The organism is Sphingomonas sp. PP-CC-1A-547, assembly GCF_003610375.1.
Lineage (GTDB): Bacteria > Pseudomonadota > Alphaproteobacteria > Sphingomonadales > Sphingomonadaceae > Sphingomonas.
In genome coordinates this window covers 626011-735034 of record NZ_RAPZ01000011.1, presented here as the reverse complement: position 1 = coordinate 735034, position 109024 = coordinate 626011, and the positions used below count along the sequence as shown (strand labels likewise).

The window sequence follows — 109024 nt, the reverse complement described above, 5'->3', positions numbered from 1 at the left end:
GCGTGGTCCAGAAAATGCCGTGCGAGCAACGCGATATCCTGACGTCGTTCGCGCAGGGGCGGCAACGTGATCGGGACGACATTGAGCCGGTAGAACAGGTCTTCGCGGAACTGCCCCGTCGCGACCTGTGATGCCAGATCGCGGTTGGTCGCGGCGACGATGCGAACGTCGACGCGGATCGTCCGGGCGCCACCGACGCTGGTGAACTCGCCCGACTGGAGCACGCGTAGGAGGCGGGTCTGCGCCTCCATCGGCATGTCGCCGATCTCATCGAGGAACAGCGTGCCGCCCGACGCCTGTTCGAAACGCCCGGCGTTGCGCGTGGCGGCGCCCGTGAAAGCGCCGCGCTCGTGTCCGAACAGCTCGGCTTCGATCAACTCGCGCGGAATCGCGGCCATGTTGATCGCCACGAACGGTGCCGGACTACGAGGTCCAAGATCATGGATCGCGCGCGCGACGAGTTCCTTGCCGGTCCCCGATTCGCCCGAGATCAGCACGGTCAGATCGTTCGATACGACGCGCGCGATGATCCGGTAGACGTCCTGCATCGCCGCCGAGCGCCCGATCAGGGGCAGCGCGCGGTCCGCCTCGTGGAGCGCATCCTCAGATACCATCCCGCCCCGCGCGAGCGCACCGGCGACCGCGCGGGTCAGCACGTCGAGGTCGAAGGGCTTGGGTAGATATTCGTACGCGCCAACCTCGGCCGCGCGGACCGCTGTGGTCAGGGTGTTCTGCGCCGAGAGGACGATGATCGGGAGCAGCGGAAAGCGCGCTGCGACGCTGCGGACATGATCGATGCCGTCGCCGTCGGGGAGGATAACGTCGGTGATGAGAACGTCGGGCAGCGACACCGCAAGCGCGCGTTCGAGTTGCGCGAGGCTGTCGGCGACGGTGACCTCATGCCCGGCGCGACGAAGCGCCTGCGCGACGACGGTCCGGATCGCGGCGTCGTCGTCGACGACCAAGACGGTGCTCATGATGCGGCTCTCGGCAGCAAGAGGCGAAGGACGGTTATCTCGGGGTTTCCTTCGCGGCCGTATTGGACGATGCCGCCCATGTCTCTGGTTAGCTTGTCGACCAGCGCGAGACCAAGCCCCTGCCCTTCGCGCCGACCCGATACGAACGGATCGAACAAGTGATCGGCGATGTCGGCGGGCGCGCCGGGACCGTTGTCAAAGATACAAATCTCGATCGGCAGCGGCAGGCGCGGCTTACCGGGTGCCGAGCTCACGGTGATGCCATGCCGGTACGCGGTAGTCATCACGATCCGCGGTTCGCGTTCGTTGCGAACGGCTTCGCGCGCGTTCTTCAGCAGGTTTATGACGATCTGCAGCAGCGCGTCGCGGTTGATCTGGGCTGGCGGGAGTGAAGGATCGAAGCGCTCCTCGATCGTTATGCCGCGCGCAAAACCGGCGAGTGCGAGCCGGCGCGCGTGACCGAGTAGCGGATAGATGTTCTCGCTGGCGAGCGGCAGAGGCCGGGTGTCGCTGAAGTCCTGCATGCGGTCGATCAGCGCGGCGATGCGATCGACTTCGGTCACGATCAACGTGGTAAGTTCGCCCGCACCAAGCAGTTGCGCGGCGCCGCGGATACCGGACAGCGGATTCTTGATTTCGTGCGCGAGCATCGCCGCGGCACCGACCGCAGCCCTCGCTCCAGCGGCGCGATCCGCGGAGTGTCCGAGCCGCCGCGAGGTGGCGGACACGTGCAAGGTTATCGCGCGCCAGCCCGGGTAGTCGGCGATCTGCGTCTCGGCGAAATCTGCGCGGATCTTGACACCGCGAGCGGTCGAGATTTCGGTGTCGTAGACGGCGAGAGCGTGTCCGTCCCGATTTCGCGGATCGTCTGGCGGCGGGATGATCGCATCGAGCGGTTGTCCCATCATCAACCGTTCCGAGAGGTTCAGCAGTTGCTCGGCGAGCGCGTTGGCATGTGCGACCCGGTGGTCGGGATCGACGACCACCACAGCCACCGGCAGTGCGGCGAAGAGTTCTGCGAACCCCGGCCGATTGCGCGATGGCGTATCAGGCCGCTTCAAGGTCGCGCCAGGGAGCATAGAACTCAGCCAGCATCGCCTTGACCTGCTTGGGATCGGGCACCTGGTTCACCTTGTTGCGGAACTCCGCCGAGCCGGGGAGACCCTTGGTGTACCAGCCAATGTGCTTCCGCGCCATGTTGACGCCGGTCTCGATCCCGTAATGTTCGAGCATAGCCTCGTAATGCCCTGCGATCGCGTCATATTGCTCGGTGATCGACGGGTCTTCGATGCGACGGCCGGTGGCGAACCACTCCATTACCTGGCCGAGTACCCAGGGGCGGCCGTAAGACCCGCGACCGATCATCAGGCCATCCGCGCCGGACTGGTCCATTGCGGCTTCGGCGTCCTCGATGGTGCAAATATCGCCGTTGACGATCACCGGGACGGTGACCGCGTCCTTGACCTTGCGCACGAAGCCCCAGTCGGCGCTGCCCTTGTACATCTGGTTGCGCGTGCGGCCGTGGACGGTGATCAGCTTGATTCCGAGGTCCTCGGCGATGCGCGCGAGGTCGGGCGCATTGAGGCTGTCGTGGCACCAGCCCATTCGCATCTTGAGCGTCACGGGCACGTCGACCGCCCTGACCGTCGCCTCGATGATCGCGCTGGCGAGCTTGGTGTCGCGCATCAGCGCCGAGCCTGCGTCGCCATTGACGACCTTGCGCACCGGGCAGCCCATGTTGATGTCGATGATCGCCGCGCCGCGATCCTGGCTGAGCTTGGCCGCCTCTCCCATCTCGTACGGCGTGCACCCGATCAGCTGCATCGACACAGGCTCCTCGAGCCGATCCCATGCCGCCTTCTGGAGCGACTGGCGTGTCTCGCGGATCGCGGCCTGGCTTGCCACCATCTCGGTGACGTTGAGGCCCGAGCCATAGCGTCGCACCAGCGTGCGGAACGGCATGTCGGTGACGCCGGTCATCGGCGCGAGCACGACGGGGCTTTCGATCCGGACAGGACCGATCTGGATAGGAGCAAGGTTACGCATGGATGTGCCTGAAAAAGAGGCATCCCTCTACCCCAACATGCCGTTTCAGGCAAGGCTGGCGAGGGCCGGAGCGAAGCGCTAGGTCGCGAGGATGACACAGGCAAAGCGTATCGTTGCGATCATCGTCGCTGCCGGGACCGGCGTGCGCGCCGGCGGGTCGGTCCCCAAGCAGTTTGCGCTAATCGCCGGCAGGCCGATGATCGCCTATTCCCATGAGGCGTTCGCGACGCATCCGGCGATCGGCGAGACTATCGTCGTCGTCGCCGAGGGCCAGCAGGGTTTGGCGACCGCCGCATTGGGGAACACGGTGATCGTGGTTGGCGGACCGACGCGGCGCGAGTCGGTTACCAACGGCATAGCGGCGGTCGGCGACGCGACGCACGTCTTGATTCACGATGCTGCCCGCCCCTTCCTGTCGCACGCGGTCATCGATTCGCTCGTTGCCGCCTTGAAGACCAGGGACGCGGCCATTCCGGTGCTGCCGGTGACCGATACGTTGGCGCGCGGCGGCGTCCTGCTCGGCGACATCGTGCCCCGCGCGGACCTCAACCGCGTGCAGACTCCCCAGGCGTTTGCCGTGGAGGCACTGCGCGCCGCGCATGCCGTCTGGCCCGCGGACGAAGAGGCGACCGACGACGCGCAAATGGTGCGACGGCTTGGCGTCGGCGTCGCGTTGGTGCAGGGCTCGGCGATGCTCGAGAAAGTCACGCACCCAGAAGATTTCGCGGCCGCCGAAGCGCGTGTCGCCTACGAAACCCGCACCGCGATGGGGTTCGACGTCCACCGTCTTGAAACCGGCGAGGAGCTGTGGCTCGGCGGTGTCCTGATCCCGCACGACAAGGGGCTGTCGGGGCATAGCGACGCCGACGTCGCGCTCCACGCGCTGACCGATGCGCTGCTCGGGACGATCGCGGCGGGCGATATCGGCACCCATTTCCCGCCGAGCGACCCGCAGTGGAAGGGTGCCGACTCCGCGCAGTTCCTCCAGCACGCCGCCAAGCTGATCGCCGACAAGCGTGGCCGGATCGATTTCGTCGATCTGACGATCATGTGCGAGGCGCCGAAGATCGGCCCGCACCGCGCGGCGATGACCGCGCGGATCGCCGATCTGCTCGGGCTCACGCCCGACCGGGTCAGCGTCAAGGCGACGACGACCGAACGGCTCGGCTTCACCGGGCGCGGCGAAGGCATTGCTGCGCAGGCCGTCGCGACCATTCGCTTGCCCGGATCGCCGCTTTGAAGATCTCGGCAGCGCTTGCGGGGATCGCCCTCCTCGCAAGCCCGGCAGTGGCGCAACAGCGCTGCATCACCGGGCCCGAGGCCGAATCGCTGACGCTCGTCGCGATGCCCGACATTCTCCGCGAAACTGGTCGCGTCTGTGCGGCGCAGCTTCCCGCCAGAAGTCTCATCCGATCGCAGTCAAGTGCGTTGATCGACCGGTATCAGGTCGAGTCCGACCGAGCATGGCCGGCAGCGCGCGCGGCGATCGTCAAGCTCAGCGATCCTGCCGTCGACGCGATGCTAGACTCGGAGTTTGCGCGACCACTGCTGACGACGTTGCTCGTGCCGCAGATCGTCGGGCGGATCGCAACGCGCGATTGCGGGACGATCGACCGGATGGTGACGCTGCTCCAGCCCTTGCCACCGCGCAACACCGCGGGCATCGTCGTCGAGACGTTGCGGTACCTCAAATCCCAGAAGTCGCGCAGCGGTGATATCGCCGCGGTGGCGATGCTGCTCTGCCCGGTGGAGACTCGCTGATGGATACGATCCTTCCCGCCGAACTGGTCGACGCCGCCCGCAAGGTGGTCGAACAGAACCGTGCGATCGGTCGCCGCGTCGCGGTCGCCGAGAGCTGCACCGGTGGCCTCGTCGCGGCTGCCCTGACCGAGATCCCCGGCTCGTCCGACGTGTTCGAGGTCGGCTTCGTCACCTATTCGAACGCCGCCAAGCTTGGCGTGCTGAAGATCAGTTCGGACGTGCTCGACACGTTCGGCGCGGTCTCGATCGCGGTCGCCTGGAGCATGGCGCAGGCCGCGCTTAAACAGTCGGGCGCTGATATCGCCGTCGCGATAACCGGCGTGGCAGGCCCCGGTGGCGGATCGCTCAAGAAGCCGGTCGGCACGGTGGTGTTCGGTCGCGCCGAGAAGGGTCGCGACCCGTCCGACGTCCACGCCGATCGCAAGGACTTTGGCGATCTCGGCCGCGGCGGGATACGGCTTCAGGCCGCGTTGTGCGCGCTCGAACTCTTGTTGCCGGACGCGTCGGCCCCGTAAAGCTCCGCGGCGCGCGTTTCGAACGCACCGATCATCTTCCGCAGCGCGGCACCGAACACCTGCCCGGCGATCATCTCGAACATCCGGTTCTTGAACGCGAAGTCGACGGTAAAGTCGACCGCGCAGCCTTGCGGCTCTGGGCGAAAGTGCCATTCGTTGCGGAGGTACTTGAGTGGACCATCGACGTAATCGACGGTGAGTTCGCTCGGGCGCACCTTCTCAACCCGCGACGTGAACGTCTCGCGCAGGCCCTTGAAGCCGACGATCATGTCGGCGAGCGTCTCCGTCTCGCTGTTCGAGCGCACGCGCATCGCGCTGACCCAAGGCAGGAACTCGGCGTAGCGGCCGACATCGGCGACCAGGTCGAACATCTGCTCAGGCGTGTAGGGCAGATGGCGCGTTTCCGAATGCTTCGGCATCAGATGCGCGCGACGCCCAGCTTGGCGTCGCGGTTCGCACGCAACCGTTCGAAGTCGTCGCCCGCGTGATAGCTCGACCGGGTCAGCGGCGACGACGCGACCAGCAGGAAGCCCTTCGCGCGCGCGATCGAGGCATAGGCATCGAATGCCTTCGGCGGCACGAACTCGGCGACCTTGGCATGGCGCGGCGTCGGCTGGAGATACTGCCCCATCGTCAGGAAATCGATGTCGGCGCAGCGCATGTCGTCCATCACCTGATGGATCTCCAGACGCTCCTCGCCGAGCCCGAGCATCACGCCCGACTTGGTGAAGATCGACGGATCGTGCTTCTTCACGCTCTCCAGCAACCGCAACGACGCATAGTAGCGCGCACCGGGGCGGATCGTTGGATAGAGCCGGGGCACTGTCTCGAGGTTATGGTTGTAGACATCGGGCCGCGCCTCGACGATCGACTCGATCGCGGCCTGCGCCTTGTTGCGGAAGTCGGGCGTCAAAATCTCGATCGTCGTCGTCGGGTTCGACGCGCGGATCGCTTGAATCACCTTCACGAACTGCGACGCGCCACCGTCCGGAAGATCGTCGCGATCGACCGAGGTGATGACGATGTGGTTGAGCCCCATCTGCGCCGCCGCATCGGCAACGTTCTGCGGCTCCATGCGATCGACCGCACGCGGCATGCCGGTCTTGACGTTGCAGAACGCACACGCCCGCGTGCAGGTATCGCCGAGGATCATGACCGTCGCATGCTTCTTCGACCAGCATTCGCCGATGTTCGGACACGCCGCCTCTTCGCACACGGTGGTGAGGCTTTTCGAGCGCATCAACTCACGGGTCTTTGCGAAGCCAGCAGAGGTCGGCGCCTTGACGCGGATCCAGTCGGGCTTGCGCGCACGGACCGGCGCAGCCATCGGGGTCATGTCGTTCATGCACGCCAGATAGCCCCGCCCTGCCGCTGAGACAATGGCGGCGAGCTATGTCGGCGGGTTGGAACCATCGGACGAACTGGATAAAATCATGGAACCAGTTTCAACATGACAAGTTTGTCATGTTGCATCGCAAACTGATATGGAAGGCTAATCGTGCCAACTCACTTTCCGGAAATGATCGAAGGCTATCACCGCTTCAAGGACGGCCCCTGGGAGGAGCAGCGCGAGCGCTGGAAGGAACTGCAGGACGGCCAGAGCCCCAAGGTGATGATTATCGCCTGCTCCGACAGTCGCGTCGAACCCGCGCAGATTTTCGATACGCTACCCGGCGAAGTGTTCGTCGTGCGTAACGTCGCCAACCTAGTGCCGCCGTTCGAGACGGGTGGTGGTTACCACGGCGTCTCCGCGGCGATCGAGTTCGCGGTTACCCAGCTGAAGGTCGAAGAGATCGTTGTGATGGGCCACGAGAAATGCGGCGGGTGCAAGGCTGCGCTGACGCAGGCGTTTGCCGATGCCGATCACGGTGCAGGCGGGTTTGTGTCCGACTGGGTCAGCTTGCTCGACGGTGCCCGCGAGAAGGTCATCGCAAAGTACGGTGAAGGCGCCGAGGCCGGCCGCGAGATGGAACTCGAATCCGTCCGCACCTCGATCGCCAATCTGCGGACGTTTCCGTTCGTGGCTGAGGCCGAAGCCGCCGGCACGCTGGCCCTTCGCGGTGCCTATTTCGGCATCGACAAGGGCCAGATGCTGCTGCTCAACGAGGATGACGAGTTCATCCAGGCAGAGTCGACAGAAGCCAAATCCGCGAAAGCCTAACGGGTCAGCGAAGGCCTAACGCCTTCTCCGCCACCTTCTTGACCTTCGGGTCGAGCGGTGGCGGCACCATCGATACGCCGGCTTCGAGGCGGTCCGCGATCAGCGTCAGCGCTGCGATCCGGGCCGCCTTCTTGTCGTTGCCATCGATGACGGTCCACGGCGCGGTCGCGGTGTCGGTGCGCGCGAACATCTCGGCCATCGCCTCCAGATACTCGTCGCGCCGCGATCGGTTGTGGAAATCGTCGAGCCCGGTCTTCCAATGCTTCCACGGATCGTCGAGCCGCGCCTTCAATCGCCGATCCTGCTCCTTTTGCGTGGTGTGGATGAACAGCTTGATCAGCGTAGTGCCGCTCTCGACCTGTTGCGCCTCGAACGCGTTGATCTCATCGTAGCCGTGCCGCCATTCGGTCTCGCTGGCGAACCCCTCGACACGCTCGACGAGGACACGGCCGTACCAGCTGCGATCGAACACCGCGATGTTGCCGTTCGCGGGCAGACGGTTCCAGAAGCGCCAGAGGAAATGATGTGCCTTCTCGTCCGCAGTCGGCGCCGAGATCGGCCAGACCTTGTAGTTGCGCGGGTCCCATTCGGCCGACAGGCGCTGGATGATGCCGCCCTTGCCCGCCGCGTCCCAGCCTTCGAACATCACGATCGCGCGCGTACCGCCGACGATGTGCGCGACCTGAATATGCTCGAGGCGCTTTTGCAGCGCGGCAAGGTCGTGCTTGTACTTGCCGTCGTATTCGTCGCCGTCTTCGTAGTCGGCCAGGTGTATCGTCATGCATCGCGCTCCGTCGCAAGGGTCGGGATCTGAACGTTCCAGGCGCCCCGTCGGCGCAGGATGAACCAATAATAGGCGATCGACAGCAGGATCTGCGCGGCCGTCATGATCAAACCGGGCCGTCCCTCCTCAAGATTGTGCCAGCTCGTCCAGCAGACATAGCCGAGCGCGAGCAGTGTCACTACCGGCCCGAGGGGGTAGAGCGGCATCTGGTAGGGTGCATGGGCGGTCTTGCCGGTACGCCTGCCGACCATCGCCGCGACGCAGATGCCCGCGTAGATCGCGACGAGGCCGGTGCCGCTGAGCACCAGCAGCAACTGGAGCGGCAGGAAGCACGCGACGATCCCGAACCCGCCCACCAGCAGCGTGCCCACCCAGGGCGAGCCGAATTTCGGGTGAACTTGTGTCATCCACCGGTCGAGCGGACGGCCCCAGCTTCCGTCGCGCGCGGTGCCGTAGAAGAAGCGCGCGCAGGCGAGGATGCAGGCGATCACCGCGTTGACGATCGCGACGACGACGCCGATCGAGATCCAGTTTGCCATCGTGGTGCCGCTGCGCAGGGCGACGAGCAGGCCGAACGGGTCGTCGGCGGTGAGCGTGGCGTGGAGATCGGGTGCGCCGACCAGGACCGCGACGATCGGGATGCCCTCGAACAGCAGCGTCAGCGCGAGCGACGCCATGATCGCGCGCGCGATCAGCCGGGGGGCGTCGAGCATCTCCTCGCCGAAGTAGACCGCGGCGCCGTAGCCGTTGAGCGCGAAGATCGCGATCGAGGTGGCGAGGCCGATCGATGCTGCGGACGCGGGGACGAGATTGGCTCCTTGCGGCATGACCGGGTGGATCAGGAGGTCGCCGATCGGGCGGACGGTGTCAGCGAACCCGAGCCAGACGACCGCGCCGATCGCCAGCATCTCGACCAGCAGGAAGAGGCCGGTGAGCCAGGCGTTGACGCGAATCTGGAGGATCGCGACGAGCGTCGACCCTGCGACCACGGCAATCGCGATGGGGATCTGCGGCAGGCCGGGGACGAGCGTACCGAGCACCGCGCTGACGCCGAGCCCTGCGACCGGCGGGAAGAGCAGGTTGTTGAAGACGTTGACGCCGAGCATGACGAACCCCGCCATCGGCCCGAGCGTGTGCGCGACCGCGACATACTCGCCGCCCGCTACCGGCCATGCAGAGGAGAGTTCGGCATAGACGAACGCAGTCGCGACGCAGACGAGCCCGGCGATCAGCGTTGCCCAGACTGCGCCGGTGCCGGCGACCTGGAGCATGCCGGGGACGATGACGAACACCGACGATGCGGGGGTCGCGACGGAGAGGGTCAGGAACAGAACGCCCGTCACGCCGAGGCTGCGGACGAGGCTTGGCGGCGGTGTCATCTCATCGTCGCGCATGCCAACCCCTTATCGTGCAGAGGTATTTGCATGGTTGAGGGGGTTGAGGAAGCGAGGGACGTATTTCCCTCGCCCCGTCGGGGAGAGGGCGGGGCCCGCCCGCGCTTGCGGGTGGGAGGGTGAGGGGAAATTAGCGCACACCAACCTCCCCTCACCCTCCCGTCACCAAGCGGCTCCTCCTTCCCTCTCCCCGTAGGGGCGAGGGACAGAGAGACGTCACCCCGCGTTCGGCGCGACCATTTTCGTCGCGTCCTTGGGGCCATCGACCGTCAGGCGGATATTGAGTTCCTTGAGCTGCTTGGCGCTGACCGGGCTCGGCGCGCCCATCATCAGGTCCTCGGCCTTCTGGTTCATCGGGAACAGCACGACCTCGCGGATGTTCGGCTCGCCCGCGAGCAGCATCACCATCCGGTCGATCCCCGGTGCGGAGCCGCCATGCGGCGGTGCGCCGACCTTGAACGCGTTGATCATGCCCGCAAAGTTCGTGTCGACGTCGGCCTGCGTGTAGCCGGCGATCTCGAACGCCTTGTACATGATCTCCGGCCGGTGGTTCCGGATCGCGCCCGACGACAGCTCGACGCCGTTGCAGACGATATCGTACTGATACGCGAGGATATCGAGCGGATCCTTGGTCTCCAGCGCATCCATCTCGCCCTGCGGCATCGAGAACGGGTTGTGGCTGAAATCGACCTTCTTCGCGTCCTCGTCATATTCGAACATCGGGAAGTCGACGATCCAGCAGAACTCGAACCGGTTCTCGTCGATCAGGCCCAAGTCCGCACCGATCCGCGCCCGCGCGGCGCCGGCGAGCTTCGAGGCGGGCAGTTCCTTGCCGGCGGCGAAGAAGATGCCGTCGTTCGGGCCGAGGCCCATCTCCGCGATCAGCTTCCGGGTGGCTTCCTCGCCGTGGTTCTTGGCGATCGGACCACCGAGTTCGCCGTTCTTCTGCGTGATGTAGCCGAGCCCGGCATGCCCCTCGGCGCGCGCCCAGTCGTTCATGTCGGTGAAGAATTTGCGGCTCTTGTCGGCGGTGTTCGGCGCGGGAATCGCGCGGACCACGTCACCGCCGGCGACGATCCCGGCGAACAGGCCGAAGCCCGATTCGACGAAGTGATGGCCGACGTCGTGGATCAGGATCGGGTTGCGCAGGTCGGGCTTGTCGCTGCCGTACTTCAGCATCGATTCGCGGTAGGGGATGCGCTTGAATGGCAAGGCAGAGACCTGACGCCCCTTGCCCTGCCAGTCGGCGAATTCCTCGAACACGCCGTGCAGGACGGGCTCGATCGCATTGAACACGTCGTCCTGCGTGACGAAGCTCATCTCGAAATCGAGCTGGTAGAATTCGCCCGGCGAGCGATCGGCGCGTGCGTCCTCGTCGCGGAAGCACGGTGCGATCTGGAAATAGCGGTCGAAGCCGGCGACCATCAGCAGCTGCTTGAACATCTGCGGCGCCTGCGGAAGCGCGTAGAACTTGCCCGGATGGACGCGGCTCGGCACCAGATAATCGCGCGCGCCCTCGGGCGACGATGCGGTCAGGATCGGCGTCTGGAATTCGGTGAACCCCTGCCCGTTCATGCGGTTGCGCAGCGACGTGATCACCTGGCTGCGGAGCATGATGTTCGCGTGGAGACGCTCGCGACGCAGGTCGAGATAGCGATAGCGGAGACGGATATCCTCGGGATACTCGGCTTCGCCTGCGACTGGCATCGGCAATTCGCCGGCCATCGACTGGACGGTCGCGGCGGTCGCGCGAATCTCGATACCGCCGGTCGGCAGGTTCGGGTTGACGGCTTCCGGCGCACGTGCGGTCACCTTGCCGGTAATCGTGACGACGCTTTCGCTCTTCAGACCCTCGATGACCTTGAAGACCGGGCCTGACACGTCAGTGACGATCTGCGTGATACCGTAGTGATCGCGCAGATCGATGAAGACGAGGTCGCCGTGATCGCGCTTCTTGTGGACCCAGCCGGAGACGCGGACCTCTTCGCCGACCCGTTCGGGGCGGAGGGCGGCGCAGTTGTGGGTGCGGTAGGCGTGCATGATGGGTCTTCTCGGACGATAAACAGGTGGTCCGCGCTTCCCTTCATCACCCGCCTTTGTCAACCTCGGCGACCCTCGCTATGGAAACGTCATGCATATCCACCCGCTTATCTCCGACAGTGCCACGCTCGCCAATTTGTGCGCGCGCATGGCCGACGCCGACTATGTGTGCGTCGACACCGAATTCATGCGCGAGAGCACCTATTACCCTGAACTCTGCCTGATCCAGATCGCCGATGACAAGGAAGCCGCGGCGATCGACCCGATGGCGCCGGGGATCGACCTCAAGCCGCTGCTCGACCTGCTCGTCGAGAATCACGACGTGCTGAAGGTCGTCCATGCCGGCGGGCAGGACATCGAGATCGTCTACAACCTCACCGGCAAGACCCCTTTCCCACTGTTCGACACGCAGGTCGCGGCGATGGCGCTCGGCCAGGGCGAGCAGATCGGTTATTCGAACCTGGTCGACAGCTGGCTCGGGATCGCGGTCGACAAGGGTGCTCGGTTTACCGACTGGGCGCGCCGGCCGCTCGACGCGCGGCAGATCGAATATGCGATCGGCGATGTCACGCATCTTTCGAAGATCTTCCCGAAGATGCTGGAGCGGTTGCGCAAGACCGGGCGCGGCGTGTGGCTCGATCAGGAGATGGAGCGGCTCGGCGATACCGCGAATTATGCGAACGATCCCGATCTGGCCTGGAAGAGGGTGCGGATTTCGGGGCGCAAGCCCGAGGTGCTGGGCCGTTTGAAGGCTCTTGCGCGCTGGCGTGAGCTGGAGGCGCAGGCAAAGGATTTGCCGCGCGGGCGGATCGTCAAAGACGAGACACTGGGCGACATGGCGGGGCATCCGCCGAAGAAGCAGGCGGATCTCGCAAGGGTGCGCGGGTTGTCAGCGACCTGGGCCGGCAACGACATCGGCGGGCGCTTGATGGCCGCGATCGAGGGCGCGCAACCGCTCGGCGACGACGAACTGCCGCCACGCGACGATCGCAAGCCGGGGCTTGGCAAGGAGGGTTCGCTGGTGGCGGACCTCCTCAAGCTGCTGCTGAAGATTCGCTCGCGAGACATTGATGTCGCGTCGAAACTGCTCGCGCGCACCGATGAACTCGAGGCTCTGGCGGCGGGTGTTCGGACCGGGCTGCCGATGCTCGAAGGCTGGCGGTTCGATCAGTTCGGCCGCGACGCGCTCGATCTGGTTGAGGGGCGGCTGGCATTTGCAGTGATCGGCGGGAAGCTCAAGATGACACGTACGGAGGATGCCGCATGAGGATCGTTCTGGTCGCAGCCTTGTTGGCCTCGGCAGCGTGTACGCCGGTGGAGATGCGCGGCGAGACGCCCGCCGCTTCGCCGATCGCGGCCGCCTGCAATGCCGACTCGCTCGGCGATCTGGTCGGCAAGCGCGCGAGCGATGCTCGGGCCGACGTGATGCAGACGCGATCGGGTGCACGCACGCTACGCTGGATCGCGCCGAACACGGCCGTGACGATGGATTTCCGCGCTGATCGTCTGAATGTCTATGTGGACGCCAAGGGCCGGATCGAACGCTTCACCTGCGCTTAAACTCATTGATCCTCCCCTAGAAGGGGGGATTCAGGAGAGAGCCAGTACGGGCTTGCGTCCCAGGGCGGCGGCAAGCGCATTATGGCGACGTTCCACCGCTTCGCCGTAGAGCCCACGATCATCCGGGCGCAGAGTCAGCGTAAGTGATACCCCGTCATCTGCGAGCCCTGATCGCTTCAACGGTCCTGCTAAGCCACCACTCATTCGCTGGCCCAGTCGCATAGCGAGGCCCCAAGCAGTCGCGCTTTTCACCGCTGCCGGAGATGCGAGGAGACCAACTGTTTCACCGGCGGAAAGATCGCCACCAAGGCTCGTGTAAAGAGCTTGCGCCAGCATCCCCCGGCCGGGCGCGTCAATCGCGACCCAATTGCCGTGCAATGCGACCTCGACGCCGCGTTCGGCGCGGAACTCGGGGTTGGCGCGCCAGCCTACGTCCGCAAGCAAGCATGCCGTGTGGCGAATCCGCGCCATCGCGGGTGGCTCGGTGGTGAACAGCGGTGCGATCCAACGGTCGAGGAGGTCGCCGTGCTCGGGGAAGCGACCGAGCAGCCGCCCCTCTTCGCGCGCGGCGACGATCAGCGGATCGAGCGTTCGGTCTGCGGGCTTCAGGTCTTCGTAGAGCAGGCCTTCGCGCAGGCCATAGGCGGACACGATCGTCGTCCGGCTGCCGAGCTGGCGCATCAGCACACCGAGCAATGCCGCGGCATCCGCGAGCGTTGCCGTGCGGCCCGAGGACAGCCCTGGGATCGCCTTCAGGCGCGGCTTGGAAAGCTGCGGGATCGTCCGGCTGAGCCGGGTGATCGTCGCCGCAGTCATCGAATATTGGTGGATGATCGGCAGCGGATAGTCCGACAGCTCCATGTCGAGCCGCGCCAGTGCCCGCCACGATCCGCCGACGAGATAGAGCGGCAGCCCCTGCCCCTTCGCGGTCCAGCCGGCCTCGCGCACCAGACGTGCCACGTAGCGGGCGAGCACCTTGCCGCGCTTGGCGCGGATCGGGCCGATGCGGAGGACGCCGAGCGGGAACGAGACGCGGTCCTCGATCTTGCCGCGACGAACGCGGACGAGTTCGAGACTGCCGCCGCCGAGATCGCCGACGATGCCATCCGCTTCGGGAATCGCGGACAGGACACCGTAGCCGGCCGCGCTGGCTTCCTGCTCGCCCGACAGCGTCTCGACGGTCAGGCCGAGTTGTTCAGCCGCGGCAATGAGTTCGCCGCCGTTCTTCGCATCGCGTACCGCCGCCGTCGCGACCGTGAGGAGCGTCGAGCATTCCATTTCCTTCGCCACCGCCGCGAACCGCGCCAGCGCGACGCGCGCCGTCTTCAGCGCCGACTTCTCGATCGCGCCGGTAGCGGCGAGCCCACGCCCGAGCCCCGCCAACACCTTCTCATTGAACCGGATCGCGGGGAGCCGCGGCGGCCCCTGGTAGACCACCAGACGAATCGAGTTCGAGCCGATATCGATGATCCCGGTGCGCGGGTGATCATCGGTCTCGGCCTTGGGCGGGGAATTGCCGAACAGGATATTCGTGACGCTCATCGTTTTCGACGGAGCGACAGCGTCGGCACGGCATTGCTGGTCGCGAGCGAAGCGCCGCGGCCGGAGAGCGAAGGATTCGTCATGAAATACCGATGCAAATTGAACGGGCGGTCGCCGGGATCGACGCGGGTGTATTCGCCGTCGGGGCCTAGCTCCCAACTCTGCTCGTTGTCGATCAGGTTCGCGACCATTACCTGATCGAGGATCTGGTCGTGGACGGTCGGGTTGAGGATCGGCAGCATATATTCGACGCGGCGGTCGAAGTTGCGCGGCATCCAGTCGGCCGACGAGATGAACAGCTTTGCACCGTCGTTGGGCAGCGCCTTGCCGTTGCCGAACGCCCAGATCCGGCTGTGCTCCAGGAACCGCCCGATCACCGACTTCACCCGGATCGTCTCGGACAGGCCGGGCACGCCGGGTCGCAGGCAGCAGATGCCGCGGATAATCAGGTCGATCTCGACCCCTGCCCCGCTCGCCTCGTACAGCTTCTCGATCACCGCAGGGTCGACCAGCGAGTTCATCTTCGCCCAGACGCCGGCGGGCTTGCCGGCGCGTGCGTTGGCGATCTCGACGTCGATCAGGTTCATCAGGTTCTGGCGGAGATCGCGCGGCGAAAGGCTGACCCGCGCCATGTCGGTCGGCTCCACGTACCCCGTGATGTAGTTGAACATCTGCGCCGCATCACGCCCGACCGCAGCATCGGCGGTGAAGAAGCTGAGGTCGGTATAGATCTTGGCGGTGACCGGGTGATAATTGCCGGTGCCGAAATGGCAGTAGGTACGGAATGCCTGACCCTCGCGGCGGACGACCAGCGAAACCTTGGCGTGCGTCTTCCAGTCGATGAAGCCGTAGACGACCTGCACGCCCGCACGTTCCAGCGCAGACGCCCAGACCATGTTCTGCTCTTCGTCGAACCGGGCCTTCAGCTCTACGACCGCGGTGACGGACTTGCCCGCCTCGGCCGCGGTGATGAGCGCGTTGATGACCGCGGGCTGCTTGCCGGCGCGGTAGAGCGTCTGCTTGATCGCGACAACATCGGGATCGTTCGCCGCCTGCTTCAGGAAGGCGAGCACCACTTCGAACGTCTCGTACGGGTGGTGGACGACGATGTCCTTGGCCTTGATCGCCGCAAAGCAATCGCCGCCGAATTCGCGGATGCGCTCCGGAAAGCGCGGGGTGAACGGCGGGAACTTCAGGTCCGGGCGATCCTCGTCGACCAGCCCGTCGAGGTCGACGATGCCGAGCAGATTGCCGCTCTCGGTGATGATCGCGTCGGCACCGCCGAGCTCATCTTTGAGCACAGCCGCGAGCACGTCAGGAATCCCGGTTTCTAGTTCCAGGCGGATCACGCGGCCACGGCGCCGCCGCTTGATCGCGTTGGCGAAGTAGCGAACGAGGTCCTCGGCCTCCTCCTCGATCTCCATGTCGCTGTCGCGCAGGACGCGGAAGCTGGCGGCGGCGAGGACTTCGTAACCTGGGAAGAGGACCGGCGCGAACCGCTTCAGGATCGATTCGATTGAGATGTAGCGCGCAGGCTCGCCAGGCAAGCGGACGAAGCGCGTCATCGTATGCGGTAGCATGACCAGTTCGCGGACCGGCTCGTTATCCGAACGGCGGACGAGGTCGAAGATCACCGAGAGGCCGCGGTTGGGGATGAACGGGAACGGATGTGCGGGGTCGAGCGCCTGCGGGGTCAGGATCGGGAAAATCTGATCGCGGAAATGCGTTTCGAGCCATTCGTCGGCCTCGCCCTCGACAGCCTCGCGCCGGAGGACGAACAGTCCGGCCTCGTCGAGCAGCACGCGCAGGTCACCCCATACCGCCTGCTGGCTCGCCATCAATTCGTCGGCCTCGCGGACGATCGCGGTTAGCTGCTGGCCCGCGGTGAGCCCGTCGGCTGAGCGTCGATCGACGTCCTGCGTCTGCTGCCCCTTCAGGCCGGCGACGCGGACCATAAAGAATTCGTCGAGGTTCGACCCCGAGATCGACAGGAAGCGTAACCGCTCGAGCAGCGGGTGCGCGGGGTTGCACGCCTCCTCCAGCACACGCCGGTTGAACGCGAGCCAGGAGAGCTCGCGGTTGAAATACCGGTCGTTCGGCTCTGCACCGATGGGATCGTCGTCGTCTTCCGATTGGCGGACGATATGCGCTGGACGGTTCATCGGGCCTCTTGGGTGCTTATGGTGGCGTAAAGAGCGGGAGGTCGAGAGCGAGTTGCGGCCGGAGGATAAGCCCGGCCTCGGTGAGTGTGGTTCGTGCAAGATTAATCGACAAGCGCTTGCGACGTTCCATCGCCTCCTGATCGAGCGCATCGACGGTTCGCGTTACGGTAATATGACTGCGCTCGATTCTAGTCGCGAGCCAGTCGATCAGATCGGGCCGCGCATCGAGGCTGCGGCGCTCGAACAGGTGCGCGAGCAACAGACGCATGAGCTCGTCGTCGGGCGCGCCGATCGCCGCGATCGGGCTGGCGGCAAGGCGCGAGCGCAGGTCGGGGAGCTTCACCTTCCATTCGGGCGGCGCAGCGTCGGCGACGATCAGCAGCGGCCTATGCTCCTCCTGTGCGCGATTCCAGGCGTGGAACAGCTGCGCCTCGGGCACGCGCTCGGCATCGTCGATGATCGTGCCACCGCTTTTCGCCGCGAAGATTCGCGCGAGCAGGCTGCGGCCCGATTTGCGCGGTCCGGTGAGGATGGCGGTCATGACGGGCCAAGTCGCGGTGTGCTCCAGCGTGTGGACCGCGCGCGAGTTGGAGGGGGTAACCAGAAAGGCGTCGTCGCGAGGGTCCGCCGGCCACCCGAGTGGCAGCGCAATTTGAGTCATCTTGGTCGCGCTCACCCTGTCGTCGCATTGTCCGCGGGCAAGTCCGGCGGAAGAAGTTGGGCGACCCGGCGGATGCGGATCGTCTGGCCGGAGCCGAATACCTGATACCCGCGGGCCTCTAGCGCGGTCTTCAGCGCGGCCGGATCTCCATCATACGCGACGCGCATCAGCGAGACGCCGCCGAGCGCGAGACTGGTGGTGGCTGCGGAGCGGACGCCGGGGATCGCGCGGAGTGCGGCTTCGGTCGAGGATACGTTTGCTGCGGCCGGCGTATCGAACTGGACGATGACCGAGATGCCCTCGCCACCCGTCAGTACGGCGGTGTTCGCGTCGGCGGTCTCGTCGGTGGGCAGGTCGTCGATCACCGTGGCTTCGGGCGGCGGCGGCGGCGATAGGCTATAGTCGACGCGGAGTGAGCCGTTGCGGCGTGCCTGCTGATACAGGTCGTCGATCCGCTTCACGCCGGTATCGAGTAGCTGCGCGATGCCGTCGGGCGTACCGACTCGCAGCGTGAAGCGGCCGATCAGGTCGTTGTCGGGGCCATGGCGCGCTTCGAACACGCCGATCACCGGGCCGCCGGGCCACTGGCGATAGAGCTTCACGACCGGCATCAGCACGTCGCTCGCGCCATATTGGTCGAGGATCGTCCGCCACCAGCCGCGGCCGGGGCGCTGCGTCTGGCCGACGTTGAGCAGCAGCGCGTCGGGGCCCGAGCCGGACGGGCGGACATAGTCGATGCTGCTGTTGCCGGTGCGATAGCGCGCCCAGGCCTGCTGCCACTGCGTGCTCTGCTCGAACGCTTGGCCGACGCCGCCCGAATATTGGACGGGGATGACGAGCATCGGCTGCGAGCGATCCGCGTAGGTGGAAATGCCGAGGATCGATCCGGCGCGGCCGCGATCGAACAGCACGCCGAGCTTGGCGATGTAGCGCTGCGGGCCGATCTGTTCGTTCTCGACGACGATCCCGGAGACGAGCGAATCGAGCGTGCCATCGGAAACGAGACCGCCACCACCGCCAAGCCGGTTCGACAATTGGACCCAGGCCTTGCGCTGGGCGAGCCGCCAGCCGCCATAGCGCGCGGCGTCGGCGGTCTTGCCCGCGACGTCGACGGTGACGCCACTCACCTCGTAGGCGCTGCCGCTGTCGACCGGAGCTGCGCCTCGGCTGCCGCCCTCGATTTGCGCGAGCACGGTTCCCCCGCTCAGCAGGAGAGCGGCGCCAGCAAGCGCGGTGGGAAGGGCACGGATACGCATCAAGCGGGCCTTTTGGCGAAGCAGACGTGGAAATCCAAGCGCGATGTGGCTAGCAGCACCGATCATGACCGATACGCCAGACTCCGCCGCTCCCGCTTCGGGCTCCTACACCTACGCTCAAGCGGGCGTTTCGATCGCCGCGGGCAATGCGCTGGTGCGCGCGATCGCCCCGCTCGCGCGCTCGACGCGGCGGCCGGGGGCGGACGCGGATCTTGGCGGGTTCGGCGGGATGTTCGACCTCAAGGCGGCAGGGTTCGTCGATCCTTTGCTGGTCGCGGCGAACGACGGCGTCGGCACCAAGCTGAAGCTGGCGATCGAGTGGGACCGGCATGAGGGCGTTGGCGTCGACCTCGTCGCGATGTGCGTCAACGATCTGATCGTGCAGGGCGCCGAGCCGCTGTTTTTCCTCGATTATTACGCGAGCGGGAAGCTCGATGCGGCAGTCGCCGAGCGCGTCGTCGCGTCGATTGCGGAAGGCTGCAAGACCGCCGGCTGCGCGCTGATCGGGGGCGAGACCGCCGAGATGCCGGGCATGTATGCGGACGGCGATTATGATCTCGCGGGCTTCTGCGTGGGGGCGGTCGAGCGGACCAACGTGCTGACCGGGCGCGAGATCGCCGCGGGCGACGTGATGCTCGGGCTCGCATCGTCGGGGGTGCATTCGAACGGGTTCTCGCTGGTTCGTCGTCTCGCCACCGATCGCGGGTGGAAGCTCGATCGCCCTGCGTTGTTCGATCAGGACAAGTTGCTGATCGATCATTTGATGGCGCCGACTCGCATCTACGTCGCCAGCCTGCTGCCGTTGCTGCGCGAGCGGCGGATCAAGGGACTGGCGCACATCACCGGCGGTGGCCTGCTCGAGAACATCCCGCGCGTGCTGCCCGACGGCGTGCATGCGGTGGTCGATGCGGATGCGTGGGAGCAGTCGCGGTTGATGGCGTTCCTGCAAGCGCAGGGCGCGATCGAGCCGGAGGAGATGGCGCGGACGTTCAACTGCGGGATCGGCATGGTCGTGATCGTGTCCGCCGACGAGGCCGAGGCGGTAACCGTGGCGCTTCAGGCAGCGGACGAGACGGTGTTCACGATCGGGCGGATCGAGACCGGGACTCACGGTTGCACGGTTCGTGGGTCGGCTGGCACGTGGAGCGCACGCGAGGACTGGACCGCAACGCATGGCTGACAAGACGCGCGTCGGCGTGCTGATCTCCGGGCGCGGATCGAACATGATGGCGCTGGTCGGCGCGTCGCGCGCGGCGGAGTGTCCGTACGAGATCGCGCTTGTCGCGTCGGACAAGCCGGGCGCGGCCGGGCTCGACTGGGCTCGGTCGGAGGGCTTGGCGACGTTCGCACTCTCGCCGAAGGGTCTGGGGAAGCCGGCCTATGAGGCGGCGATCGATGCGGCGTTGCGCGACGCTGGTGTCGAGGTCGTCGCGCTCGCCGGGTATATGCGGCTGCTTTCGGACGAATTCGTCGCCGCGTGGCGGGATCGGATCGTTAACATCCATCCGTCGCTGCTGCCCAAGTACAAGGGCCTCGACACGCATGCGCGGGCGATCGCGGCGGGCGATGCGGTTGGCGGATGCTCGGTGCATGTCGTGACCGAGGAGCTCGATGGCGGCGTGGTGCTGGGTCAAGCCGAGGTGCCGATCCTTGCCAGCGACGATGCGGATGCGCTTGCCGATCGCGTGCTGGCGGCGGAACATGCTTTGTACCCCAAGACCTTGGCGGAGTTCGTGACGCGATGACCGATCTGTCCCCCCTCGACCGCATTCGTGGGGCGGCGCTTGCCTTGCCCGAGACCGAGGAAAAGGTGTCGCATGGCCAGCCGACCTTCTTAGTCGCCGACAAGCAGTTCGCGCAGTTCCGGGCGGATCGTCACGGTGATGGACTGACCATGGTGTGCGTGAAGACCAGCGGCACCGATGAACAGGAGACGCTGATCGAGGCGAACCCGGCGGTGTATTCGCGGCCGGCGTATCTCGGCGCGACCGGCTGGGTCGGGATGAATGTTGCCGACGATCCCGACTGGGCGCTGGTCGAGGACCGGATCGCGCGGAGTTGGGAACTTGCCGCCCCTGCCCGCTTGCTGGAAGCCGGCGGACGATGAGCACCGAAACTCCGACCGAACGGCGCGAGGCTGCAGCGACGCGGCGGCGTTGGGTGACGCTGGCCGAGGTCGTGGCGGTTGCGGGCGTGCTGATTGCGGGGCTGACGCTGTGGACCAACTGGTCGGATCACCGCGCGAACGAGGCCGACAAGATCGCGGCCCAGTCGAGTGCGGCGCGCGAGCGGACGAAGATCGACCTGTCGGCGATCGTGCAGGATGGCGGTGATACGCTGTTGCTGAAGGATGCGCGGCATGATCTTCAGGACGTGACCGTGACGTTTCCACGGTCGTTGGGGGTATCGGCTCAGCGACCGCCGGCCGAGCCGGTTATCGATGCGTCGTGGTTCTCGGCACCGTTGCTGAAGCTTACCGATGGCGGGGCGGACGATCGTGCGGGGCGTCTGCCGGTGCTGGTCAGCGTGCAGTATTTCGATGGGGATACGACGCGGTCGGCGAGCGGGATCTATGATGTGATCTGGAAGACCGAGGGGCGGATGTTGCGGGGTCGTGCGCTGAAGCTTGAAGGTTTGCGGGTTCGCCAGCGTGGTGGGGATCAGGCTAGGCTTGATGCGATCTGGGCGAAAGAGAAGCCGGCGGCGTGATTGCCTACCTCTAAACGGCACCACCCCGGCGGAGGCCGGGGTCCAATTGGGGAACGTTGCTAACGACGGGCGGCGTTCCGTTACTACGACCTTCCCAATTGGGCCCCGGCCTTCGCCGGGGTAGTAGCGCTGGTGTGCAGTGCAAAGCTTTCGCCGGGGAGACTCAGACCGCCCTTGCGTAGACCGGGTCGTCGTGGAGGGTGGTGCCGACCGTGAATTGGCGCGCGCCGATCACCTTGAAGCCTTGGCGTTCGTAGAAGGCTCGGGCGCGGGTGTTTTGGTCCCATACGCCTAGCAAGACTCGGGTCCGGCCTGCCGCCGTGGCGTCTTCGAGGGCGCGGGCCATCAGGGCGGCGCCCAGGCCTGAGCCTTGGGCCTGCTTCATGAGATAGATGCGGCGGAGTTCGACGTCCGCGGGGCCGGGTTCGATCGGGAAGTCCGGCGCGGTCAGCACCGTGTAGCCAATCGGTGCGTGACCGGGCTCGTATTCGGCGAGCGTCACGATCGTCGCGGGATCGGACAGCCACGTCTCGAACGTGGCGATGCTGTTCTTCGTCGTGCAGTGGGCGACGATGTCGGCCCCCGTCAGCACGGTCGCATAGGTATCGAGAAACGTGGCGGATGCGACGAGCGATAGCGCGGGCGCATCGCCCGGCCCTGCCCGTCGCAGCCGCCAAATCATCAGCCGACGATTTCTTCGGGCTTGAAGAAATAGGCGATCTCGATTTCGGCGTTCTCGTCCGAATCCGACCCGTGGACCGAGTTGGCTTCGATCGACTCGGCGAGTTCCTTGCGGATCGTGCCGGCATCGGCGTTGGCGGGGTTGGTGGCGCCCATGATGTCGCGGTTGCGCTGCATCGCGTTCTCGCCTTCGAGAACCTGGACGACGACCGGGCCCGAGATCATGAACGAGACGAGCTCGCCGAAGAACGGACGCTCCTTGTGGACCGCGTAGAAGCCCTCGGCCTGCTCGCGGGTCATCTGGATGCGCTTCGAAGCGACGACGCGCAGGCCGGCTTCCTCGAGCATCTTGGTGACCGCACCGGTCAGGTTGCGGCGGGTTGCGTCGGGCTTGATGATCGAAAAGGTACGGTTCGCGGCCATGATGGTCACGGGCTCCTGTGTTGACGGTAATCGGATGCGCGGCGCTTAGGCGGGGCGCGGCGCTAAAGCAACCTATGCGGCCTGTTCCCAGCGGCCGGAGTCGTTCTGTTTCCAGTAGCGGCGCTCGACGTCGTCGCGGTCGGCTAGTGCCTTCCAGGCGAGGCGCGCTTCCTGGATCGCTTCGTCGTCGAAGAGGTGGAAGCCGCGGTCAAAGGTTAGGATAAGGTCACGCCAACGTCCGTCTACCACCGCGACGTTGCGGGCGGCATTTGCCGGGGGGGTTTCTTGTATATTTTGAGCAATTAGAATGGGTTGGGCGGTGTCTTCATTGCTGCCGGCCTGGGCGTGGGGGAGGAAGCTCTCGGGGGCGTAGGACCAGAGGAGGCGGTCGAGCGCGACGCGTTGTTCTTCGGGTTCGGCGACTATTAGTAGGCGGCCGCCGGTTGCGACTACGCGCTCGGCGATGCGTGGAAGGACGCGGTCGAGGGGGCTGGTTAGGTGGTAGAAATCGACCTGCATAGTTTCCCCCTTAGCATTCCTCCCCCGCCAGGGGGAGGTGGCAGCCAAAGGCTGACGGAGGGGGCGGACACGGAACAGGCGTATCGCGGCCCTCCCCCTCCGTCACGGCTGCGCCGCGCCACCTCCCCCTGGCGGGGGAGGATTATCTCAAGCCTTAACCCTCGAAATTGTCGGCGACGAACTGGTCGAGCAGGCGAACGCCGTAGCCGGTGGCGCCCTTGTCGTGGTTCGTCCCGGGCTTGTCCGACCAGACCATGCCGGCGATGTCGAGATGCGCCCACTTCACGCCTTCGTCGACGAAGCGCTTGATGAACTGCGCGGCGGTGATCGAGCCGGCGCCGCGGGGGCCGACGTTCTTCATGTCGGCGATCGGCGAGTCGATCAGCTTGTCGTAGGCAGGCGACAGCGGGAAGCGCCACAGCGTGTCGCCGGTGGTCTTGCCCGCCGCGATCAGCTGGTCGGCGAGCGCATCGTCATTGGCGAAGATGCCGCCATTCTCGGTGCCGAGCGCGACGATCATCGCGCCGGTCAGCGTCGCGAGATCGACGATCGTCGTCGGCTTGTGCGCCTGCTGGACCCAAGTGACGCAATCGCAGAGCACGAGCCGACCCTCGGCGTCGGTGTTGAGCACTTCGATCGTCTGGCCCGACATCGAGGTGATGACGTCGCTCGGACGCAGCGCCGCGCCGTCGGGCATGTTCTCGACCAGGCCCATCACGCCGACGACGTTCGCCTTGGCCTTGCGGCTGGCGAGCGCCTTCATCGCGCCAGCGACGGCGCCTGCGCCGCCCATGTCCCACTTCATGTCTTCCATGCCAGCGCCGGGCTTGATCGAGATGCCGCCCGAATCGAACGTCACGCCCTTGCCGACGAACGCCAGCGTCGGTGCGTCGGCCCCTGCCCCGTTCCACTTGAGCGCAAGGATACGCGCTTCACGGCGCGAGCCCTGGCTGACGCCGAGTAGCGAGCCCATGCCGAGTTCGGTCATCTGCGCCTCGTCGAGCACGGTGATCTCGAGCCCGAGACCCTCGACGTCCTTCGTCACCTTCTCGACGAAGCTCTCGGGGTAGACGACGTTCGGCGGCGAGGTGACCAGCCAGCGCGTCAGGTCGAGCCCCTCGGTGACCGCGGCCGCCTCGGTCCAGGCTGCATCTGTGCCGTCGGGCGCGCCGGCGATGGTGATCTCGGTCAGCGTCGGCTTCGACTTCTCGGCGAGCTTGGTGCGGTACGTGTCGTAGCGCCATGCGCGCTGGGCGGCGGCAGCGGCGAAGTGCGCGGCGGCCTTGGCGGTAGGCGTGGCGCCTGCCGAGAGGTCGGCGACGACCGAGGTCGCGCCCGAGGTCAACAGGCGTGCGGTGATCGCACCGCCGGCCTTCTCCCAATCGGCGGTCTCGCCCTTACCGACTCCGACGAGCAGGACCTGACGAACCGCACCGTCGACCGGCACGAACAGCTCGACGACCGAGCCTGCCTCACCCGCAAAACGTGCCGCAGATGCCGCGCTGGTCGCCACCGCCTCGCCATCGCCGCCGATCGCGCTCCACGTGATCTGCGCCACGCCGTCCTTCGCGACGGGCACGGCGAGGATCGGGGCGTTGGCGGGAACGGTCGGGGCGAAGACGATCTGCATGAAGAAACCTCGGGGAGCTTTTGAACGATAGGATGGGCTTGGCTCTAAGTTGATGCCGCGGGCTTGGCAAAGCAAGGTGGCGGCCTGTCATCTCACGGCGATTGCAGCGAAGCGCCGGTGATGCGATAGGCGAGCGATATGGCGGCAAACGGCTGCCCAGTGCCAAAGGGGTTGGTTCGGATCGTGTTGCGTATCGACCTTTTGACGGGTTGCGCCCTTTCGTTCGCGTTGGCGACCGGGATCGCGGCCGCGCCTGCCCAGGCCCAGGACTTCCAGAACCGTCCGGTCGCGCCACCGGTGCAGGACCCGCCGGTCGCCAACGCGTCGACCGCGACGCCGGCTGAAGACCAAGTGCAGTTCAGCTCCACCGCGCTGGAATACAACACCAACACCGATATCGTCACCGCGACCGGTGAAGTCCGGATGTTCCGCCAGGGCAGCCGGTTGCGCGCCGACAAGGTCGTCTGGAACCGCAAAACCGGCAAGGTCGTCGCGACCGGCAACATTGCGGTCACCAATCCCGAAGGCGACATCGCGTACGGCGACGAGATCAACCTGACCGATTCGCTGAAGGACGGCGTGGTCGACAACATGCTCGTCGTGCTCGAACAGGGCGGACGCCTTGCCGCCAAGCAGGGCACGCGCGACGCCGACGGCACGGTCAATTTGAAAACCGCCGCCTACACGCCGTGCAGCGTCACCAACACCGCCGGTTGTCCCAAGGAGCCGACGTGGAAGATCACCGCGGTCCGCGTCACCTATCGCCCCGAGCGGAAGCGCATCTTCTACAAGGGCGCGCGGCTCCACCTGTTCGGCCTGCCCAGCCTGCCGCTTCCCGAGTTCTCGAACCCGGTCGGTGGCGGCAGCGACAGTGGCTTGCTCTCGCCGAACGGCGGCTATAGCCGCGTCAACGGCGTCGAAGTCAGCGTCCCCTATTATTGGAAGCTCGCCCCGAACCAGGGGCTGGTCATCACGCCGCACATCTACAGCAGCGTGCTGCCGATGGCCCAGGTCGATTATTCCGCACTCAATTCCAAAGGCGCGTTCAAGGTACGTGCCTATGCGACCGAAAGCCGGCGCAGTGACGACCTGACGACCGCCACTCCGACCGACACCAGCATGGCGTTTCGCGGCTATATCGACGGGATGGCACGCTATCAGTTGACGCCGAACTGGACCGCGAGCGGGTCGCTCCGCCTGACGACCGACCGCACGTTCCTGCGCCGCTACGACATTTCGCGCGACGATCGGTTGCGCACCACCGCGAGCCTCGAGCGGATCGATGACAGCAGCTACTTTTCGCTGGCCGGCTGGTACGCGCAGACGTTGCGCGTCAACGACAGGCAGGGGGACCAGCCGATCGCGCTGCCCGAGATCGACTATCGCAAGCGGTTCGACGACGGCCTCGTCGGTGGCCGATTCCAGCTCCAGCTGAACACGCTCGCGCTGACCCGCACCGATGGCCAGGACACGCAACGCGCGTTCGCTAGTTTGCAATGGGATCTGCGCCGCTTCACGAACTGGGGCCAGGAGGTCACGTTCACCGCGTTCGCACGCGGCGATCTGTATAACAGCAACGAGATCGATAAGACGCTCATCGAAACCTATCAGGGGTTCGGCGGCTTCCGCCAGCGTGCCATCGGTGCGGCTGCGGTCGATGTGAAATGGCCGTTCATCGGTACGTTCCTCGGCGGTACGCAGCGCTTTACGCCGCAGGTGCAGTTCGTCGCAGCACCGAAGGTCGCCAATCTTTCGTTGCCGAACGAGGATTCGCGCGCGGTCGACCTCGACGACACCAACCTGTTCTCGCTCAACCGGTTCGCCGGCTATGATCGGTTCGAGGATTCTTCGCGCGTCACCTATGGTGGCGAATGGGCGCTCGACCTGCCGGGGATCGCGTTCACGACCAACGTCGGCCAGAGCTATCGCGTCGACAAGCGGCCGACCATCCTGCCCGACGGTACCGGGCTCAGCGACCGGTTCTCCGACATCGTCGGGCGCAGCGAGCTCCGGTTCCGCGACTTCGTGTCGATCGTCCATCGTTACCGGCTCGACAAGGACGGCTTCGCGATCCGCCGCAACGAGTTGGACGCGACGATCGGCTCGCGCGCGACCTATGTTCTGGTCGGGTATCTCAAGCTCAACCGCAACATCGATGCCTCGATTGAGGATCTGCGCGACCGCGAGGAAGTCCGCGTCGCAGGCCGGGTGCAGTTCGCGCGGTTCTGGTCGGCGTTCGGTTCGGGCGTGGTCGATCTGACCAACGCATCGGAGGATCCGCTGTCGCGCAGCGATGGCTTCACGCCGATCCGCCACCGGCTGGGCGTACAGTATGAAGACGACTGTCTGCGTCTCGGCGGAACGTGGCGGCGGACGTACAACGACACCGGCGACGCGCGGAAGGGCAACAGCTTCCTGTTGACGCTGGCCTTCACCAACCTCGGCCGCTAAGCCCGCGTTCAGCTACTTTGGGGCAAACCGCGCCGGATATGCGTCGTCATGGCAATGGCGGTGCGGATTACGGCGTGCGATGATGGGATACCGACACTTGAAGCATGATGTTCGACTGGCGGCGCGTGGCGGCCGTGTGATCGGTTCTGTGGTTCTGGCTGCGCTGGCAGCAGGCGCGATCGCCCAGGCGGTGCCTCCCAAGGCCGCGCAGGGCAAGCGCGGCGCGCGACCTGCGCCAACCCAGCCGGCTCAGGCACAGCCGGCCCAGGCTCAGCCGGCGCCCTCGGCTCCGGGACAGACCGTTCAGGACCAGAGCGTGCCGGACAATACCGGTCTCGACATCCCGACCAACCTCCAGATCTTCGGCAAGGTCGATCCCAACGTCCGCAAGCCGACCGCGATCGTCAACGATACCGTCATTACCGGTACCGACGTCGACCAGCGCGTCGCCCTGGTGGCGATGGCGAACGAGGCGAAGCTGTCGCCCGAAGATCGCGAGCGGCTGAAGCTGCAGGTCCTGCGCCAGTTGATCGACGAGACGCTCCAGATCCAGGAAGCGAAGACCGCCGACATCACGATCACCCCGGCCGAGCTCACGCAGAGCTATGACGGCGTATCGAAGCGCTTCAACCGCACGCCGGTCGCGATGCGCGCCTATCTGCGCGAGTCCGGATCGTCCGAGCGGTCGCTGAAGCGCCAGATCGAGGGCGAGTTGGCGTGGCAGCGCTATCTGCGTCGCCGCGTCGAGCCGTTCGTCAACGTCGGCGACGAGGAGGTGAAGTCGATCATCGATCGTCTCCAGGCGGCCAAGGGCACCGACGAGTTCAACCTCAAGGAAATCTATCTCGCGTCGACTCCGGCGAACAGCCAGCAGGTCTATGCCAACGCCAAGCAGATCCTGCAGGAGATCCAGAAGGGCGCGCAGCCGTTCGAATATTACGCGCGACAGTTCTCTGAAGCGTCGACGCGTGCGGTCGGCGGCGATCTTGGCTGGATCCGTGCGGCGACGCTGCCGGGGCAGTTGGCTGAGGCGGCTACGACGATGCAGGTCGGCCAGGTTGCCGGACCGATCGAGGTCTCTGGCGGCTATTCGATCCTGTACCTGACCGACAAGCGGCAGGTGCTGACCGCCGATCCCCGTGACGCGAAGCTCAGCCTGAAGCAGCTGACGTTGCGTTTCCCGCCGAACACCAACCAGGCGCAGGCCTCGGCTCGTGCGCAGGCGTTTGCCAAGGCGACGCAGGAATTGCGCGGTTGCGGTACCGTGGAGAAGGTCGCGGCCGGGATCGGCGCGGACGTGGTCGATAACGACACGGTCCGGATCCGCGACCTGCCGCCGCAGCTTCAGGAAGTGATGCTGAAGCTGCAGGTCGGCGAGTCGAGCCCGCCATTCGGGTCGGCGGAACAGGGCGTTCGCGCGCTGGTGCTCTGCGGTCGCGACGAGGCGGCTGGCGGTTCGGTGCCGAACTCCGAGCAGATCCAGGGGCAGCTCGAACAGCAGCGCGTCAACCTGCGCGCGCAGCAGAAGCTGCGCGATCTGCGGCGCGATGCCGTGGTCGAATATCGGTGATCGGATCGTGACCCGCATCTCGCCGCTGGCGGTGTCGATGGGCGATCCCGCGGGGATCGGGCCCGAGATCATCGCCAAGGCGTGGGATGCGCGCGAGACTCATGGCTTGCCGCCGTTCGTCGCGGTGGGCGATGCGCGGGCGATCGAGCGGGTCTGGGCCGGCCCGATTGAACGGATTGCCGATCTGAGCGCGGCGACAGCGGTTTTCGGCGAGGCGTTGCCCGTGCTGACGGTGGGCGACGCGGGTGCGATCGTACCGGGCGAGCCTGACGCGGACGGGGCGCGGTGCGCGCTGCATTCACTGGAGCTGGCTGTCGGTCTCGTTCGTACCGGCGCGGCGCGTGCGCTGGTGACCGGGCCGGTGTCCAAGTCGCAGCTGTACGCCATCGGCTTCACGCATCCGGGGCAGACCGAGTTCGTCGCCGAGCGCTACGGGGTTGCGGGCGATAATGCTGTGATGATGCTGGCGGGACCGTCGCTGAAGGTGGTGCCGATCACGACCCACGTGCCGTTGAAGGACGTTTCGGCTTTGCTGACGGTCGAACTGATCGTCGCCAAGGCTCGCGCGACCGCTCGGGGATTGCTGCGGAACTTCGGGATCGAGAACCCGCGGCTCGCCTTTGCCGGCCTCAATCCGCATGCGGGCGAACAGGGTGCGCTTGGCCGCGAGGAAATCGAGATCATCGCGCCGGCGATCGCGATCCTGCGCGATGAGGGCATCGATGCGACCGGGCCGTTCGCGGCGGATACGATGTTTCATCCGCGGGCGCGGGCGACCTACGATGTCGTGATGTGCTGCTATCACGATCAGGCGCTGGTGCCGTTGAAGACGATCCATTTCGACGAGGGCGTGAACATGACGCTCGGCCTGCCGATCGTGCGGACATCGCCCGATCACGGCACTGCGTTCGCGATCGCTGGCAGGAACCTTGCCGAGCCGGGTGCGATGATCGCGGCGATCGCGATGGCGGGCGAAGCGGCGGACCGACGCGCTCAGACCGCTGCCCAGTCGTGACCGAGGCTGCATTGACGGAGCTTCCCCCGCTGCGCGAGGTGATCGCGCGTTATGGGTTGAATGCGAGCAAGGCGCTTGGACAGAATTTTCTGTTCGACGGGCAATTGCTCAAGCGGATCGCGGCGGTGCCGGGTGACCTTCAAGATGCCGAGGTGCTCGAAGTTGGCCCCGGTCCTGGTGGCCTGACACGCGCATTGCTCGCGGCGGGTGCGCGCGTGACGGCGATCGAGCGTGACCGGCGGTGCATTCCTGCGCTGGCGGAGCTTGGCGAGGCGTATCCGGGGCGGCTGCGGGTGATCGAGGGCGACGCGATGGAGGTCGACGCGCCGGCGCTGTTCGAGGGCAAGCCGCATATCGTATCGAACCTGCCGTACAACATCGGCACGGCGCTGCTGGTCGGGTGGCTGTCGACGTCATGGCTGCCGTGGTGGCAGTCTTGCACGCTGATGTTCCAGAAGGAAGTCGCCGAGCGGATCGTCGCGAAGACGAACGACGATCATTACGGGCGCCTCGCGGTGCTGGCGCAGTGGCGTTCGACTGCGCGGATCGCGATGCCGGTTCACCGGTCGGCATTTACGCCCCCGCCTAAGGTTATGTCTGCGGTGGTGCATCTCACGCCGGTCGAAGCGCCGGAGGGGGTGAACTTTGCGGTTCTGGAGCGACTGACGGGCGCGGCTTTTGGCCAGCGGCGGAAGATGCTGCGGCAGAGTCTGAAGGGTGTGCCGGGCGCGCTCGACGCGCTGGAGCGGATTGGGGTGGAGGCAACGCGGCGGGCGGAGACGCTGTCAGTTGTGGATTTTACGGCGTTGGCGAAGGCGGTCGGCTGATCTTCCCCCCTCCCTAGAAGGGAGGGGCCGGGGGTGGGTCGGTTTCAGTATGAGGTGACGGTAGCGACCAGAGCTGGCCTACCCACCCCCAACCCCTCCCTTTCAGGGAGGGGAGCGCTTCAGTCCTTGGCGGCTACTGGGGTCTTCTCGACCTGCGCCGTCGCGATCGGCGGACCTTTCGCGATCACCGCCGCGAGTTGCGTCGCTTCCGGGCACACGCCCTTGCAGAGCGTACGGATCTTCACGAGATTGTCCTTCGCGCGGACTACGGCGCCCTTGGCGACCAGTGCCTCGCCCTGCCCCTTCAACGCCGCGACGTCGTTCGGCTCTAGCAGCAGGGCTTCGCGGTACAAGCGGATCGCCTTGCCTGGCAAGTCACGCGTTTCCGCGACGCGCGCGAGCAACAGGAACGCCGCACGATTGCGCGGATCGACCGCTACCGACGTTTCGAGCACATCCGTGGCACCGTCTAGATTACCAGCCGCGACCAGCGAACGACCCTGCGCCAACAACTGCATCGAACGCGCGTCAATCTGGGCGTCGGGGCGTTGGCCGCTGAGCGACGTCGAGACACATACCACGGTCAGCGCGGCGGCAAGGGCAACGGACGAAAAACGCATCATCGTCTCCAGGCGGGATACAGGTTTGGCCGTGAGTTGAGCCATAGATCGGCTGGCTAGCACGCAGCCCGGAGGCGCGCGACAAAAAAGCCGTCGGTGCCGTCGCGGCCGGGTTCGAGGCGAACGCCGTGGCCGTGCTTCGCGCCGGCGGGAAGCGACAGGGCTTCCGTGGTCCAGCCGGGGTGTGCGTTCAGGAACCAAGTGACCTGTTCCGTCCCCTCGGCGTCGAGAAGGGAGCAGACGATGTAGACAAGCGCGCCGCCCGGTTTCACCAGCGTGGCGGCCACGGAGAGCACCTGCTGCTGCGTCGATTGCAGCCGCGAGACGCGGTCGGGGGTGAGCCGCCAGCGCGCCTCGGGATTGCGTCGCCATGTGCCGGTGCCCGAACAGGGGGCGTCGACCAGCACGCTGTCCGCGCGGCCTGCCCATTCGCTCAGCGCCTCGATCTCGCGCGTCGGGTTGAGCAGACGGCTCTCGACGATCGTCGCGCCAGCGCGGGTTGCGCGGGGGGCGAGGCGTGCGAGACGGTTGCGGTCGGTATCGCAGGCGAGGATCACGCCTTCGTTCTTCATGGTCGCGGCGAGTGCGAGCGTCTTGCCGCCAGCGCCGGCGCAGAGATCGACGATGCGTTCGCCGGGTTTGGCCTGCATCGCGAGGCCGACGAGCTGGCTACCTTCGTCCTGCACTTCGAGCGCGCCTTCGTTGAAGAGCGGGAGTGCTTCGACGTTGGTGCCGGTCGGGAGGCGGATGCCGTCGGGGGCGTGGGGGGTGGCTTCGGCTTCGGGGAGCGCGGCGAGGACGGTCGCGCGGTCGGAGATCAACGTGTTGACGCGGAGATCGAGCGTGGCGCGGCCGGCTAGGTCTGTAAGGGCGGCGCCGTCTAGGCCGGAGGCGCGGAGGGCCTTGGACAGCCACTGCGGCGCGACGCCCGCGCGGGCGCGCGGTTCGTCCTTGGCGATCGGCGCGGGCGCATGGGTGGAGCCGTCGAAGGCCGCGGCGACTTCCGGATCGGCGTCGGCGACGAGGAGCATCGCGGTGCGGCCGTTTTCGGGGCGGTCTCCGGCCTTGCGGATTGCGGCGTAGACGAGGTCGCGGACCGCGCGGCGGTCCTTGGAGCCGGCGTAGCGGCGGGTCTGAAAATAGCGCGCGATCAGCGTGTCGGCAGCGGCACCTGACTCGCGGGCGGCAGCGATGATCTGGTCGAGGAGTTCGATCGCGGCCTGGGTGCGTGCTGGGGGAGTCACTTCTGGGCTCCAGCTTGCAGGCAGAGCGGGAGAGTTTGGTACGGAGTGTTCGTCATCATCCCCTCCCCTAGCCCCTCCCGCGCGCGGGAGGGGAATAATTTCGGGGCCTGGGGTAGGTCGTGTGGTTAGCACCCTCCCCCTCCGTCATCCCGGCGGACGCCGGGACCTATGGTTGCGGTTTGGGTTGTGGTGGCGCGCTGTCGCTGGGTCCGCCGTGTCCATGGGTCCCGGCGTTCGCCGGGATGACGGAAAATGGGAGCCGCACAGGAATGTGCGTGCCCCCCCAAGTAGTTGCGGGCTTTAGCCATGATCGCGTTTAGGTTGCCACGCAGCGACGGGCACTACGATCTCCCCTCCCTGTAAGGGAGGGGTTGGGGTGGGTCGGCTCGTTCTAGCCACCTGCAGACGAGCTTGGGCAAACCGCCCCACCCCCGGCCCCTCCCTTCCAGGGAGGGGGGAAGTGTCGTCACCGAGTCGGGTAGTTCGGGGCTTCGCGGGTGATCGTCACGTCGTGGACATGGCTCTCCATGAGCCCCGCACCGGTAATCTGCACGAACTCCGCCCGCGCCTGGAGATCCGGGATCGTCGCGGAGCCGGTATAGCCCATCGCCGCCTTGATGCCGCCGACGAGCTGGTGAACGACATCCCTCGCCGGTCCCTTATACGCGACCTGCCCCTCGATGCCCTCGGGAACCAGCTTCAGCTGATCCTTGATGTCCCCCTGGAAATAGCGGTCCGCCGACCCGCGCCCCATCGCGCCGACCGAACCCATGCCGCGGTACGACTTATACGCCCGCCCCTGGTACAGGAACGTCTCGCCAGGTGCCTCGTCGGTGCCTGCGAGCAGCGAGCCGATCATCACCGTCGAAGCGCCCGCCGCCAGCGCCTTGGCCATGTCGCCCGAGGTGCGGATGCCGCCGTCGGCGATCACCGGCACGCCAGCCTTGTGGCCAGCCTCCGCGCAATCCATCACCGCGGTGAGCTGCGGCACGCCAACACCGGCCACCACCCGCGTGGTGCAGATCGAGCCCGGGCCGATGCCGACCTTGATCCCGTCCGCGCCTGCGCCGATCAGCGCACGCGTTGCTTCGCCGGTGGCGACGTTGCCCGCCACCACCTGCACCGAGTTCGACAGCTTCTTCACGCGCTCGACCGCGCGACCGACGTCGCGGTTGTGGCCGTGCGCGGTGTCGATCACGATCAGGTCGCAGCCGGCGTCGACCAGCTGTTCGGTCCGATCGAAACCCTTGTCGCCGACCGTCGTCGCCGCCGCCACGCGCAGGCGGCCCGCCTCGTCCTTGGTCGCATCCGGGAACATCACCGCCTTCTCGATGTCCTTGACGGTGATCAGGCCGACGCAGCGATACTGCGCGTCGACCACCAGCAGCTTCTCGATGCGGCGGGCGTGGAGCAGGCGACGCGCCTCTTCCTTGCCGACTTCGGTCGAGACGGTGGCGAGGTTCTCGTGTGTCATCAGCTCGCTGACGGGCTGCTTTGGATCGCCCGCGAACCGCACGTCGCGATTGGTGAGGATACCGACAAGCTTGCCGTCCGCCTCGACGACCGGGATGCCGCTGATGCGGTGGCCCGACATGAGGGCCTGCGCCTCGCCGAGCGTCGCGGTCGGCTTGATCGTGATCGGGTTGACCACCATGCCCGACTCGAACCGCTTGACCTGACGGACCGCGATGACCTGCTCCTCGACGGTCAGGTTGCGGTGGAGCACGCCGATGCCACCGAGCTGTGCCATTACAATGGCCATGTCAGCTTCGGTAACGGTGTCCATCGCGGACGAGAGGATCGGGATGTTCAGCGCGATGCCGCGCGTCAGCTGCGTGCGGGTATCGGCCTGGCTTGGCAGCACGTCCGATTCCCCCGGATACAGGAGGACGTCGTCGAAAGTGAGGCCGAGGCGGATATCCATGAGAGCTGCCGTTCCTGGGTGTGAGGTGGCGCGCCATGTAACCAAAGGCGGCGCGTACGGCTAGGCCTCTCCTTCTTCCGCGTGCTATACCGCAGCGATACACGGATGGGGGATTGTTCGATGGGCCTGATCGTTGCCGCGCTCCTGCTGGCGCTGGTGCTGCTGTACCTCTTCACCAGCATCAAGATCGTCCATCAGGGCTATCAATACACGATCGAGCATTTCGGCCGCTTCACGACGGTCGCGCGGCCCGGCTTCAATTTCTACCCCGCGTTCTTCTACCGCGTCGGGCGGAAGGTGAACATGATGGAGCAGGTGATCGACATCCCCGGCCAGGAGATCATCACCAAGGACAATGCGATGATCTCGACCGACGGGGTCGTGTTCTTCCAGGTGCTCGACTCGGCCAAGGCGGCATACGAGGTGTCGGACCTGTACCAGGCGCTGTTGCAGCTCACGACGACCAACCTGCGTACCGTGATGGGATCGATGGACCTCGACGAGACGCTGTCGAAGCGCGACGAGATCAATGCGCGGCTGCTGAACGTGGTGGATCATGCGACGACGCCGTGGGGGGTGAAGATCACGCGCGTCGAGATCAAGGACATCCGCCCACCGGCGGATATCGTCAACGCGATGGGGCGACAGATGAAGGCGGAGCGCGAGAAGCGGGCCAACATTCTGGATGCCGAGGGTTCGCGGGCTTCCGAGATCCTGCGCGCCGAGGGGCAGAAGCAGGCGCGCATCTTGGAGTCCGAGGGGCGTAAGGAGTCGGCGTTCCGCGATGCCGAGGCGCGGGAGCGGGCGGCTGTTGCTGAGGCTTCGGCGACGCGTGCGGTGTCTCAGGCGATTGAGGAGGGTGGCGCGCAGGCGATCAATTACTTCATCGCGCAGAAATATGTCGAGGCGATCGGGAAGTTCGCGACCTCGCCCAATGCGAAGACGATCCTGTTCCCGGTCGAGGCTACGCAGTTGATGGGAACGCTTGGGGGGATTGGCGAGCTGGCGAAGGATGCGCTGCGCGATGCGACTGCTTCGCCGCCGGCCAAGCCTGAGCCGCGGAAGGGTCCGTTCGAGCTGCCGAAAAGCTGATGGACGCGATTGGTGCGGCTGGCGCTTGGCTGATCGCGGCGCTGGTGCTGGGGATCGCCGAACTGGTGGTGCCGGGCGTGTTCCTGGTGTTTCTCGCGATTGCGGCAGCGGTGACCGGGGTGGCGGTGTTCGTGTTGCCGGACTTGCCGGTGGCGGCGCAACTGGCGGCGTTCGGGGTCTGGAGCGCGGTTGCGGTGCTGATCGGGAAGCGCTGGTACCGGGATTACCCTGTCGAGGGCGGGGATCCGATGTTGAACGATCGGTCTGCTCGGCTGGTGGGTCAGGTTGTGGTGGTCGAGACTGAGTTGGTTGGCGGGCGCGGCCGGGTGCTGGTGGGCGACGGGAGTTGGCCGGCTCGGGGTGAGGATGCGGCGGTTGGCGAGCGGGTTCGCGTTGCTGCGGTTGTCGATGGCGAGGTGGTGGTGGAGCCTCTCTAAACCCTCTCCCTTTTAGGGGAGAGGGAAGCCGCGTAGCGGCGAGGGTGAGGGCATGCCGTATCACGTGCCCTCACCTTCCCACCCGACTTCGTCGTGCGGGCCCCTTCCTCTCCCCTATAGGGAGAGGAACTAAGAGTTAGGCCGCCTCCCGCACCTTGGGCGCAGCCTGCCTCACCCCTTCGTCGACATGCTCGGCGAACTGCGCGAAGTTCTCCACGAACAAGTCGACCAGCTTGGCGGCAGTCGCGTCGTAGGCGTCCTTGTCCGCCCAGGTCGTCCGCGGGTCGAGGATCGCGCTGTCGACGCCCGGCACGCTCACCGGTACCTGGAACCCGAAGTTCGGATCGGTCCGGAATTCGGCATCGTTAAGGCTGCCGTCGAGCGCCGCGTTCAGCAGCGCCCGCGTCGCCTTGATCGGCATGCGGTTGCCGACGCCGTATTTGCCGCCGGTCCAGCCGGTGTTGACCAACCAGCAATCGACTCCACCCTTCGCGATCCGCTCCTTCAGCAGGTTGCCGTACACCGAAGGATGACGCGGCATGAACGGTGCGCCGAAGCACGTCGAGAAGGTCGCATCGGGCTCGGTCACGCCGATCTCGGTCCCGGCGACACGCGCGGTGTAGCCCGAGAGGAAATGGTACATCGCCTGGTCGGGCGTGAGCTTGGCGATCGGTGGCAGCACGCCGTATGCGTCCGCGGTCAGCATCACGATGTTGCGCGGTACCGGCCCCATGTTCTCGGCGGACGCGTTCGGGATGAAGTCGATCGGGTACGCCCCGCGGCTGTTCTCAGCCAGCGTATGGTCGTCGAGGTCGAGCAACCGCGTCGCCGGGTCCATCACGACGTTCTCCAGCACCGTGCCGAAGCGCTTCGTGGTCGCGAAGATCTCCGGCTCGGCGTCGGCGGAAAGGCGGATCATCTTGGCGTAGCATCCGCCCTCGAAATTGAAGACGGCGGTATCCGACCAGCCATGCTCGTCATCACCGATTAGCGTCCGGCTCGCGTCGGCCGACAGCGTCGTCTTGCCGGTGCCCGACAGGCCGAAGAACACCGCGGTGTCGCCGTTCGCGCCCATGTTCGCCGAGCAATGCATCGGCATCACCCCGGTCGGCGGCAGCAGGTAGTTGAGCAGGCCGAACACCGACTTCTTCATCTCGCCCGCGTACTTCGTGCCACCGATCAGGATCAGCTTGTCGGTGAAGTTCACCGCGATCACCGTTTTGCTGCGGCAGCCATGGCGCGCGGGATCGGCGCGGAAGCTCGGCAGGTCGACGATCGTGTAGTCCGCGACGAAGTCCTTGAGCGCACCCTCTTCGGGCCGCACCAGCATCGTCCGGATGAACAGGTTATGCCATGCCAGTTCGGTGACCACCCGCACATTCACGCGGTGATCGGCCTGCGAGCCGCCGTACAGATCCTGCACGAACAGCTCGTCCCTGGCGGCGAGCGCCGCGAAGAAATCCTCCTTCAACGCGGCGAAATGCGCAGGCTCCATCGCCTTGTTGCTCTTGCCCCACCAGACCGTCGTGTCCGTCTCGGCATCGCGGACGATGAACTTGTCCTGCGCCGAACGACCGGTATGCGCGCCCGTCTCGACCACCAGTGGGCCGTCCGCGGACAGCGTCCCCTCGCCCCGCTCCAGCGCCGCCTCGACGAGCTGCGCGGTGACCAGGTTCCAGTGTAGATTGGCGCGGGTTTCGATCCCCTGCGCGGATAGGCCGACGGCCGGAATACGCTCGCTCGACACGGGCTCTCTCTCCTAAGTTTTATCGCATACGTATGTATGTCGTTGCGGCCGGCTGTACGGGGCAGTTTTCCACCGGTCAAATCCACTGAACTGCAGCGCCGTTCCGATACGGCTCTAGTTGAGTGCCGCCGCGCTTTGCCCTACGCCGACACGCCAACGACCGAGGCAAAGCTTCCCAGATGACGGCAACGATCGCGCTGGTCGACGACGACCGCAACATCCTGACCTCCGTGTCGATCGCGCTGCAGACCGAGGGCTTCGTCACGCGCGTCTATTCGGACGGCGAGACCGCGCTGAAGGCGCTGACCGACAACCCGCCCGATCTCGCGGTGTTCGACATCAAGATGCCGCGGATGGACGGGCTCGAACTGCTCCGCAGGTTGCGCGAGAAGAGCCAGATCCCGGTGATCTTCCTGACCAGCAAGGACGACGAACTCGATGAGGCGCTCGGGCTCGCGATGGGGGCGGACGACTATATCGCCAAGCCGTTCTCGCAGCGCCTGCTGATCGCCCGCATCCGCGCGATCCTGCGGCGGACCGAGCTGACACAATCGCCGGGCACCGAGACCGAGGCGGAAGCGGCAGGGCCCCTCGATCGCGGGCGTCTCAGCATGGATCCGGCGCGGCACCGGACATTATGGGGAGGCGAGCCGGTGACGCTGACCGTTACCGAGTTCATGATCCTCGAGACGCTCGCGCAGCGGCCCGGCATCGTCAAGACGCGCAACCAGCTGATGGATGCCGCGTATCAGGATGATATCTACGTCGATGACCGGACCATCGACAGCCACATAAAACGACTCCGCCGCAAGTTCCGGCAGGTCGACCCAGCCTTCGACGCTATCGAGACATTATATGGTGCCGGGTATCGATTTTCTGAGGAATGAGTTGGGCGTCGACGGCCGCGATCTCACGCTGCGGTGGTCGGGACAGATCTCACTCACCCGGCGTATCCTGGCCGTCAACATCTTCGCGTTGCTGCTGCTCGCGGGCGGGTTCTTCTATCTCGACTCGTACCGCAGCCGCGTCGTCGACAACCGCGTTGCACAGACCGCGCGTGAAGCGCGGCTGATCGGCGAGGCGATCGCTGCGGTCGACCCGGCGTTGCGCGATCCGCTGGTGCTCCGGCTTGCGCGCGATACGGGGTCGCGGATCCGGTTGTTCGATGCGGGCGGGCGGACGATCGCCGATAGCCGCGCGCTGGGCCTGCGCAACTTCGTGCTGATGGACCCCGACAAGGAAGACTGGGACCAGACGATCGCCCGGTTTCTCGACGCATCGATCGACGTGATCGTGATGGCGCCGCGCCCGCCGCTGTACCGCGAGCGCAGCGGTACGCAGCAATGGCCCGACGTGGCCGCAGTCCGCGGACGCAGCGCCGTATCCACGACAGTCTGGCGCGCGCCTGACCGCACGCCCGTGTTGACTGCGGCCGCACCGCTCCGCGCTGGCGGAGTCGTGATGACCACGGTCAATGCGCGGGACATTACCAAGACGGTGCGGATCGAGCGGTTCCGGCTCAGCATGGTGCTGCTCGGGGTGTCGATCGTCTCGGTCCTGCTGTCGCTGTTCCTCGCCCGCACGATCGTCCGTCCCTTGCGCCGCCTTGCCCGTGCGGCGGTTCGTGTCCGCCTCGGCCGAGCGCGCGAAGTCGTCGTGCCGCGTCTCCCCTCCCGCCGCGACGAACTCGGCATGCTCGCGCGCGCGCTGTCGGACATGAGTCTCGCGCTGAGGGCGCGCATCGACGCGACCGAGGCGTTCGCCGCCGACGTTACGCACGAGATGAAGAACCCCCTCGCCTCGCTCCGGTCCGCGGTGGAGGGGTTGTCGCGCGTGAAGGACCCGGCGCTCCAGGCCCAATTGCTCGCGATCGTCCGTGACGACGTCCGGCGGCTCGACCGCCTGCTCTCGGACATCTCCGAAGCCTCGCGACTCGACGCGCAGCTCAGCCGCGCCAAGTTCGAACCCGTCGACATCGCCGCGATGATCGACGGGCTGGTCGCACAACGTGAAGCCCGCGGGGTCGAGCGCGGCATCCGGCTCCGGTTCGATCGCAACCCAGACGATCGTGCGATCATACTCGGTGAAGGCGCGCGCCTCGAACGCGTGTTCGAGAACCTGATCGACAACGCACTCTCCTTTTCGCCCGACGCCGGCTTGATCGCGATTTCGGCCATCCGCGAGGGTGAAGACCTCGTCATCCGTGTGGAGGACGAAGGTCCTGGCGTTCCCGAGGAGGCGCGCGAGGACGTGTTCAAGCGCTTCCACTCGGTCCGCCCCGACAGCGAGACGTTCGGCCAGCATTCCGGGCTAGGCCTCGCGATCGCCCGCACGATCGTCGACGGCCACCAAGGGGCGATCTTCGTCGAATCGCGCGAGGACCGGCTCGATGGCGCGCGCTTCGTCGTAAAGCTACCCCTCGCCGAATTGCCGGAGTAAGGACGCCTCGTGGTCGTCCCCTCCTCCGACAGGCTCCACGCCACCACGGTCGCCATCGACGGCATGGCCGTAATGATCGAGGGCGCGTCGGGATCGGGCAAGTCCGACCTCGCGCTGCGCCTGATCGATCGTGGCGCGATCCTCGTCAGTGACGACCAGACGCTCGTCGTGCGCGCGGGCGCAACCTTGCTCGCGCGTGCACCGACGACGATCGCCGGACGGATCGAAGTCCGCGGGATTGGCCTCCTTGCCATGCCCTATGTAGAGGACGTACCGGTCGCCCTGCTCGTCCGCCTCGGTGGCGCGATCGAACGGATGCCCGAACGCCGCGTGCGGCAAATCGCCGGAATCGACGTCCGCCAGTTCGCGGTCGATCCCTTCGAAGCCTCCGCCCCGATCAAGGTCGAACTCGCATTGCGTAATCCGGAGCCCATAGAATGACGCGTCCCAAGGACATCCTTCTCGTCACCGGCATGTCCGGGGCGGGCAAGTCCACCGTCCTCAAGACGCTGGAGGATCTCGGCTGGGAAGTGGTCGACAACCTCCCGCTGTTGCTGCTCGACCGCCTACTCGACGCACCGCTCCCCGAAGGATCGACCAACGACTCGCAGCCGCTCGCGATCGGTATCGGCGCGCGGACTCGCGATTTCGATCCCGAACGGATCGTCGGCCGCATCCGCGATCTCCGCGACCGTCATGGGCTCGAGGTCGGAATGCTGTTCCTCGATTGCTCGGGCGCCGAACTCGAACGCCGCTACTCCGAGACTCGCCGTCGCCACCCGCTCGCGCTGGACCGTCCCGCAAACGACGGTATCAGCCGCGAACGCGAATTGCTGGCGCCGCTTCGCGATTGGGCGAACCGGCTGATCGATACGACCGACATGGCCGCCAACGAACTCGCGCAACAGATCCGCGCGAGCTTTGCGGGCGGGGAACTCGGCGCGCCGACGCTGTCGATCCGCTCGTTCGGTTTCGCCCGCGGCCTGCCCCGCAACGCCGACCTAGTGTTCGACATGCGCTTCCTCCGCAATCCGCACTGGGACCCGGAGTTGCGCCCCGGCACCGGGCTCGACGCCGACGTGTCCGCCTACATCATGGACGATCCCGCCTACGAAGACGCGGTGAGTCGGATCGAAGAGCTGCTGATGCTGCTGCTTCCGCGCTACAGGGCGGAAGGCAAGTCGTATGTCACCGTCGCGTTCGGGTGTACCGGAGGGAGACACCGGTCGGTCCACGTCGCCGACCGGGTGGCGCGACGGTTGCGCGACGCGGGATTTTCGCCCAGTATCGCACACCGCGACCTGGGGGCCGCTCCACAAGATGCGCTCGAAGGATCACCGGTCGTCTTATGAGTATGAAACGCTGACATGATCGGCCTTGTTCTGGTAACACACGGTCGACTGGCCGAGGAATTCGTTCGCGCGATGATCCACGTCGTCGGCCCGCAGGAACGCGTCGCGCCGATCGCGATCGGTCCCGACGACGACATGGAGGAGCGCCGCGCGGATATCGCCGCCGCCATCCAGGCGGTAGATGTCGGGCGCGGCGTGATCGTGCTGACCGACCTGTTCGGCGGCACCCCGTCCAATCTTGCCATCTCGCTCATGGAGCGCGGGCGGATCGAAGTGATCGCGGGGATGAACCTGCCGATGCTGATCCGGCTCGGCTCGGCGCGCAAGTCGATGACCGTCGTTGCGGCGGTTGCTGCGGCGCGTGAGGCCGGGCGCAAATATATTTCGGTAGCCTCCGAGGTTCTCGGCGAGGCTGCGGCGTGAGCGAGGTCTCCCGCACGGTCCAGATCACCAACCGCCGCGGGCTCCACGCACGCGCGAGTGCGAAGTTCGTGACTCTTGCGTCGTCGCATCCGGTCGAGGTCAGCGTGACCAAGGACGGGTCGGATCACGTCACCGGCACCTCGATCATGGGACTGATGATGCTCGGCGCGGCGATGGGCGACGCGATCACGATCAGCGCGAGCGGCGATGGGGCAGAGCAGACTGTGGCGGCGCTCGCCGAACTGGTCGAAGCGAAGTTCGGCGAGGATTGACCTTCTTACTCCCCTCCCGCAGGCGGGAGGGGTTGGGGGTGGGCGCGCGCTCACCATAATCGAATCATTTGCTGAGGCCGGGAGCCCACCCCCGGCCCCTCCCGCATACGGGAGGGGAGGACAAGAATGCCCCGCGAGATAACCGCCTTTTCGAACCCGCTGATCAAGTACGTCCGCGATCTGCGCGACAAGCGGCATCGGCGTGCGGCCAGGCAATTCCTTGCCGAGGGCCTGCGCATACTGACCGAAGCGCGCGAGACCGGCCGCCTGCCCCGCACGCTGTTCTACGCCGCGGCCAGCGCGAACCACCCGCTCGTCCACGCGCTGTCGATGGACGTCGAGGATGCCGGCGGTGATTCGATCCAGACCACGCCGGACATCCTCTCGAAGCTGTCGGGCAAGGACAACCCGCAAGCGGTCGTCGGCGTATTCGACGAGTTCGACGCGACGCTCGAAGACCTCGATCGCACGACGTCGGGCATCTGGCTGGTCGCCGAACGGTTGCGCGATCCGGGCAATCTCGGCACGATCCTGCGCACCGGCGATGCGGTCGGCGCGGGCGGGCTGATCCTGATCGGTGAGTCGGTCGATCCGTTCTCGGTCGAGGCGGTCCGCGCGAGCATGGGCGCGCTGTTCACGATCCCCGTCGTGAAAACCGAGTGGGAGTTGTTCCACGCCTGGCTGCGCACCGGCCCCGGCCAGCTCGTCGGACTCAGCCTCGATACCGACACCGATTACCGGGCGGCCACCTATACCGGCCCGACCTTCCTGCTCACCGGCAACGAAGCGCAGGGCATGCCGCCCGAAATGGCCGAGGCGTGCGACGTGCTCGTCAAGATCCCGATGCTCGGCAAGGCCGACAGCCTCAACGCCGCCGTCGCGACGGCCGTGATGGCCTACGAAGTGCTTGCACGGCAGGCGAATTCCGAAACTCTCGCCTGATCCGACGAATTCGGCCCGTTTGACGATGCTTAGCGAGTCCGGTTCAGCTAAGGGAGGGGCGCGTCGTGCGAAAGCATCGACGAGATACGGCAAGACAGGACGGTTATGGTGCGCGGTTTCGACGATAGACGAGTGAAGAACGGTGCGATCCGGTCGGCGATTGCGATCGTCGCGACCCCGATGCTGATGGCGACTCCCCTGTTCGCACAACAGGTTACGCCGCCTCCGGTCGTACCGACGGTGCCTTCTGCAATGCCGACCACGACGTTGGCGCCGCCGGTCATCACAGTGCCGCCGCTGAGCGACACGCAGGCCGCGCTGCTTGACAGGCTCCTCAACGGCGACATCGTCGCGCAGGGCCTGAAATCTGCCGCTACGGCGTCGACCAACGCGCCGAGCAAGGACGAACTCGTCCGCGCCGCACTAGACCATGCGCGCGCGGTACATGCGGGCCGTCTCAGCGGTGCCGATTTCCAGAAGGATTGGGGCCTGCGTCCGCCCGCATACGATCCGACCCCGGCGTTCGCCGATGCGGTCCGTCTCGATCGGATCGCGGCGTGGTTCGCATCGCTGCCGCCGCCCTATGCGGGTTATGACGGCTTGCGTAAGGGCCTCCAGAATTATCGCTCGATCGCCGCTGCCGGTGGCTGGTCGCCGCTCGCATCCGGCCCCGACTTCACGATCGGTGCCAGCGGCTCACGCGTGGTCGCCCTGCGGAAACGTCTCGCTGCCGAGGACAAGGATGTCTCGACTAGCGGCGACAAGTTCGACTCCGCGCTAGTCGACGCAGTCCGTCGCGCGCAGCGTCGCTACGGGCTCAACCCGAGCGGCATCGTCTCGACGCAGACGCTGGCGGCGCTGAACGTGTCGGCAACCGACCGCGTCCGTCAGATCATGGCGAACATGGAGCGCTGGCGCTGGCTTCCGCAGGACCTGCCGCGCGACCGTATCCAGGTGAACATCGCCGCTGCCGTGCTGACGGTGTTCGACGGCGATACGCCGGTGCAGTCGATGCGCGCAGTGACGGGGCGTCCGGGCGACGAGACGCCGATGCTGTCCTCGACGATCCACAGCATCGTGATCAATCCGCCGTGGAACGTGCCGACGTCGATCGCGACCAAGGAGCTGTGGCCGAAGGAGAAGGCCAACCCGGGCTATTTCAAGCGCAACGGCATCAAGGTGATCGACGGCACGCGGCTTCAGCAGCAGGCCGGCGACCAGAGCGCGCTGGGCCGGTTCAAGTTCGATTTCGCCAACGACTATTCGGTCTATCTCCACGATACACCGAGCCGTGCGAAGTTCGCGAGCTTCAGCCGGCTTGCGAGCCACGGCTGCGTTCGCCTTGAAAAGCCTGCGGAACTCGCAGACCTGCTGCTCAAGGGTGATCCATCCTGGACGCCCGAGATGGTCGACGCCGCGGTCGCCAAGGGTGACACGGTCCGTGCTCGCCTGACCAAGCCTGTGTCGGTGTATCTGCTCTACTGGACCGCGTTTGCTAGCGGCAACGGCCAGATGAACTTCCGCGCCGACCCTTATAACTGGGACGGCACCCTCGCTTCCAAGATCGAGGCGCGCACCGCTCGCCAGACGATCGCCGCTCGTTGAGAGGATCAGACATGACGATTTCCAACCGCACGCGTACCGCCATTGCCGGCGGCCTGCTTGCCGCAATGGCCATGGCCGGCTGCTCACGCTCGGAGCCCGATCAGCCGCCGACCGATACCAACATGGTCGAGGATACCGGCGTCACCGAGTCCGAAGCAGCGCCGACGCCTGCTCCGGCGCCGGTCGAGACGGCACCGGTCGAGGCTCCCCCGACGGTGAACGCGGTCGAGCCGGAACGCGAACCGCCGGTCGCGCCCGACGAGCAAATGCGCGACGATGCCGATGCGACGGGTATGACGGCACGCGTGACGCGTGACGAGGCGCCGGTCGAGAACGACACCGTTCCTCAGTAGTAAACAAAACTATTCTATAACAAAGGCTTGGCAGCTTCACTTCATTGAAGCTGCCAAGCCTGTACGTTAGTCGAGCAGCAGGGGCGCGTGGCGATCGACCAGCGTCTCGCTCGCCGTATTGAGCCCGACGACTTCGACCATCGTGCCGTGACGCCGCAGCTTGGCCACCACGTCTTCCAGCGCAGCGACGGCGGTGACATCCCAAAGATGCGCGCGCGTCAGGTCGATCCGCACTGCGCGTGCAGTCTCGCGAAGATCGAAGCGGTCCGCGAAGATATCGGCGCTAGCGAAGAACACCTGACCGCCGACACGGTAGATCCGCGTGTCGCTTGCCGTGTCGTGCTCGACCGTGACGTCCATCAGCCGCGTGACCTTCCACGCGAAGAACACGCCGCTGAGCAGCACGCCGACACCGACGCCAAGCGAAAGGTCGTGCGTTGCGACGGTGACGATCACGGTTGCGACCATCACCACGCTCGACATCTTGGGATGCCGGCCGAGTTCGCGGATCGAACCCCAAGAGAAGGTGCTGATCGACACCATGATCATGATCGCGACAAGCGCCGCGACCGGCACCTGCGCGACCCATGGCCTGAGCGGCACCATGACGACCAGCAGGAACACGCCTGCGACCAGCGTCGACAGCCGTCCTCGCCCGCCATAGCGGACGTTGCCGACGGTCTGGCCGATCATGCCGCAACCGGCGATGCCACCGAATGCGCCCGCGGCGATGTTGGCGAGGCCCAGCCCGGTGCACTCGCGCGCCTTCGAACTCGTCGTCTCGGTCAGCTCGTCGACCACGCTGGCGGTCATCATCGATTCGAGCAACCCGACCGCGGCCATCGCCAGCGCATAGGGGGCAACGATCCGCAACGTGTCCCAGGTGAAGGGCACGTCCGGCAGGCCAAACGACGGCAGGGTCGACGGCAACCGCCCGAGATCACCGACCGTCTTCAGCGGCATCGGCACCCACATCGCGATCGCGGTCAGCACGACGATACAGATCAGCGGCGACGGTATTACGCTCGAGATGCGCGGCATGAGGTAGATAATCGCGAGACCGCCGGCGATCATCGCATAGGCCTGCCAACTGACGCCGACCATCTGCGGCACCTGCGCGGAGAAGATCAGGATTGCGAGTGCGTTGACAAACCCGGTGCGGACCGACTTCGAGACGAACCGCATCAGCACGTCGAGCTTGGCGAGCCCGAACGCGATCTGGAGCAGCCCTGCGAGCATCGTCGCGACCAGCAGGTATTGCAGGCCGTGGGCGTGGACCAGCGCGGCGGCCACCAGCGCAACAGAGCCGGCCGCGCCGGAGATCATAGCTGGGCGCCCGCCGGCAAAGGCGATGACGATGCCGATCACGAACGACGCGAACAGGCCGACTTCGGGATCGATGCCCGCGACGAACGAGAAGGCGATGACCTCGGGAATCAGCGCGAAGGTGCCGACCATCCCGGCGAGGATGTCGCGGCGCGCGGCGGTTGGGCCGCTGAACCATTCGGCGCGGTAACGAGAAAGAGATAAGGATGTCATGGATGTATCCGCATAGGACGCACGAACCGCGGCGCTGTCTTGGCAGGCGGTTCACCTCAGAGCGTCGTTGCGTTGTCCGGCGGATCGGCGGCCGGAATAGCCACCCGGAATTACACCGGGTCCAGGGCGAATGGGTGCTCGTTAGCGGCGCGTGAGGCTCAATGCAACATTCGGCCCAGAACCCCCGCCCGTCATCCTGACGAAAGTCAGGATCCAGAGCCACGTACGCCAGTCCGCAATTACTCTGGATCCTGACTTTCGTCAGGATGACGAAGCGTTTGGTTCAAGCTTGACCTCTCTTAAGTGAACAGATCCACCACTTCGGCCCCCTCGCCCACCGCCTGCAGCAGCAAGGTACGGTGGCAATGGCAAGGGTCGCGCTCGTAACACAGCAGCGCGCTCGGCTTCTCCGCCGCCAGCCCCAGCATGATCGCTGCCGCCGCTTGAGCCTCGGGAAGGTCAAGCTGTTCGTCATACACTGCGGTCAGCGTCGCGACGTCGCCCTTCTTGGCCGCATCGCGCCCACGCTTCGGCGTTCCCAGAGCCTTCAGGTGCACGTAATCGATCTCGACCTCGCGCAGCGACGCCGCAAGCGAGGTCTTCGAAAACCCTGGTCGTCGCGACAAAGGCAAAGCGCGGACGTCGATCACCCGCTCTACCCCCGCCGCCTTCAATGCCGCAAGGAAATCGGCCATCGTCGTGGCCTCATAGCCGATCGTGAAGATCTTCGTCGGGTCTGTCATGCAGGCGAAGTGGTATTGCGGACCTGACACGGCAAGCGTCCGACGCTATCTGACCCGAATGACCCACGATATCCATGTCATCGGCGGCGGGCTCGCCGGTTCCGAAGCCGCCTGGCAACTCGCCGAAGCCGGCCTCAAGGTCCGCTTGTCCGAAATGCGCGGCAGCGGCGAAGAGACGCCCGCGCACCAGACCGACGGCCTCGCCGAACTCGTCTGTTCGAACAGCTTCCGCTCGGACGACGCCGAGGCCAACGCGGTCGGGCTGCTCCATCAGGAACTCCGTACGCTCGGCTCACTGATCATGCGGCAGGCGGACATCCACCGCGTTCCCGCTGGCTCCGCGCTCGCCGTCGACCGCGACAATTTCTCGGCCAGCGTGACAGAGGCGATCGACCAGCATCCCAACATCACGCTCGTCCGCGAACGCATCGACGCACTACCCGACGGCCCGACGATCATCGCAACCGGTCCGCTCACCGCCGCCTCGCTTGCCGCGGGGATCGGCGCCGAGACCGGCCGCGAGGCGCTCGCCTTCTTCGATGCGCTCGCGCCGATCGTCCACCGCGACTCGATCGACATGGACACCGCGTGGTTCGCGTCGCGCTGGGACAAGGGCGAAGGCAAGGACTACATCAACTGCCCGATGGACAAGGACCAGTATCTCGCCTTCCACCAGGGCCTGATCGACGGCGAGAAGACCCCGTTCAAGGAATGGGAGAAGGACACGCCGTATTTCGACGGCTGCATGCCGATCGAGGTGATGGCGGAGCGCGGCGTCGATACGCTGCGCTATGGGCCGATGAAGCCGGTCGGGCTCGACAATCCGAAGACCGGGCGCTGGCCGCACGCGGTCGTCCAGCTTCGCCAGGACAATGCGCAGGGCACGCTGTGGAACATCGTCGGCTTCCAGACCAAGATGAAGCACGCCGACCAGGTCCGCCTGTTCCGGACGATCCCCGGCCTGGAGAACGCCGAGTTCGCGCGGTTGGGCGGTCTGCACCGCAACACCTTCATCCGCTCGCCCGAACTACTCGACGAGACGCTGCGGCTGAAGTCGCGCCCGAACATTCGTTTCGCCGGCCAGATCACCGGGTGCGAGGGTTATATCGAGAGCTGCGGGATCGGCATGCTCGCCGGACTGTTCGCGGCGGCAGAACTGACCGGCAAGACGCTGACGCCGCCGCCGTATGCCACCGCGCTCGGCGCGCTGCTCGGACACATCACCGGTGGCGCCGAAGTCGATACCTACCAGCCGATGAACGTGAACTTCGGGCTGTTCCCGCCGATCACGGGCCGCACCAAGAAGGCGGATCGCAAGCGGATGTATACCGATCGCGGCCGCGCGGCGCTCGCAGAGTGGCTCAACTCTCCTCGGCAACAGGCTGAACCGGCGGACAATTCACCCGAGCTGGCCCCTTCCGCTTGACCGCGGTCGTGGCAAATTCCGGCGCGGTCATCGCGCCGGATTTGTCACGGTCGGCGTCGGCGAACTTGGTCGTCGCCTTCACAGCCCATTCGTCGAACGACAGCTTGCCATCGCCGTCCACGTCCAGCCGCGCGTAAGCCTTGCGCCGCTGGACCAAATATTCCTCGCGCGTGATCTTGGCATCGCGGTCCTTGTCGTAGCGATCGAACCGCTTCTGCTCGCGAGTCTTTTCGGTGGCCTCAGGCGCGGCGTCAGGTAGCGGATCGGACGCGCCCGCTCCGCTGCCGACCTGTGCCACGGGTTGCGGCGGCAGTAGCGGACCCGGCCGCGCCTTTCCGCTAAAAAACATGAACCCCGCAGCGATCAACGCGATCACCGCCGCCCCACCTGCCAAGTACCGCCACATCGCCGCCGCCCCCATTGCCCAGCCTGCACGCTAGGCCTCGCCGCAGACGATCCCCATTCGATTGGTCAGTATCCGGTCAATCTGTGCCACGCCAACCGCGCGATGCGCCGTGTCGGCCCCGGCGAACCACCCATTGCTGCAGCGTTGTCGAACTGCGCCAGCAGCGCGACGGCACCCAGCGATCGGGCAGCCCGCGGCCACCGCGCCCCAAACGCCGTTTCAAACCGCGCATGGGCCAATGATCGCGCGAGTTCAGCTAGCGACGTATCCGTCACGCTTCGGGAAAGATCGACCAGCGCCCACCCTTCGCCTGCAATACCCACCCGCGGGTCCTCGACGCCAAGGATCATCGACGCCGCTTCGAACAACCGGCCGCCCCGTTCGATAGCAAAGGCTTCGATCGTCGCCGGATCTACCTCCGCCTGCAGTAACGTCTCCCAACCATCGGTCATCGCCGCGAGCGACGTTCCGGATACGCGGCCTGGCAACACCGATAGCGCAATCGCTTGCAGCACAGGCTCTTGTGGCGCGGGTGCCGAGTCCAGTCGCGTCAACGCTTCGTGCCACCAGGTCAGCCGCATCTGCCCAACCAGAGGCTCGCGCGTGGAGCGAACGATCGTCGCAAGTCGGTCATCGAGCGCAAACAGCGTTTCCAGTGCGGCGCGCGCGGCCGGCGGAGCGTAACTCAGAGCAAGGGCATGGCCCGGATCGGGGGAGGTCATGCGCCGCCCATAGCGCCCCCGATCGCGTCGATCATCCCGCATCATTCGGCATGACCTAGTTACTACCTAATTAACCATAGTTTTTGAGCCCGGCTTACGGGGTCGTACCGCATGACGCGGCGAGATCGATGATGATCCTGTCGGGATACCCATGACCACGAAGCACGGCATGCAGACGATAAAGGCGACGACGGTTCTCGGTCGGCTACGTAACGACGTGCGCGGCAATACCATCGCCATCATGGCAGCAGCGATGATCCCACTGGCTGCGCTGGCCGGTTCCGCGATCGACGTCGCGCGGCTGTATGTCGTGAAGGTCCGCCTTCAGCAGGCTTGCGATGCCGGTGCCCTCGCCGGGCGCAAATTCATGACCAGCAGCAACCTCACGTCGCTGGACAAGACCGCCACCGACCAAGCAAATGCGTTCTTCAAGAACAATTTCCGCCTCGGTTGGATGGGCACGAAGACCGCAATCTTCACGCCGTCGAAAACAACCGATCAGCAGGTCGCGGGCGTTGCCAGTTCTTCGGTTCCGATGACCATCATGAAGATGTTCGGCGCTCCCGACGTGACGCTAAGCGTAAAATGCGAAGCACGTTACGACGTTGCCGACGCCGACATCATGTTCGTCCTCGATACGACCGGGTCCATGGCTTGTACGACCGCGGACGGTACGGGGGGCTGCAGCCAGCCTGTCGTGTCCTATAGGCAAGACGACGGCAACACCGGCTACTACGTCACCGAAAAAAGCGAGTCGAAATTGTCTGGCTTGCGCAGCGCAGTGCTCAATTTCTACGATACGCTGGCAGGCAACGTCGATCCCACGACGAACATCCGCTACGGCTTCGTCACGTATACGTCTACGGTTAACGCGGGCTACGCGTTGACGAGCCTGTCCCCGGACAATCTCGTGAAAACCTGGAATTATGAGAGCCGCAGGATCATCGGCGATGCGAACAACGGCCAGGCTAGCACGACGACATACAGGAACATCACGCAATCGGTCTGCAGCGGGTATGCGGCACGGTCTCCGTCCCGCGGCTACACGACGTCGGGGACCGCAACGGCATCGACCGTGTCTTGGGCGGGGAATACCTCGACGTCTAACGTAGGAACCTGCACCGTGACGTCGCAGCCGGTCAAGCCCAACTGGTTTTACACCCAGGTCAACTACGACGTCAGCAAGTACATTACGGGCGTCGATGTTCCCGATCCGAGCAAGATCACTGGCACGACCGCGAAGTGGCAAGGCTGCGTCGAGGAGCGCACCACAACCGCAGGCGCGTCGTCGTTCAACCAGAGCAGCCTGCCCGCCGATCTCGATCCCGATCTGCCGGCGACGAATGACGACACACGCTGGCGGCCGATGTGGCCCGATGTGATTTATTACCGCGGCACAGGCACGTCGGCGACGAACAACGGCGTTACCTATGCGGGTAACAGCGCGACGCCCTATGGCGATTACTATGTCAACGCGAACGATCAGCAGATGACCGCGTACACCAATATGATCGCCAACCCGACGCCGGCCTGGAATAAGAACATATCGCTCGGTTACGTGTCCTGCGGCAAGAAGGTGCAACGCCTGGCAAAATTGTCTCGAGACGACGTCGATGATTACGTCAACGCCAGCGACTTCAAGGCACAAGGCGGCACGTATCACGATACCGGCATGATCTGGGGTACCCGGATGATCTCACCGACCGGCATCTTCGCTGCGGATACGGCACCTTGGCCGGGCCGATCCGCGCCGAACCGCTACATCGTATTCATGACTGATGGCGACATGACGCCGAACTACGACCTCTACGGAATGTATGGCATTGAACGCTACGACAAGCGTGTCACCGGCGGCAACTCTTCGGATCAACTCGACGATCACAATGCGAGGTTCGTCGCTGAATGTACTGCAGCCAAGGCGCGCAACATCAAGGTGTTCGTGGTCGGGTTCGGCCAGACGCTGACGACGCAACTGACCGCGTGCGCCTCTCCCGGGCAGGCCTATTACGCCAGCGACAATGATTCGCTGCAGGCGGCGTTCAAGTCGATCGCCAATCAGGTCGCCATGCTGCGGATCTCGAAGTGAGGAAGCTCGACATCTTTCGCTATTTCAGCAACGACCGGCGTGGCGTGACGGTGATCGAATTCGCGATGGTCCTCCCCGTCATGCTCGCCATGATCATGGGGTTGGGCGAACTGATGTATCAGGTCTATGCGCAATCGATCCTGGAAGGTGCGATCCAGAAAGCGGGTCGCGATTCAGCGATCCAGGGCGGGGCGGACAATGCTGCTGCGATCGACCAGTCCGTGCTCGACATGGTAAAGACGATCTCGTCCGGCGCCAGCTTCGTCGGTACGCCCAAGCGCGCGAACTATGCGACGTTCACTTCGGCAAAGCCCGAGCCATTCACCGATACGAACGGCAACGGCGTACGCGATGCAAAAGAGTGTTTCGACGACATCAATGGCAACGGGACGTACGACACCGATCCCGGCTCATCCGGCCAGGGCGGTGCCAACGACGTCACGCTCTACACGGTCAAGATCAGCTATCCGCGGCTCTTTCCCGTAGCCAGCTTCTTCGGTGCCGCACCCACTCAAACGATCGTCGCCAAGACGTTCTTGAAGAACCAGCCCTATGCCTCACAGTCCACCGTCACGGTGAAGAACATATGCACCTGATCACCGGATACGCCCGCGCGACGGCATTCGCCCGTCGGTTCCGTGACGATCGATCAGGGCTTGCGCTGCTCGAGTTCGCCTTCACCGCGCCTTTGGTCGTCACGCTCGGCCTATGGGGTGTCGAGACTGCCAATCTCGCGCTCGCCAATCTACGCGTCAGCCAAGTTGCGCTCAATCTTGCCGACAACGCCTCGCGCGTCGGCGTCCAGAGTACGCTGGTAACCCAGCAACTGCGCGAAGTGGATATCAACGACGTCTTTGCCGCCGCCAGGGCCCAGGGGGCGGCATGGGACCTTACCACTCGCGGACGTATTACACTGTCCAGCCTGGAGGCTGACAAGGACGGCAAGCAGACGATACACTGGCAACGGTGCCTCGGCATGAAATCCGGTGCCGGCTATGATTCGACCTATGGTCGTACGACGATATCGGGCGGCTCTCCGGCTGCTGCCGACAGCACCACCGCGCCCTATGATCCAACCGCGGGGGTTAACACCAGTATGTCAGGTGCGGACAATTCGGCATCCCATCCGGGGAGCGTCATCCCCGGTGGTATGGGCGAGACGGGTGCCAAGGTCGTATCACCCAACAATTCGGGCGTGATGTTCGTCGAGATCAATTACGACTACAAGCCGGTAGTCGGCACCGGCTGGCTGCCGAACGGGGCGGCCAAGCTCCGCTACATCGCATCGTTCATCGTCCGCGACCGGCGCGATTTCGGCCAGGTCTATAATCCGTCACCGGCGGCCACACTGATGACCTGCAACAAATATACGAGTTGAGGTGCAGCCGCCGCGCCGGGCTGCGACTGCACCACTCGGTCACTTCTTGTACGTTACCTTCTTTACGGCCTTCACGACCTTCGCGACGTCGACCAGCATCAGCTTTTCGAGGTTCGCCGCGTAGGGCATCGGCACGTCCTCGTTCGTCACGCGCAGCACCGGGGCGTCGAGGTCGTCGAAGCCGTGCTCCATCACCACCGACACGATCTCCGACGCGATCGAGCAGGTTGCCCAATTCTCTTCGACGATGATCATACGGTTGGTCTTGGCGAGGCTCTTCAGGACCGTCTCGGTGTCGAGCGGGCGCAGCGTGCGCAGGTCGATGACCTCTGCGTCGATGCCCTCTTCGGCGAGCTTCTCGGCGGCTTCGAGGCTGATGCCCACGCCGATCGAGTAGCTGACGATCGTGACGTCCTTGCCCTCGCGGACGATCCGCGCCTTGCCGATCGGCAGGACGTGGTTGTCGAGTTTGGGAACGTCGAAGCTGCGACCGTACATCAGCTCGTTCTCGAGGAACACGACCGGATCCTCGGTGCGGATCGCCGCCTTCAACAGGCCCTTCGCATCGGCCGCGTCATACGGCGCGATCACGATCAGGCCGGGAACGCTCGCATACCACGCCGCGAAGTTGTGCGAATGCTGGGCACCCACACGCGACGCCGCGCCGTTGGGACCGCGGAACACGATCGGGCAGCGCATCTGGCCGCCCGACATGTAGTTGGTCTTGGCGGCCGAGTTGATGATGTGGTCGATCGCCTGCAACGCGAAGTTGAAGGTCATGAACTCGACGATTGGGCGAAGGCCGCCCATCGCCGCGCCTGCGCCGATACCGGCAAAGCCGTATTCGGTGATCGGCGTATCGATGACGCGACGGTCGCCGAACTCGTCGAGCAGTCCCTGCGTAACCTTGTACGCGCCCTGATACTGCGCGACTTCCTCGCCCATCACGAAGACGCGGTCGTCCTCGCGCATTTCCTCGGCCATCGCGTCGCGAAGGGCTTCGCGGACGGTCGTCTTGACCATCTCGGTGCCTTCGGGGATCGCCGGGTCGGAGATACCGACCTTCTCCGCCGAAGCGACGAGCTGCTGCGTGCCGCTCTCGGCCTTGGCGGGCGAAGCGCCTTCGGGAACCGGCGGTGCCTTGTCGTCCGACGGCGTTTCCTTCGGCGCGGCGTTGGCCGCATCGCCCGAGCGTGCCTCGGCAGGCTTGGCGTCGCTTGCGCTCTCGCCCTCTTCGAGGATCGTCGCGATGACGGTTCCGACCTTCACGTTGTCGGTGCCCTCGGCGACGCTGATCGAACCGATCGTGCCTTCGTCGATCGCCTCGAACTCCATCGTCGCCTTGTCGGTCTCGATTTCCGCGAGGATGTCGCCCGACTTGACGCTATCACCTTCCTTGACGAGCCACTTGGCCAGCGTGCCCTCTTCCATCGTCGGGGAGAGCGCGGGCATCTTGATCTCGATCGCCATCAGTACTTCTCCACCAGAACGTCGGTGTAGAGCTCGGCAGCATCCGGCTCGGGAGTCTGTTCGGCGAAATCGGCGGCTTCGTTCACGATTTTCCTGATTTCCTGTTCAAGGGACTTGAGGTCCGCCTCGGTCACGCCCTGCGCGTCGAGCAGCTTCTTCATGTGATCGATCGGATCCGACTTGTCGCGGACCGCCTGAACCTCGTCACGCGTACGGTACTTGGCCGGATCGGACATCGAGTGGCCACGGTAACGGTACGTCTTCATCTCGAGGATGACCGGACCCTTGCCCGCACGAACCCATGCCAGCGCTTCCTCGGCGGCACCGCGGCAGGCGAGCACGTCCATGCCGTCGACCTGGATGCCGGGAATGCGGAAGCTCTCGCCGCGGCGATACAGCTGGTCCTCGGCGGAGGCGCGGTTGACGCTGGTGCCCATCGCGTACTGGTTGTTCTCGATCACGAAGATGATCGGGAGCTTCCACAGCTCGGCCATGTTGAAGCTCTCGTACACCTGGCCCTGGTTCGCGGCGCCGTCGCCGAAATAGGCCATGCAGATGCCGCCATCGTTCGAGTATTTATGCTTGAACGCGAGGCCGGTGCCGAGCGACACCTGCGCACCGACGATGCCGTGGCCGCCGTAGAATTTATGCTCGGTCGAGAACATGTGCATCGACCCGCCCTTGCCCTTCGAGATGCCCGAATTGCGTCCGGTCAGCTCGGCCATGATCACCTTCGGGTCGATCCCGTAGGCGAGCATGTGGCCGTGATCGCGGTAGCCGGTGATCACCGAATCGGTCTCGCCGTTGAGCGCGGACTGAAGGCCGACCGCGACGGCTTCCTGGCCGATGTAGAGATGGCAGAAGCCACCGATCAGGCCCAAGCCATAGAGCTGGCCCGCTTTTTCCTCGAAACGGCGGATCAGCAGCATCTGCCGATACATTTCGAGCAGTTCGTCCTTCGACGCTTCGTACGGCTTTGGTTCGGCCGGTCGTTCGCGGTTCGTAATCGGCGGTTCGGCGATTGCGCGTGCTGGTGGGGGGGTCTTGGCCACGATGTGGGAAACCTCGTTTTCCGTAGGGGAGTTGAGGGAGCCTATAGGCGCGGACGGGGCGGAACATCAATTCCCGTCTGGGGTATGTCGGTTTGCGGGGTGTGGGATGGGGCGCTCGATAGGTCGCGCGAGCCCTACCGCACGAGCAAACCACCCCGGCGAAGGCCGGGGCCCAATTGGTAAGGTTGTAGTAACGACGCTCATCGCTCAGTTGGCGACGTCCCCCAATTGGGCCCCGGCCTTCGCCGGGGTGGTGCCGATATGCAGGGATAGCGGTGGTGACGATCTGGTTGCTCAGACGGGACACCTCCCGCTTCCTTGTTCTCCCGCGAAGGCGGGAGCCCAGTCTGGGTCCCCGCCTTCGCGGGGAAACAAGCTTTCTTCGGTTGGGCATCCTCGGCTTGAGCCTCTATCCCCACCCCAAGCAAAGCTCCGGTTGCCCTGCCCGTTCACCCAAGCCTAAAGCCAACCGCAATGGACTCCACCGCAGACCCCCACCAGCATCCCTTACGGATCGCCAATTTCCGCGCCTATTGGCTGTCCCGCTTCACCGGCACTATAGCCGTCAGCGCGATGTCGATCGTGATCGGGTGGCAGGTCTACAACATCGCCCGCGAGACGATGGACATCCGCCAGGCGGCCTTCATGCTCGGCATGATCGGGTTCGCGCAGTTCGTGCCGCTGTTCCTCCTCACCCCGATCACCGGCTTGGTCGCGGACAGCTTCGACCGCCGCTGGATCGTTCGCGGCACGACCGCGCTGCTGGTACTGACGGCCGCAACCCTATGGTTGCTGACTTGGACGGGGCACCTCACGCTCGGCGTGCTGTTCGTGGCTGCGGTAGCGTTCGGCGTCGCCCGAGCCTTCTCTGGCCCAGCCTATTCAGCACTGGCCCCCAACCTGGTCCCACGCGCCGTCCTTCCGACCGCGATCGCAATCAGCTCGATCGCCTGGCAGGTCGGCACGATCGCGGGCCCCAGCGTCGGTGGCCTCCTCTACGCGATCCATCCGGAGGTCGCGTACGGGGTCGCGACGATCCTGTTCGTCGTCGCGCTCCTCTTCATGTTCCTGATCGGCCCGGTGCCGCAGCCCGCGGCGCAGACCGATCACCGCCCCCTCGCCCGGATTATCGAGGGCTTCACCTATGTCCGCCGCAACCGCCTCGTCCTCGCGACCATCACACTGGACCTGTTCGCGGTGCTGCTCGCCGGCGCGACCTCGCTGCTCCCGGTCTATTCGCGCGACATTCTACACGTCGGCTCGCAAGGGCTCGGCGTGCTCGCCGCGGGCATGGGCATCGGCGCGGCGGTGACCGCGATCTGGTTCTCGTTCCGCCCGATGAGCACTAATGTCGGCGTGAAGATGCTCGCGGCCGTCGTCGTCTTCGGGCTCGCGATCCTGACCTTCGGCATAGCGACCCCCATCGTAAACCTGCTCGGCATCGCGCCCGGTACGATCGCCGGCATCCCCGTCCAGCCCGCCTTCGTGCTCAGCCTCGTAGCGCTGATCGTTGCGGGGGGCGCGGACATGATCTCGGTCTATGTCCGCCAGTCGCTGATCCAGCTCCACACGCCCGACGCGATGCGGGGCCGCGTCAGCGCGGTGTCGCAGCTCACGATTTCGGCCTCGAACGAACTGGGTGAATTCGAGAGCGGGGTGATGGCATCGTTGCTCGGCCCGGTAGGCGCAGTGGTGTTCGGCGGGGTCGGTGCTATTGCGATCACGATCGGCTGGGCGCGACTGTTCCCGGAACTTGGCCGCGCGAAAACCTTTGATCCCCCAGAGATCCTAAAGACCGAACCCGAACACGGAGAAGCCAAGCCATGAAGGCCAACTCGATCCTCGATACGATCGGCAACACGCCGCACGTCCGCCTGTCGAAGCTGTTCCCCGAATCCGAAGTCTGGGTGAAGTCCGAGCGCTCGAACCCCGGCGGCTCGATCAAGGACCGCATCGCGCTCGCGATGATCGAGGCGGCGGAGAAGGACGGCCACCTCCAGCCCGGCGGCACGATCATCGAGCCGACCAGCGGCAACACCGGCATCGGCCTTGCGCTCGTCGCCGCGGTGAAGGGATATAAAATCGTCCTCGTCATGCCCGAGAGCATGTCGATCGAACGCCGCCGCCTGATGCTCGCATACGGCGCGACGTTCGACCTGACCCCACGCGAGAAAGGCATGAAGGGCGCCATCGAGCGCGCGAAGGAACTGGTCGAGCAGACGCCGGGCTCGTGGATGCCGCAGCAGTTCGAGAACCCTGCGAACATCGCCGTGCATGTCGCGACGACCGCACAGGAAATCCTCGCCGACTTCCGTGACACGCCGATCGACGTGATCATCACCGGCGTCGGCACCGGCGGCCACATCACTGGCGTCGCCGAGGCGCTCAAGAAGGAATGGCCGTCGCTCAAGGTCTACGCGGTCGAGCCCGCAGCCTCGCCGGTCATCGCCGGCGGCCAGCCCGGCCCGCACCCGATCCAGGGCATCGGTGCCGGCTTCATTCCCGTCAATCTCCATACCCAGGCGCTCGACGGCGTGATCGAGGTCGACGCCGCTGTGGCCAAGGACATGGCGCGCCGTTCGGCGACCGAAGAGGGCATGCTGGTCGGCATCAGTTCGGGCGCGACGCTCGCAGCGATCCTTCAGAAGCTCCCCGATCTGCCTGACAACGTTCGGGTTCTCGGGTTCAACTACGACACCGGCGAGCGCTACCTGTCGGTCCCGGACTTCCTGCCCGAACAGTGACAGCAGAGCTTTCCGCGCGCGGCACGACGGTGCTGCGCGCCACTCTCATCGGCATCTCCGCGCTGGCGATCGTCGGGCCTGCGCTGGTCGTCGCCAACCCGCCCACGATCGTTCACGCCTCGAAGCGGGTGAAGCTGCCCGCGGGCCGGGTCGTGCCGCAAGCCGAAGTGCCTGAGGTCGAGCCGGTCAAGTTCGTCGATCTCAGCCCCGAAGACGCGCGTGCGTTCAACGCGACCGTGCCGTTCTCGACCGATCCCAACCCGGCGGCGCGGCCGTTCCGCTTCGCCGGCGGTCCAGACGATCTGGCGCGCGCGACCGACTGCGTGGCGGCGGGCATCCTCTACGAGGCGGGCGATGATACGCTCGGCGAGCGCGCGGTCGCGCAGGTCGTGCTCAACCGGCTGCGCCATCCTGCCTTTCCGAAGACCGTGTGCGGGGTCGTGTTCGAGGGGCAGGACCGTTCGACGGGATGCCAGTTCAGCTTCAGCTGCGACGGCGCGCTCACGCGCTGGCATCCAACGGAGGATGCCTGGCGTCGGGCGCGCGAAGTGGCTGCGGCATCACTGTCCGGCGCGGTGTTCAAGCAGGTCGGCTATGCCACGCACTACCATACCGACTGGGTCGTGCCGTACTGGCAGTCGAGCCTCGACAAGATCACCGCGGTGAACACACATCTGTTCTTCCGCTGGTCGGGCTGGTGGGGCACGCCACCTGCGTTCGGCCGTCACCCGGAGACCGTCGAGCCGGTCATCGCGCAGCTCGCGGAACTGTCGGACGCGCACAAAACCGGCGCTGCGTTGGCTGAGGCGGATGCCGCGCTTGCAGAGGCGTCGATCGCGATGGGGTTCGGACCCGTTGCGGAAACGACGCCTGCTCCCGCGGTGCCAGTCGATGGCGATACTATCCTCGTAGCCCTGCCCCGTGGCCAGACCGCCGACGGACTCACTACGCTCGCGGCACAGGCGTGCGGGGACAAGCCGTTCTGCCGGTACATGGCGTGGACAGACGGCAGCAAGGCGGCGACATCGCTCCCGCTGGCACCCGCCCAGACCGCCGCGCTGGGCTTCAGCTACCTGCGCGACCGGTCGAGCAATTATGAGAAGTCGCTGTGGAACTGCCGCCAGTTCAAGCGCGTCGATCCGACGCAGTGCATGAAGGTTCAGGCGACGCTGACGGCTGTGCCGGTGCCTGCCGCGGTTTTGCCAACTGCTCCGGCGGCTGCCGAATTGAACGGAGTGCGGCGGAAGACGGTGGTGGCTACCCCGCCCCTGCCGACGACCACGCCAGTCTCTACCGCCGCTCCTAAGTAGGGAAGCGCAACCTGCCCCCCTCCCTGAAAGGGAGGGGTTGGGGGTGGGTCGGCCCGCTTGAGCCACAACGGTTCGGATCCGCGGAAACCGACCCCCCCCCTGCCCCTCCCTTCCAGGGAGGGGAGCAAAAGGCAGATCCGATCAGGCGGCCATGAACATCTCGGGTGGCAGCGCCATCAGCGACTCCGCCCCACCTTCGATCTTGCGACGCAGCGCGCCCGCATCCGGCAGGATCCGCTCGGCGTAGAACCGCGCCGTCACCAGCTTGGCGTCGAGGAACGCGGTCTCGCCCTCGCCCGCTGCCTTCAGCTTCGCCGCAGCGACCGCCATCCGCAGCCACATCGTGCCAACCGCGACGATGCCCATCAGGTGCATGTAGCTGACCGCGCCCGCACCCACGTTCTCGGGGTTCTTCATGCCGTTGGCCATGAACCACATCGTCGCCGCCTGAAGCTGGCCGTTCGCCTTCTCCAACGCCTCGGCGAACACCGACGTCGCTTCATCGCCCTTCGCCGCAGCGACGTCGTCCGCCACCAGCTTGAAGAACGCCTGGATCCCGCGCCCGCCATTCTGCGCGAGCTTGCGGCCGACCAGATCCATCGCCTGGACGCCGTTGGTGCCCTCGTAGATCATCGCGATCCGGGCATCGCGGACATATTGCTCCATACCCCATTCGGCGATGTAGCCATGGCCGCCGTAAACCTGCTGCGCGTTGGTCGCGATCGCATAGCCCATGTCGGTGCCATAGCCCTTGATGACGGGGGTCAGCAGGCTGATGATGTCGCCCGCCAGCTGCCGCTCTTCCTCGGTCTCGGCGTGATGCTCGAGATCGGCCTGGAGCGCGGTCCACAGGATCAGCGCACGCAGGCCCTCGGTCAGCGACTTGCCCTCCATCAGCATGCGGCGGATGTCGGGATGGACGAACAGCGTGTCCGCCTTCTCCTGCGGCTCCTTCGGCCCGGTCAACGCACGACCCTGGCGCCGATCCTGCGCGTACTGGACCGCATTCTGGTAGGCGACTTCCGCCACGCCGAGACCTTGGAGACCGACGCCGAGACGCGCGGCGTTCATCATGATGAACATGGCGGCGAGGCCCTTCATCTCCTCGCCGACCAGCCAGCCGGTCGCCGAGTCATAGTTCATCACGCAGGTCGAGTTCGCGTGGATGCCCATCTTGTGCTCGATCGACCCGCAGGTGACGCCGTTGCGCGCGCCCAGCGAACCGTCCTCGTTCACCATGAACTTCGGCACCACGAACAGCGAGATGCCCTTCGAGCTGTCCGGCGCGCCCGGCGTCTTGGCCAGCACGAGGTGAATGATGTTCTCGGTCAGGTCATGCTCGCCCGACGAGATGAAGATCTTCGTGCCGGTGATCGCGTACGATCCGTCCGCCTGCGGCTCGGCCTTGGTGCGGATCAGGCCGAGATCGGTGCCGCACTGCGGCTCGGTCAGGTTCATGGTGCCGCCCCATTCGCCCGACACCATCTTCGGCACGTACATCGCCTTCTGCGCGTCCGAGCCCTTGGCGATCAGCGCGGCGATCGCGCCATGCGTGAGCCCTGGATACATCGCGAACGCCATGTTCGACGAGATCATGTATTCCTGAAACGCGGTCGAGACGACGTGGGGCATCCCCTGCCCGCCATATTCGGGCTGGTTGCCGAGCGTCGCCCAGCCGCTCTCGACATACTGCTTGTACGCTTCCTTGAAGCCGTCCGGCGTCGTCACAGAGCCGTCCTCGTGCCGCGTGCAGCCCTGCTGGTCGCCCGACAGGTTCAGCGGGAACAGTACTTCGGCGACGAACTTGCCGCCTTCTTCGAGCACTGCATCGACGACGTCGGGCGAGGCTGCATCGAAGCCGGGGAGGTTATTGTAGCGATCGAGGCCGACGACATGCTCGAGGACGAAACGCGTGTCGCGGACGGGGGGCGTATACTGGGGCATGGTTTATCCTTGGTTGTCCTGGGCGCGGCTCACTTCGAGGAGGGCCACGAAACTGGTGAGTTCGTCGATGGCGAGATCGATGTCGCGCTTCTGCGCGGTCAGCAGCGCGATCCGCGCCTGGCTGCGCTCGATCACGACCTGGCGCTGCGCACGGCGACCGTCGCCGAGATCGTAGAGGTCGATCATCTCGCGGATCTCGCCGAGGCTGAACCCGACGCGCTTGCCGCGCAGGATCCAGGCGAGACGCGCGCGGTCGCGGTGCGAATAGATACGCTGAGTCCCACGACGCTCGGGCGCGATCAGGCCTTCATCCTCATAGAAACGGAGCGCCCGCGCGGTGACGTCGAATTCGGCGGAGAGATCGGAGATCGTGAAGCTTTCGCGATCATGCCGCGGCTCGATCACCGCGTAGGACTGCGGGGTCGCCTGCAAACGAGGGGATGCTTGTGTCGCCATCCCCGGAGAAATAACTCTCGTTTACGTCAACGTCAATTGCCGCAAAGCAACTTTCCCTTAGTCGACCGTAGCGTCCCAGCCTCCGATCGCGATTCGCTGAGCCGGTCGACGGTCAGTGCCGCGAGCGACGCGCGGCCAGTGCAGAGGGACTCGCAGGCTTCGGGGACTTCGGCGGGAAACACGATGCGATCGCCGTCGAAGCGTGCGTCGAACTTGCAGGCGCCGAACGCGAGTTTCAGCGCATCGCCCGAACGCTCGACGGTCCCCGATCCGGCGCATGCCTGGTCCTCGCCATAGTCGACGCTCACGCCGACCCGCGCAGTTTTCCCTGTCCCGACCACGCAGACGCGGTCCGTATCGCGCGCCCATGATCCTTGCAGCGGCGCGTTCGGGTCGGGCACAATTCCCGCCGTCTCGGCCGCAGCTTCGAGCCGAGCCCCCGCGCTGTCCGCCACAGCAGTCGCCGGCCCCCGCCCACACCCGCCGAGCACGAGCGCGAACAGCAGCACGCGCTTCATTCGGCCGGCACCAGTCTGCCCCCTTCGATTCGCCGGAAGAAGCAGGTGCGCTCGCCGGTATGGCACGCCGGGCCGGCCGCATCGACGATCACCCACACTGCATCCTGATCGCAATCGATCCGCAGCTCGGCGACGCGCAACACGTTCCCCGACGTCTCGCCCTTCTTCCAGAGCTTTTCGCGACTCCGCGACCAGAAATGCGCCTCGCCGGTCGCCTGCGTCTGCGCCAGGGCCTCCGCGTTCATGTGCGCGACCATCAGCACGTCGCCCGATACGCGATCGGTGACGACCGCGGTTAGGAGCCCGGCGGAATCGAATTTCGGATCGAGCGTCAGGCCCGTGTCGCGGCTGTGTGTCATACGCAGGATATACCCCGAAAGCCGGCCCGATGCGACCAGCGGCGCGCAATGTTATTACAAACAGGCGACAAGCCGGCGATCCGCTCGTATAGGGCAGCTTCCGCACGACGTGAGAACCGGCATGCTGACGACAAACCCTTATGATGACGACAAACTCCGCGAAGAATGCGGGGTGTTCGGCGTTTCGGCCACCGATGGCGCGGCCGCGCTCGTAGCCTTGGGGCTGCACGCGTTGCAGCACCGGGGGCAGGAAGCCGCCGGCATCACGACCTTCGACGGTGCGCATTTCCACACGCACCGCGCGATGGGACACGTCGCCGGGAACTTCGACCGCGACGACGTCATCCGCTCGCTGCCGGGCACCGTCGCCTGCGGTCATGTTCGCTATTCGACGACCGGCGAGACCGCGCTGCGTAACGTCCAGCCGCTCTATGCAGAGCTGTCGACTGGCGGCTTCGCGATCGCGCATAACGGCAATATCTCGAACGCGATGCGCTTGCGTCGCGAGCTCGTCCGCCGCGGTTCGATCTTCCAGTCGACCAGCGATACCGAGACGATCATCCACCTCGTCGCGACCTCGAACTACCGGACGCTGCTCGACCGCTTCATCGATGCGCTGAAGCAGATCGAAGGCGCGTACTCGCTGATCGTGATGACGCCGGAGGGCATGATCGCCTGCCGTGATCCGCTCGGCATCCGCCCCCTCGTGATGGGCAAGCTGGGCGATGCGGTGATCTTCGCCTCGGAGACGGTCGCGCTCGACGTCGTCGGCGCCACCTTCGTCCGCGCGATCGAGCCGGGCGAACTGGTCATCGTCCAGGGCTCCGAAATCCGCTCGATCCGCCCATTCGCGCCGATGGCGGCGCGGCCGTGCATCTTCGAATGGGTCTATTTCTCGCGCCCCGATTCGATCGTCGACGATCACTCGATCTATTCGGTCCGCAAAGCGATCGGCGCGCAGCTCGCAATCGAATCGCCGGTCGATGCCGACCTCGTCATTCCGGTCCCCGATTCGGGCACACCGGCGGCAATTGGTTACGCCCAGCAATCGGGCATCCCGTTCGAGCTCGGCATCATCCGCTCACACTATGTCGGCCGCACGTTCATTTCGCCCGGCGACAAGGTCCGCCATCTTGGCGTAAAGCTCAAGCACAACGCCAACCGCGCGCTGATCAAGGGGAAGCGGGTCATCCTCGTCGACGACTCGATCGTCCGCGGCACCACTTCGTTGAAGATCGTCGAGATGATGCGCGAAGCTGGCGCGGCCGAAGTCCATATGCGGATCGCCAGCCCGCCGACCCGGCATTCGTGCTTCTACGGCGTCGACACGCCCGAGCGCGAGAAGCTGCTTGCGGCCAAGCTCGATCTCGGCGGCATGACCGGGTTCATCCATGCCGACAGCCTCAACTTCATCTCGATCGACGGGCTCTACAAGGCGCTCGGCGAGGCGAAGCGCGCGGATGTCCGCCCGAAATATTGTGATGCGTGCTTCACCGGCGACTATCCGACGACGTTGACCGACCATGACGAAGGCTCGGAAGTCGACCAGTTCGCAATGCTCGCCGAACGCGTCATCTGATACTCGCGGAGCGTATATGACCGACAAGCCTCTCGAAGGCCGGCTGGCCTTGGTCACCGGTGCCAGCCGCGGTATCGGTGCCGCAACCGCGATCGCACTGGCGGCGAAGGGCGCGCACGTCGTCCTGACCGCGCGCACGCCGGGTGGTCTCGAAGAGGTCGAGGCGACGATCCATGCGGCCGGCGGTTCGGCGACGATCGCTCCGCTGGACCTGGCCGAGAGCGAAGCCATCGCTCGGTTGGCGACCGCGATCGGCGACCGCTGGGATGCGCTCGACATCCTCGTGTTGAACGCTGGCATGCTCGGTTCGCTGTCGTCGGTCCCGGCGATCGATCCGAAGGAAATGGCGCAGGTCCTGACTTTGAACGTCAGCGCGCAGGCGGCGCTGATTGCGGCGTTCGACCCGATGCTGAAGAAGGCCAAGTCGGCCAGAGTGATCGGCGTGACCTCCAGTGTCGGCCGCAAGCCTCGCGCGTATTGGGGCCTCTACGGCGCGTCGAAGGCTGCATTCGAAACGCTCCTCGGCGCGTATGGCGACGAGATGGCCGAAATCAGCGCAATCCGTACCGCGATCGTAGATCCCGGCGCAACGCGAACGAAGATGCGCGCGCGAGCGTATCCGGGCGAGGATCCGAACTCGGTCAAGGAACCGACAGTGGTCGCTGACCGCATCGTGGCTCTGGCGATCGAAGGCTTCGAACCCGGCCATTTCGAGCGGGTAGCCTAACCGTTCTCCTGCGCACGCAGGAGTCCAGAATACCAAACGCGGCGCTTCGTGACCCTGGATTCCTGCGTACGCAGGAAAACGCTACCGCTTCACCAGCGTAACCTGCGCGACATCGATCCCGCCACCGAGAAACCCACCCTCGCAGTACATCAGATAGTAGCGCCACAACGCCACGAACCGCGCATCGAATCGCACCGGCAGCCGCCCCTCCGCGACCGCGGCATCGAACGCGACCCGCCACCGCCGCAACGTCTCGGCATAATGCAGCCCAAACCCGCGCCGATCTTCCCACGTGAGCCCTCGCGCCTCGGCCAGCGCGCGAAACCGAGGTTCGGACAACAGCATCCCGCCCGGGAACACGTAGCGCTGGATGAAGTCGACACTCCGCGAATAGGAATCGAAGATCGCATCGTCGATCGAGATATACTGCAACGCCGCACGCCCGCCTGGCTTCAAGGCGCGCGCGATCGCGTCGAGATACGCCGGCCAATATTCCTCGCCGACCGCCTCGACCATCTCGATACTCGCCACCGCATCATAGGTCCCGGTGACGTCGCGGTAATCGGTCAGCGCAACCTGCACCCCGTCGAGCCCCGCCGCCGCGATCCGATCGTCGACCTGCCGCTTCTGCTCGACCGACAGCGTCAGCGCATGCACGCCTACCCCCGCGCGCGCCGCCATCTCGGCGAACGATCCCCAGCCGCAGCCGATCTCCAGGATCGTATCGCCGGCGCGCGCCCCGGTTCGGTCGAGAATCGCACGCAGCTTGGCCGCCTGCGCCGCCTCATGCGGTTCGGCCTCGTCGAACGGTTCGGCGAAGATCGCGCTCGAATAGGTCAGGCTGGGATCGAGCCACGTCTCGTAGAAATCGTTGCCGAGGTCGTAATGCGCCGCGATGTTCTTCCGCGAACCGGTCGGGTCGTTCCGCCGCATCCGGTGCCACGCGCGCGCCGCCAGCCGCACCACGCCGCCCGACCGCGCTGCCCCCCCGAGCGAGCGGCGGTTGCGCATGAACAGGTCGAACAGCGGCACCGGATCGGGGCTCGACCAGTCGCCCGCGGCCCAGCCTTCGTACCAGCCGACCGACCCGGCGGTCGCCAGACGGACCAGCGCGCGCCAGCGGTGCACGGTCACCACCGGCAACGGCCCAGGCGCGCGTCCGCCGATCAGCCGCCGCGTGCCGTCGGGCAGTCGCGCATCGATCCCGCCGCTCTCAAGCCCTGCGTCTATCCGGTCGAGCAAACGGTGAAACACTGGCGCGACGAGGCGCGCGACCGGGGAAACCTGCGCGGCGGGCACATGGTCGAAAGCGGGAACGGCGGTCATCGCGGCGCTCCATGCAACACGGGCGGCGGCTAGGAAAGAGGCGTCGGCGCCGAAACGGCTGGAACGCGATCCAAGGCCACAACGCGCTCCTCTCCCTGAAAGGGAGGGGTTGGGGGTGGGTAGGCTGGCTTGAGCCACTCACGCCCCTGCATGCGGAACCCGACCCACCCCCACCCCCTCCCTTCCAAGGATGGGAGCAGATGCGACCCTACCGCGCGTGCCGCCCAGCCTCGAGCGCCCTCTCCCGCCCTTCGCGGTGGCCAACGATCTTCGCCGGATACGCTTTCGGCCGGCAGCCGGACTCCTCCGGATCATGGATCGCTTCGCCGGTCACCTTCGCCAGTTCCGGCACCCATTCGCGAATATAGCCCCCCGCATCGAACTTCTCCGACTGCGTCAGCGGCGCCATGATCCGCCCGAACATGTTCGAATCCACCCCGGTCCCGGCAACCCACTGCCAGTTCACCGAATTATTCCCGTAATCCGCATCGACGAGGCAATCCCAGAACCAGCGCTCGCCCTCGCGCCAGTCAATCAGCAGATGCTTCACCAGGAAGCTCGCCGTGATCATCCGTACGCGGTTGTGCATCCAGCCGGTCGTCCAGAGCTGGCGCATCCCGGCATCGACGATCGGATAGCCGGTCCTGCCCTCCTGCCACGCCTTCAGGTCCACCTCGGCCTCCTTGCCGGACCGCCAAGGCAGCTTGTCGAACTTGGGTCGCCCGTTGGTATCGCCGTAGTCCGGCATCGTCAGCACGACGCCATCGGTGAAGTCGCGCCACGCCAGTTCCTTGCGGAACGTCGTCGCGTCGCCGTGACCATCGACGGCATGCCACACCGTACGTGGCGAGATTTCGCCGAAATGCAGGTGCGGCGACAGGCGCGAGGTGCCCTCGATCGACGGCATGTTGCGATCGACGTCATACGCCTCGACGATCGGCGCCATCGCTTTCGCGTTTTCCAACGCCTGCGCCTCGCCCGGCGTCCAGTCACCGAATCCGGTCGACCAGTCCGGCTTGGTCGGCAGCAGGTCCCACTCCGCCAGCGTCTCGGTTTTTGGCCAAGATCCAGGCGCCGGGATCGTTCGCGGCGCAGGCTCGGGGTCGCCCGGCGGCATCATCTGATTCAGGGCCTTCCAGAACGACGAATACACCTTGAACTGTCCGCCCGACCCCGTCTTCACATCCTCGACGCGAGCAAGATGGTTGCCGTCATGCAGGCACAATCGATCGCCAAGCGCCGCCTCGGCCTTCCGCCACCACGACTCGTAATGCCGGATCGCATGCACCTGCTCGGCACCGGTTTCCTCCATCAATGCCGTCAGCACCTCGACCGCATCACCGCGTCGCAGGACCAGCTTCGATCCCTTGTCCGCCAGCGACTTGGCAAACGAGTCGAGCGTGTGGTGCAGCCACCAGCGCTGGGCGCCGCCCATCCTCCATTTCTCCGGCGCGTCGTCGTCGAGCACGTAGACCGGGATCACCCGCCCAACATGCGCAGCGGCGATCAGCGCGGGGTGATCGTGAAGGCGGAGGTCCTGGCGCAGCCAGAGGAGAACAGGTGTCGTCATCGCATCCCCAACGCAGCAACCCGCGATCCAGCATCACGCCGCTGCGAAAGTTTCCCCCAGCGTCATGATCGCCGCCACGTGTCGTTCGGCGATCGCCAGCGCGTCCTCGCCGTACCCGCCGCCCACCGTGCTCGCGAGCGGCACGCCGCGCGCAATCGCAAGGCCAGCGACAAGCCGTTCCCGCCTTGCCAGACCGTCCAAGGTGAGCGCCAACCGCCCGAGCCGGTCGCCCTCGAACGGATCCACGCCCGCCTGATACAGGATCAGCTCCGGCCGGAACTCGTCGAGCAAAGGCACCAGCGTCGTCTCTAGCGTCGCCAGGTACGCATCGTCGCCGACCTTGTCCGGCAACGGCACGTCGAGCGTCGATCGTGCCTTCCGCACCGGGAAATTCTTCTCCGCATGGATCGAATAGGTTGCGATCTCCGGTCGCCCCGCGAGCAGCGCTGCGGTCCCGTCGCCTTGATGCACATCGCAATCGACGACGAGAACGCGCGCCACGCGCCCCTCTTCGATCAGCCGCGCCGCCGCCACCGCGAGATCGTTGAACACGCAGAAACCCGCGCCGGTATTCGCCAGCGCATGATGGCTCCCGCCCGCCGTATTCGCCGCGAACCCGTGCTCCAGCGCGAGGCACGCGGCCAGCCATGTCCCTTGCGGCACGATCGCCGCGCGCGACGCCACCGCCGCTGTTACTGGGAAGCCGATCCGCCGCTCCTTCTCCTTCGGCACGTCCGCACGGAGAACTTCGGCAACATAATCCTCGTCATGCACCGCCTCCAACCACGCGGTCGGCGTCGTCTCGGCCCGGTGCCACGCGACCGCATCTCCCTTTTCGAGCAGCAGGTCGCGGATCAGCCCGTTCTTGTTCCAGCGATAGGTCGAGCGCGCCGGAGCTGGGGTGACATAGTCGGGATGGTGGACGACATGGATCATGCTCCGTAGGTAGGAGCGCGCCTGTCGACCCCCAAGTTGCCCGAGCCCCAAGCACCTGCGTTGCGGAGACTATTTTTGACCGACGTTTCGACCCTGCCCTACCGTCCCTGCGCCGGCATCATGCTCATGAACGCAGACGGCAAGATCTTCGTCGGCCAGCGCAACGATTCGCCGCTGGAGGCATGGCAGATGCCGCAGGGCGGGATCGACCCCGGCGAGGACGCCGAAGTCGCCGCGCTCCGCGAACTCGGCGAGGAAACCGGCGTCATGCCGGACAAGGTCGAACTGATCGCGGAAGCGCCCGGCGAATTCGTCTACGACCTCCCCCCCGAATTGCTGGGGAAAGTGTGGAAGGGCAAATGGCGCGGCCAGACGCAGCGCTGGTTCCTGTACCGCTTCCACGGCACCGACGCGGACGTGAACATCGCCACCGACCACGAGGAATTCCGCGCGTGGCGCTGGAGCGATCCCGCCGACCTTCCGCGGCTGATCGTCCCGTTCAAGAAGGCGCTCTACGAACAGGTACTCGCCGCCTTCGCGCCACATCTCGGCGCAAGCTCGACACGCTGAGCAGTTCCCATTCCGTCACGCTGCCGTTACGGAACGGCTGTGCGCCGCTTAGCCCCTCTTCTGCTCGCCCCGCTGCTGCTGGCGAACGCGCCCGATCCGCAGTCGGTGATGATCCCCGAGACGATCCGCGCGATGCTCGACGCGGCGCTGGAGGCAGGCAACGAAGCGGACGTCAACACGATCGCCAAATACGCGCGCGCCGCCGATCCCCTCAGCGGCGACGCGGTGCTGGCGATCGCCGAAAAGTGGAAAGCCGACCGCGCAGCGCAACGCACGCAGGTTATCCGTCAGGCCAGCTTCCTCGACCTGTGGAGCGGCAAGGCGGAGGTCGGTGGGTATCTGACGACGGGCAATTCCGACACGGCGGGCGGCACGGCGGTGCTCGACCTCAACCGCGAAGGTCTTCGCTGGCGCCAGAAATTCCATGCGCAGGCGGACTATCAGTCGAACCAGAACATCACGACGCGCGAGCACTACCTCGCCTCGTACGAGCCCAACTACAAGATCGACGACCGCGCCTATATCTACGGCGTCGCGCAATATGAAGGCGATCGGTTCCTCGGCTATTTCAACCGCTATTCGACCTCGGTCGGTGCCGGCTACAGCGTGATCAAGACCGCAGGGACCAAGCTCGATCTCGAACTCGGGCCAGCGTATCGCTACACCGAATTTACCGACGATACCGAGCAGAGCAGCATCGCCGCGCGTGGCACGGCGAATTTCAGCGTGCGGATCCTGAGCGGCCTGTCGGTCAGCCAGGTCGCCTCCGCCTATGTCCAACGCTACAACAGCACGCTCAGCGGCACGACCTCGCTCAACGCCAAGCTGATCGGGCCGCTGTCTGCAGCGTTGTCGTACAGCGTCCAGTATGAAAGCGAACCGCCGGTCGGCTCGGTCTCGACCGACACAACCAGCCGCGCGTCGCTGGTCTACAGCTTCTGACGCTGTTCCCACGTGCGTCCGGCTTCGCTAGGGTCGCGTGATGAGGGGACTTTCACCAATAGAGCGCGATGCCGTCGACACGGCGGGCGCTGCACCGATGCTGACGCAGGTCGAGGCTTGGGCGGCCATCAACAGCGGTACGCGCAACCTTGCCGGGGTGGCGACGATGACCGGATTGCTCGGCGACGCGTTCGCAAGTCTGGCGGGCGAGATCACGCTGGTCGAGCCGACACCCGTCGACAATGTCGGCGCGGACGGCGTGGTCTCCGCGATCGAGCACGGCAAGCACCTGCACCTCGTCGTGCGGCCCGACGCACCGGTCCGCATGCTGTTCACGGGCCATATGGACACGGTCTACCCGGTCGATCACGCGTTCCAATCGCTGCAATGGCTCGACGACGGCAGGCTCAACGGCCCCGGCGTCGCGGACATGAAAGGCGGGCTGGCGGTGATGCTTGCCGCACTTCAGGCGGTCGAGGCCAGCCCCCTCGCCGCCCGGATCGGCTATGACGTCGTCATCAACTCGGACGAGGAAACTGGCTCGTTCTCTTCCGCAGCGCTGCTGGCCCGCGCCGCGCACGGAAAGATCGCCGCGCTGACCTACGAACCCGCGCTCGCCGACGGCACGCTGGCGGGAGCACGCGGCGGTACGGGAAACTTCTCGATCATCGTCCACGGTCGCAGCGCGCACGCCGGTCGCAACCCTGAAGACGGCCGCAACGCGCTCGTCGCGGCCGCCGACATTGCGGTACGGCTGTCGAAGGTCCGCGGCCCACGCCTCGCGGTGAACCCGGCGCGGATCGAGGGCGGTGGCCCGAACAACGTCGTCCCCGATCTCGCCATCCTCCGCATCAACTTCCGCCCTGCCACGCTCGACGACATCGCGCGGGCGCAATCGCATATCGACTCCGCGGTCGCGATGGTCGCCGCCGAGCACGACGTCCGCATCGAGGTGCATGGCAGCTTCAACCGCCCCCCCAAACCGATCGACGACGGCGCCGCGCGGCTGTTCGATCTGGTCAAGGCATCCGGCGCGGACCTCGGTCTCGACATTGCCTGGAAAGCCACCGGCGGCGTCTGCGACGGCAACAACATCGCCGCCGCCGGCGTACCGGTCGTCGACACGATGGGCGTCCGCGGCGGCGCGATCCATTCGACCGACGAATTCATGATCCCCGACAGCCTCGCCGAACGCGCGGCGCTGTCGGCGGTCACCATATTGCGTATCGCGGAGGGCCGCTTGTGAGCTTCAGGATCCGGGCAGCGGTCGACGACGACCTTCAGCACCTCTACGAAATGGCCAAGCTGACCGGCGGCGGCTTCACCAATTTGCCGCCCGATCGTCGTGCGCTCACCGCCAAGCTCGAACGCAGCCACACCGCCTTCGCGCGCACCGATGGCCCGGTCCAGGACGAGCTGTTCGTGCTGATCCTCGAGAACATCGAGACGAAGGAAGTCCGCGGCACCTGCCAGATCTTCACGCAGGTGGGCCAGAGCTACCCGTTCTACAGCTACCGGATCGGCCAGCTCACGCAGCATAGCCGCGAGCTGAACCGCACCTTCCGCGCCGACATGCTCACGCTCGCCACCGATCTGGAAGGCGCAAGCGAGGTCGGCGGTCTGTTCCTCCATCCCGGCGAACGCGCCGGCGGCCTCGGCCTGTTGCTCGCGCGCAGCCGTTATCTCTTCATCAAGATGCACCGTGCCCGCTTCGCAGACCGCATCCTCGCCGAACTGCGCGGCGTCATCGACGAAGCGGGCGGCTCGCCGTTCTGGGACGGCCTCGCAGGCCGCTTCTTCGGGATGAATTTTCAGGACGCGGACCAGTTCAATGCGATCAACGGTCACCAGTTCATCGCCGACTTGATGCCCAAGCATCCGATTTACACCGCGATGCTGACCGAGACCGCGCGCGCCGCGATCGGACTGCCCCATCCCTCGGGCCGCGCTGCGATGCGGATGCTCGAGAACGAAGGCTTTGCGTTCGAGAACTACGTCGACATCTTCGATGGCGGCCCGACGATGACCGCCCGCACCGACCAGGTCCGCTCGATCGCCGACGCGCGCGACTGCAACGTGGTCGGGATCGGTGGCGACGACGGCAAGGACGCCCTGGTCGCGACGGGCAACCTGGCCGACTTCCGCGCGGCCTTCGGGAAAGTCCGCGAGACCGAGGACGGGGTCGTGCTGGCCGAGAATTGCGCGCGCTCGTTGGACGTCGGCGAAGCCAACCGGGTCACGCACGTCGCTCGCATCTGACCGCCGCAATCCAACGTAGATCGTCGGGTTAATTTACAGATAACCCGAGATGGCTGAAATGCGCGAGTCGCGAGCGGAGTTTTCCACTGTTTGTAAGTCTACGTTCTGTTCTCCCAACGCAGCATAGCCGCATCGGCGAGGGCTGATTGGTCACGTTGCTTGGCGTAATGCTCGACCATGAGAAGCGATTGACCGCTGACCGCGGCGGTCTGCGCGGCGGAACAGCCCGCCTCGAGTAGCGCGATCACGGCGTTCTTGCGTAGTCCGTGCGGGACGCTCGGTGCACCGGCGGCGGCCGAGAACGCCTTGAGTATCTTGCGCGCATTATCGTCTCGCATTGGTTTGCCGTGAATGGTCCGACAGATCGCCCCCTCGCCTTGCTTGCGGGTCGCCAGTTCGGCCTTGAGTGCGCTGTGGATCGGGATCTTCATCGGCTTCTTCGTCTTGTCTTGGACCACAGAAATCCGATCGTCCTCGACGTCCGACCACTGCATCCCGAGCACGTCGCCTAGCCGCTGCGCGGTGTAGTACAGCAGGTTGACCAGCAGGCGGACGGCAGCGTCCTCGGCGACCAAGCCAGCCCGCAGCACGCCGGCGGGCCATGGCTCGTGCTCACCGCCTGCCATCGGCGTAATCCCATCGCATGGGTTCTTCGCGATATGCTCGCGCTCGGTGGCCCAAGCGAACAGCGCGCCGCTCGTTCGGAGAAAAGCGTTCGCTGCGCCTGGCGTTGCCGCCATCTTGTCCAGCAGAGTGCGCATGTCACCTCGGGTGATGCCGGTGACAGGCGCGGTCGGCAGCGCCTTTTCCAGTCGCCGCAGGTAGATGTCGTAAAGCCGTCGGGATGCCGGTGCGAGCGCGCCGTACGCTGCGCCGCGCTGGTACAGATCGACCAGGACCGGAACCGTCATCAAGGCTGACTTCGCCTTGCGATTCCGGTGGCCCATCAGCGCGGCGTAGCTGCCCCCGAACTCCATCGACCGCAGCGGCGGCAGGCGCGTCATCAGGCGCTTCCCATCGACCACTTTGCCGGTGTCGAAGTACAGATACTCCTTACCCTTCGAGCGCACGCGCTTCACATATTTGGGAAGATCATGCGGCACTGCGCAGCCCCGGTTGATCCTTGCGCCAGTCGTTGCCCACGCCTGACATCTCGTCGAGGCTGGTGTCCAACGCGGCACGGTCCCACCGCGGCCCGCCGGCCATCGCTACCGACATCGGCAGGCGGCCAGCATAGACCTCGGCATCGAACTGCTGCGGGGTGAGCTCGCAATACTGGGCGGCCGTCGATCGCTTCAGCATTCGCGGCCAATACGGTGCGGCGCTCATGATGCCGTCGCCCCCTGCTCAAGGTGTTGGCGGACTGCTAGCCCGAGCGGGGTGAGGACGACTGCACCGTCGCCCCCTTCTAAGCGAGATCTGGCGCACACCAGGTCACTCGGCAGCGTTTCGAAATCTGCACCACAGATGCAGTCGTATGGGCCTGTTGACTTCGCGCATTCGCCGTACAGGATCACTTCCCGCTGCGCCTCCGTCAGCTTCGCCGCCACGTCTGCAACAGCCCCCGCCTTGGGGGTGGTGGTCGGGTTCATGAGGGTTGCTCCGGAAAGAGGCGGTCGATGTCAGCGTCGGTTACGCCTCGTGCTTCGAGATCGTCTGCGGCCATAAGGGCGAGGCGTCGGGCAAGCGATTTGCCGCGATGAAACATGCGGTTGATGCGCTTCCACTCAGTTTTGATTTCATCGTCACTCATAGTCCGCACCAATTATCTTCGCAGGTCGCCGGCTCTGCATCGAGCATCGCGTCCAGTAGCGGATAGGCGGGCACCACGCCGGTCAGCGGGCGGTACTTCCCGCGCTCGCTATCAGCCCAACGCTTCACCTCGCCGATACCTTCCGCACCCGCGTACTTGGCAGGGTTGAACATCGGGCGCCCAACATCGGCCTCTAGTGCTGCGACGGCTGCGATGGCTTCCGGCGATGCCCGACGCAGGTCAGCGCGGTTGCTGTTGATGCAGATCGCACACTCGTCCGAACGATGCGGCAGGATCGGGAAAGGCGTCTTCTCAATCATCCCGTCGCGGTCTGCGTCGGAGAAGTCGATCATCGGGTGCCAGACGTGACGCCCGTTATCGCGCTCTGGCATGAAAGCCGGGTGACTAGATCGCGCGGCGCTCTCGGCACGCCGAACACCGACGCACACAAGTGCCCGATGATCCGGGTCCGCCTCCGTCACCCACTTGAGGAACGGACGCACCTTCAACTCCTGGGTGCAGAACTTGACGAGACGCGTCGGGAACATGCCCGCAGCGGTGTGGTTGCGCACCGATGCCTCGAAGCCGATCGACGTCAGCCGCACCGCTTCCCATCCGAGCGAGCGTACCCATTCCTTGCCCTGCTCGACGCGGACCTTCCATGCGTCGGAGGCCCAGCCCGTGTCCGAATAGACGACCGCCACGTCCTTCAAGCCGTACTCGTGGAGCATCTGGAGCATGGCGATGCTGTCGTTCCCGTAGGAGCAACGCGCGATATACCGATAGTCGCTCACTTCCCCCCTCCCTGCGACAAGAGGCTGATGGCGAGGTCCTCCCAAGCCTTGCGATACGACGGCTGCATATGCGGCCATTCCTCGGGCAATGCCGTCGTGGTGAGGCGCGACACATCGCCCGCCATGAATGCCCGAAACAGCGCCTCGCCAGTCACCCCTTCGTCATTCGCTGCCGCAACGGTGGCGGGGGCGGGGAATTGCTCGGCTGCGTTGATTTGTTCGGCCAACTCCTGAGCCTCCCATTGAGTTAGATGCGGTTGCATCGTGTCAAAGTCGGTAACGGGCCGCGTCATGCATCACCCGTCATGCGGTAAAGTCGAAGATGCTTGGCGCAGAATACATCCTCCGGCTTGCCTACATACCGTGATGCACCTGAGCAGAACGGACACTCGGATGGCCTTGGCTCCGGACGCGGCCAATGATCGGCAATGAAACCGTGCAGAGCATCCGCGATCAACTCGCCTTCCCATTCCGTTGGCACGTAGTCATTGCCTTCGGTCGACATCACGTAATCAGCGACGAAAGCGCTTGCTAACTGATCAACGTCCACCTCCCCCGGCGCTGGCAGTGCTCGGCTATCGCCAACCCCATCGCCATGAGAGACAACGTCGGTTGTCTGTGATGCGTGAGAAACAGGCGTTGGCAGTGTCTGCGAGAAGACGGCAACGATCTCGGCCAAATCGCCAGCGTCTATTACGAGGGGCCAGTTACGATCATCGCGTCGATCGCCGCTGAGGTGCGCTGTCAGCCGCGTTCCCAGCCGCTCGATCAACTCGGGGCTCGGGTTGGGATTGGGGGTCATGCGACGTCTCGGGCGTTGAGGGCGGCGCGGGAATGCCCGATCAGGTTGAGCGCGATCCACGATGGGATAGATACGGCATGGCTTGCAGCAATGTTGTCGGCGTGCGTATCCATTCCATTCTTGCGCAACTCGGCTACCAGCACGGCCCGCGCGTCTTCCCAAGCCGGATCGCCGGGACTGATCAGCAGACCACGCAACCGTTCGATCTCGGCTTGTAGTTCCGCTTCTCGCGTCTGGGTGGCATCGGGAGTAAGGGCGGCGGAATAGGCGATGATGTCCCAAGCAGGATTCCGGTTTTTGCGATCGTGGTCCCATCGGTTGGTGCCGTTCGCGTGATAGGCAAGAGACATGTTGCTCGGAAACATAGTGCTGCCGTTTCGCAGAATGACCGGACCGCCATCCCAATCGACGGGCGCTGCATCGCCACCCGCCCAAGGCTTCATGCCCGGAGCCTCCCCCGCACCTTCGCCCGACTTGCAAGGAAGGGAGAGCGCCGCGAGATACTGCTCGGTCACAGCGTCGGGGTTGATGATGGCATGTCGGTTATAGAACGACCGCACCATGTCGCGAAGTGAAGGCTCGGGACCGTTGTCGATTGCCGATACCTGGGGCTGCACGTCGAACAGGCACTCCTGCGCAACCGGCACCGCTTGCTGTTCTGATGTCGTCACTGGGCCGGCATCGTCGATCGCATCGCACATCGCGGCGGTCGTCTTCGGATCGTCGTACGGATCAACCACGGGCATATCCCTTCTTAGGTTCACGACATGGAGCGCAGCGGCCCATGACGAGACGCAGGCTGTCGAGCCCGCAAACCCGGCATTCACCTGGCGCACCGATGGCGATGGGCGCACTCGCGGCGCGGATGTTGCGATCGAGCGCAGCCTGCGCGACGTCGTTCGCCATGTCGGCTACGTCAGCCATCAGGCAGCCTTGTCGGTTAGCTGGGCGTCGGCCTCGACAGCGCGCAGCGGGGGTACAGACGTCCTGAGGGGCAGGACCGAGGCAGTCGGGGAAACGGGGCCATCGCCGAAGATCACTGCACCGCAGGCGCGGGGCCAGATGCGAGACCAGTTCGGGACGAGGGAATCGTAGAGCGACCAGAGACCGCACACGGCCATCGCGATCAGGCAAGCGCACCCGGCCGAGTGCATGAACAAGTTCCACGTCATCGACGATCTCCACGATTAAGGATTGCGAGCATGAGCTCGGTCATGACTTCAGGGGTGACTTTGCCGCAGAGGTCGGGCGCCTGCGGGCGGGGCTGCGGGGGCGTCACGCGGCCATGCTCCGGCCCATGCCGCCCTTGCGGTACGGAGAGGTCCAGCCATCGCCCTCGACGATCTTCTCCGCACCGCTGGGGGCGATGACCCGAACACGTCCGTCAGCAAGCTTGCGAATGATCGGGCACTCGAACTCATAGACGGGGACGGGGCGGAAGGTGCCGAGGCTCAGTTCCAAGATCCCGACGTTGCGCCGCACGGTCATCGCCGGGGCGGTCAACACGTCGAGCCCGCGGCTCATGCACTCGCGCGCCTGCTCGTTCGTGAATCGACGACCGCCCTTGATGCTATGACCACCGAAGCCGACCTTCTCGCCGTCCTCAATCGTGCCATACCAGGCGTAGGGCGTCTTCGACGGGGTAACGAGCCACGCTGCCGGCTGGCGACCGATGACCTCGCCCATAGGGCGTGAACCTGGCGCGCTCATGCGCATGCCCTCAGATGCTTGGAAGCGGCGGTGCTATCCTCGGCGTACTTCCGTGACCGCTTGGCGTGGAACCGTGCCTCGATCATGGCAGCATGGTCCGTCTGCGCACGCTCATGGAAACCAGCCTCAGCGGCCTCGACCGCGGCGACTAGCTGTTCCATGTTCGGGCGACGGCCCATCTTCTGCTGAAGGCGATCGTGCTGCGAGATGATGACCCGCAGGGCGACCGGCGGGATGTGCAGACGGTTCGCGTGACCCGAGATTGCGGCCTCGATCGCCCGCTTCCGCGCCACGGCGTAGGCTACGCCACCAGTCGCAGTGCCGTCTTCCTCTTGCCGATAAGCTTCGATCAGCGACGTTTCAGCGTTCGTCAGTCGGAACACGGCGCTCGACATATCAAGGATCGACTGATCGAGGTCGGGATCGTGGGACTTGATGGTGCGCCCGGTCATGCGGCTACACTCGCGATATCGCCGCGCTCAGCGGCTTGCCGCTGCCACTCGCGGCCTTTCGGCGTTGCGAGAAACTCGGTCCAGTAGAGGGCGGACAGTGGCTCCGCGTCCATCGGCAGCGTCTTTTCGAACTTCGGCCAGCCGATGACATCGGTCTGCTGACGGTGGCATTCGAGCGACAGCGGCAACATGAACCGGTCGGCTACCTTCGTGGAGGCACCTTTCGCGTCTCGTGTGCCCTTGCCTGCGTGATCGACGTGCGCAGCCTGAACCGGCCCCGAGCACCAGGGGTTCTTGCCGAGGCAGGCGCAGGGGAGCCCGCGAAGGAACAGGCCGAAATCTTCAGCGCGCTTCCACTCAGGGCGACCGGCGCGCTTCGGCTTGATCTTGCGAAAGGCGCTCTTCGGGGGCCTCACGTGATCGACCCCAGCTTAACGCCACAGAAGGGGCAGAAGGTTGCGAACATTCCGCAGGCCTTCTTCTTGCCGCGACCGGTCTCAATCTGCTCGGTGACGATCATCGGGCGCGCGGTCTGATCGGGCCCGAGCATGATCGGAAGCGAGATCCGCGTGTTCCGCTCGGCGAGGAACGCATCCGTCTCGGCGATGCAGTTCTGAATCTCGGTCATGCGACCACCCGGCATGCTACGATGTCGGCGGCTGCTTCCGATGTCGCGGGATGGACCCAGCTATCCGAATAAGCGTGGGCGACGTTGCCATCGGCCCCCGACATACGCTCGGCGGTTTTGCGATCGCGGTCGGCACGAAACTGCACCTGAACCCGCGCGAGATCCGACACCGGGCACCCGGAGCCGTCGCACTCGATCCAATCTGAAGAAGCCTGCTCGGCCACGATCGTCTCCCGACAAGCCGGTATGGCCTGTTGAATAGACTATGTGACGGATATATCCGTCAGTCAACCTCTATGACGGGTTTGTCCGTCATAATTATTTAAAAATGCCCGCCACAACCGGGCGGGCCGATCGCTACTCGCAATGCGCGATCCGCTAGAGCGCCTTGCCGATCCAGGTGGCAACACCGATCGCACCAACAACCAATGCGGCGTATATTTGCATACGCGTCAGGAGCTTATCACCAAGCGTTGTTAGATCAGTTTTCGTTGCCACGGTGGCTTTAAGCACGGCAACGTCAGTTTTGATTTCCGCTACGTTGGGCTCGATTTTGCCGAGACGAGTGTCCAAACTAGTTAGCCGGGTCTCAACGCTTTGCTGCCAAGGGTCCATACCCCCAGACCTAGGATCCCCGCCAGCCGGCGGCAAGGGCGGCACGCTGGAATAGTGCCCACCGGCTCTTAAGCGATCCACGATCGCCCGGTAGGCGGGGTCAGTGTTGTTCATCGATCACAGCCTTTATTGACGCGACTGCAGTTTTGCGTTCCGCTAATTCGAGCTTATTGCGTTCATGCTCTGCCCGAATCGCGGCAACCACGGCTGTCAGTTTTGTGGCAGCCGCCGTCAGCGACGACTTTGCAGTAACGGGCTCCCCAAGCCTCTCCTGCGCAATAGAGACCATCATGTCGGCTTGGACGCCTACGATATCGATTAGAATGTCGAGCAGCCGGGTGCGAGCAAATGACCCGTCCTGGTCGTCTTCCAGGCCTCGCAATTTTCTGGACAAGGCGTCGAGATCATCGTCGGTAAGATCGGTCATTTATTTTCGTCCATTTCGTGCCGAGGCGGCGGCCGCGATCCCGGCCCCCTGCAAAATTCTTACAACCCCGACGTTGCAAGTAAGCGTCGCAGGAATTTTCCTAGACGCGAACGCCAAATGAGAACACAAAGAGAACATGGAGGAGCGACTCGAACCGCTGACGCTAGAGGAACCGGGTTGTGAGGTCGGCTGCTCGAACTGCGTGCGTTCCTGTGCCGTCGCAAACATCATGTTAAGCTTGTGGGTGCGGGAGGAGGAACGTCTGTTGCGCCTTCGGTCGGTGGAGAACGCCCACCACTGGGCCGACGAGCTTGCGGAAGCTTCAGAACACGTGCGACAGCTTGTGAAAGAAATTGCGCACGTTTGTCCGTCGTACCCCGCGTGGGCATTCTTGGAATCGCGTCTAGGAGCGCGCCGTAAAGCTCGGCTTCAGTAGGTGGATCCCCGCGTTCCTCCGCGAGCCCGAACATCGACAAGTCGCCGCCGAGCGCCCTTGCTAGGTTCGACAGTACCTTACTGGTCGGGTTCTTGTTGCGGCCATTCAAGATATCGCCAACGGTGTCGCGGCCCTCTTCCGCCTCCTTGGCAAGACTTCGCTGCGAGAACTCTGCGCCTGGTCCGGTCGCCTTTCGCAAGACATCCTTAATGCGCTCGATGTCGAAATCGGGATCAGCCATGTCGGCTTTATCCCATGACGGACCTATCCGGCACAATTTACGGACAAATCCGTCACCTGACTCTTGACTTGACGGATATATCCGTCGCATATCGTGGCCATGGACGATCTCATACGCGACATCGAAACGTTCTGCCGAACGCATCATATCCGAGAGAGCCGCTTCGGACGGGCGGCGGTAAATGACACGACGTTTGTACCGCAGTTACGCGCTGGACGGGAGCCAAGACGGGCAACGGTCGGCAAGGTGCGCCAGTTCATGGCCTCGTACCAGCCCACATTGATAGAACAGAAGGAAGCAGCATAGATGCTGCTCACCCTTCCCTTCGAGATGAGCGCGCGCGTCGCGGCTGCTCCATCGGTCGTGATGCTGATCGGCGGCAAGTCCGTTGCAGGCTTCGCGGTTACCGAGCCGGAGTATGCCGAGATCCCGGCGATCGTCGTCTCGCACTGCTCGCGCTGCCGGTTGACCGGTGATTCCGCGGTGCGTGCCTGCATCTCTCCTGACTGCCCCTCCCGTGATCGAAAGGCTGCCTGATGCGTGGTGCTATACACTTCGTTGCATTGATCGTGATCAGCATAGCGCTGGTCGTCGGCGCGGCGTTCCTCGCCGGCCTGTCGCCGGTCGTTGCTGGGCTGGCCTTCGCCCTCGGCATCGCCGTTACGATTGGCGCATCGGTCTACGTCAACACCCGCAACGCCAATCGTTACGGTCGTCAGGTCTGGGAAGAAGCCCAGCACTCCGACTTTGATGAGCCGGTAGTCGGCTCGCATCGTGTGCGCGTTCGGCGGGGTCGGGGTCGCGGTGTTCATGAAGCCTCTTTCTCTGGTTCGGAGGGTTAAGTCCGTGACGAATGACTCCATGATTTCGCCGGAACTGGCAGAGGATGCGATCTGCCGAGCGATCGGCTTGCTGATGGGCCGCGGTCGTCAGCACTCGGTCGAGGACGTCGCGCTCGCCACGAAGATCCCTGCGCGCACGCTGTCGGCGATGATCGCCAGTGGCGGCGACCGTCGGTGCCCCAGCGGCTGCAACCTCCTCATCCTCGCTAGCTTCTTCGGCGTCGAGTTCACCGAGCGCGTTCTGAACGCGATCGGCCAGGGTGCTCGCGAGCTTCATCCTGCCGACGATGCTCCTGCCGTGGTGATCTCCAAGCTCATGACCGGTGCTGCGGAGTTTGCCCGAGCCGGCGCTGATGGTCGGTACTGCCATATCGATCGCGCCGAACTGCGCGACGATGCGGTGATGATGATCCAGATTTTGGAGCCGTTCGCGGCTTCGTAACATCCTCGAATACCAACGAATATTACGCGGAAAACCCCGCAACGGAGATGACTATGGACGCGCTAACAGGCGCAGCGCCGGTTGAGCCCGGTTCTGCGGACGGTTCTTTGCGGCCTGCGGCAAACGTGTCGCGGAACTTCAAGGTCAACGCCTACGACCGCGCTGCGCACGACTGGTATGTCGAGCCGCGGTGGTGCGTCGAGCAGCTGGCCGATGCCATCGACTTCGCCGGCCACACGATCTGGGATCCCTGCGCCGGCGGCGGCACGATCCCCGACACGTTCACTGACCGCGGCATGTTCACGCTTGCCAGCGACGTAGTCGACCGGTGCCCTGATCTGCTCGACGGCATCCACGATGCGACCGACGAGACCGGCCCCGTCTGGCTCAAGCCAGGTGTGCGGCTATCGGTGGTCACGAACCCGCCGTTCAAGCTTGCCGAGGCGATCACGCGTCGCATGCTCGCCCTAGCCGATCATCGGGTCTGCATCCTCCAGCAGCTGTCGTTCCTCGCCAGTGCGGCGCGATACCGCCTGTTCACCGAGTTCCCGCCCAGCGACGTCCTGATCATGTCGCGCCGACCGAGCATGCCGCCTGGCGCGATGATTACCGAGATGGGCGCAAAGGCGTTCAAGAGCGGCACGACAGACTTCTGCTGGATCGTCTGGACCAAGCCGCACGATCGCGAGACTCGCACGCGGTGGCTCTCGCCGGTAATCGCAGCATGACCATGGGCAGCAAAGAGCGGTCCAAGCTCAACGCGGGAATCATCTACGGTGCGCTGGTCCAGGCTGCGCGTGCTGGCAAGGCATGCCCGAGCAACAGTGATCTATGCCGCCTGATCGGCGCGACCAGCGTGTCGACGCCGGGCCACTCCATTGCCCGTATGGAGAAGGCCGGGAAGGTTCGGGTGACCCACGAGGGCAATGGGCGCCAAATCTACATCGTCGAACTCGGCGTCACCATCACCTCGAAGACGTGGTCTACCACGAGAACGCGCGAGCAGGAGACGGCTCAGTTCGAACGCACCGTTGCGCGCCTCACGCCGCCACCGGCGCCGGTCTACCGCGACCCCTGTTTCCGCTGTGGCGTCCGTGCGGACGTCGGCTGCGAACACACGCCCGACTGGGCCAAACCGATTCACCAAGGAGCATAAGCATGGCAGACGAACGTAACGAGGGCATGGGCGGCGGCGCGGTAGCGGCTGACGAACTGCGCCTGCTCATCGAGCGCGCCGAGCGCCTCGAGGAAGAGAAGAAGGGCATCTCGGAGGACATCAAGGACGTCTTCGCTGAAGCAAAGGGCCGAGGATTCGACCCCAAGGCAATCCGCAAGGTGCTCGCGATCCGCAAGAAGAAGAAGGAAGAGTACCAGGAGGAAGAGGCGATCCTCGAGGTCTACCTTCAGACGCTGGGGATGATCTGAGCCATGTGGGGCCTGATCAAACGCGCAGTCGCTGGTCGGGCCCCTGAGCCCGTCGACGACGACGTCGACCCGATGATCGCACTGGACGCTGAAATCGCGCGCGGCATTGCCCACGCGCGGGCTCGGCGTCTGGCGCGTCCCTATCGCGACGAGAGCAAGCGGTTCCAGCACGCCCGGCCGAAGCTGGCCGAGTTGCAGCGCGCGATCGCTATGCAGCACGTGGAGTTCTGACGGTGGGCAATACCGACAAGCTCTTCATGATCTTCGTCACGCTGTATGCGGTGTGGCAGTTGATCCGCGTCGCCCGCGGCGTGGAATCGATCGCCAGCGAACTTCGCGGCCTGCGGGCTATTGCCGAGCAGAACCGCCGGTGAGCGTCCGGATAATGACCGCGGTGTGGAGCGTAACGCTTCCAGACAGCGAGAAGATCGTCCTTCTCGCTCTGGCTGACTGCGCGAACGATGAAGGCCTCTGCTGGCCCTCAATGGCTACGCTCGCTGCGAAGTGCAGCAAGAGCGATCGCACCGTCCAGGCTGCTATCAAATCCCTCGTAGCGAGCGGACATATGAGCCGGCAGGAGATTGCAGGGCGTGGGTGCCGTTACATCGTGCATCCCGCCCCCGAAGCCGCTTCACCCCCGAAGCCGCTTCACCCCGAAGCCGCTGCGCCCCCGAAGCGAACAGCGCTGACCCCCGAAGCCGCTTCGGACAAACCATCAAGAACCATAACCTCTCCGGAGGCTTCGCCTCCTTCGAGGCGCGGGCGGGTGCAGGCCGTGAAGGTCAAACCGTTTCGCCTTCCGGAAGATTGGGCACCGGTTCGGTTCGCAGACGACACCGTAGCCCGAGCGATCGTTGATCGACGGGGCAAGGACTGGAGCTTGCGGGCACTTGAGAGCTTCCGAAACTGGGCAGCCAACGCTGCCGATAAGGACGGACTGGGCCGGAAAGCCGACTGGCAGAAGGCGTGGAGCAACTGGATAATCGAACAGGATAACCGAGATGGACAACGATCAGGCAACGGACGTGTGGGCGGAAACGGGCAGTCGCGGAGCGGTCACGGTCGCACGGTCGATGCTGCCGAGCGATTCAAAGCTCGCCGCGGACTATCGGGACCTGAAGCCGGCGTCGGATGATCAGTTCATCACCACGCTGCTGCCGTGCCTCCAGCTGGTCGCGCCCGTGGGCATGGACGAGGACAGCCAGGACACGTGGTTCGAAGCTGCCCGTATCGCGCTCGACGGCATCCCGATCGGTTTGCTTCAGCGCGGCGCAGAAGCGGCCATGCAGAAGGCTGATCACCCGTCAAAGGTGGTTCCGGCAATCATGGCTGAGATCAGCGAGGCATGGGCTCGGCGTAAGCGGCTGGCCGCGCCGACCTCGGATGTTCAGGTGCCTGCCCTACCAGAGCCAGACCGCTGCACGCCCGCTGAGGCGGCCGAGATCATCGCGCGGTTCAAGATCGGGCGCAGCGCGGGTGCGGTGCGTGACCCATCGCGGCCGGTGCCAGTGCCTGGCGCAACAGGTGCGCCCAGCCGAAAGCCCACGCGTGCCGACTATATCCGCCTGTTCGGTGTCGATCCCGGCGAGGCCGACGACGAGCAGCTGGCAGCATGACACATATCTATAAGAGCAGGGGTTAGGACGATGGCGCGGGGAAACGAGTGGTGCATCTTGAGGGTGGCGTCTGCGCGCACGCTTATGCGGTTACGGACTCTGCAGGCCGCTGCGTCGGAGGTTGGCGCTTTGACGGTACATTTGAACCGCTTAAGTTGAAAGTGCCCGCTCGGGCAGTCGCTGCCGACGCTCTTTCCGATGCAGTTGTAAGTCGCCTGCTCTCTAGCGCTTCGCTTTCAGACATGCTTCGACCGCTCTCTGACGAGCAGGGCGGCGGGTTTGCGCTTATCGACGCCTTGGGTCGCATTGGCATTCGGCTAGATGGTGCCGGCCAAATCTCGTTCGGCAAGGCCCTGCTTCCTGCCAATACAACGGTCGCCGACAACCCTGGCGCTACGCTGATTTCGCGCCTTCTAGGGGCGGCGGTGGGAGGGTATTTCCAGACTTGCCCAGACGAGAGCGGCTATGCGTTCGCGATCGTCGACCAAAACGGACGTATTGGGTTCGGTGTCCGATCAGCAAACCTGCCCTTGACCGGCAAGGTCGCTATCGCGGATCGCGCCCTTGTCGCGGACTATGCCGCCGCCAGCCCGGCCGCCAGCTCCTGGACTGGCAAGAAGGCGGGCGCGCTGGGGGACAGCAATACGGCGAACAATGTCTGGCCGCCCTACGTGGCTGCCGTGCACGGCCTGCTGTTCACCAATTGCGGCGTAGGCGGATCCAAGTTCGCCAAGCCGGACAGCAACGGCACTCAGATTTCGATGTGTGACGACGTGCGGGTGAACGCGCTGCCTGCGGACGCCGCGCTGATCACCGTTGCCGGCGGGACAAACGACTGGGCGCAATCGGCGCCGATGGGCACCATCACGTCCACCGATAACACCACGTTCTATGGGGCGCTCAACGTCACATTCGGCAAGGTGCAAGCGCGCTGCCCGAACGCTCGTATCCTCGTTGTGACCACGCCATACGGCGAGTTTACCGAGACCTACGCTAGCCGGGGTTGGACCGATCCAGTCACCAACCTCATCGGACTGACGTCGCGCGATTACGCCGACGCGATACGCGCAGCCGCGAGCCGCTGGGGTTTCCCCGTCGCGGATTGGTGGGGCGAGAACGGCATCAACACCGCCAGCGCGGCGACGTTGATGAATATCGAGGGCGCCGCGGGGAGTACGATCCGCATCCACTTCTCCGACGCTGGTGCGCGCCGCGCCGCCTCCGTCATCAACGGTCGCCTCTTCGACCTCAATCCTCCCGCCTAAAGGAACCGTTATGTCCGGTCTGAAAATCGTCGTCCCCACCACGTTCACCGATACCACGTTGCCGATCCTGCGCGACGACGCGATACTTACTCCTGGTTCGATCGTGCTGATCGACTTTGCCCATTCGGCCAATCCGCTTGCGGCCGGGGTCCCAGCTACGGGTTCAAGCATCCCGAACATCGCCTGGAAAGAGGCTGCCGCCGCGTATGGCAGTGGCACCCAAGCCGACTGGGCGATGGCCTATGCCGATAGCCTCGTTAAGGGACCAGGGCAGGACGGTTTCACCGAACGGACCGCGAAGGGCGGTATTCATGTGGTCGCGAGCCAAGCCACAACGACTGGCGCTACCAAGGGCGTGACCATCGGGCGCGATACGACCGGCTCGGGAAAGTTGGGCGACTACCTGTTCGCGAACTGGGGGCACACGTTCTACTACTCGCTCTGGCAGCGCATCACCCGCGCGGGCCTGACTTCAACCCCCGAACTGCCGGACGCGTCGATCGCGGCAAGCGGCAGCGCGACGCTGAATTACCTCGTCCGCGCGGACCGTGCCACTTCGTACGGTGCAGGGCTTCAACAGACCAACGCACCTGCACTGCCGCAAGCGATCGGGAATGCGTTTCGAGCCAATGGCGTCGCCGGGGGCACCGGAACCGCGCCCGCCAGCGCGGCGGCTATCCGCGCCTTCCTCATGGGCGTCGGCAGCACCGGGTCGTACGGATCGTTCGGCCTCAATAAGTCCCGTTCGGCCGTGCTCTATCGCGCCTATTTCGAAGACCTCACCGTGTCGGGGCGAACCTTCGCCCAAGCCAGCGCGATCGACAAAGCGCTCTTCGATCAGGCGTTCGCGCCGGGCGGCCGTTATTACGGCGACACCTTCACCGACCCGGCGACCTATCCGTAAAACTTGATGGTCCTGGCATGAACACCAGGACCACCGCGGCTCATACGGTCGCGGGAAGCACCGTAGTCGCCGATAGTTAGTGCCTGAGCGCTCGTCTGGAATGGCACTTGACGCAGGTCTTACGACCCGGGTGGCGATTGCTGAGCGCAAACGAATGGCCTCCGCTCAGGATGCATTTCAACCACTTAAAAAATCGCATGGGTGAGCTCCGCTGAGCGGCTTGGGGCGCTGATCCAGATTCGACTCGGCCGGTTCGGGCACAATGTAACCGTTGCCCAAGATCTGTAAATCCCATTTCGGTGTCGTAACGAAACCTCACTGATCATTAACCAGCAACCATCGCGATCTTGATGTCGCGGGAAGGGATGACGCATGACCGCGACAGCCAACTCTAGTTTCGCGGCCCGGGCGGTCGCGGCAGGACCACAGACGCTCGCGCCCCCCAGCTTCAATGGCATGGGGTGGCTGGTCGTTATCAACCTCGCCATGATGACGGTTGCCACCTTGATCGGGATCATGGTCATCGTGAAGTTGGTGGGCGACTGGGTGAAGCATCGTCGAACCGACGTCTGGCTTTCGCCGGCGAGCATCTACCGGGTGCTCGGCATTCTTTTCGCGACGGGCATTACGATCCGATGCGGCGCGGAGATGGTCAGCCTCTGGGGCTGGAACCCTCACGACCCGGTCGCGACCGGCATCTACCTGACCGCCAAGCGCATGTTCGATCCGATCGCCGTCACCTGCGGGATCAGCGGGCTGATGGTCTACATCCTGTCCGAGCCCGGCATGATCGAGCAGCAGCGCAAGATCCCGTTCCCGGTGAACATGTGGCTCGCCTGGCCGATGGTGAAGCGCATGCTCCGGCTTGGCGTCCTGACCTTCATCGCCGCGATCGGCGTGGTGTCGACGCGATGATGTGGCGCCTGGGGGCATCCGCTGCCGCGGTAATTCCGGTCGCAGTTGCGGCCGCTGAGAAAACAGGGGCTACCGTGACGACTTCGACGCCAACCATCTGGTTCTTCCTCGGCTATCCATTCGAGGCTGCCGGCATGATCTCGGCGCTGTTCGGCTGCGTGTCTGCCCGGTTCTGGATCGGTGCCGGCGAGATCGCACGACGCGAGCACCGCTGGATCCTCGACGCGCCGGTGTCGAGCATGACGCTGGCCGTCGCGGCTGGGCTCGTGATCAGCCTGCATCCCGAACCGCTGAGCGCGCTTCTCTATGGCGGCGGTGTCGGCATCCTCGGCGAGGGCGTGTTCAAGCTCGCCGAACAGCGCATTGACAAGCTCAAGGCCGTCATGGGCCTGGGCGACAAGCCCGCGGAGTAACGGCCCGCCTCAAGCGTCCGGGAGGTCGCGAAGCGGGCCGGCCGCGGCACGTTGGAGGACGCCACGGCAAGGGCTGAACCGCTCGCCGACAATATCGCCTCACATCGAAGGGAATATATATGACGACGGCATCAAAGCCGGCGACTGCCCCTGCGCGCCCGGCGCACGGGCTGGCGTCTCCGGACAAATTCTTCGCGTCGATTCGACCGCTGTTCGGGACGATGACGAAGGCGCAGGTCGAGGGCATCGAGGCGAAGCTGGCCGCGTTCGCCGCGCAGGCCTCGCCCCTGGCGTACGTCGCGTACGGGCTCGCTACCTCGTTCCATGAAACCGCCCAGCGCATGCAGCCGATTCCAGAGATCGGACGCGGCCGAAACTATCCATATGGCAAGCCGGGAAAGCATGGCGGCCAGATTGCGTACGGCCGCGGCGATGTCCAGCTGACGTGGGACTATAACTACCAGCGGGCAGACGACGAACTCGGCCTCAAGGGCGCGTTGACGGCGAATTACGACCGCGCGCTGGAGACCGAAATCTCCGCGCAGATCATGGTGCTCGGCATGACCGAAGGCTGGTTCACCGGGAAGCGGTTTGCCAGCTACCTCCCCGCGAAGGGGCCAGCGGCGACGGTGCAGTTCACCTCCGCGCGCCGCATCATCAACGGCATCGACCGCGCCGAGAAGGTCGCGGGCTACGCGATGTCCTTCCAAGCCGCGCTCGTCGCCGGCGGTTGGGCCTGATTTCTCAAGCGAAGGACTGACCATGAAGAAACTGCTGACCGCTGCGCTATGCGCGGCGTCGATGATGCTCGCCAGCTGCACGACTATGCCGAGCCCTTCGACCGGGCAGGCCGCGCAGATCGGTGCCGCGATCGATCGGGCTCAGGTTGCGTATGACCGCATCGCGTTGACGGCCCAGCTCGTGCTTCCGTTTCTGTCCCCGGAGCGCGCCGCGCGCGTGCGCCTGGCAATGTCGCTGGCGGAACGCGGTCTACTGGCGGCGCGGTATGCAGCAACGGCAGCGGAGCAACTCGCCGCGCTGAAACAGGCCGAGGCGGCGACGTCGTCGATCGAGGCTACGGCCGCGGCGTCCCGATCGTATGAACCGCCGGCATAACCGACAGGTCCCCTTGTAGCATCCGTATCGCCCGCGCTCTGAAGAACTCGTGCAGCGCGGGCGTGGCCTTCTCCCATGGCGCCTGGCCGATGACGTCGAGGTCTTCCCCCTGGATGCCGAGGGCAGCCGCATCGGTCCGCGTCGTGATCGCGTAAAGCTGGTTCGCGAAGTCGTCGACGGTCGGGTTTGTCATGCCGGGGACCTTAGGCATGCGGGGCTCCTGTGATCGCGTCGACCGCTGCGGCAACCCGGCGCCAGTCCTCGACCGCCACGCGATCACCGAGCACGTCGCCCAGCTGGTCGATGATATAGTCGGACGTCAGCGCGCCATGCTCGGCAAGTATCTCGCCCGCCTTCACCATCACGTCGCGATCGGTCATCATATGTCGAGGTTACGACGCTCGATCTCGGCGAGTAGCAACTCCGCAATTGGCCCTGTTCCGTCAGTCATCTGGTACGCGGCCAGCAGGCCCGCGTCGGACAGCTTCGGGATGTCAGCTCCGATGATGGGGTTTGCCATAACGCAGCCTATGCGCGGTCGACCGATTCGGGCAAACTATCTGCATGGACGAACTCACCACCTCCATTGTCGGCATAGACTTTCCGAACGAGGATAAGTCGAAGAGCAACAGGCGCATGGAGTGCATGCTCTGCGCCCCGGGTGACGTCGTCGAGCTACGCCTCGAGCCGACCAACCCGTTTGACGCGAACGCCGTTGCCATTTTCAGCGATCGCGGCACGCAGCTGGGGTACGTCAGCGCCGAGCGTGCGCCCCTGGTCGGCAAGCGGATGAAGGAAGACGACGCGACCGCGGTCTTCCAGGCTATGCACGGTAGCGGGGCCTATATCCGGATCCGGTTCGGAGGTGGGTTACCTACCCTGCCCGACCCGGTCCCTGATGTTCCGAAGCCAGCCCCTCCCCGACAGATGCGGCCGGCGCAGCGACCGGTGTACGATCCGCACGCGTTCTATCCTGATGAGGAAGGACCGGAGTTCGGGGCTTAGTCAGGTTTCTTCATCGATATCGAGAAGGATCTGAGTTCCTTTCTTGGGAAAAGCCACGTCGAGATGTTTTTTAAAGCCTTCCCAGGTTCGAGAAACTTTCATGAGCGGAATGATTTGGAGGATGTGATCCCGCAAATCTGGTTGCCCAACATCCTCGGATAGAAACTGGTGATGCCGATGCTTGCGACGCTTTGTTTCATCCTCGGTCGGATTGAGTTCTTGAAGCTTTGGTAGAACGCCAGCCGGAAGCCGCTCATACACGACGTCATTTGTGATGTGGCCTAGCAGCGGGGTCTTAGCTTTACCCACAGGCCACTTCCATCCACGGAGACGGTAAACCTGTTTGTAAAATTCGTCTGGAAACCTTTTTGCCCAAGCCAAACGCTCTTCGGACAAATAGACCGAGAGTAGTTTATGAAGCTCATCGCGCTCTCTGGCTGACTGGTAACCGGTAGCCTCGTCGACCAGAGCAACGATGCCGACCTTGGCAAATGCCCTGACCAGAGCCTCGCATTGTGCAGCAATATGCTGCTGTTGCCGCTGAAGCGCACCAGCCTGCCGGGCCGATAGGACGGACTCGCAGATCTCCGGAAGAATAGTAGCGGGGTAACCGAAAGCCACGCCACCGCCTTTCGAATGGCGGAACCGGATCGGATTTTCGATCATCGCCCGCAACTCGCTGGAAACAAACGGAGAAATACCTTTGCCGCTAGCAAAACTGGTAAGTCGGTCACCACCAGAACCGCCGGATGTTCCTTGGCTCAAACCAAGGCCGCCCAGTGTGCCGCGCTGGGACAGGACTCGCGTCCCATCTTCCAAGACATAACATGGAATTTCCACATCGCCGATTTTGAGAGGATGATCGGCGGAACCGTGGGTAGCTTTCGGCACCTTCCCCAGGGCCGCCCATCGCGCTGTCGCGCCTGCGCGTGCAATCTCGCTTCGCTGTTCAGGCGATACACTAGCCGCCCGCGCTTTTCCGCCCTTGCTCTGCGGAGTTTCGTTGCCATCATCGGTCATTTAGTGCTCCATGCTTGCTGAAGCGCATGGTAGCCGTGCTTACTGGATAATAGCAAGCATCAATTCATAATCTTTAAGACTGCTTGCTGATTTGGCGCGCATTCGATCTCTCAGGGGTGGAGGTTAAGGGTGTCGGTAGATAGGCGGGCAAGCTCCGCGCGCTCGGCGGCGAGGATCATCCAGGGTCCGCTGCTGACCTCGTGCTGGTAGCTGCCCACGCGCGCCTGGCTCTCCAGCGTCATCACGTAGGCCAGCTGCTCCTGCACTTCCTTCGTCATGCTCTCGCGCTCCTGAGGTTGGGATAGAGGGTGTCGATGATCATGCGGCGCGATCGCGGACGAGGTTGGCGGCGCGCAAGGATGCGAGTTCGGCCTTGGCCGCGGCGAGGTCGGCACGAAGCTGGGCGTTCTCGCTGACGTCCGCGGCCATCTGGTCGCGAGCGCGCTGGATATCGTAGCTGCCAACCGGGATCGTTGATCCGCCGCGGTCGCATGCCATGCTCATCGCCAGTTCCAGGACCGCCTGCGGGACGTAGGGGTGCTCTCGCCGGCTGACCGATAGCTCTTCGGCGCTGGGCGCGACGAGGTCTATCATGTCCGGCATTCCCCGCCGCAAAGGTTGACCTTCGGATCGAATAGCCCTCCACGCCGCGCGGCCACTTCGGCTTCGAAGTCGATCGAGCGAAGAGGGCGCAAGCTATCGTGGAGATATGCCGGCTGACGGACGCCGGGCATCCCGTCGCGCGCCGCCTCGTCCGCCTGGCAAGCCACTTCGAAATCATCGGGGTAGTTACGCTGCATGCTCAGCCATTCGGCGTTGTCGCGGAATGGGCATCGCTTGCAGCCGGACGAGGGGACGCGGAGTTCGTATTCGCGCTGCAGCCAGTTCTCGCAATCGGCATAGCTGAAGCCGATCTCGACCAATGGGTGCCGGTTATAGATATGCGGCTGTGGATTGATCGCCATCCGGTGGGATTCGTCGGTCGTAATCCCCAGCCATTGCTCGACAACCGGCGTCGTCGGCAGCCTGGAGTGCGGCCCCAGCCCAAGCATCTTGCGCACCTGGCGGTTTCCGGGGCGGACCTTGTAATCGCGGGTGCAGCCTCGGGCGAGGATGCCGCGCGTGCCGTCATCATTACGGATGAACAGCGGCGGGTTCGAAAAGCGATCAACGAACCCGGCGGTCGCCATGTCGAAGTCATCCGCCAGCCCGCCGGGCTCGGACATGATGATCGGGATCGTCGCGCCCATGTTCGGCGATCGCAGCAACGCCAGGTTCTCCATGGCGCCGGTGCTCTCGTCGCCCGTGTCGGACGTGAACGAGTAATCCGGCTTGGGCCCGATCAGCCCGCGCTCTGCCATGAGGAACATGGTTACCGACTGGACGCCGAGGCCGTTCAAGAGGATCCGGAGCTTGGCCCCGGCCAGCGGCTTCGACACGCCAGGGCATAGGTTCGGCAGCAGCGACGAGGATTCAGAGAATGCCATCGCTGCCTCCATCGTCGTGAGTGAATATCCACACGATCAGGCCGATGAAGAACATCGTCATGAAGCCGGCGGCGAACACGCCGATGTCGTGAAGCGGGAAAAATACCCAGACACCGTCGCTCATGCGAACGACCCCTCTGCACGTGGGGGGATTCGCGGGGGTATTTCGACCGCCGCCGAACCCGCCACAAGGGCGTCAGTTCGATAGGTGCCGGGCCCACCCGATCGGCTGCTAGCCAAGACGCATAGGTTCTCGGTCATGCTGCGAGCCTCAACCGGTTGGCACTTTGCGCCATGGAGATCAGCAGATCGCGGAACGGAGCTGGCGTACCGATTCGCGGCGCGCTGTCCCTGCCCCCGCCTTTCCCGCCAACCTCACCCAGCCGCTTCGCGCGCTTGAGTCCCATACGCGCAACGATCTCTGGATCTAGCCGCGGCTCGCCGATACCCCAGTCGAGCTCAGGACGATCGCAGTCATATGCCAAGAGCAAGGTAGGCTTCCGAGCATAGTGCCCATAGCGACCTTGCTCGACACAGCATGTCCAGCCGCCAAGATCGTCAGCCCTGACCCATCCGCCGGCGCGCGGCGGCAGGGTCAGGCCGAAGAACGCCCAAGCATGCGAGCCCCAAGGGTGCTCCATCACGCCGCCCCAGCGACGGACGTCGGAGAGGACGCACTTGAAGCAGCCCTGATCGGCGCCCTTCTGCTTGCGCTCACCGGTCCGCTTGATGTGGAGCGGCTGACCGGCCCACAGCTTACCCCACCGCTGACATGGCGAATGCACGACGACCGGGTGCGGTCCTGGGTAGAGCCGCGCGTCGCGGCGCTCGTCCCACGGGTCGACGTTCGGCAGGTCGTAGTAGCTGCCGCCAGCCTCGACATAGAGGGCAGCGACCATCCCGTTACTGGCGGCCCGCATAGGCGCCGCGGCAGGCTGGGAATTAACTGGAATGAGGCTTTGACGGTTTTCCATTTCACACCCTTCGTCTCGGTGGAAACAGCGGAGGTTTTCCGGTATTCTCGCGTCAGAAGCGCAGAGTTCTGCCCTGTCGGGTTAATTTACAGGTAACCATATTTTTTGGCGTCAGAACCGCGCATATCAGCCACTGGCACGCACCTTGCTCATACGCTCGCCATGTGGACTCGCTTTGCTCGCCTCTTCATCATCAAGACCAAGTTCGAGGCCTTCCTCGTCATCTACGGCCTCGGCGTTGGCGCGGTCGAACGCGGGATGCACTACCTCCAGCAATATCCCGGATATGGCGGCTGGCTGTTGTTCGCCGCCTGCCCGATCGCCGTCTTCATGGCTGGCGGGCGGATCATCGACTCGGTCGATTACGCGCATCAACGATAGAAGCGACTAGCTGGTCTGCTGGGCAAGATGCAGATAGCGGCTCGAGAAATCCGCGAGTTCGCGCAGTGCATCCCATTGCGGAAAGCTGATCCGGCGGCGATTGCGCCCGATCAGACCATCCGCCTCTAGCGACTTAATGGTCCGATTCACATGCACCGCCGTTAGCCCGAGCGCATCACCGAGCTGCTCCTGGCTCATCGGCAATTCATAGCCATCGGCGCCAGTCAGCCCCTGCATGTCGAGACGGATCGCGAATTCGCACAGGAAATGCGCCAGCCGCGACCGCGCATCGCGGCGACCGATGTTCAGAATCCATTCGCGAAAGATCGATCCCTCGACCAACGTATTGACGAAGATCGCGTTGCTGATGGCCGCACGGTTTCGCGCCAGTTCGCGCAGCGCCGATCGCGGGATCGTCGCAACCTCGGCGCGGGTCAGCGTCTGAACGTTGTGGTCCGCGACGTCGAGGAACAGATGCTGGAAGTCGAGCGGCTCACCGGGAATGTGCAGAGACACGATTTGTCGCATGCCGGCGCCGGTCAGCTTCTGGCGATACGCGAACCCCGACAACAGTACCGCGCATTGATCCGGCGCATCGCCTTCGCGCACGAGGTAGGAGGACGGCTCGAACGTGCGAAGAGTATATGGCAGCGCGAGCAGCGCCTTGCGATCGCCGTCGTCCAGCACAGCGTGCGTTTCCAACTTCCGAACCATCAGCGCCAAGGGGCTGAGCGTCGTAGCCATGAGAGTAATCCCGCAAAATTCGGGGCGGGAGCACATGCATCTCTCGGTCGTCAGGGCCCAAAAAATCGGCTGGCGATAATCCCTTTTAACATAGCTCGAACGGAAATGTTTTAATTAATGTTTGAGATGACCGATCTGCTCCAATTAATTTTTGGGTCGCACAAATAAAATTAAAAATATCGGCTTCACGATCTGCCGATCATATTGCCGAAATTTGAGATACTAAAAACCAGATCAGTTTTTTATATCGCACAAATGATCGCTTTCGGTCACCGCGAATACTTGCTCATCGCGAAAAAGGTGATCGCTAGTCATTCTGAGATGTATACTCTGCGTTCGGCGTCTTCCAGCGCTGAACCAACCCAGCCATGACCATGTCGACGGAATCGACCTCCGCGGCGATCCGCTGATGCAGCAACCCTGCCGCATCCCGGAAACGCCGTGCCAGCACATTGTCCGGGACGATCCCCAGCCCGACCTCGTTCGAGACGAGGATAATGCGGCCCTTTAACCGCGCGATCGTCTCGACCAGATCGTCTACGCGCGCGGCGACAGCCTCGTCGGCTAGCAGCAGGTTCGACACCCATAGAGTCAGGCAATCGACCAGCATCACGACGTCCGGGCCGTCTTCGCTCTTCAGTGCCTCGCCAAGCGCCAGAGGAGCCTCGACGGTCCGCCACCGGTCGTCACGGTCGGCGCGGTGACGCGCAATGCGATCCTCCATCTCGCCGTCGAACGCCTGCGCGGTCGCGATATAGACGAGCCGCGTCGCGTGGTCCGTCGCCGCGGCTTCGGCCAAGCCTTGCGCGTGGCGGCTTTTCCCCGAACGCGCGCCGCCCAGCACGAACAGGCTTTTTCCGAACGGGGTCCCGACCGATTGCATCCTACCGTTTCCTTCGCGCTTGCTCGATGGGCCCGGAATGACGATGACGCCCGGAAGATCAAGCGAAAGCCCGCGGATCCGAATGAAAGACAGTATGAACCCCTTGCGCATCCACGGTGGACGGATCGACCTCGCCGCCGTCCACTATCCGGATGCGCCAAGACCCTGGCTCGACCTGTCGACCGGCATAAACCCCTGCGCCTGGCCGACCGATCGCGTTCCAACGGTCGATCTGCTTAGCCTCCCCTCGCCCGCCGCGATCGCCGATCTGGAAGCCGCCGCTGCTGCCGTATTCGGTACGACCGCGGACCGGGTCGTCGCGTTGCCCGGCAGTGAACTCGGTCTGCGAATGCTGGCCGCGCTGGACCGGCCTACCCCCGCCCGGTTCGTCGTGCCTAGCTACGCTACGCATGCCGAAGCGATCGACGGTGCCGTTCCGATAGCGCGAGATGCGATCGGGACGGTCGCGGACGGTACGCTGTTGCTGGCCAACCCCAACAATCCGGACGGGGGTCGCGACACGCCGCAACGCCTGCTCGACATCGCGCGCAGCGGTGCCTTCCTGATCGTGGACGAAGCGTTCGCCGACGTCGCGCCCGAATCTAGCCTCATCCCACTGCTCCGCCCCGACGATCGCGCGATCGTGTTTCGGTCGTTCGGCAAATTCTTCGGCCTGCCCGGCGTGCGGCTCGGGTTCATGATCGGGCCGCCGGAGCACGTCGCCGAGACGCGACGGCGGCTCGGCAGCTGGCCGATATCGGCGCACGCCGTGGCCTATGGCAGCGCGGCCTACCGAGACACCGCGTGGATCGCTGCAGCGCGGGTCTCGATCGGCGAACGCGCCGGGAGGCTCGACGCGATGTTGGCACGCCATGGGCTCCAAGCCCGCGGCGAATGCGCGTTGTTCCGGCTGATCGAGACCGACGCAGCACCCGCGCTGTTCGAAAGGCTTGCACAGGTCGGCATCCTGACTCGAACCTTCGATCATTCGCCCCGCTGGCTTCGTATGGGCGTCCCGGGCAGCGACGAAGCCTTTGCACGACTCGACGAGGCGCTTGGCAGTGGTTGAGCCGGTCGCCGTGCTGGCGATCATGATCGACGCGGCAGTCGGCTGGCCGGCGCCGCTCTATGCGCGGATCGGTCATCCGGTTGGCGGCTTCGCGCGAATTATCGGATGGGCGGAGACGCGCTGGAACCGCCCTACGCTATCGGACACGTTCCGCCGTGCCGCCGGTGTCATCACGATCGTTACTCTCGTCGCAGTTGCGGTCGGGGTCGCCCTCGCCGCAACCTCCCTCGCGCGGCTCGTTCTTGGTCCCATGGCCTGGATCGCGATCGGCGCGATGGCAGCGCCCGGCCTCGCGATCCGCAGCCTGTACGACCATGTCGTGCCGGTCGCGCGCGCCCTTGAAACCGGTGACCTCGAAGCCGCACGTGCCCGCGTCGCGATGATCGTCGGCCGGGACGTCGCGACACTCGACGAAACGGGCGTCGCGCGCGCCGCTATCGAGAGCCTCGCGGAAAGCGTCTGCGACGGCGTCGTCGCACCGCTGTTCTGGCTACTGGTCGCCGGCCTGCCGGGCCTGTGGGCGTACAAGGCGATCAACACCGCGGACAGCCTGATCGGACACCGTGAGGCCCAGTGGCGCGCATTCGGCTGGGCGGCAGCGCGGACCGACGACGTCGCCAACCTCATCCCCGCGCGGATCAGCGGCGTTTTGCTTTGCGCTGCCGGCTGGGGCGGTTGGCGGACGATGGTATGCGATGCCGGCAACCATGCCTCGCCCAACGCGGGGTGGCCCGAGGCGGCGATAGCCGGCGCACTCAGATTGCGCCTCGCGGGTCCGATCACCTATGACGGCGTTATCACCGCCAAACCCTATATCGGCGACGGTCGCAGCGACGTAACCGCCACAGACCTCCGCGCGGCGCTCGGCATCTATCGCCGGGCCTGCATCCTTCTCCTCGTCATAGCCGGAGTAATCGCATGGCGGCTCTGATGCTCCAGGGCACCGGCTCCGACGTCGGCAAGTCGGTGCTCGTCGCCGGACTGTGCCGCGCGTTCGCCAACCGTGGCCTGTCGGTCCGCCCGTTCAAGCCGCAGAACATGTCGAACAACGGGGCCGTCACCGCCGACGGTGGCGAGATCGGTCGCGCGCAGGCGACGCAGGCGATCGCGTGTCGGGTCGAGCCGAGCGTCGACATGAACCCGGTACTGCTCAAGCCGCAGGGCGATCGCACGTCGCAGCTGATCGTCCGCGGGCAGGTCCGCGGCACACTCGCCGCCGCGCGGTGGCGCGAGGGGCGCGAAGGGCTGCTGGTCGACGTGCTGGACAGCTTCGAGCGGCTGTTGGCAGGCTGCGATCTCGTCGTCGTAGAGGGTGCGGGGAGCCCGGCGGAGATCAACCTGCGCGCGAGCGACATCGCCAACATGGGGTTCGCCCGCGCCGCCAATGTCCCCGTGATCCTGGTCGGCGACATCGACCGCGGCGGGGTCATCGCCTCGATCGTCGGCACGCGCGCGGTCATCGACCCTGCCGACGCGGCGATGATCCACGGCTTCCTCGTCAACAAGTTCCGCGGCGATCCCGCACTGTTCGACGACGGCTATCGCGCGATCGAGGCACGCAGCGGATGGCGCGGCTATGGCGTCGTACCCTGGCTCGCGGACGCCGCGCGCCTGCCCAGTGAAGACGCGGTGATCCTCGAACGCCCCTCCGCGTCGGTCGACCGTCGCGTAACGATCGCCTGCCCGATCACGCCGCGGATCGCTAATTTCGACGACCTAGACCCCCTCCGCCTCGAACAAGGCGTCGCGCTGGTGATGGTCCCGCCCGGCACGCCGATCCCCGAGGCGGACATGATCGTGCTGGCCGGCTCGAAAGCCACGATACCCGATCTCGCCTTCTTGCGTGCGCAGGGTTGGGACATCGACATCCTCGCGCATCACCGCCGGGGAAAACCTGTGCTGGGGCTCTGCGGCGGCTACCAGATGCTGGGTCGCAGCATCGCCGATCCGCACGGTATCGAAGGCGCGGCGACGACGATCGCGGGGCTTGGACTACTCGATATCGACACTGTTCTCACGACGACGAAGACGCTCGAGCGGATCGAGGGGATCGCCAAGGGGGCGCGCTTCGAAGGCTATGAGATGCACATGGGCGCGACGACCGGCGGCGACCTGAACCGCCCCGTCGGTCACCGCGCCGACGGCAGCGCGGAGGGTGCGACAAGCGCCGACGGACTGGTCCATGGGAGCTACGTCCACGGCCTGTTCGGGCTTGCCGAGCAACGCGCGGCGTGGCTGGCCCGGCTCGGCGTCGACGCGGTCGGACCTGACCACGCAGCCTCGATCGATGCCGCGCTCGACGCGATCGCAGCGACGCTTGAGCGTCACGTCGACCTCGATGCGATGCTCGACCTAGCCCAGCGCGCCGGCTGACGCACCGGCGATGGCAAAAGCGAGCAGGACGCCGGTCTCGACAAGCTCGATCCCCGCCCCGTGCGCGTCTCCGGTCACGCCCCCCAATTTACGCCGCAACCATGCCGCGACGGCCAGTATCAGGAGCGGAACCGCCAACAGCGCGGGAGCCGCGACGGCAGCCAGCGCCAGCAGGAGCCCCCAGCCGACCAGGTCGCGCGATTGGACTGCACCCGCGACCGCGGCGCCCAATCCCCCCGCCCGCAACGGCGGCAACAGCACTGCCCAGGCCAGCGGCCCCATGCGTGCCGCAAACGGTACCAAGATGATGAGCCACCACGCCGTCAGACCGACAGCGTGCAGTAGCATGAGCTTGGCAAGCATCTGGGCGACGATCGCGACGACGCCGAAGCTGCCGATATGCGGATCGGCCATCACCGCGAGCAACCGCGTCCGATCGCCATGTGCGGCGCCCAGCCCGTCGGCGAGATCGGCCAGCCCGTCGAGATGCAATGCGCCCGTGACGGCGATCCACGTCAGCAATGCGGCGCACGCGCCGGTCCAAGGGTCGACCAGCGCGCCTGCCCAGCCCGCCGCGGCGGCTAACGCACCGATGGCCAGCCCCACGATCGGATAGTATCGGATCGCGGTCGCGAAATCGTCCGCCCCGGCCTCGACGCGCGGCATCGGCAGGCGCGTCAGGAAACCGAACGCGACGACCAGCCGCTTCACGTCGCCAGCCTGACGATCTGCACCGTCCGATCCGGCCCCGGCCAGATCCGCAACGACACAAGCGCGGCATAAGGCAGGTCGAACGCCAATGTCTGACGACGATCGAACCCGCACAGGTCCGCGAGCGCCGCCCGGATTGCGCCACCGTGCGTGACGACCAACGTCGGCACCGGCGGAAGTATTGCCACGGCATTGCCGACCCGGTCGAGCAAAGACGACCATCGCTCACCGTCTGGCGGCGGAGCGGCGTCCGGGTCGTCGTGGAAACGCGCGAAGGCGGCCGGATCGAGATCGGCTGGACGCAAACCGTCCCAGGCTCCAAAGTCGAGTTCGCGCCACCGTCGATCGACGTTGTGGTCGATGCCTTGAGCGCTGCCGATCGCCGTCGCGCAATCGCGTGTACGCATAAGGTCCGACGACACGATCGCGGCAACCTCCAATCCTGCGGCACGCTGGACGCACGCGGCAACGCCGGCCTCCGTTACCGGATCGTCCGTTCGCCCCAGCAACAGGCCTTCGCGGACGGGAGCGCCATGCCGCATCAGGTACAGCATGTGCGAGCCGGTCACGCGACCGAGACCCCCGCCTCGGCAAAGGTCGCCATCTCGTCATGCGCCGCCAGCGCCGCGCGGACGAGCAAGGCCGCAGTCGCCGCGCCGCTTCCCTCGCCGAGCCGCATGCCCAGCGACAGCAGGGGATCGAGGCCCAACGCCAGCAACAAGCGCGCATGACCCGGCTCGGCCGACACGTGGCCGGCAAGACAATGCGCGAGGATATCCGGGCACGCAGCGGCAATCGGCGCGACCGAGGCACAGCATATGAAGCCATCAAGCATGACGGGCACGCCAGCGAGACGCGCCGCGACGACCGCGCCGGCTATTGCCGCGAGTTCGCGTCCGCCAAGCCTGCGTAGCGTCTCGAACGGGGTGGTCAGTGCGTCCCGGTGCAGCGCCAGCCCGGCCTCCACGGTCGCGATCTTGCGGGCCATGCCGTCGTCGTCGACTCCGGTACCGGGCCCGACCCAGTCGCGTGCCGATCCGTCGAAGCTGGCAAGGCACAGTGCGGCGGCGGAGGTCGAGTTGCCGATCCCCATCTCGCCGAGCACGATCAGATCGGGCGCGTCCGCAACGACGGCGGCGCCCGCGTTGATCGCCGCGAGGCATGCCTCCTCCGACATCGCCGGGGCGACGGTGAAATCGGTCGTCGGCCGGTCGAGATCGAGCGCGACGACTCTGAGGTCGAGCCCCGCCGCGCGCGACAGCGCGTTGATCGCCGCGCCGCCATGTTCGAAATTGGCCACCATCTGCGCGGTGACGGAGGCCGGAAACGCACTGACGCCGCGATCGACGATGCCGTGATTACCCGCGAAGATCATCACCCGGCCGCGATCGAGCCGCGGGCGTTCATGGCCCTGCCAGCCGGCCATGAAGACGGCAATCTCTTCCAACCGCCCGAGCGAGCCCGGCGGCTTGGTCAGTTGCCCCTGCCGCGCCACCGCCGCCGACCGAGCGGCTTCGTCCGGCTGCGGCAACGCGCTCAAGGATGATAGAAATGCCCCGGCCGTTGGAAAAAAGGTCATTCCACGACGAACCCTTCGGGCGGCGTGCGCGTGATGAAATGCCCCTTCACACCCTGCGGCCATTGCTTGAACGGCACCTGCCCGAACGCGCTCTCGCCGTAGAGTCGCGCGTAATCGAGGATCGCGCGCGCGGCGTCTTCGGTCGGCTCGAACCGGCCGAGTACATACCCGACCTTGGCGGGTGCGCGCAGATGGATCGTGCAGAAATCCTGGCAGGCGAATAGGCACGGCATTTCCTGCACCGCGACGTCGGCATAGGCGGGATCGCTCGCCTGCACCGTCTTTAACGCAGCGACGAGCCGCGCGCCGCCGCGCTGCCCGTGCTCGTCGTCGCGCGCCTCGGTGGAATGACGACACGTATTGCACGCGACTACCGCGACGCCGTCGTCGACTTGCTTCAGCATGTCCGTTCCCGGACGGCTTCGATACGATATGAACTTGGCATAGGAACCCCTTCGGACAGTCGGTCGCGCACCGCGCAAAGGGCGAGAGACGCACGCCTCCAGCCTCCGCGCGACGCGAAGCGATGTCGTCGCTCGGGGTGTTACCCGTCCGTTCGGCGCACCCTGGCCGGACGAAAGACGACCGCGACGGGCAGGTCTCCTGGCTCGCGGGTCAACGCCGTCCGCGCCGCCTTCTCGGGAGTATCCCAATGGCATTAGGCACGATGGCTCGCCGCGTACAGTTGCAGGGGCAGCCGGGTGTTTCCCGTTCCCATTTTCATCCCCCTCGGCGTGAGCATCGGGGGAACCTATCGCGGGCGAAGCGATAGGCGGGAGGAAGACTCGGCGCAAGACACGGCTACGTCAGTTAGAAGTCCACCAGCCGTCCCCACGCCCTCCCGTCATCCTGACGAAAGTCAGGACCCAGGGTAACGGGCGGTGGCCTTCGTGGCTCTGGGTCCTGACTTTCGTCAGGATGACGGACGGTGTCATCACGGGCCGTAGAGTAGGAAGCCGCCTAAAACTCCACGCCCGCCTGTGCCTTCACGCCCGACCGGAACGGATGCTTCACTTGCGTCATCTCGGTCACAAGGTCCGCCATCTCGATCAGCGCATCCGGCGCATTCCGCCCGGTCACCACGACATGCGTCATCTCGGGCTTCGCCGCCATGACAGCGAGCACCTCGTCGACCGGCAGATACTCATAGCGCAACACGATGTTCAGCTCATCCGCCACCACCATCGCATAGGACGGATCGGCGATCATCCGCTTCACCTCGTCCCACGCCTCACGCGCCACCGCGATGTCGCGCGCGCGGTCCTGCGTGTCCCAGGTGAACCCCTCCCCCATCGGCTTGAACTCGCAAAGCTCCGGGAATGCGTCGAAGACTGCCTTCTCGCCGGTCGTCATCGCGCCCTTGACGAACTGCACCACGCCGACCTTGCGCCCATGCCCGATCATCCGCACCGCCATGCCGAACGCGGCGGTCGACTTGCCCTTGCCCTTGCCGGTGTGGACGATGATCAGCCCCTTCACGATCGTCTTGCTCGCGACGATCCGGTCCTGCACCTCCTTGCGCTTGGCGCTCTTGGCATTCTGTTCGTCGTCGGTCCGCATGATCATGTCCTCTCGCGCACCCGATGGCGGATCGCGCCGCGCGGCGCTAGAGCGACCGACATGCTCCGCATTACCGACCTCAAGCTGCCGCTCAACCACGCCGACGAAGCCCTGCCAGCCGCGATCCGCGACCGCCTGCGCGTCACCCCGCGCGACCTGATCCGCTACACCATCGCCAGGCGCGCGCACGATGCCCGCGACAAGATGGACATCCAGCTCGTCTATTCGGTCGACGTCACGCTGAAGAACGAGGACACCGTCCTCACGCGCTTCCGCAAGGATCGCCATGTCCAGCGCACCCCCGACACCGGCTACCGCTTCGTCACCAAGGGCGGCGCGAGCTACACCGGCCCCCGCCCTGTGGTGGTCGGCGCAGGCCCCTGCGGGTTGTTCGCCGGGCTCATCCTGGCGCAGATGGGGTTCCGCCCGATCATTCTCGACCGCGGAAAAGTCGTCCGCGAACGCACCAAGGACACCTGGGGTCTCTGGCGCAAAAGCGTCCTCAACCCCGAATCGAACGTCCAGTTCGGCGAGGGCGGCGCGGGCACCTTCTCCGACGGCAAACTCTGGAGCCAGATCAAGGACCCGCGCCATCTAGGCCGGAAGGTCCTGACCGAGTTCGTGAAAGCCGGTGCGCCGCCCGAAATCCTCACCGAAGCGCACCCGCACATCGGCACCTTCCGCCTCGTCACGATGGTCGAGAGCATGCGCGAGACGATCGAGGCGCTCGGCGGCGAATACCGCTTCTCGACCCGCGTCGACGGTCTCGACATCGTCGAGGAAGCCGGCACGCGCCAGCTCCGCGGTCTGCACCTGAGCACCGGCGACTATCTCGAAGCCAACCACGTCGTCTTCGCGGTCGGCCACAGCGCGCGCGACACGTTCGAGATGCTGCATGCTAGGGGCGTATACGTCGAGGCAAAGCCGTTCTCGATCGGTGTCCGCATCGAGCACCCCCAGTCGTGGATCGACGAAGCCCGGTTCGGGCCGTGCGCCGGCCATCCCGATCTCGGCGCGGCCGCGTACAGCCTGTCGCACCACTGCAAGAACGGGCGCACGGTATACAGCTTCTGCATGTGCCCGGGCGGCACCGTCGTCGCCGCGACCTCCGAGGAGGGCCGCGTCGCGACCAACGGCATGAGCCAATATTCGCGCAACGAACGCAACGCGAACTCCGGCATCGTCATCGGCATCGACCCCGAGCGCGACTATCCCGGCCACCCGCTCGCCGGGATCGAACTGCAACGCCACTGGGAATCGCGTGCCTATGTCGCGGGTGGATCGAACTACAAGGCGCCCGCGCAACGCATCGGCGACCTGCTCGCGGGCCGCGCGTCGACCGCGCTCGGAACGGTAATACCGTCGTACAAGCCGGGCGTGCACATGACCGACCTGTCGGAGTGCCTGCCCGAGTTCGCGATCACTGCGCTGCGCGAGGCGTTGCCGGCGTTCGGCCGCGAGATCCCCGGCTACGATCACCCCGACGCGGTGCTGACGGGGGTCGAGACGCGCACCTCGTCGCCGGTGAGGATCACGCGCGGCGAAGATTTCGTCAGCCTCAACACGGCGGGGCTTTTCCCGGCTGGCGAAGGCGCTGGCTATGCAGGGGGTATTCTTTCTGCCGCGGTCGACGGGATCAAGGTCGCGGAGGCGGTTGCGCTTAGCCTCACTGCCTAGGCCGTTTCGTTCCCCCGCGAAGGCGGGGGTCCAGGAGCCACAAATACCTGCGTTCGTTACCCTGGGCTCCCGCCTTCGCGGGAGAACTAAAGGTTGCGGCAACTGACTTATGACCCTGCCAAGACAAAACACCACCCCGGCGAAGGCCGGGGCCCAATTGGGGGACGCCGCTAACTGACGCCGAGCATCGTTACTCCGACCTTTCCAATTGGACCCCGGCCTTCGCCGGGGCGGTGCACGTCGACGGCGACCGAGTTTGCGACAGAAGCCTGCAATGGGACCAACGCTTCCTCGGACTAAAGTAAGAGTCGGACAGTCCATGTGCTATGCAAGGTCCAGATCACCCACCCCTCACTTCCGCCGCTGCGGCCCCGTCTTGATCAGCCACGCCCGCGGCAGCCCCGTCGGCTTGGCCACGCCATCCAATCGCCGCGCACTCACAAGCGCCACGCGCTTCAGGATCATCTGGTCCTTGAACGCATCCATCCCGCCGCCGGTCGGCTTGGCGAGGATGCGCTTCACCACGTCCATTCCCGCGACGACGTGTCCGAACGCGGCATAGCCCGGATAGCCCGCACGTGCGTCCATCGCCGACGCCGGGCCGACCGTGATGAAGAAATTCCCGCCAGCTGATGCCGGCGTCATCCCCCGCGCCATCGAGATCGTCGCGTCGAGATGCTTGATCCCGGTCATCGCGGTGGTCTCGAGCGGGAACGGCGGAAGTATTCGTCGCGCATCGGTGCGGATCCCCGCCTGGATGAAACCAAGCTTCGGCGCGGACTTCTGGCGGCTCGCGCGATAGAAGTCGGTCCCGTCGAACCGACCGTCATCGACATAGGCGAGGAAATTCGCGGTCGTCTTCGGCGCATGGCGGGCGTCGAGCGCCAGCAAGATCGGGCCTTCGGAGGTGACGATGCGGACGCGAACGAGGCCCGGTTTCGGTCCCGGTTCGGTGCGCTGAACCTGCCGCCTCGCTGGCTGCGCCGTTCCTGCAGTCGCCAAGGCCGCAATCGCTACGAAGCCGATCATAAAACGCCGCATTTCGATCACTCACGCCTTTACCGATGGCGTCGGCTACCTGTCCGTTTGCGGCGAGGCAAGAGCGCTGGGATATGTGGTTGAGCGGACTGATGATCGCCGCGTCGTAGCTGTGCCCGTTCGACAACGTCCCGAGGTTCAAACTCGCCAGCACCTTCGCTTGGCTTGGTCGGCGCCCACATTCGCAGCACCTCCCCGGCGGAGGCCGGGGCCCAGTTGGGAAACGTCGCTGATGTAAGTTCGTGCTATGCCACTTGGGTCATACCAACTGGGCCCCGGCCTTCGCCGGGGAGGTGTGGTGGTTGGTTGGCGTGACCTTTTCTCTCTCCAGCACGGGAGCGTCGTCGTGAGGCGGATCGGGCATCGCCGCTGCGGCAGGATTCTCTCCCCGCAACGCCTCAAACATACCGCGGGATCGGCCCCACCTGCGGCGTCTGGTCCGGCAGGTCCACCATCGTCTCGTCGACGAAGCACCAGCCCCAGCCCTCCGGCGGGTCATAGCCCTCGATGATCGGATGCCGCGTCGCGTGGAAGTGTGCGGTCGCGTGGCGGTGCGGGGAGTCGTCGCAACAGCCGACATGACCGCATTCCCGGCACAGCCGCAGATGCACCCATTCGCTGCCGATCCGAAGGCACTCCTCGCACCCCTTCGCGCTCGGCGTCACGTCGCGGATCGTCTCCATATGCGTGCAACCGTAGCTCATTCCGCATGCCTTTCCGCCATGTCCGCCAAAACCGTGTGGATCTGCGCGACCACCGCCGCGCCTTCGCCGACCGCCGCCGCGACGCGCTTGGTCGATCCGGCGCGGACGTCGCCGATCGCGAACACGCCCGCGCGGCTCGTCTGCAACGGCAGCGCGGCGGCGCCGGTGACGATGAACCCCTTCTCGTCGGTATCGACGCAGCCCTTCAGCCAACCCGCATTGGGATCGGCACCGATGAACAGGAACAGGTGTCGCATCGCGCACCGCGTCTCCACGCCGTCGCTGCGTTGGCGGAAGATCGCCGCCGTCAGTCCAGTGGCGCGCTCGCCCTCCAGCCCGACGATCTCGGTGCCGACGCGGATCGTCACGTTGGGCAGCGCGGCGATGCGGTCGATCAAATATTTCGACATCGTCGCGGCCAGCGGGCGGCGCACGATCAGGTGCAGGTGCTTCACGCGCGGCGCTAGGAACACCACCGCCTGCCCGGCCGAGTTGCCGCCGCCGACCAGCGCGACCTCCTCGCCCTCGCACAACCGCGCCTCGATCGGCGATGCCCAGTAGGATACGCCGGCGCCCTCGAACTCCGCGAGGTCGGGGATGTCCGGCCGCCGATACCGCGCGCCCGACGCGACTATCACGGTTCGCGACTGGACGCGTCGATCGCCCGGCAGTTCGAGCGCCAGCGGGTCGCCCGCGGGCCGATCCTCATCGCAATCGAGATGTTCGACAGTCAGCGGGATCGCGATCTCCGCGCCGAACTTGAGCGCCTGATTGAACGCCCGCCCGGCCAGCGCCTGCCCCGAAATGCCGGTCGGGAAGCCGAGGTAGTTCTCGATCCGCGCCGACGCCCCCGCCTGCCCGCCGATCGCACGCTCGTCGAGCACGATCACCGACAACCCCTCCGACGCCGCATACACCGCCGCCGCCAGCCCCGCCGGCCCTGCACCGACGATCGCGACGTCGTATATGGTGTCCGGATCGAGCTCGGGCGTGATCCCGAGGCAGGCCGCGACCTCGATATCCGACGGCCGTTTCAGCACCGTACCGTTAGGACAGACCACCAGCGGCAGATCGCTCGACGCAACTCCGGTCCGCTCGACCAGTGCACGGCCCTCGTCGTCCGATGCCGCATCGAGGACGATGTTCGGATAGCCCGATCGCGTGAGAAACCCCTGTAGCCGGACGACGTCGGGACTGTCCGGCAGGCCGACGATCACCGTCCCCCCGCTGCCCTGCTCGATCAGGCCGACGCGGCGGAGGATCAGCGCGCGCATCACGATCTCGCCGACGTCCGCCGAACCGACCATCAGCGCGCGCAGGTGCGCCGGATCGAACGGCAGCGCGGTACAACCGGCGGGGCCAGCGGTGCCGCCCGCGATCGTCGGGCGCCCTGCCAGCTGGTTGACCTCGCCCGTCAACTGCCCCGGGCCGTGCGTGGTGATCGGCGCCTCATGGCTGAGTCCGTCGCGACGGACGACGTCGATCGTTCCTTCGAGCACGAGCCATGCCGCGACGCCCTGCTCGCCGATCGCATAGACCTGCTCGCCCGCGGCAAAGACGCGCGCCGGACCGCTCGCAAAGCGCTTTGCCGTCTGAAGCTGGTCTCCGGTAAGCACCGGGAACATCTGGTGGTCGCGCGCGCCGGGATCGCTCATGTCTGCACCGCCGGTTCGAGCCCGAGCAACAGCGTCGGGATCAGTTCGGACACGGTCGGATGGATCGGAACCGCCCAGCGCAGCGCGGCCACCGGCTGATCCGCGTTCATCATGTCGAGAATCCCGTGGATCGCTTCGTCGCCACCCGTACCGAGGATCGTCGCTCCCAAAA

At 65.3% G+C, this 109024-nt stretch carries 129 protein-coding genes, 1 pseudogene, 1 riboswitch and 1 other annotated feature (2 of these 132 running past the window's edge); of the genes and pseudogenes, 61 read left to right on the top strand and 69 right to left on the bottom strand.

Translation table 11 applies throughout. The features are described from left to right. The 3 genes in view from ntrC to dusB are tightly spaced (each overlapping or abutting the next) and all read right to left on the bottom strand, a layout consistent with a single transcriptional unit that may run on beyond the window. Positions 1-977: the 5' portion of a nitrogen regulation protein NR(I) gene (gene ntrC, locus C8J39_RS09710; RefSeq protein WP_120300241.1), read on the bottom strand. The gene continues 481 nt to the left of window position 1, outside the view; the window shows 977 of its 1458 coding nt (coding positions 1-977); its start codon is at positions 975-977; the stop codon falls past the left edge of the window. Further along, positions 974-2056: a nitrogen regulation protein NR(II) gene (locus C8J39_RS09705; protein WP_120300240.1), complete on the bottom strand. Its 1083-nt coding sequence runs from the start codon at positions 2054-2056 to the stop codon at positions 974-976. Before C8J39_RS09705 ends, ntrC begins: the two co-directional genes overlap by 4 nt. After that, entirely contained in the window at positions 2025-3023 is a 999-nt protein-coding gene (gene dusB / locus C8J39_RS09700) for a tRNA dihydrouridine synthase DusB (RefSeq protein WP_120300239.1), read from the bottom strand. Before dusB ends, C8J39_RS09705 begins: the two co-directional genes overlap by 32 nt. 91 nt (positions 3024-3114) lie before the next feature. Here dusB and C8J39_RS09695 point away from each other — a divergent pair, with 91 nt between their 5' ends. Genes C8J39_RS09695 through C8J39_RS09685 form a run of 3 tightly spaced genes read left to right on the top strand, consistent with a single transcriptional unit; the run spans position 3115 to position 5299 of the window. Then, the gene (locus C8J39_RS09695; protein ID WP_120300238.1) at positions 3115-4263 is read left to right on the top strand and encodes a bifunctional 2-C-methyl-D-erythritol 4-phosphate cytidylyltransferase/2-C-methyl-D-erythritol 2,4-cyclodiphosphate synthase; all 1149 of its coding nucleotides are present in this window, start codon (positions 3115-3117) and stop codon (positions 4261-4263) included. After that, positions 4260-4784, top strand: a complete 525-nt coding sequence (locus C8J39_RS09690) for a hypothetical protein (RefSeq protein WP_120300237.1) — start codon at positions 4260-4262, stop codon at positions 4782-4784. The genes C8J39_RS09695 and C8J39_RS09690 overlap by 4 nt, the downstream gene beginning before the upstream one ends. Then, positions 4784-5299 (top strand): CinA family protein, encoded by a 516-nt coding sequence (locus C8J39_RS09685; RefSeq protein ID WP_120300236.1) that lies wholly within the window; start codon positions 4784-4786, stop codon positions 5297-5299. Before C8J39_RS09690 ends, C8J39_RS09685 begins: the two co-directional genes overlap by 1 nt. On the opposite strand, the gene C8J39_RS09680 is transcribed toward C8J39_RS09685, so the two are convergent. Beyond that, complete coding sequence (locus C8J39_RS09680; protein ID WP_120300235.1) at positions 5245-5718, bottom strand: type II toxin-antitoxin system RatA family toxin; 474 nt, start codon at positions 5716-5718, stop codon at positions 5245-5247. The two genes, C8J39_RS09685 and C8J39_RS09680, sit on opposite strands and share 55 nt — an antisense overlap. Beyond that, on the bottom strand, positions 5718-6644 hold the full coding sequence (gene lipA, locus C8J39_RS09675) for a lipoyl synthase (protein WP_120300234.1): 927 nt from the start codon (positions 6642-6644) through the stop codon (positions 5718-5720). The genes C8J39_RS09680 and lipA overlap by 1 nt, the downstream gene beginning before the upstream one ends. 174 nt (positions 6645-6818) lie before the next feature. On the opposite strand from lipA, the gene C8J39_RS09670 reads away from it, so the two are divergent. Next, entirely contained in the window at positions 6819-7460 is a 642-nt protein-coding gene (locus C8J39_RS09670; RefSeq protein WP_120300233.1) for a carbonic anhydrase, read from the top strand. A gap of 4 nt (positions 7461-7464) precedes the next feature. Here the strand turns inward: C8J39_RS09670 and C8J39_RS09665 are convergent, their stop codons facing one another. From C8J39_RS09665 to aspS, 3 genes are all read right to left on the bottom strand, one after another. Continuing rightward, positions 7465-8241: a polyphosphate kinase 2 family protein gene (locus C8J39_RS09665; protein WP_120300232.1), complete on the bottom strand. Its 777-nt coding sequence runs from the start codon at positions 8239-8241 to the stop codon at positions 7465-7467. Continuing rightward, entirely contained in the window at positions 8238-9638 is a 1401-nt protein-coding gene (locus C8J39_RS09660; protein ID WP_243649835.1) for an APC family permease, read from the bottom strand. Before C8J39_RS09660 ends, C8J39_RS09665 begins: the two co-directional genes overlap by 4 nt. A 216-nt stretch (positions 9639-9854) precedes the next feature. Further along, positions 9855-11678, bottom strand: a complete 1824-nt coding sequence (aspS, locus tag C8J39_RS09655) for an aspartate--tRNA ligase (RefSeq protein WP_183037969.1) — start codon at positions 11676-11678, stop codon at positions 9855-9857. A gap of 91 nt (positions 11679-11769) precedes the next feature. On the opposite strand from aspS, the gene rnd reads away from it, so the two are divergent. Both rnd and C8J39_RS09645 read left to right on the top strand, forming a co-directional pair. After that, positions 11770-12945, top strand: coding sequence for a ribonuclease D (gene rnd / locus C8J39_RS09650; RefSeq protein ID WP_120300231.1), 1176 nt, complete (start codon positions 11770-11772; stop codon positions 12943-12945). Further along, complete coding sequence (locus C8J39_RS09645; RefSeq protein WP_120300230.1) at positions 12942-13238, top strand: I78 family peptidase inhibitor; 297 nt, start codon at positions 12942-12944, stop codon at positions 13236-13238. The genes rnd and C8J39_RS09645 overlap by 4 nt, the downstream gene beginning before the upstream one ends. Before the next feature lie 30 nt (positions 13239-13268). Here the strand turns inward: C8J39_RS09645 and C8J39_RS09640 are convergent, their stop codons facing one another. Genes C8J39_RS09640 through C8J39_RS09625 form a run of 4 tightly spaced genes read right to left on the bottom strand, consistent with a single transcriptional unit; the run spans position 13269 to position 18859 of the window. Next, positions 13269-14780, bottom strand: coding sequence for a Ppx/GppA family phosphatase (locus tag C8J39_RS09640; protein WP_120300229.1), 1512 nt, complete (start codon positions 14778-14780; stop codon positions 13269-13271). Then, positions 14777-16942 (bottom strand): RNA degradosome polyphosphate kinase, encoded by a 2166-nt coding sequence (locus C8J39_RS09635; RefSeq protein ID WP_120300228.1) that lies wholly within the window; start codon positions 16940-16942, stop codon positions 14777-14779. Before C8J39_RS09635 ends, C8J39_RS09640 begins: the two co-directional genes overlap by 4 nt. A 16-nt stretch (positions 16943-16958) precedes the next feature. Continuing rightward, entirely contained in the window at positions 16959-17603 is a 645-nt protein-coding gene (locus C8J39_RS09630) for a DnaA ATPase domain-containing protein (protein WP_120300515.1), read from the bottom strand. 11 nt (positions 17604-17614) lie between these two features. Continuing rightward, the gene (locus C8J39_RS09625) at positions 17615-18859 is read right to left on the bottom strand and encodes a heavy-metal-associated domain-containing protein (protein ID WP_120300227.1); all 1245 of its coding nucleotides are present in this window, start codon (positions 18857-18859) and stop codon (positions 17615-17617) included. 64 nt (positions 18860-18923) lie between these two features. Between C8J39_RS09625 and purM the strand changes: the two genes are divergently transcribed. Genes purM through C8J39_RS09605 form a run of 4 tightly spaced genes read left to right on the top strand, consistent with a single transcriptional unit; the run spans position 18924 to position 21568 of the window. Beyond that, positions 18924-20039: a phosphoribosylformylglycinamidine cyclo-ligase gene (gene purM / locus C8J39_RS09620; RefSeq protein WP_120300514.1), complete on the top strand. Its 1116-nt coding sequence runs from the start codon at positions 18924-18926 to the stop codon at positions 20037-20039. Continuing rightward, a complete protein-coding gene (gene purN, locus C8J39_RS09615; protein WP_120300226.1) occupies positions 20032-20604 on the top strand; it encodes a phosphoribosylglycinamide formyltransferase in 573 nt (190 codons plus the stop codon). The genes purM and purN overlap by 8 nt, the downstream gene beginning before the upstream one ends. Further along, positions 20601-20966: an MmcQ/YjbR family DNA-binding protein gene (locus C8J39_RS09610; protein WP_120300225.1), complete on the top strand. Its 366-nt coding sequence runs from the start codon at positions 20601-20603 to the stop codon at positions 20964-20966. The genes purN and C8J39_RS09610 overlap by 4 nt, the downstream gene beginning before the upstream one ends. After that, positions 20963-21568: a hypothetical protein gene (locus tag C8J39_RS09605; protein WP_120300224.1), complete on the top strand. Its 606-nt coding sequence runs from the start codon at positions 20963-20965 to the stop codon at positions 21566-21568. The genes C8J39_RS09610 and C8J39_RS09605 overlap by 4 nt, the downstream gene beginning before the upstream one ends. 163 nt (positions 21569-21731) lie before the next feature. Here C8J39_RS09605 and C8J39_RS09600 read toward each other — a convergent pair whose 3' ends face one another. The 4 genes from C8J39_RS09600 to C8J39_RS09585 form a co-directional block, all read right to left on the bottom strand. Next, on the bottom strand, positions 21732-22250 hold the full coding sequence (locus C8J39_RS09600; RefSeq protein WP_120300223.1) for a GNAT family N-acetyltransferase: 519 nt from the start codon (positions 22248-22250) through the stop codon (positions 21732-21734). Then, positions 22250-22672: a nucleoside-diphosphate kinase gene (ndk, locus tag C8J39_RS09595; protein WP_056058698.1), complete on the bottom strand. Its 423-nt coding sequence runs from the start codon at positions 22670-22672 to the stop codon at positions 22250-22252. Before ndk ends, C8J39_RS09600 begins: the two co-directional genes overlap by 1 nt. A gap of 72 nt (positions 22673-22744) precedes the next feature. Then, positions 22745-23191: a DNA polymerase III subunit chi gene (locus C8J39_RS09590; RefSeq protein WP_120300222.1), complete on the bottom strand. Its 447-nt coding sequence runs from the start codon at positions 23189-23191 to the stop codon at positions 22745-22747. A 154-nt stretch (positions 23192-23345) separates the two neighbouring features. Further along, positions 23346-24821 carry a leucyl aminopeptidase gene (locus C8J39_RS09585; protein ID WP_120300221.1) on the bottom strand — a complete coding sequence of 492 codons (1476 nt, stop codon included), beginning with the start codon at positions 24819-24821 and terminating at the stop codon, positions 23346-23348. A gap of 183 nt (positions 24822-25004) precedes the next feature. On the opposite strand from C8J39_RS09585, the gene C8J39_RS09580 reads away from it, so the two are divergent. The 4 genes from C8J39_RS09580 to rsmA all read left to right on the top strand — a co-directional run bounded on the left by C8J39_RS09580 (position 25005) and on the right by rsmA (position 30684). Beyond that, positions 25005-27272, top strand: coding sequence for an LPS-assembly protein LptD (locus C8J39_RS09580; protein ID WP_404969327.1), 2268 nt, complete (start codon positions 25005-25007; stop codon positions 27270-27272). A gap of 79 nt (positions 27273-27351) precedes the next feature. Next, on the top strand, positions 27352-28842 hold the full coding sequence (locus tag C8J39_RS09575) for a peptidylprolyl isomerase (RefSeq protein ID WP_404969326.1): 1491 nt from the start codon (positions 27352-27354) through the stop codon (positions 28840-28842). Beyond that, on the top strand, positions 28820-29857 hold the full coding sequence (gene pdxA / locus C8J39_RS09570) for a 4-hydroxythreonine-4-phosphate dehydrogenase PdxA (protein ID WP_120300218.1): 1038 nt from the start codon (positions 28820-28822) through the stop codon (positions 29855-29857). Before C8J39_RS09575 ends, pdxA begins: the two co-directional genes overlap by 23 nt. 11 nt (positions 29858-29868) lie before the next feature. Continuing rightward, the gene (gene rsmA, locus C8J39_RS09565; RefSeq protein WP_120300513.1) at positions 29869-30684 is read left to right on the top strand and encodes a 16S rRNA (adenine(1518)-N(6)/adenine(1519)-N(6))-dimethyltransferase RsmA; all 816 of its coding nucleotides are present in this window, start codon (positions 29869-29871) and stop codon (positions 30682-30684) included. Between the two features lie 119 nt (positions 30685-30803). On the opposite strand, the gene C8J39_RS09560 is transcribed toward rsmA, so the two are convergent. From C8J39_RS09560 to guaB, 3 genes are all read right to left on the bottom strand, one after another. Further along, positions 30804-31304 (bottom strand): M48 family metallopeptidase, encoded by a 501-nt coding sequence (locus C8J39_RS09560; protein ID WP_183037968.1) that lies wholly within the window; start codon positions 31302-31304, stop codon positions 30804-30806. A 56-nt stretch (positions 31305-31360) separates the two neighbouring features. Next, positions 31361-32548 carry an RsmB/NOP family class I SAM-dependent RNA methyltransferase gene (locus tag C8J39_RS09555; RefSeq protein WP_120300216.1) on the bottom strand — a complete coding sequence of 396 codons (1188 nt, stop codon included), beginning with the start codon at positions 32546-32548 and terminating at the stop codon, positions 31361-31363. Between the two features lie 466 nt (positions 32549-33014). Beyond that, entirely contained in the window at positions 33015-34472 is a 1458-nt protein-coding gene (gene guaB / locus C8J39_RS09550; protein ID WP_056048837.1) for an IMP dehydrogenase, read from the bottom strand. Between the two features lie 120 nt (positions 34473-34592). Between guaB and C8J39_RS09545 the strand changes: the two genes are divergently transcribed. Together C8J39_RS09545 and C8J39_RS09540 are read left to right on the top strand one after the other, a co-directional pair. Continuing rightward, the gene (locus tag C8J39_RS09545; RefSeq protein ID WP_056058682.1) at positions 34593-35564 is read left to right on the top strand and encodes an SPFH domain-containing protein; all 972 of its coding nucleotides are present in this window, start codon (positions 34593-34595) and stop codon (positions 35562-35564) included. Continuing rightward, positions 35564-36001 carry an NfeD family protein gene (locus C8J39_RS09540; RefSeq protein ID WP_120300215.1) on the top strand — a complete coding sequence of 146 codons (438 nt, stop codon included), beginning with the start codon at positions 35564-35566 and terminating at the stop codon, positions 35999-36001. The genes C8J39_RS09545 and C8J39_RS09540 overlap by 1 nt, the downstream gene beginning before the upstream one ends. Positions 36002-36137: 136 nt before the next feature. Here C8J39_RS09540 and C8J39_RS09535 read toward each other — a convergent pair whose 3' ends face one another. Then, positions 36138-37748: a phosphoenolpyruvate carboxykinase gene (locus C8J39_RS09535; protein ID WP_120300214.1), complete on the bottom strand. Its 1611-nt coding sequence runs from the start codon at positions 37746-37748 to the stop codon at positions 36138-36140. Between the two features lie 179 nt (positions 37749-37927). On the opposite strand from C8J39_RS09535, the gene C8J39_RS09530 reads away from it, so the two are divergent. The 9 genes from C8J39_RS09530 (at position 37928) to C8J39_RS09490 (ending at position 45134) form a co-directional block, all read left to right on the top strand. Continuing rightward, entirely contained in the window at positions 37928-38635 is a 708-nt protein-coding gene (locus C8J39_RS09530; RefSeq protein ID WP_056058673.1) for a response regulator transcription factor, read from the top strand. After that, the gene (locus tag C8J39_RS09525) at positions 38604-40187 is read left to right on the top strand and encodes a stimulus-sensing domain-containing protein (protein WP_120300213.1); all 1584 of its coding nucleotides are present in this window, start codon (positions 38604-38606) and stop codon (positions 40185-40187) included. Before C8J39_RS09530 ends, C8J39_RS09525 begins: the two co-directional genes overlap by 32 nt. 9 nt (positions 40188-40196) lie before the next feature. Continuing rightward, on the top strand, positions 40197-40628 hold the full coding sequence (locus C8J39_RS09520) for an HPr kinase/phosphorylase (protein WP_120300212.1): 432 nt from the start codon (positions 40197-40199) through the stop codon (positions 40626-40628). Beyond that, on the top strand, positions 40625-41539 hold the full coding sequence (rapZ, locus tag C8J39_RS09515) for an RNase adapter RapZ (RefSeq protein ID WP_120300211.1): 915 nt from the start codon (positions 40625-40627) through the stop codon (positions 41537-41539). The genes C8J39_RS09520 and rapZ overlap by 4 nt, the downstream gene beginning before the upstream one ends. Positions 41540-41554: 15 nt before the next feature. Next, complete coding sequence (locus tag C8J39_RS09510; protein WP_056058662.1) at positions 41555-41962, top strand: PTS sugar transporter subunit IIA; 408 nt, start codon at positions 41555-41557, stop codon at positions 41960-41962. Then, positions 41959-42234: an HPr family phosphocarrier protein gene (locus C8J39_RS09505; RefSeq protein ID WP_093397459.1), complete on the top strand. Its 276-nt coding sequence runs from the start codon at positions 41959-41961 to the stop codon at positions 42232-42234. The genes C8J39_RS09510 and C8J39_RS09505 overlap by 4 nt, the downstream gene beginning before the upstream one ends. A gap of 126 nt (positions 42235-42360) precedes the next feature. Beyond that, entirely contained in the window at positions 42361-43176 is an 816-nt protein-coding gene (locus C8J39_RS09500) for an RNA methyltransferase (protein ID WP_120300210.1), read from the top strand. A 105-nt stretch (positions 43177-43281) separates the two neighbouring features. Beyond that, on the top strand, positions 43282-44781 hold the full coding sequence (locus C8J39_RS09495; RefSeq protein WP_120300209.1) for a L,D-transpeptidase family protein: 1500 nt from the start codon (positions 43282-43284) through the stop codon (positions 44779-44781). 11 nt (positions 44782-44792) lie between these two features. Continuing rightward, positions 44793-45134 carry a hypothetical protein gene (locus tag C8J39_RS09490; RefSeq protein ID WP_120300208.1) on the top strand — a complete coding sequence of 114 codons (342 nt, stop codon included), beginning with the start codon at positions 44793-44795 and terminating at the stop codon, positions 45132-45134. A 66-nt stretch (positions 45135-45200) separates the two neighbouring features. Here the strand turns inward: C8J39_RS09490 and C8J39_RS09485 are convergent, their stop codons facing one another. Then, positions 45201-46673 carry a SulP family inorganic anion transporter gene (locus tag C8J39_RS09485; protein ID WP_120300207.1) on the bottom strand — a complete coding sequence of 491 codons (1473 nt, stop codon included), beginning with the start codon at positions 46671-46673 and terminating at the stop codon, positions 45201-45203. A gap of 70 nt (positions 46674-46743) precedes the next feature. Beyond that, positions 46744-46799, bottom strand: a sequence feature (sul1 is cis-regulatory element that is thought to sense ions involved in sulfur or methionine metabolism; They are found in Alphaproteobacteria). 173 nt (positions 46800-46972) lie between these two features. Further along, on the bottom strand, positions 46973-47416 hold the full coding sequence (locus tag C8J39_RS09480) for a DUF488 family protein (RefSeq protein ID WP_120300206.1): 444 nt from the start codon (positions 47414-47416) through the stop codon (positions 46973-46975). 58 nt (positions 47417-47474) lie between these two features. Here C8J39_RS09480 and trmFO point away from each other — a divergent pair, with 58 nt between their 5' ends. Continuing rightward, positions 47475-48842 carry a methylenetetrahydrofolate--tRNA-(uracil(54)-C(5))-methyltransferase (FADH(2)-oxidizing) TrmFO gene (gene trmFO / locus C8J39_RS09475; protein WP_120300511.1) on the top strand — a complete coding sequence of 456 codons (1368 nt, stop codon included), beginning with the start codon at positions 47475-47477 and terminating at the stop codon, positions 48840-48842. Here trmFO and C8J39_RS09470 read toward each other — a convergent pair. Both C8J39_RS09470 and C8J39_RS09465 read right to left on the bottom strand, forming a co-directional pair. Next, a complete protein-coding gene (locus tag C8J39_RS09470) occupies positions 48778-49191 on the bottom strand; it encodes an EF-hand domain-containing protein (RefSeq protein WP_259457525.1) in 414 nt (137 codons plus the stop codon). The genes trmFO and C8J39_RS09470 overlap by 65 nt on opposite strands. A gap of 122 nt (positions 49192-49313) precedes the next feature. Further along, positions 49314-49970 carry a squalene/phytoene synthase family protein gene (locus C8J39_RS09465; protein ID WP_120300205.1) on the bottom strand — a complete coding sequence of 219 codons (657 nt, stop codon included), beginning with the start codon at positions 49968-49970 and terminating at the stop codon, positions 49314-49316. 151 nt (positions 49971-50121) lie between these two features. On the opposite strand from C8J39_RS09465, the gene C8J39_RS09460 reads away from it, so the two are divergent. The 3 genes from C8J39_RS09460 to C8J39_RS09450 are packed head-to-tail and all read left to right on the top strand — an operon-like array spanning position 50122 to position 53434. Further along, the gene (locus tag C8J39_RS09460) at positions 50122-52056 is read left to right on the top strand and encodes a TadE/TadG family type IV pilus assembly protein (RefSeq protein ID WP_120300204.1); all 1935 of its coding nucleotides are present in this window, start codon (positions 50122-50124) and stop codon (positions 52054-52056) included. Continuing rightward, entirely contained in the window at positions 52053-52652 is a 600-nt protein-coding gene (locus C8J39_RS09455) for a TadE/TadG family type IV pilus assembly protein (RefSeq protein ID WP_243649832.1), read from the top strand. Before C8J39_RS09460 ends, C8J39_RS09455 begins: the two co-directional genes overlap by 4 nt. Further along, positions 52643-53434: a TadE/TadG family type IV pilus assembly protein gene (locus tag C8J39_RS09450; RefSeq protein WP_120300203.1), complete on the top strand. Its 792-nt coding sequence runs from the start codon at positions 52643-52645 to the stop codon at positions 53432-53434. The genes C8J39_RS09455 and C8J39_RS09450 overlap by 10 nt, the downstream gene beginning before the upstream one ends. A 39-nt stretch (positions 53435-53473) precedes the next feature. On the opposite strand, the gene C8J39_RS09445 is transcribed toward C8J39_RS09450, so the two are convergent. Together C8J39_RS09445 and pdhA are read right to left on the bottom strand one after the other, a co-directional pair. Beyond that, positions 53474-54904: a pyruvate dehydrogenase complex E1 component subunit beta gene (locus C8J39_RS09445; protein WP_120300202.1), complete on the bottom strand. Its 1431-nt coding sequence runs from the start codon at positions 54902-54904 to the stop codon at positions 53474-53476. Continuing rightward, positions 54904-55956, bottom strand: coding sequence for a pyruvate dehydrogenase (acetyl-transferring) E1 component subunit alpha (pdhA, locus tag C8J39_RS09440; protein ID WP_056048766.1), 1053 nt, complete (start codon positions 55954-55956; stop codon positions 54904-54906). The genes C8J39_RS09445 and pdhA overlap by 1 nt, the downstream gene beginning before the upstream one ends. A 474-nt stretch (positions 55957-56430) precedes the next feature. Here pdhA and C8J39_RS09435 point away from each other — a divergent pair, with 474 nt between their 5' ends. From C8J39_RS09435 to C8J39_RS09425, 3 genes are read left to right on the top strand one after another with little or no spacing between them, the layout of a single operon-like run. Then, entirely contained in the window at positions 56431-57783 is a 1353-nt protein-coding gene (locus C8J39_RS09435; RefSeq protein WP_120300201.1) for an MFS transporter, read from the top strand. After that, positions 57780-58700 carry a cysteine synthase A gene (cysK, locus tag C8J39_RS09430; protein ID WP_056048760.1) on the top strand — a complete coding sequence of 307 codons (921 nt, stop codon included), beginning with the start codon at positions 57780-57782 and terminating at the stop codon, positions 58698-58700. Before C8J39_RS09435 ends, cysK begins: the two co-directional genes overlap by 4 nt. Further along, a complete protein-coding gene (locus C8J39_RS09425) occupies positions 58697-60010 on the top strand; it encodes a cell wall hydrolase (protein ID WP_243649830.1) in 1314 nt (437 codons plus the stop codon). Before cysK ends, C8J39_RS09425 begins: the two co-directional genes overlap by 4 nt. Positions 60011-60151: 141 nt before the next feature. Here C8J39_RS09425 and C8J39_RS09420 read toward each other — a convergent pair whose 3' ends face one another. The 4 genes from C8J39_RS09420 to hisI are packed head-to-tail and all read right to left on the bottom strand — an operon-like array spanning position 60152 to position 63287. Further along, a complete protein-coding gene (locus C8J39_RS09420; RefSeq protein ID WP_120300200.1) occupies positions 60152-61954 on the bottom strand; it encodes an acyl-CoA dehydrogenase C-terminal domain-containing protein in 1803 nt (600 codons plus the stop codon). A 3-nt stretch (positions 61955-61957) separates the two neighbouring features. Then, complete coding sequence (locus C8J39_RS09415; protein WP_056049049.1) at positions 61958-62410, bottom strand: MerR family DNA-binding transcriptional regulator; 453 nt, start codon at positions 62408-62410, stop codon at positions 61958-61960. 32 nt (positions 62411-62442) lie between these two features. Beyond that, the gene (locus tag C8J39_RS09410; RefSeq protein ID WP_120300199.1) at positions 62443-62928 is read right to left on the bottom strand and encodes a hypothetical protein; all 486 of its coding nucleotides are present in this window, start codon (positions 62926-62928) and stop codon (positions 62443-62445) included. Further along, on the bottom strand, positions 62925-63287 hold the full coding sequence (gene hisI / locus C8J39_RS09405) for a phosphoribosyl-AMP cyclohydrolase (protein ID WP_120300198.1): 363 nt from the start codon (positions 63285-63287) through the stop codon (positions 62925-62927). Before hisI ends, C8J39_RS09410 begins: the two co-directional genes overlap by 4 nt. 121 nt (positions 63288-63408) lie before the next feature. Between hisI and purF the strand changes: the two genes are divergently transcribed. Beyond that, the gene (gene purF / locus C8J39_RS09400) at positions 63409-64866 is read left to right on the top strand and encodes an amidophosphoribosyltransferase (protein WP_056058607.1); all 1458 of its coding nucleotides are present in this window, start codon (positions 63409-63411) and stop codon (positions 64864-64866) included. A 16-nt stretch (positions 64867-64882) separates the two neighbouring features. Continuing rightward, positions 64883-65593, top strand: a complete 711-nt coding sequence (locus C8J39_RS09395) for an SDR family NAD(P)-dependent oxidoreductase (RefSeq protein WP_120300197.1) — start codon at positions 64883-64885, stop codon at positions 65591-65593. Between the two features lie 81 nt (positions 65594-65674). On the opposite strand, the gene C8J39_RS09390 is transcribed toward C8J39_RS09395, so the two are convergent. The 3 genes from C8J39_RS09390 to C8J39_RS09380 form a co-directional block, all read right to left on the bottom strand. Continuing rightward, entirely contained in the window at positions 65675-66919 is a 1245-nt protein-coding gene (locus C8J39_RS09390; RefSeq protein WP_120300196.1) for a cyclopropane-fatty-acyl-phospholipid synthase family protein, read from the bottom strand. A 208-nt stretch (positions 66920-67127) separates the two neighbouring features. Next, positions 67128-68489: a deoxyribodipyrimidine photo-lyase gene (locus C8J39_RS09385; protein ID WP_120300195.1), complete on the bottom strand. Its 1362-nt coding sequence runs from the start codon at positions 68487-68489 to the stop codon at positions 67128-67130. Between the two features lie 33 nt (positions 68490-68522). After that, complete coding sequence (locus C8J39_RS09380; RefSeq protein WP_120300194.1) at positions 68523-69425, bottom strand: histone deacetylase; 903 nt, start codon at positions 69423-69425, stop codon at positions 68523-68525. Between the two features lie 75 nt (positions 69426-69500). On the opposite strand from C8J39_RS09380, the gene C8J39_RS09375 reads away from it, so the two are divergent. From C8J39_RS09375 to C8J39_RS09360, 4 genes are read left to right on the top strand one after another with little or no spacing between them, the layout of a single operon-like run. After that, positions 69501-69995, top strand: coding sequence for an RNA pyrophosphohydrolase (locus C8J39_RS09375; RefSeq protein ID WP_120300193.1), 495 nt, complete (start codon positions 69501-69503; stop codon positions 69993-69995). 39 nt (positions 69996-70034) lie between these two features. Beyond that, positions 70035-70937 carry a YdiY family protein gene (locus C8J39_RS09370; RefSeq protein ID WP_056481996.1) on the top strand — a complete coding sequence of 301 codons (903 nt, stop codon included), beginning with the start codon at positions 70035-70037 and terminating at the stop codon, positions 70935-70937. A gap of 40 nt (positions 70938-70977) precedes the next feature. Continuing rightward, positions 70978-72183, top strand: a complete 1206-nt coding sequence (locus C8J39_RS09365) for a hydrolase (protein WP_120300192.1) — start codon at positions 70978-70980, stop codon at positions 72181-72183. Next, on the top strand, positions 72180-73196 hold the full coding sequence (locus C8J39_RS09360; RefSeq protein ID WP_120300191.1) for an arginine N-succinyltransferase: 1017 nt from the start codon (positions 72180-72182) through the stop codon (positions 73194-73196). Before C8J39_RS09365 ends, C8J39_RS09360 begins: the two co-directional genes overlap by 4 nt. Before the next feature lie 98 nt (positions 73197-73294). Here C8J39_RS09360 and xerC read toward each other — a convergent pair whose 3' ends face one another. The 16 genes from xerC to C8J39_RS18495 form a co-directional block, all read right to left on the bottom strand. Next, entirely contained in the window at positions 73295-74299 is a 1005-nt protein-coding gene (xerC, locus tag C8J39_RS09355; RefSeq protein ID WP_120300190.1) for a tyrosine recombinase XerC, read from the bottom strand. Then, positions 74289-74525 (bottom strand): hypothetical protein, encoded by a 237-nt coding sequence (locus tag C8J39_RS09350; RefSeq protein ID WP_147420671.1) that lies wholly within the window; start codon positions 74523-74525, stop codon positions 74289-74291. Before C8J39_RS09350 ends, xerC begins: the two co-directional genes overlap by 11 nt. A gap of 259 nt (positions 74526-74784) precedes the next feature. Then, positions 74785-74949, bottom strand: a complete 165-nt coding sequence (locus tag C8J39_RS18765) for a hypothetical protein (protein WP_183037967.1) — start codon at positions 74947-74949, stop codon at positions 74785-74787. Then, positions 74946-75743 (bottom strand): phosphoadenosine phosphosulfate reductase family protein, encoded by a 798-nt coding sequence (locus C8J39_RS09340; protein WP_183037966.1) that lies wholly within the window; start codon positions 75741-75743, stop codon positions 74946-74948. The genes C8J39_RS18765 and C8J39_RS09340 overlap by 4 nt, the downstream gene beginning before the upstream one ends. Further along, positions 75740-76036, bottom strand: a complete 297-nt coding sequence (locus tag C8J39_RS18510; protein WP_147420670.1) for a hypothetical protein — start codon at positions 76034-76036, stop codon at positions 75740-75742. Before C8J39_RS18510 ends, C8J39_RS09340 begins: the two co-directional genes overlap by 4 nt. Further along, a complete protein-coding gene (locus C8J39_RS18505; RefSeq protein WP_147420669.1) occupies positions 76033-76545 on the bottom strand; it encodes a hypothetical protein in 513 nt (170 codons plus the stop codon). Before C8J39_RS18505 ends, C8J39_RS18510 begins: the two co-directional genes overlap by 4 nt. Further along, the gene (locus C8J39_RS09335) at positions 76542-77246 is read right to left on the bottom strand and encodes a hypothetical protein (RefSeq protein WP_147420668.1); all 705 of its coding nucleotides are present in this window, start codon (positions 77244-77246) and stop codon (positions 76542-76544) included. Before C8J39_RS09335 ends, C8J39_RS18505 begins: the two co-directional genes overlap by 4 nt. 31 nt (positions 77247-77277) lie before the next feature. Then, on the bottom strand, positions 77278-77469 hold the full coding sequence (locus tag C8J39_RS09330; RefSeq protein ID WP_120300185.1) for a conjugal transfer protein TraR: 192 nt from the start codon (positions 77467-77469) through the stop codon (positions 77278-77280). Positions 77470-77820: 351 nt separating this feature from the next. Then, positions 77821-78231, bottom strand: a complete 411-nt coding sequence (locus C8J39_RS09320; protein WP_120300183.1) for a hypothetical protein — start codon at positions 78229-78231, stop codon at positions 77821-77823. Between the two features lie 20 nt (positions 78232-78251). Further along, a complete protein-coding gene (locus C8J39_RS09315; protein WP_120300182.1) occupies positions 78252-78707 on the bottom strand; it encodes a hypothetical protein in 456 nt (151 codons plus the stop codon). Further along, positions 78704-79123 (bottom strand): hypothetical protein, encoded by a 420-nt coding sequence (locus C8J39_RS09310; protein WP_120300181.1) that lies wholly within the window; start codon positions 79121-79123, stop codon positions 78704-78706. Before C8J39_RS09310 ends, C8J39_RS09315 begins: the two co-directional genes overlap by 4 nt. Then, entirely contained in the window at positions 79120-79335 is a 216-nt protein-coding gene (locus C8J39_RS09305; RefSeq protein ID WP_120300180.1) for a hypothetical protein, read from the bottom strand. The genes C8J39_RS09310 and C8J39_RS09305 overlap by 4 nt, the downstream gene beginning before the upstream one ends. Next, the gene (locus tag C8J39_RS18500; RefSeq protein WP_147420667.1) at positions 79332-79559 is read right to left on the bottom strand and encodes a hypothetical protein; all 228 of its coding nucleotides are present in this window, start codon (positions 79557-79559) and stop codon (positions 79332-79334) included. Before C8J39_RS18500 ends, C8J39_RS09305 begins: the two co-directional genes overlap by 4 nt. A gap of 154 nt (positions 79560-79713) precedes the next feature. Further along, the gene (locus C8J39_RS09300) at positions 79714-80064 is read right to left on the bottom strand and encodes a hypothetical protein (protein WP_183037965.1); all 351 of its coding nucleotides are present in this window, start codon (positions 80062-80064) and stop codon (positions 79714-79716) included. Beyond that, positions 80051-80377, bottom strand: a complete 327-nt coding sequence (locus C8J39_RS09295) for a hypothetical protein (RefSeq protein ID WP_120300178.1) — start codon at positions 80375-80377, stop codon at positions 80051-80053. The genes C8J39_RS09300 and C8J39_RS09295 overlap by 14 nt, the downstream gene beginning before the upstream one ends. Positions 80378-80604: 227 nt before the next feature. Then, positions 80605-81054, bottom strand: a complete 450-nt coding sequence (locus C8J39_RS18495) for a helix-turn-helix transcriptional regulator (RefSeq protein ID WP_147420666.1) — start codon at positions 81052-81054, stop codon at positions 80605-80607. A 99-nt stretch (positions 81055-81153) separates the two neighbouring features. On the opposite strand from C8J39_RS18495, the gene C8J39_RS09290 reads away from it, so the two are divergent. The 17 genes and pseudogenes from C8J39_RS09290 (at position 81154) to C8J39_RS09215 (ending at position 89992) form a co-directional block, all read left to right on the top strand. Beyond that, positions 81154-81360 (top strand): hypothetical protein, encoded by a 207-nt coding sequence (locus C8J39_RS09290; RefSeq protein ID WP_120300177.1) that lies wholly within the window; start codon positions 81154-81156, stop codon positions 81358-81360. Beyond that, positions 81361-81591 (top strand): hypothetical protein, encoded by a 231-nt coding sequence (locus C8J39_RS09285; RefSeq protein WP_120300176.1) that lies wholly within the window; start codon positions 81361-81363, stop codon positions 81589-81591. It begins immediately after the preceding gene. A gap of 26 nt (positions 81592-81617) precedes the next feature. After that, on the top strand, positions 81618-81896 hold the full coding sequence (locus C8J39_RS09280; protein ID WP_147420665.1) for a hypothetical protein: 279 nt from the start codon (positions 81618-81620) through the stop codon (positions 81894-81896). Between the two features lie 4 nt (positions 81897-81900). Further along, entirely contained in the window at positions 81901-82338 is a 438-nt protein-coding gene (locus tag C8J39_RS09275) for a hypothetical protein (RefSeq protein WP_147420664.1), read from the top strand. Positions 82339-82391: 53 nt separating this feature from the next. Beyond that, entirely contained in the window at positions 82392-83066 is a 675-nt protein-coding gene (locus C8J39_RS09270) for a hypothetical protein (RefSeq protein ID WP_147420663.1), read from the top strand. Continuing rightward, positions 83063-83494: a hypothetical protein gene (locus C8J39_RS09265; protein ID WP_147420662.1), complete on the top strand. Its 432-nt coding sequence runs from the start codon at positions 83063-83065 to the stop codon at positions 83492-83494. Before C8J39_RS09270 ends, C8J39_RS09265 begins: the two co-directional genes overlap by 4 nt. A gap of 2 nt (positions 83495-83496) precedes the next feature. Beyond that, positions 83497-83763: a DUF2312 domain-containing protein gene (locus C8J39_RS09260; RefSeq protein ID WP_120300171.1), complete on the top strand. Its 267-nt coding sequence runs from the start codon at positions 83497-83499 to the stop codon at positions 83761-83763. A gap of 3 nt (positions 83764-83766) precedes the next feature. Further along, positions 83767-83994, top strand: a complete 228-nt coding sequence (locus C8J39_RS18760; RefSeq protein WP_120300170.1) for a hypothetical protein — start codon at positions 83767-83769, stop codon at positions 83992-83994. A gap of 2 nt (positions 83995-83996) precedes the next feature. Then, a complete protein-coding gene (locus C8J39_RS18755; RefSeq protein ID WP_183037964.1) occupies positions 83997-84137 on the top strand; it encodes a hypothetical protein in 141 nt (46 codons plus the stop codon). A gap of 11 nt (positions 84138-84148) precedes the next feature. Then, positions 84149-84316: pseudogene (locus C8J39_RS19300) on the top strand (helix-turn-helix domain-containing protein); the annotation flags it as partial. A gap of 448 nt (positions 84317-84764) precedes the next feature. Next, entirely contained in the window at positions 84765-85379 is a 615-nt protein-coding gene (locus tag C8J39_RS18750; RefSeq protein WP_259457524.1) for a hypothetical protein, read from the top strand. 242 nt (positions 85380-85621) lie between these two features. Continuing rightward, positions 85622-86644 (top strand): SGNH/GDSL hydrolase family protein, encoded by a 1023-nt coding sequence (locus tag C8J39_RS09240; RefSeq protein ID WP_120300167.1) that lies wholly within the window; start codon positions 85622-85624, stop codon positions 86642-86644. Between the two features lie 10 nt (positions 86645-86654). Continuing rightward, positions 86655-87548 (top strand): hypothetical protein, encoded by an 894-nt coding sequence (locus C8J39_RS09235; protein ID WP_120300166.1) that lies wholly within the window; start codon positions 86655-86657, stop codon positions 87546-87548. A gap of 372 nt (positions 87549-87920) precedes the next feature. Further along, entirely contained in the window at positions 87921-88463 is a 543-nt protein-coding gene (locus C8J39_RS09230) for a hypothetical protein (RefSeq protein WP_147420661.1), read from the top strand. A 74-nt stretch (positions 88464-88537) separates the two neighbouring features. Next, on the top strand, positions 88538-88876 hold the full coding sequence (locus C8J39_RS09225; RefSeq protein WP_259457523.1) for a hypothetical protein: 339 nt from the start codon (positions 88538-88540) through the stop codon (positions 88874-88876). Positions 88877-88995: 119 nt separating this feature from the next. Then, positions 88996-89616, top strand: a complete 621-nt coding sequence (locus C8J39_RS09220; protein ID WP_220669828.1) for a hypothetical protein — start codon at positions 88996-88998, stop codon at positions 89614-89616. A 22-nt stretch (positions 89617-89638) separates the two neighbouring features. Further along, positions 89639-89992: a hypothetical protein gene (locus C8J39_RS09215; RefSeq protein ID WP_120300163.1), complete on the top strand. Its 354-nt coding sequence runs from the start codon at positions 89639-89641 to the stop codon at positions 89990-89992. Here the strand turns inward: C8J39_RS09215 and C8J39_RS09210 are convergent. From C8J39_RS09210 to C8J39_RS18745, 3 genes are read right to left on the bottom strand one after another with little or no spacing between them, the layout of a single operon-like run. Then, positions 89952-90185 carry a hypothetical protein gene (locus tag C8J39_RS09210; RefSeq protein ID WP_120300162.1) on the bottom strand — a complete coding sequence of 78 codons (234 nt, stop codon included), beginning with the start codon at positions 90183-90185 and terminating at the stop codon, positions 89952-89954. The genes C8J39_RS09215 and C8J39_RS09210 overlap by 41 nt on opposite strands. A gap of 10 nt (positions 90186-90195) precedes the next feature. Next, a complete protein-coding gene (locus C8J39_RS09205) occupies positions 90196-90375 on the bottom strand; it encodes a hypothetical protein (RefSeq protein WP_120300161.1) in 180 nt (59 codons plus the stop codon). Then, positions 90372-90512, bottom strand: a complete 141-nt coding sequence (locus C8J39_RS18745; RefSeq protein ID WP_183037963.1) for a hypothetical protein — start codon at positions 90510-90512, stop codon at positions 90372-90374. Before C8J39_RS18745 ends, C8J39_RS09205 begins: the two co-directional genes overlap by 4 nt. 44 nt (positions 90513-90556) lie before the next feature. Between C8J39_RS18745 and C8J39_RS09200 the strand changes: the two genes are divergently transcribed. Beyond that, the gene (locus C8J39_RS09200; RefSeq protein WP_120300160.1) at positions 90557-90997 is read left to right on the top strand and encodes an HIRAN domain-containing protein; all 441 of its coding nucleotides are present in this window, start codon (positions 90557-90559) and stop codon (positions 90995-90997) included. Here C8J39_RS09200 and C8J39_RS09195 read toward each other — a convergent pair whose 3' ends face one another. The 6 genes from C8J39_RS09195 to C8J39_RS09180 form a co-directional block, all read right to left on the bottom strand. Next, positions 90998-92017 (bottom strand): P63C domain-containing protein, encoded by a 1020-nt coding sequence (locus tag C8J39_RS09195; protein ID WP_120300159.1) that lies wholly within the window; start codon positions 92015-92017, stop codon positions 90998-91000. Positions 92018-92127: 110 nt separating this feature from the next. Then, entirely contained in the window at positions 92128-92295 is a 168-nt protein-coding gene (locus C8J39_RS18740) for a hypothetical protein (RefSeq protein WP_183037962.1), read from the bottom strand. Between the two features lie 40 nt (positions 92296-92335). Beyond that, on the bottom strand, positions 92336-92611 hold the full coding sequence (locus tag C8J39_RS09190; RefSeq protein WP_147420660.1) for a hypothetical protein: 276 nt from the start codon (positions 92609-92611) through the stop codon (positions 92336-92338). Next, positions 92608-93504 carry a hypothetical protein gene (locus C8J39_RS09185; RefSeq protein ID WP_120300157.1) on the bottom strand — a complete coding sequence of 299 codons (897 nt, stop codon included), beginning with the start codon at positions 93502-93504 and terminating at the stop codon, positions 92608-92610. The genes C8J39_RS09190 and C8J39_RS09185 overlap by 4 nt, the downstream gene beginning before the upstream one ends. Continuing rightward, the gene (locus tag C8J39_RS18735) at positions 93491-93628 is read right to left on the bottom strand and encodes a hypothetical protein (RefSeq protein WP_183037961.1); all 138 of its coding nucleotides are present in this window, start codon (positions 93626-93628) and stop codon (positions 93491-93493) included. Before C8J39_RS18735 ends, C8J39_RS09185 begins: the two co-directional genes overlap by 14 nt. Before the next feature lie 133 nt (positions 93629-93761). Next, on the bottom strand, positions 93762-94424 hold the full coding sequence (locus tag C8J39_RS09180; RefSeq protein ID WP_259457522.1) for a hypothetical protein: 663 nt from the start codon (positions 94422-94424) through the stop codon (positions 93762-93764). A 216-nt stretch (positions 94425-94640) separates the two neighbouring features. Between C8J39_RS09180 and C8J39_RS09175 the strand changes: the two genes are divergently transcribed. Continuing rightward, the gene (locus C8J39_RS09175) at positions 94641-94859 is read left to right on the top strand and encodes a hypothetical protein (RefSeq protein ID WP_120300156.1); all 219 of its coding nucleotides are present in this window, start codon (positions 94641-94643) and stop codon (positions 94857-94859) included. A 6-nt stretch (positions 94860-94865) separates the two neighbouring features. Here the strand turns inward: C8J39_RS09175 and C8J39_RS09170 are convergent, their stop codons facing one another. Beyond that, on the bottom strand, positions 94866-95603 hold the full coding sequence (locus C8J39_RS09170; protein WP_056058576.1) for a Crp/Fnr family transcriptional regulator: 738 nt from the start codon (positions 95601-95603) through the stop codon (positions 94866-94868). A gap of 307 nt (positions 95604-95910) precedes the next feature. Continuing rightward, entirely contained in the window at positions 95911-96486 is a 576-nt protein-coding gene (gene cobU / locus C8J39_RS09165; protein ID WP_120300155.1) for a bifunctional adenosylcobinamide kinase/adenosylcobinamide-phosphate guanylyltransferase, read from the bottom strand. A gap of 82 nt (positions 96487-96568) precedes the next feature. Between cobU and C8J39_RS09160 the strand changes: the two genes are divergently transcribed. The 3 genes from C8J39_RS09160 to C8J39_RS09150 are packed head-to-tail and all read left to right on the top strand — an operon-like array spanning position 96569 to position 99928. After that, positions 96569-97555 carry an aminotransferase class I/II-fold pyridoxal phosphate-dependent enzyme gene (locus C8J39_RS09160; RefSeq protein ID WP_243649827.1) on the top strand — a complete coding sequence of 329 codons (987 nt, stop codon included), beginning with the start codon at positions 96569-96571 and terminating at the stop codon, positions 97553-97555. Next, on the top strand, positions 97548-98486 hold the full coding sequence (gene cbiB, locus C8J39_RS09155; RefSeq protein WP_120300153.1) for an adenosylcobinamide-phosphate synthase CbiB: 939 nt from the start codon (positions 97548-97550) through the stop codon (positions 98484-98486). Before C8J39_RS09160 ends, cbiB begins: the two co-directional genes overlap by 8 nt. Further along, on the top strand, positions 98474-99928 hold the full coding sequence (locus C8J39_RS09150) for a cobyric acid synthase (protein ID WP_120300152.1): 1455 nt from the start codon (positions 98474-98476) through the stop codon (positions 99926-99928). The genes cbiB and C8J39_RS09150 overlap by 13 nt, the downstream gene beginning before the upstream one ends. Here C8J39_RS09150 and cobS read toward each other — a convergent pair. The 5 genes from cobS to cobO all read right to left on the bottom strand — a co-directional run bounded on the left by cobS (position 99908) and on the right by cobO (position 103784). Next, positions 99908-100639 carry an adenosylcobinamide-GDP ribazoletransferase gene (cobS, locus tag C8J39_RS09145; RefSeq protein ID WP_120300151.1) on the bottom strand — a complete coding sequence of 244 codons (732 nt, stop codon included), beginning with the start codon at positions 100637-100639 and terminating at the stop codon, positions 99908-99910. The genes C8J39_RS09150 and cobS overlap by 21 nt on opposite strands. Then, positions 100636-101193, bottom strand: coding sequence for a histidine phosphatase family protein (locus C8J39_RS09140; protein ID WP_120300506.1), 558 nt, complete (start codon positions 101191-101193; stop codon positions 100636-100638). The genes cobS and C8J39_RS09140 overlap by 4 nt, the downstream gene beginning before the upstream one ends. 11 nt (positions 101194-101204) lie before the next feature. Continuing rightward, positions 101205-102218: a nicotinate-nucleotide--dimethylbenzimidazole phosphoribosyltransferase gene (gene cobT / locus C8J39_RS09135; RefSeq protein WP_120300150.1), complete on the bottom strand. Its 1014-nt coding sequence runs from the start codon at positions 102216-102218 to the stop codon at positions 101205-101207. Further along, a complete protein-coding gene (locus tag C8J39_RS09130; RefSeq protein ID WP_120300149.1) occupies positions 102215-102622 on the bottom strand; it encodes a DUF1636 domain-containing protein in 408 nt (135 codons plus the stop codon). Before C8J39_RS09130 ends, cobT begins: the two co-directional genes overlap by 4 nt. Before the next feature lie 171 nt (positions 102623-102793). Beyond that, positions 102794-102988, bottom strand: a riboswitch (cobalamin riboswitch). Between the two features lie 190 nt (positions 102989-103178). After that, positions 103179-103784, bottom strand: a complete 606-nt coding sequence (gene cobO, locus C8J39_RS09125; protein WP_120300148.1) for a cob(I)yrinic acid a,c-diamide adenosyltransferase — start codon at positions 103782-103784, stop codon at positions 103179-103181. A gap of 54 nt (positions 103785-103838) precedes the next feature. Here cobO and C8J39_RS09120 point away from each other — a divergent pair, with 54 nt between their 5' ends. Further along, complete coding sequence (locus tag C8J39_RS09120) at positions 103839-105455, top strand: NAD(P)/FAD-dependent oxidoreductase (RefSeq protein ID WP_120300147.1); 1617 nt, start codon at positions 103839-103841, stop codon at positions 105453-105455. A gap of 351 nt (positions 105456-105806) precedes the next feature. Here C8J39_RS09120 and C8J39_RS09115 read toward each other — a convergent pair whose 3' ends face one another. From C8J39_RS09115 to C8J39_RS09100, 4 genes are all read right to left on the bottom strand, one after another. Then, complete coding sequence (locus tag C8J39_RS09115) at positions 105807-106484, bottom strand: peptidylprolyl isomerase (protein ID WP_120300146.1); 678 nt, start codon at positions 106482-106484, stop codon at positions 105807-105809. A 407-nt stretch (positions 106485-106891) separates the two neighbouring features. Then, positions 106892-107197 carry a UBP-type zinc finger domain-containing protein gene (locus C8J39_RS09110; RefSeq protein ID WP_120300145.1) on the bottom strand — a complete coding sequence of 102 codons (306 nt, stop codon included), beginning with the start codon at positions 107195-107197 and terminating at the stop codon, positions 106892-106894. Further along, complete coding sequence (locus tag C8J39_RS09105; protein WP_120300144.1) at positions 107194-108852, bottom strand: FAD-dependent oxidoreductase; 1659 nt, start codon at positions 108850-108852, stop codon at positions 107194-107196. The genes C8J39_RS09110 and C8J39_RS09105 overlap by 4 nt, the downstream gene beginning before the upstream one ends. After that, a protein-coding gene (locus C8J39_RS09100) for an FAD-containing oxidoreductase (RefSeq protein ID WP_183037981.1) crosses the window boundary here: on the bottom strand, positions 108849-109024 show its final stretch. The gene runs 1207 nt beyond the window's last position; 176 of the gene's 1383 nt are visible here — the last part of the coding sequence; its start codon lies off the right edge, out of view — the gene reads right to left on this strand; the stop codon is at positions 108849-108851. The genes C8J39_RS09105 and C8J39_RS09100 overlap by 4 nt, the downstream gene beginning before the upstream one ends.

Coding starts and splice junctions, on each gene's coding strand:
- trmFO (WP_120300511.1), top strand. CDS start 47,475: ATGACCCACGATATCCATGTCATCGGCGGCGGGCTCGCCGGTTCCGAA.
- cobO (WP_120300148.1), bottom strand. CDS start 103,784: ATGATCATGCGGACCGACGACGAACAGAATGCCAAGAGCGCCAAGCGC.
- C8J39_RS09315 (WP_120300182.1), bottom strand. CDS start 78,707: ATGACCGGGCGCACCATCAAGTCCCACGATCCCGACCTCGATCAGTCG.
- C8J39_RS09115 (WP_120300146.1), bottom strand. CDS start 106,484: ATGATCGGCTTCGTAGCGATTGCGGCCTTGGCGACTGCAGGAACGGCG.
- C8J39_RS09385 (WP_120300195.1), bottom strand. CDS start 68,489: ATGACGACACCTGTTCTCCTCTGGCTGCGCCAGGACCTCCGCCTTCAC.
- C8J39_RS09525 (WP_120300213.1), top strand. CDS start 38,604: ATGGTGCCGGGTATCGATTTTCTGAGGAATGAGTTGGGCGTCGACGGC.
- C8J39_RS09510 (WP_056058662.1), top strand. CDS start 41,555: ATGATCGGCCTTGTTCTGGTAACACACGGTCGACTGGCCGAGGAATTC.
- C8J39_RS09605 (WP_120300224.1), top strand. CDS start 20,963: ATGAGCACCGAAACTCCGACCGAACGGCGCGAGGCTGCAGCGACGCGG.
- cobT (WP_120300150.1), bottom strand. CDS start 102,218: ATGACCTTTTTTCCAACGGCCGGGGCATTTCTATCATCCTTGAGCGCG.
- C8J39_RS09130 (WP_120300149.1), bottom strand. CDS start 102,622: ATGCTGAAGCAAGTCGACGACGGCGTCGCGGTAGTCGCGTGCAATACG.
- C8J39_RS09335 (WP_147420668.1), bottom strand. CDS start 77,246: ATGTGCGATGCGATCGACGATGCCGGCCCAGTGACGACATCAGAACAG.
- C8J39_RS09235 (WP_120300166.1), top strand. CDS start 86,655: ATGTCCGGTCTGAAAATCGTCGTCCCCACCACGTTCACCGATACCACG.
- C8J39_RS09695 (WP_120300238.1), top strand. CDS start 3,115: ATGACACAGGCAAAGCGTATCGTTGCGATCATCGTCGCTGCCGGGACC.
- C8J39_RS18505 (WP_147420669.1), bottom strand. CDS start 76,545: ATGACCCCCAATCCCAACCCGAGCCCCGAGTTGATCGAGCGGCTGGGA.
- C8J39_RS09560 (WP_183037968.1), bottom strand. CDS start 31,304: ATGCGTTTTTCGTCCGTTGCCCTTGCCGCCGCGCTGACCGTGGTATGT.
- C8J39_RS18760 (WP_120300170.1), top strand. CDS start 83,767: ATGTGGGGCCTGATCAAACGCGCAGTCGCTGGTCGGGCCCCTGAGCCC.
- C8J39_RS09410 (WP_120300199.1), bottom strand. CDS start 62,928: ATGAAGCGCGTGCTGCTGTTCGCGCTCGTGCTCGGCGGGTGTGGGCGG.
- C8J39_RS09305 (WP_120300180.1), bottom strand. CDS start 79,335: ATGACCGAGATTCAGAACTGCATCGCCGAGACGGATGCGTTCCTCGCC.
- C8J39_RS09295 (WP_120300178.1), bottom strand. CDS start 80,377: ATGACCGATCTTACCGACGATGATCTCGACGCCTTGTCCAGAAAATTG.
- C8J39_RS09500 (WP_120300210.1), top strand. CDS start 42,361: ATGCCCCGCGAGATAACCGCCTTTTCGAACCCGCTGATCAAGTACGTC.
- C8J39_RS09240 (WP_120300167.1), top strand. CDS start 85,622: ATGCTTCGACCGCTCTCTGACGAGCAGGGCGGCGGGTTTGCGCTTATC.
- C8J39_RS09190 (WP_147420660.1), bottom strand. CDS start 92,611: ATGATAGACCTCGTCGCGCCCAGCGCCGAAGAGCTATCGGTCAGCCGG.
- C8J39_RS09600 (WP_120300223.1), bottom strand. CDS start 22,250: ATGATTTGGCGGCTGCGACGGGCAGGGCCGGGCGATGCGCCCGCGCTA.
- C8J39_RS09200 (WP_120300160.1), top strand. CDS start 90,557: ATGGACGAACTCACCACCTCCATTGTCGGCATAGACTTTCCGAACGAG.
- C8J39_RS09270 (WP_147420663.1), top strand. CDS start 82,392: ATGGACGCGCTAACAGGCGCAGCGCCGGTTGAGCCCGGTTCTGCGGAC.
- C8J39_RS09285 (WP_120300176.1), top strand. CDS start 81,361: ATGCTGCTCACCCTTCCCTTCGAGATGAGCGCGCGCGTCGCGGCTGCT.
- aspS (WP_183037969.1), bottom strand. CDS start 11,678: ATGCACGCCTACCGCACCCACAACTGCGCCGCCCTCCGCCCCGAACGG.
- C8J39_RS09530 (WP_056058673.1), top strand. CDS start 37,928: ATGACGGCAACGATCGCGCTGGTCGACGACGACCGCAACATCCTGACC.
- C8J39_RS09150 (WP_120300152.1), top strand. CDS start 98,474: ATGGCGGCTCTGATGCTCCAGGGCACCGGCTCCGACGTCGGCAAGTCG.
- rnd (WP_120300231.1), top strand. CDS start 11,770: ATGCATATCCACCCGCTTATCTCCGACAGTGCCACGCTCGCCAATTTG.
- C8J39_RS09330 (WP_120300185.1), bottom strand. CDS start 77,469: ATGGCTGACGTAGCCGACATGGCGAACGACGTCGCGCAGGCTGCGCTC.
- C8J39_RS09665 (WP_120300232.1), bottom strand. CDS start 8,241: ATGACGATACACCTGGCCGACTACGAAGACGGCGACGAATACGACGGC.
- C8J39_RS09365 (WP_120300192.1), top strand. CDS start 70,978: ATGAGGGGACTTTCACCAATAGAGCGCGATGCCGTCGACACGGCGGGC.
- C8J39_RS09350 (WP_147420671.1), bottom strand. CDS start 74,525: ATGAGCGCCGCACCGTATTGGCCGCGAATGCTGAAGCGATCGACGGCC.
- C8J39_RS09485 (WP_120300207.1), bottom strand. CDS start 46,673: ATGACATCCTTATCTCTTTCTCGTTACCGCGCCGAATGGTTCAGCGGC.
- C8J39_RS09460 (WP_120300204.1), top strand. CDS start 50,122: ATGACCACGAAGCACGGCATGCAGACGATAAAGGCGACGACGGTTCTC.
- C8J39_RS09220 (WP_220669828.1), top strand. CDS start 88,996: ATGACGACGGCATCAAAGCCGGCGACTGCCCCTGCGCGCCCGGCGCAC.
- purF (WP_056058607.1), top strand. CDS start 63,409: ATGCTGACGACAAACCCTTATGATGACGACAAACTCCGCGAAGAATGC.
- C8J39_RS09180 (WP_259457522.1), bottom strand. CDS start 94,424: ATGCGGGCCGCCAGTAACGGGATGGTCGCTGCCCTCTATGTCGAGGCT.
- C8J39_RS09465 (WP_120300205.1), bottom strand. CDS start 49,970: ATGACCTCCCCCGATCCGGGCCATGCCCTTGCTCTGAGTTACGCTCCG.
- C8J39_RS18510 (WP_147420670.1), bottom strand. CDS start 76,036: ATGACGCGGCCCGTTACCGACTTTGACACGATGCAACCGCATCTAACT.
- purM (WP_120300514.1), top strand. CDS start 18,924: ATGACCGATACGCCAGACTCCGCCGCTCCCGCTTCGGGCTCCTACACC.
- C8J39_RS09680 (WP_120300235.1), bottom strand. CDS start 5,718: ATGCCGAAGCATTCGGAAACGCGCCATCTGCCCTACACGCCTGAGCAG.
- C8J39_RS09490 (WP_120300208.1), top strand. CDS start 44,793: ATGACGATTTCCAACCGCACGCGTACCGCCATTGCCGGCGGCCTGCTT.
- C8J39_RS09320 (WP_120300183.1), bottom strand. CDS start 78,231: ATGGGCGAGGTCATCGGTCGCCAGCCGGCAGCGTGGCTCGTTACCCCG.
- C8J39_RS09205 (WP_120300161.1), bottom strand. CDS start 90,375: ATGATGACCGATCGCGACGTGATGGTGAAGGCGGGCGAGATACTTGCC.
- rapZ (WP_120300211.1), top strand. CDS start 40,625: ATGACGCGTCCCAAGGACATCCTTCTCGTCACCGGCATGTCCGGGGCG.
- C8J39_RS09195 (WP_120300159.1), bottom strand. CDS start 92,017: ATGACCGATGATGGCAACGAAACTCCGCAGAGCAAGGGCGGAAAAGCG.
- C8J39_RS09445 (WP_120300202.1), bottom strand. CDS start 54,904: ATGGCGATCGAGATCAAGATGCCCGCGCTCTCCCCGACGATGGAAGAG.
- C8J39_RS18740 (WP_183037962.1), bottom strand. CDS start 92,295: ATGACGAAGGAAGTGCAGGAGCAGCTGGCCTACGTGATGACGCTGGAG.
- C8J39_RS09645 (WP_120300230.1), top strand. CDS start 12,942: ATGAGGATCGTTCTGGTCGCAGCCTTGTTGGCCTCGGCAGCGTGTACG.
- C8J39_RS09110 (WP_120300145.1), bottom strand. CDS start 107,197: ATGAGCTACGGTTGCACGCATATGGAGACGATCCGCGACGTGACGCCG.
- C8J39_RS09610 (WP_120300225.1), top strand. CDS start 20,601: ATGACCGATCTGTCCCCCCTCGACCGCATTCGTGGGGCGGCGCTTGCC.
- C8J39_RS09380 (WP_120300194.1), bottom strand. CDS start 69,425: ATGATCCATGTCGTCCACCATCCCGACTATGTCACCCCAGCTCCGGCG.
- C8J39_RS18735 (WP_183037961.1), bottom strand. CDS start 93,628: ATGAGCGACGGTGTCTGGGTATTTTTCCCGCTTCACGACATCGGCGTG.
- C8J39_RS09120 (WP_120300147.1), top strand. CDS start 103,839: ATGCTCCGCATTACCGACCTCAAGCTGCCGCTCAACCACGCCGACGAA.
- hisI (WP_120300198.1), bottom strand. CDS start 63,287: ATGACACACAGCCGCGACACGGGCCTGACGCTCGATCCGAAATTCGAT.
- C8J39_RS09625 (WP_120300227.1), bottom strand. CDS start 18,859: ATGCGTATCCGTGCCCTTCCCACCGCGCTTGCTGGCGCCGCTCTCCTG.
- guaB (WP_056048837.1), bottom strand. CDS start 34,472: ATGGATATCCGCCTCGGCCTCACTTTCGACGACGTCCTCCTGTATCCG.
- C8J39_RS09540 (WP_120300215.1), top strand. CDS start 35,564: ATGGACGCGATTGGTGCGGCTGGCGCTTGGCTGATCGCGGCGCTGGTG.
- C8J39_RS09185 (WP_120300157.1), bottom strand. CDS start 93,504: ATGGCATTCTCTGAATCCTCGTCGCTGCTGCCGAACCTATGCCCTGGC.
- C8J39_RS18750 (WP_259457524.1), top strand. CDS start 84,765: ATGGACAACGATCAGGCAACGGACGTGTGGGCGGAAACGGGCAGTCGC.
- C8J39_RS09260 (WP_120300171.1), top strand. CDS start 83,497: ATGGCAGACGAACGTAACGAGGGCATGGGCGGCGGCGCGGTAGCGGCT.
- C8J39_RS09210 (WP_120300162.1), bottom strand. CDS start 90,185: ATGACAAACCCGACCGTCGACGACTTCGCGAACCAGCTTTACGCGATC.
- C8J39_RS09265 (WP_147420662.1), top strand. CDS start 83,063: ATGACCATGGGCAGCAAAGAGCGGTCCAAGCTCAACGCGGGAATCATC.
- C8J39_RS09630 (WP_120300515.1), bottom strand. CDS start 17,603: ATGACTCAAATTGCGCTGCCACTCGGGTGGCCGGCGGACCCTCGCGAC.
- cysK (WP_056048760.1), top strand. CDS start 57,780: ATGAAGGCCAACTCGATCCTCGATACGATCGGCAACACGCCGCACGTC.
- C8J39_RS09670 (WP_120300233.1), top strand. CDS start 6,819: ATGATCGAAGGCTATCACCGCTTCAAGGACGGCCCCTGGGAGGAGCAG.
- cobU (WP_120300155.1), bottom strand. CDS start 96,486: ATGCAATCGGTCGGGACCCCGTTCGGAAAAAGCCTGTTCGTGCTGGGC.
- C8J39_RS09160 (WP_243649827.1), top strand. CDS start 96,569: ATGAAAGACAGTATGAACCCCTTGCGCATCCACGGTGGACGGATCGAC.
- C8J39_RS09415 (WP_056049049.1), bottom strand. CDS start 62,410: ATGGCGACACAAGCATCCCCTCGTTTGCAGGCGACCCCGCAGTCCTAC.
- C8J39_RS09575 (WP_404969326.1), top strand. CDS start 27,352: ATGATGGGATACCGACACTTGAAGCATGATGTTCGACTGGCGGCGCGT.
- dusB (WP_120300239.1), bottom strand. CDS start 3,023: ATGCGTAACCTTGCTCCTATCCAGATCGGTCCTGTCCGGATCGAAAGC.
- pdxA (WP_120300218.1), top strand. CDS start 28,820: ATGCCGTGGTCGAATATCGGTGATCGGATCGTGACCCGCATCTCGCCG.
- ndk (WP_056058698.1), bottom strand. CDS start 22,672: ATGGCCGCGAACCGTACCTTTTCGATCATCAAGCCCGACGCAACCCGC.
- C8J39_RS09140 (WP_120300506.1), bottom strand. CDS start 101,193: ATGCTGTACCTGATGCGGCATGGCGCTCCCGTCCGCGAAGGCCTGTTG.
- C8J39_RS09705 (WP_120300240.1), bottom strand. CDS start 2,056: ATGCTCCCTGGCGCGACCTTGAAGCGGCCTGATACGCCATCGCGCAAT.
- C8J39_RS09590 (WP_120300222.1), bottom strand. CDS start 23,191: ATGCAGGTCGATTTCTACCACCTAACCAGCCCCCTCGACCGCGTCCTT.
- C8J39_RS09470 (WP_259457525.1), bottom strand. CDS start 49,191: ATGTTTTTTAGCGGAAAGGCGCGGCCGGGTCCGCTACTGCCGCCGCAA.
- C8J39_RS09660 (WP_243649835.1), bottom strand. CDS start 9,638: ATGCGCGACGATGAGATGACACCGCCGCCAAGCCTCGTCCGCAGCCTC.
- C8J39_RS18765 (WP_183037967.1), bottom strand. CDS start 74,949: ATGAGTGACGATGAAATCAAAACTGAGTGGAAGCGCATCAACCGCATG.
- C8J39_RS09170 (WP_056058576.1), bottom strand. CDS start 95,603: ATGGCTACGACGCTCAGCCCCTTGGCGCTGATGGTTCGGAAGTTGGAA.
- C8J39_RS09640 (WP_120300229.1), bottom strand. CDS start 14,780: ATGAGCGTCACGAATATCCTGTTCGGCAATTCCCCGCCCAAGGCCGAG.
- C8J39_RS09215 (WP_120300163.1), top strand. CDS start 89,639: ATGAAGAAACTGCTGACCGCTGCGCTATGCGCGGCGTCGATGATGCTC.
- C8J39_RS18495 (WP_147420666.1), bottom strand. CDS start 81,054: ATGGCTGATCCCGATTTCGACATCGAGCGCATTAAGGATGTCTTGCGA.
- C8J39_RS09480 (WP_120300206.1), bottom strand. CDS start 47,416: ATGACAGACCCGACGAAGATCTTCACGATCGGCTATGAGGCCACGACG.
- C8J39_RS09450 (WP_120300203.1), top strand. CDS start 52,643: ATGCACCTGATCACCGGATACGCCCGCGCGACGGCATTCGCCCGTCGG.
- C8J39_RS09635 (WP_120300228.1), bottom strand. CDS start 16,942: ATGAACCGTCCAGCGCATATCGTCCGCCAATCGGAAGACGACGACGAT.
- C8J39_RS09175 (WP_120300156.1), top strand. CDS start 94,641: ATGTGGACTCGCTTTGCTCGCCTCTTCATCATCAAGACCAAGTTCGAG.
- C8J39_RS09395 (WP_120300197.1), top strand. CDS start 64,883: ATGACCGACAAGCCTCTCGAAGGCCGGCTGGCCTTGGTCACCGGTGCC.
- C8J39_RS09435 (WP_120300201.1), top strand. CDS start 56,431: ATGGACTCCACCGCAGACCCCCACCAGCATCCCTTACGGATCGCCAAT.
- C8J39_RS09685 (WP_120300236.1), top strand. CDS start 4,784: ATGGATACGATCCTTCCCGCCGAACTGGTCGACGCCGCCCGCAAGGTG.
- lipA (WP_120300234.1), bottom strand. CDS start 6,644: ATGAACGACATGACCCCGATGGCTGCGCCGGTCCGTGCGCGCAAGCCC.
- C8J39_RS09230 (WP_147420661.1), top strand. CDS start 87,921: ATGACCGCGACAGCCAACTCTAGTTTCGCGGCCCGGGCGGTCGCGGCA.
- C8J39_RS09290 (WP_120300177.1), top strand. CDS start 81,154: ATGGACGATCTCATACGCGACATCGAAACGTTCTGCCGAACGCATCAT.
- C8J39_RS09495 (WP_120300209.1), top strand. CDS start 43,282: ATGGTGCGCGGTTTCGACGATAGACGAGTGAAGAACGGTGCGATCCGG.
- C8J39_RS09545 (WP_056058682.1), top strand. CDS start 34,593: ATGGGCCTGATCGTTGCCGCGCTCCTGCTGGCGCTGGTGCTGCTGTAC.
- C8J39_RS09390 (WP_120300196.1), bottom strand. CDS start 66,919: ATGACCGCCGTTCCCGCTTTCGACCATGTGCCCGCCGCGCAGGTTTCC.
- C8J39_RS09105 (WP_120300144.1), bottom strand. CDS start 108,852: ATGAGCGATCCCGGCGCGCGCGACCACCAGATGTTCCCGGTGCTTACC.
- C8J39_RS09300 (WP_183037965.1), bottom strand. CDS start 80,064: ATGAACAACACTGACCCCGCCTACCGGGCGATCGTGGATCGCTTAAGA.
- C8J39_RS09585 (WP_120300221.1), bottom strand. CDS start 24,821: ATGCAGATCGTCTTCGCCCCGACCGTTCCCGCCAACGCCCCGATCCTC.
- purN (WP_120300226.1), top strand. CDS start 20,032: ATGGCTGACAAGACGCGCGTCGGCGTGCTGATCTCCGGGCGCGGATCG.
- C8J39_RS18745 (WP_183037963.1), bottom strand. CDS start 90,512: ATGGCAAACCCCATCATCGGAGCTGACATCCCGAAGCTGTCCGACGCG.
- C8J39_RS09420 (WP_120300200.1), bottom strand. CDS start 61,954: ATGCCCCAGTATACGCCCCCCGTCCGCGACACGCGTTTCGTCCTCGAG.